The sequence below is a fragment of the Achromobacter xylosoxidans genome, from assembly GCF_014490035.1.
GTDB classification, from domain to species: domain Bacteria; phylum Pseudomonadota; class Gammaproteobacteria; order Burkholderiales; family Burkholderiaceae_B; genus Achromobacter; species Achromobacter bronchisepticus_A.
In genome coordinates this window covers 6,533,524-6,648,866 of record NZ_CP061008.1, presented here as the reverse complement: position 1 = coordinate 6,648,866, position 115,343 = coordinate 6,533,524, and the positions used below count along the sequence as shown (strand labels likewise).

99 protein-coding genes (2 of these 99 only partly in view) are annotated in these 115,343 nt (G+C 64.6%); 68 read left to right on the top strand and 31 right to left on the bottom strand.

What is annotated here, in order from left to right; genetic code table 11:
- The 5 genes from IAG39_RS30865 to IAG39_RS30845 form a co-directional block, all read left to right on the top strand.
- On the top strand, positions 1-168 hold the 3' end of the coding sequence (locus IAG39_RS30865; RefSeq protein ID WP_059379408.1) for an ABC transporter substrate-binding protein. The gene continues 1,020 nt to the left of window position 1, outside the view; the window shows 168 of its 1,188 coding nt (coding positions 1,021-1,188); its start codon lies beyond the left edge, outside the window; it ends in the stop codon at positions 166-168.
- Positions 169-200: 32 nt separating this feature from the next.
- A complete protein-coding gene (locus IAG39_RS30860) occupies positions 201-1,124 on the top strand; it encodes a branched-chain amino acid ABC transporter permease (protein ID WP_059379409.1) in 924 nt (307 codons plus the stop codon).
- The gene (locus tag IAG39_RS30855; protein ID WP_118933120.1) at positions 1,121-2,896 is read left to right on the top strand and encodes an ABC transporter permease subunit; all 1,776 of its coding nucleotides are present in this window, start codon (positions 1,121-1,123) and stop codon (positions 2,894-2,896) included. Before IAG39_RS30860 ends, IAG39_RS30855 begins: the two co-directional genes overlap by 4 nt.
- Before the next feature lie 36 nt (positions 2,897-2,932).
- Positions 2,933-3,643 (top strand): ABC transporter ATP-binding protein, encoded by a 711-nt coding sequence (locus IAG39_RS30850; RefSeq protein WP_054457241.1) that lies wholly within the window; start codon positions 2,933-2,935, stop codon positions 3,641-3,643.
- Between the two features lie 138 nt (positions 3,644-3,781).
- Positions 3,782-4,666: a DMT family transporter gene (locus IAG39_RS30845; RefSeq protein WP_059379447.1), complete on the top strand. Its 885-nt coding sequence runs from the start codon at positions 3,782-3,784 to the stop codon at positions 4,664-4,666.
- Positions 4,667-4,723: 57 nt separating this feature from the next.
- Here the strand turns inward: IAG39_RS30845 and hemB are convergent, their stop codons facing one another.
- From hemB to IAG39_RS31710, 3 genes are all read right to left on the bottom strand, one after another.
- Positions 4,724-5,740, bottom strand: a complete 1,017-nt coding sequence (gene hemB, locus IAG39_RS30840; RefSeq protein WP_118933119.1) for a porphobilinogen synthase — start codon at positions 5,738-5,740, stop codon at positions 4,724-4,726.
- On the bottom strand, positions 5,737-6,360 hold the full coding sequence (yihA, locus tag IAG39_RS30835; RefSeq protein WP_008169015.1) for a ribosome biogenesis GTP-binding protein YihA/YsxC: 624 nt from the start codon (positions 6,358-6,360) through the stop codon (positions 5,737-5,739). Before yihA ends, hemB begins: the two co-directional genes overlap by 4 nt.
- 114 nt (positions 6,361-6,474) lie before the next feature.
- Complete coding sequence (locus IAG39_RS31710) at positions 6,475-6,603, bottom strand: hypothetical protein (protein WP_255509206.1); 129 nt, start codon at positions 6,601-6,603, stop codon at positions 6,475-6,477.
- On the opposite strand from IAG39_RS31710, the gene IAG39_RS30830 reads away from it, so the two are divergent.
- The 3 genes from IAG39_RS30830 (at position 6,602) to ccsB (ending at position 10,876) form a co-directional block, all read left to right on the top strand.
- Positions 6,602-7,303 carry a c-type cytochrome gene (locus IAG39_RS30830; protein ID WP_041656906.1) on the top strand — a complete coding sequence of 234 codons (702 nt, stop codon included), beginning with the start codon at positions 6,602-6,604 and terminating at the stop codon, positions 7,301-7,303. The two genes, IAG39_RS31710 and IAG39_RS30830, sit on opposite strands and share 2 nt — an antisense overlap.
- Positions 7,304-7,421: 118 nt before the next feature.
- Positions 7,422-9,500 carry a cytochrome c biogenesis protein ResB gene (locus IAG39_RS30825; protein WP_187523987.1) on the top strand — a complete coding sequence of 693 codons (2,079 nt, stop codon included), beginning with the start codon at positions 7,422-7,424 and terminating at the stop codon, positions 9,498-9,500.
- An 8-nt stretch (positions 9,501-9,508) separates the two neighbouring features.
- Positions 9,509-10,876, top strand: coding sequence for a c-type cytochrome biogenesis protein CcsB (ccsB, locus tag IAG39_RS30820; protein ID WP_059379413.1), 1,368 nt, complete (start codon positions 9,509-9,511; stop codon positions 10,874-10,876).
- A gap of 15 nt (positions 10,877-10,891) precedes the next feature.
- Here ccsB and IAG39_RS30815 read toward each other — a convergent pair whose 3' ends face one another.
- The 5 genes from IAG39_RS30815 to IAG39_RS30795 are packed head-to-tail and all read right to left on the bottom strand — an operon-like array spanning position 10,892 to position 17,804.
- Positions 10,892-11,275 carry a DUF4150 domain-containing protein gene (locus tag IAG39_RS30815; protein WP_059379414.1) on the bottom strand — a complete coding sequence of 128 codons (384 nt, stop codon included), beginning with the start codon at positions 11,273-11,275 and terminating at the stop codon, positions 10,892-10,894.
- Positions 11,276-11,319: 44 nt separating this feature from the next.
- Positions 11,320-12,378, bottom strand: a complete 1,059-nt coding sequence (locus tag IAG39_RS30810; protein WP_118933118.1) for a pentapeptide repeat-containing protein — start codon at positions 12,376-12,378, stop codon at positions 11,320-11,322.
- Positions 12,375-15,002: a DUF2169 domain-containing protein gene (locus tag IAG39_RS30805; protein ID WP_118933117.1), complete on the bottom strand. Its 2,628-nt coding sequence runs from the start codon at positions 15,000-15,002 to the stop codon at positions 12,375-12,377. The genes IAG39_RS30810 and IAG39_RS30805 overlap by 4 nt, the downstream gene beginning before the upstream one ends.
- Before the next feature lie 2 nt (positions 15,003-15,004).
- The gene (locus tag IAG39_RS30800; RefSeq protein WP_059379417.1) at positions 15,005-15,409 is read right to left on the bottom strand and encodes a hypothetical protein; all 405 of its coding nucleotides are present in this window, start codon (positions 15,407-15,409) and stop codon (positions 15,005-15,007) included.
- 7 nt (positions 15,410-15,416) lie between these two features.
- On the bottom strand, positions 15,417-17,804 hold the full coding sequence (locus IAG39_RS30795) for a type VI secretion system Vgr family protein (protein WP_118933116.1): 2,388 nt from the start codon (positions 17,802-17,804) through the stop codon (positions 15,417-15,419).
- Between the two features lie 527 nt (positions 17,805-18,331).
- Between IAG39_RS30795 and tssA the strand changes: the two genes are divergently transcribed.
- From tssA to tssH, 10 genes are all read left to right on the top strand, one after another.
- Positions 18,332-19,378 carry a type VI secretion system protein TssA gene (tssA, locus tag IAG39_RS30790; protein WP_059379419.1) on the top strand — a complete coding sequence of 349 codons (1,047 nt, stop codon included), beginning with the start codon at positions 18,332-18,334 and terminating at the stop codon, positions 19,376-19,378.
- A gap of 39 nt (positions 19,379-19,417) precedes the next feature.
- Positions 19,418-19,969: a type VI secretion system contractile sheath small subunit gene (gene tssB, locus IAG39_RS30785; RefSeq protein ID WP_059379420.1), complete on the top strand. Its 552-nt coding sequence runs from the start codon at positions 19,418-19,420 to the stop codon at positions 19,967-19,969.
- A gap of 31 nt (positions 19,970-20,000) precedes the next feature.
- On the top strand, positions 20,001-21,503 hold the full coding sequence (gene tssC / locus IAG39_RS30780; protein ID WP_059379448.1) for a type VI secretion system contractile sheath large subunit: 1,503 nt from the start codon (positions 20,001-20,003) through the stop codon (positions 21,501-21,503).
- 71 nt (positions 21,504-21,574) lie between these two features.
- Complete coding sequence (locus IAG39_RS30775; RefSeq protein WP_088607795.1) at positions 21,575-22,042, top strand: Hcp family type VI secretion system effector; 468 nt, start codon at positions 21,575-21,577, stop codon at positions 22,040-22,042.
- A 13-nt stretch (positions 22,043-22,055) separates the two neighbouring features.
- Positions 22,056-22,871 (top strand): type VI secretion system accessory protein TagJ, encoded by an 816-nt coding sequence (locus tag IAG39_RS30770; protein ID WP_118933115.1) that lies wholly within the window; start codon positions 22,056-22,058, stop codon positions 22,869-22,871.
- Entirely contained in the window at positions 22,871-23,422 is a 552-nt protein-coding gene (tssE, locus tag IAG39_RS30765; RefSeq protein WP_118933114.1) for a type VI secretion system baseplate subunit TssE, read from the top strand. The genes IAG39_RS30770 and tssE overlap by 1 nt, the downstream gene beginning before the upstream one ends.
- On the top strand, positions 23,422-25,326 hold the full coding sequence (gene tssF / locus IAG39_RS30760) for a type VI secretion system baseplate subunit TssF (RefSeq protein WP_059379423.1): 1,905 nt from the start codon (positions 23,422-23,424) through the stop codon (positions 25,324-25,326). Before tssE ends, tssF begins: the two co-directional genes overlap by 1 nt.
- A gap of 28 nt (positions 25,327-25,354) precedes the next feature.
- Positions 25,355-25,987: a DUF3540 domain-containing protein gene (locus tag IAG39_RS30755; protein WP_059379424.1), complete on the top strand. Its 633-nt coding sequence runs from the start codon at positions 25,355-25,357 to the stop codon at positions 25,985-25,987.
- A gap of 4 nt (positions 25,988-25,991) precedes the next feature.
- Positions 25,992-27,095 (top strand): type VI secretion system baseplate subunit TssG, encoded by a 1,104-nt coding sequence (gene tssG / locus IAG39_RS30750; RefSeq protein ID WP_118933113.1) that lies wholly within the window; start codon positions 25,992-25,994, stop codon positions 27,093-27,095.
- A 14-nt stretch (positions 27,096-27,109) separates the two neighbouring features.
- Positions 27,110-29,719: a type VI secretion system ATPase TssH gene (gene tssH / locus IAG39_RS30745; protein ID WP_118933135.1), complete on the top strand. Its 2,610-nt coding sequence runs from the start codon at positions 27,110-27,112 to the stop codon at positions 29,717-29,719.
- A gap of 4 nt (positions 29,720-29,723) precedes the next feature.
- Here tssH and IAG39_RS30740 read toward each other — a convergent pair whose 3' ends face one another.
- Together IAG39_RS30740 and IAG39_RS30735 are read right to left on the bottom strand one after the other, a co-directional pair.
- Positions 29,724-30,485, bottom strand: a complete 762-nt coding sequence (locus IAG39_RS30740; protein WP_118933112.1) for an FHA domain-containing protein — start codon at positions 30,483-30,485, stop codon at positions 29,724-29,726.
- Positions 30,486-30,512: 27 nt separating this feature from the next.
- Positions 30,513-30,884, bottom strand: coding sequence for a TssQ family T6SS-associated lipoprotein (locus IAG39_RS30735; RefSeq protein ID WP_059379426.1), 372 nt, complete (start codon positions 30,882-30,884; stop codon positions 30,513-30,515).
- Between the two features lie 199 nt (positions 30,885-31,083).
- Here IAG39_RS30735 and tssJ point away from each other — a divergent pair, with 199 nt between their 5' ends.
- Genes tssJ through IAG39_RS30705 form a run of 6 tightly spaced genes read left to right on the top strand, consistent with a single transcriptional unit; the run spans position 31,084 to position 39,940 of the window.
- Positions 31,084-31,563, top strand: coding sequence for a type VI secretion system lipoprotein TssJ (gene tssJ, locus IAG39_RS30730; protein ID WP_240633310.1), 480 nt, complete (start codon positions 31,084-31,086; stop codon positions 31,561-31,563).
- A gap of 18 nt (positions 31,564-31,581) precedes the next feature.
- Complete coding sequence (gene tssK, locus IAG39_RS30725) at positions 31,582-32,916, top strand: type VI secretion system baseplate subunit TssK (protein WP_118933110.1); 1,335 nt, start codon at positions 31,582-31,584, stop codon at positions 32,914-32,916.
- Positions 32,917-32,943: 27 nt separating this feature from the next.
- Positions 32,944-34,221, top strand: coding sequence for a DotU family type VI secretion system protein (locus IAG39_RS30720; protein ID WP_059379429.1), 1,278 nt, complete (start codon positions 32,944-32,946; stop codon positions 34,219-34,221).
- Positions 34,218-37,847: a type VI secretion system membrane subunit TssM gene (tssM, locus tag IAG39_RS30715; RefSeq protein ID WP_118933109.1), complete on the top strand. Its 3,630-nt coding sequence runs from the start codon at positions 34,218-34,220 to the stop codon at positions 37,845-37,847. The genes IAG39_RS30720 and tssM overlap by 4 nt, the downstream gene beginning before the upstream one ends.
- A gap of 13 nt (positions 37,848-37,860) precedes the next feature.
- Positions 37,861-38,577 carry a type VI secretion system-associated protein TagF gene (gene tagF / locus IAG39_RS30710; RefSeq protein ID WP_059379431.1) on the top strand — a complete coding sequence of 239 codons (717 nt, stop codon included), beginning with the start codon at positions 37,861-37,863 and terminating at the stop codon, positions 38,575-38,577.
- 19 nt (positions 38,578-38,596) lie between these two features.
- Complete coding sequence (locus IAG39_RS30705) at positions 38,597-39,940, top strand: hypothetical protein (RefSeq protein WP_124260370.1); 1,344 nt, start codon at positions 38,597-38,599, stop codon at positions 39,938-39,940.
- Positions 39,941-39,999: 59 nt separating this feature from the next.
- On the opposite strand, the gene lysA is transcribed toward IAG39_RS30705, so the two are convergent.
- Both lysA and lptM read right to left on the bottom strand, forming a co-directional pair.
- Positions 40,000-41,292 (bottom strand): diaminopimelate decarboxylase, encoded by a 1,293-nt coding sequence (lysA, locus tag IAG39_RS30700; RefSeq protein WP_059379433.1) that lies wholly within the window; start codon positions 41,290-41,292, stop codon positions 40,000-40,002.
- Positions 41,289-41,447, bottom strand: coding sequence for an LPS translocon maturation chaperone LptM (gene lptM, locus IAG39_RS30695; RefSeq protein ID WP_191295227.1), 159 nt, complete (start codon positions 41,445-41,447; stop codon positions 41,289-41,291). Before lptM ends, lysA begins: the two co-directional genes overlap by 4 nt.
- 54 nt (positions 41,448-41,501) lie before the next feature.
- On the opposite strand from lptM, the gene cyaY reads away from it, so the two are divergent.
- The gene (gene cyaY, locus IAG39_RS30690; protein WP_013396958.1) at positions 41,502-41,831 is read left to right on the top strand and encodes an iron donor protein CyaY; all 330 of its coding nucleotides are present in this window, start codon (positions 41,502-41,504) and stop codon (positions 41,829-41,831) included.
- A 61-nt stretch (positions 41,832-41,892) separates the two neighbouring features.
- Here the strand turns inward: cyaY and IAG39_RS30685 are convergent, their stop codons facing one another.
- Positions 41,893-44,340 carry a penicillin-binding protein 1A gene (locus tag IAG39_RS30685; RefSeq protein ID WP_059379435.1) on the bottom strand — a complete coding sequence of 816 codons (2,448 nt, stop codon included), beginning with the start codon at positions 44,338-44,340 and terminating at the stop codon, positions 41,893-41,895.
- 258 nt (positions 44,341-44,598) lie between these two features.
- Here IAG39_RS30685 and IAG39_RS30680 point away from each other — a divergent pair, with 258 nt between their 5' ends.
- Genes IAG39_RS30680 through IAG39_RS30670 form a run of 3 tightly spaced genes read left to right on the top strand, consistent with a single transcriptional unit; the run spans position 44,599 to position 47,320 of the window.
- The gene (locus IAG39_RS30680; RefSeq protein ID WP_223283394.1) at positions 44,599-45,096 is read left to right on the top strand and encodes a shikimate kinase; all 498 of its coding nucleotides are present in this window, start codon (positions 44,599-44,601) and stop codon (positions 45,094-45,096) included.
- The gene (gene aroB, locus IAG39_RS30675) at positions 45,093-46,169 is read left to right on the top strand and encodes a 3-dehydroquinate synthase (RefSeq protein WP_118933107.1); all 1,077 of its coding nucleotides are present in this window, start codon (positions 45,093-45,095) and stop codon (positions 46,167-46,169) included. Before IAG39_RS30680 ends, aroB begins: the two co-directional genes overlap by 4 nt.
- A gap of 2 nt (positions 46,170-46,171) precedes the next feature.
- On the top strand, positions 46,172-47,320 hold the full coding sequence (locus IAG39_RS30670; RefSeq protein WP_373429025.1) for a deoxyguanosinetriphosphate triphosphohydrolase: 1,149 nt from the start codon (positions 46,172-46,174) through the stop codon (positions 47,318-47,320).
- 46 nt (positions 47,321-47,366) lie between these two features.
- Here the strand turns inward: IAG39_RS30670 and IAG39_RS30665 are convergent, their stop codons facing one another.
- Both IAG39_RS30665 and IAG39_RS30660 read right to left on the bottom strand, forming a co-directional pair.
- On the bottom strand, positions 47,367-48,560 hold the full coding sequence (locus IAG39_RS30665) for a M20 aminoacylase family protein (RefSeq protein WP_118933134.1): 1,194 nt from the start codon (positions 48,558-48,560) through the stop codon (positions 47,367-47,369).
- A gap of 23 nt (positions 48,561-48,583) precedes the next feature.
- Positions 48,584-49,585, bottom strand: a complete 1,002-nt coding sequence (locus IAG39_RS30660) for a tripartite tricarboxylate transporter substrate binding protein (protein WP_118933133.1) — start codon at positions 49,583-49,585, stop codon at positions 48,584-48,586.
- A 128-nt stretch (positions 49,586-49,713) separates the two neighbouring features.
- Here IAG39_RS30660 and IAG39_RS30655 point away from each other — a divergent pair, with 128 nt between their 5' ends.
- The gene (locus tag IAG39_RS30655; protein WP_118933105.1) at positions 49,714-50,616 is read left to right on the top strand and encodes a LysR family transcriptional regulator; all 903 of its coding nucleotides are present in this window, start codon (positions 49,714-49,716) and stop codon (positions 50,614-50,616) included.
- Positions 50,617-50,636: 20 nt separating this feature from the next.
- Here IAG39_RS30655 and IAG39_RS30650 read toward each other — a convergent pair whose 3' ends face one another.
- Together IAG39_RS30650 and uvrA are read right to left on the bottom strand one after the other, a co-directional pair.
- A complete protein-coding gene (locus IAG39_RS30650; RefSeq protein WP_118933104.1) occupies positions 50,637-51,299 on the bottom strand; it encodes a glutathione S-transferase family protein in 663 nt (220 codons plus the stop codon).
- 45 nt (positions 51,300-51,344) lie between these two features.
- Positions 51,345-54,188 (bottom strand): excinuclease ABC subunit UvrA, encoded by a 2,844-nt coding sequence (uvrA, locus tag IAG39_RS30645; RefSeq protein ID WP_373429024.1) that lies wholly within the window; start codon positions 54,186-54,188, stop codon positions 51,345-51,347.
- Positions 54,189-54,375: 187 nt separating this feature from the next.
- Here uvrA and IAG39_RS30640 point away from each other — a divergent pair, with 187 nt between their 5' ends.
- The 6 genes from IAG39_RS30640 (at position 54,376) to IAG39_RS30615 (ending at position 58,860) form a co-directional block, all read left to right on the top strand.
- Positions 54,376-55,593, top strand: a complete 1,218-nt coding sequence (locus IAG39_RS30640; RefSeq protein ID WP_059379442.1) for an MFS transporter — start codon at positions 54,376-54,378, stop codon at positions 55,591-55,593.
- 281 nt (positions 55,594-55,874) lie between these two features.
- Positions 55,875-56,396, top strand: a complete 522-nt coding sequence (gene ssb / locus IAG39_RS30635) for a single-stranded DNA-binding protein (RefSeq protein WP_054457172.1) — start codon at positions 55,875-55,877, stop codon at positions 56,394-56,396.
- Positions 56,397-56,623: 227 nt separating this feature from the next.
- Positions 56,624-57,205 (top strand): PASTA domain-containing protein, encoded by a 582-nt coding sequence (locus tag IAG39_RS30630; protein ID WP_118934567.1) that lies wholly within the window; start codon positions 56,624-56,626, stop codon positions 57,203-57,205.
- Positions 57,206-57,436: 231 nt separating this feature from the next.
- Entirely contained in the window at positions 57,437-57,742 is a 306-nt protein-coding gene (locus tag IAG39_RS30625; protein ID WP_118934569.1) for a DUF4148 domain-containing protein, read from the top strand.
- An 85-nt stretch (positions 57,743-57,827) separates the two neighbouring features.
- A complete protein-coding gene (locus tag IAG39_RS30620; protein ID WP_088143445.1) occupies positions 57,828-58,133 on the top strand; it encodes a DUF4148 domain-containing protein in 306 nt (101 codons plus the stop codon).
- Positions 58,134-58,263: 130 nt separating this feature from the next.
- The gene (locus IAG39_RS30615; RefSeq protein WP_059374037.1) at positions 58,264-58,860 is read left to right on the top strand and encodes a TetR/AcrR family transcriptional regulator; all 597 of its coding nucleotides are present in this window, start codon (positions 58,264-58,266) and stop codon (positions 58,858-58,860) included.
- A gap of 77 nt (positions 58,861-58,937) precedes the next feature.
- On the opposite strand, the gene IAG39_RS30610 is transcribed toward IAG39_RS30615, so the two are convergent.
- From IAG39_RS30610 to IAG39_RS30600, 3 genes are all read right to left on the bottom strand, one after another.
- Complete coding sequence (locus tag IAG39_RS30610) at positions 58,938-59,798, bottom strand: hypothetical protein (RefSeq protein WP_059374162.1); 861 nt, start codon at positions 59,796-59,798, stop codon at positions 58,938-58,940.
- 249 nt (positions 59,799-60,047) lie between these two features.
- Positions 60,048-60,665: a TetR/AcrR family transcriptional regulator gene (locus IAG39_RS30605; protein WP_059374038.1), complete on the bottom strand. Its 618-nt coding sequence runs from the start codon at positions 60,663-60,665 to the stop codon at positions 60,048-60,050.
- A gap of 115 nt (positions 60,666-60,780) precedes the next feature.
- Positions 60,781-62,955: a malate synthase G gene (locus IAG39_RS30600; protein WP_118934572.1), complete on the bottom strand. Its 2,175-nt coding sequence runs from the start codon at positions 62,953-62,955 to the stop codon at positions 60,781-60,783.
- Between the two features lie 237 nt (positions 62,956-63,192).
- Here IAG39_RS30600 and glcC point away from each other — a divergent pair, with 237 nt between their 5' ends.
- Positions 63,193-63,957 (top strand): transcriptional regulator GlcC, encoded by a 765-nt coding sequence (gene glcC, locus IAG39_RS30595; RefSeq protein WP_013396917.1) that lies wholly within the window; start codon positions 63,193-63,195, stop codon positions 63,955-63,957.
- 48 nt (positions 63,958-64,005) lie between these two features.
- Here the strand turns inward: glcC and IAG39_RS30590 are convergent, their stop codons facing one another.
- The 5 genes from IAG39_RS30590 to IAG39_RS30570 all read right to left on the bottom strand — a co-directional run bounded on the left by IAG39_RS30590 (position 64,006) and on the right by IAG39_RS30570 (position 68,788).
- Complete coding sequence (locus tag IAG39_RS30590) at positions 64,006-65,130, bottom strand: saccharopine dehydrogenase family protein (RefSeq protein ID WP_118934574.1); 1,125 nt, start codon at positions 65,128-65,130, stop codon at positions 64,006-64,008.
- Positions 65,131-65,332: 202 nt separating this feature from the next.
- A complete protein-coding gene (locus tag IAG39_RS30585) occupies positions 65,333-65,725 on the bottom strand; it encodes a DUF4148 domain-containing protein (RefSeq protein ID WP_118934576.1) in 393 nt (130 codons plus the stop codon).
- A gap of 304 nt (positions 65,726-66,029) precedes the next feature.
- Positions 66,030-66,437: a DUF1090 domain-containing protein gene (locus tag IAG39_RS30580; RefSeq protein ID WP_118934578.1), complete on the bottom strand. Its 408-nt coding sequence runs from the start codon at positions 66,435-66,437 to the stop codon at positions 66,030-66,032.
- A gap of 116 nt (positions 66,438-66,553) precedes the next feature.
- Positions 66,554-67,480 carry a 4-hydroxybenzoate octaprenyltransferase gene (gene ubiA, locus IAG39_RS30575; RefSeq protein WP_059374163.1) on the bottom strand — a complete coding sequence of 309 codons (927 nt, stop codon included), beginning with the start codon at positions 67,478-67,480 and terminating at the stop codon, positions 66,554-66,556.
- A 108-nt stretch (positions 67,481-67,588) separates the two neighbouring features.
- Complete coding sequence (locus IAG39_RS30570; protein ID WP_059374044.1) at positions 67,589-68,788, bottom strand: PLP-dependent aminotransferase family protein; 1,200 nt, start codon at positions 68,786-68,788, stop codon at positions 67,589-67,591.
- Between the two features lie 164 nt (positions 68,789-68,952).
- Between IAG39_RS30570 and IAG39_RS30565 the strand changes: the two genes are divergently transcribed.
- The 6 genes from IAG39_RS30565 to IAG39_RS30540 all read left to right on the top strand — a co-directional run bounded on the left by IAG39_RS30565 (position 68,953) and on the right by IAG39_RS30540 (position 75,294).
- Positions 68,953-69,438 carry a GAF domain-containing protein gene (locus IAG39_RS30565; RefSeq protein WP_059374045.1) on the top strand — a complete coding sequence of 162 codons (486 nt, stop codon included), beginning with the start codon at positions 68,953-68,955 and terminating at the stop codon, positions 69,436-69,438.
- 316 nt (positions 69,439-69,754) lie between these two features.
- Positions 69,755-70,651, top strand: a complete 897-nt coding sequence (gene dapA, locus IAG39_RS30560) for a 4-hydroxy-tetrahydrodipicolinate synthase (protein WP_118934580.1) — start codon at positions 69,755-69,757, stop codon at positions 70,649-70,651.
- A gap of 123 nt (positions 70,652-70,774) precedes the next feature.
- Complete coding sequence (locus IAG39_RS30555; protein ID WP_059374047.1) at positions 70,775-71,551, top strand: sterol desaturase family protein; 777 nt, start codon at positions 70,775-70,777, stop codon at positions 71,549-71,551.
- Complete coding sequence (locus tag IAG39_RS30550; RefSeq protein ID WP_223283407.1) at positions 71,511-72,443, top strand: fatty acid desaturase; 933 nt, start codon at positions 71,511-71,513, stop codon at positions 72,441-72,443. Before IAG39_RS30555 ends, IAG39_RS30550 begins: the two co-directional genes overlap by 41 nt.
- A 32-nt stretch (positions 72,444-72,475) precedes the next feature.
- Positions 72,476-74,398 (top strand): StlD/DarB family beta-ketosynthase, encoded by a 1,923-nt coding sequence (locus IAG39_RS30545; RefSeq protein ID WP_118934582.1) that lies wholly within the window; start codon positions 72,476-72,478, stop codon positions 74,396-74,398.
- Positions 74,398-75,294, top strand: coding sequence for a DUF6999 family protein (locus IAG39_RS30540; RefSeq protein ID WP_118934584.1), 897 nt, complete (start codon positions 74,398-74,400; stop codon positions 75,292-75,294). Before IAG39_RS30545 ends, IAG39_RS30540 begins: the two co-directional genes overlap by 1 nt.
- Positions 75,295-75,298: 4 nt before the next feature.
- Here the strand turns inward: IAG39_RS30540 and IAG39_RS30535 are convergent, their stop codons facing one another.
- Both IAG39_RS30535 and IAG39_RS30530 read right to left on the bottom strand, forming a co-directional pair.
- Positions 75,299-76,171 (bottom strand): MurR/RpiR family transcriptional regulator, encoded by an 873-nt coding sequence (locus IAG39_RS30535; protein WP_059374051.1) that lies wholly within the window; start codon positions 76,169-76,171, stop codon positions 75,299-75,301.
- Between the two features lie 26 nt (positions 76,172-76,197).
- Positions 76,198-77,529 (bottom strand): aspartate aminotransferase family protein, encoded by a 1,332-nt coding sequence (locus tag IAG39_RS30530; RefSeq protein WP_118934593.1) that lies wholly within the window; start codon positions 77,527-77,529, stop codon positions 76,198-76,200.
- A 121-nt stretch (positions 77,530-77,650) separates the two neighbouring features.
- Here IAG39_RS30530 and IAG39_RS30525 point away from each other — a divergent pair, with 121 nt between their 5' ends.
- The 8 genes from IAG39_RS30525 (at position 77,651) to clsB (ending at position 86,993) form a co-directional block, all read left to right on the top strand.
- The gene (locus tag IAG39_RS30525) at positions 77,651-78,631 is read left to right on the top strand and encodes a Bug family tripartite tricarboxylate transporter substrate binding protein (RefSeq protein WP_118934586.1); all 981 of its coding nucleotides are present in this window, start codon (positions 77,651-77,653) and stop codon (positions 78,629-78,631) included.
- A 12-nt stretch (positions 78,632-78,643) separates the two neighbouring features.
- The gene (locus tag IAG39_RS30520; RefSeq protein WP_118934589.1) at positions 78,644-80,140 is read left to right on the top strand and encodes a M81 family metallopeptidase; all 1,497 of its coding nucleotides are present in this window, start codon (positions 78,644-78,646) and stop codon (positions 80,138-80,140) included.
- A 160-nt stretch (positions 80,141-80,300) separates the two neighbouring features.
- Entirely contained in the window at positions 80,301-81,584 is a 1,284-nt protein-coding gene (locus IAG39_RS30515; protein ID WP_059374054.1) for a putative Na+/H+ antiporter, read from the top strand.
- Positions 81,585-81,813: 229 nt separating this feature from the next.
- The gene (locus IAG39_RS30510) at positions 81,814-82,128 is read left to right on the top strand and encodes an FmdB family zinc ribbon protein (protein ID WP_059374055.1); all 315 of its coding nucleotides are present in this window, start codon (positions 81,814-81,816) and stop codon (positions 82,126-82,128) included.
- A 16-nt stretch (positions 82,129-82,144) separates the two neighbouring features.
- A complete protein-coding gene (locus tag IAG39_RS30505) occupies positions 82,145-82,810 on the top strand; it encodes a DUF502 domain-containing protein (RefSeq protein WP_059374056.1) in 666 nt (221 codons plus the stop codon).
- Positions 82,811-82,850: 40 nt separating this feature from the next.
- Positions 82,851-84,638: an aspartate--tRNA ligase gene (aspS, locus tag IAG39_RS30500; RefSeq protein ID WP_059374057.1), complete on the top strand. Its 1,788-nt coding sequence runs from the start codon at positions 82,851-82,853 to the stop codon at positions 84,636-84,638.
- Positions 84,639-84,918: 280 nt separating this feature from the next.
- Positions 84,919-85,785, top strand: coding sequence for an endonuclease/exonuclease/phosphatase family protein (locus IAG39_RS30495; protein WP_059374058.1), 867 nt, complete (start codon positions 84,919-84,921; stop codon positions 85,783-85,785).
- Positions 85,782-86,993, top strand: a complete 1,212-nt coding sequence (clsB, locus tag IAG39_RS30490; protein WP_118933536.1) for a cardiolipin synthase ClsB — start codon at positions 85,782-85,784, stop codon at positions 86,991-86,993. The genes IAG39_RS30495 and clsB overlap by 4 nt, the downstream gene beginning before the upstream one ends.
- Before the next feature lie 10 nt (positions 86,994-87,003).
- Here clsB and IAG39_RS30485 read toward each other — a convergent pair whose 3' ends face one another.
- From IAG39_RS30485 to IAG39_RS30470, 4 genes are all read right to left on the bottom strand, one after another.
- Positions 87,004-87,873 (bottom strand): DMT family transporter, encoded by an 870-nt coding sequence (locus tag IAG39_RS30485; protein ID WP_059374060.1) that lies wholly within the window; start codon positions 87,871-87,873, stop codon positions 87,004-87,006.
- 19 nt (positions 87,874-87,892) lie between these two features.
- Positions 87,893-89,245: an MFS transporter gene (locus IAG39_RS30480; RefSeq protein ID WP_059374165.1), complete on the bottom strand. Its 1,353-nt coding sequence runs from the start codon at positions 89,243-89,245 to the stop codon at positions 87,893-87,895.
- A gap of 96 nt (positions 89,246-89,341) precedes the next feature.
- Positions 89,342-89,911: an SRPBCC family protein gene (locus IAG39_RS30475; RefSeq protein WP_059374061.1), complete on the bottom strand. Its 570-nt coding sequence runs from the start codon at positions 89,909-89,911 to the stop codon at positions 89,342-89,344.
- 57 nt (positions 89,912-89,968) lie between these two features.
- On the bottom strand, positions 89,969-91,300 hold the full coding sequence (locus tag IAG39_RS30470; RefSeq protein ID WP_165867900.1) for an O-antigen ligase family protein: 1,332 nt from the start codon (positions 91,298-91,300) through the stop codon (positions 89,969-89,971).
- An 804-nt stretch (positions 91,301-92,104) separates the two neighbouring features.
- On the opposite strand from IAG39_RS30470, the gene IAG39_RS30465 reads away from it, so the two are divergent.
- From IAG39_RS30465 to waaC, 18 genes are all read left to right on the top strand, one after another.
- Positions 92,105-93,250: an MraY family glycosyltransferase gene (locus tag IAG39_RS30465; protein WP_118933533.1), complete on the top strand. Its 1,146-nt coding sequence runs from the start codon at positions 92,105-92,107 to the stop codon at positions 93,248-93,250.
- 61 nt (positions 93,251-93,311) lie between these two features.
- Positions 93,312-94,139, top strand: a complete 828-nt coding sequence (locus IAG39_RS30460; protein ID WP_118933532.1) for a glycosyltransferase family 2 protein — start codon at positions 93,312-93,314, stop codon at positions 94,137-94,139.
- A gap of 106 nt (positions 94,140-94,245) precedes the next feature.
- Complete coding sequence (locus tag IAG39_RS30455; protein ID WP_223124324.1) at positions 94,246-95,055, top strand: lysylphosphatidylglycerol synthase domain-containing protein; 810 nt, start codon at positions 94,246-94,248, stop codon at positions 95,053-95,055.
- Positions 95,030-96,511, top strand: coding sequence for a capsular biosynthesis protein (locus IAG39_RS30450; RefSeq protein ID WP_124260383.1), 1,482 nt, complete (start codon positions 95,030-95,032; stop codon positions 96,509-96,511). The genes IAG39_RS30455 and IAG39_RS30450 overlap by 26 nt, the downstream gene beginning before the upstream one ends.
- A 4-nt stretch (positions 96,512-96,515) precedes the next feature.
- Entirely contained in the window at positions 96,516-96,914 is a 399-nt protein-coding gene (locus tag IAG39_RS30445) for a capsular biosynthesis protein (protein WP_118933529.1), read from the top strand.
- Positions 96,911-97,645 (top strand): glycosyltransferase family 2 protein, encoded by a 735-nt coding sequence (locus tag IAG39_RS30440; protein ID WP_118933528.1) that lies wholly within the window; start codon positions 96,911-96,913, stop codon positions 97,643-97,645. Before IAG39_RS30445 ends, IAG39_RS30440 begins: the two co-directional genes overlap by 4 nt.
- Positions 97,646-97,700: 55 nt before the next feature.
- A complete protein-coding gene (locus IAG39_RS30435; protein WP_187523991.1) occupies positions 97,701-100,538 on the top strand; it encodes a hypothetical protein in 2,838 nt (945 codons plus the stop codon).
- Entirely contained in the window at positions 100,528-100,905 is a 378-nt protein-coding gene (locus IAG39_RS30430; RefSeq protein WP_124260381.1) for a GtrA family protein, read from the top strand. The genes IAG39_RS30435 and IAG39_RS30430 overlap by 11 nt, the downstream gene beginning before the upstream one ends.
- 375 nt (positions 100,906-101,280) lie before the next feature.
- Positions 101,281-102,507 (top strand): hypothetical protein, encoded by a 1,227-nt coding sequence (locus tag IAG39_RS30425; RefSeq protein ID WP_124260380.1) that lies wholly within the window; start codon positions 101,281-101,283, stop codon positions 102,505-102,507.
- Complete coding sequence (locus tag IAG39_RS30420) at positions 102,507-104,597, top strand: glycosyltransferase family 4 protein (protein WP_118933524.1); 2,091 nt, start codon at positions 102,507-102,509, stop codon at positions 104,595-104,597. Before IAG39_RS30425 ends, IAG39_RS30420 begins: the two co-directional genes overlap by 1 nt.
- A gap of 33 nt (positions 104,598-104,630) precedes the next feature.
- Complete coding sequence (locus tag IAG39_RS30415; RefSeq protein ID WP_118933523.1) at positions 104,631-105,449, top strand: ABC transporter permease; 819 nt, start codon at positions 104,631-104,633, stop codon at positions 105,447-105,449.
- On the top strand, positions 105,439-106,860 hold the full coding sequence (locus IAG39_RS30410; RefSeq protein ID WP_118933522.1) for an ABC transporter ATP-binding protein: 1,422 nt from the start codon (positions 105,439-105,441) through the stop codon (positions 106,858-106,860). The genes IAG39_RS30415 and IAG39_RS30410 overlap by 11 nt, the downstream gene beginning before the upstream one ends.
- A 31-nt stretch (positions 106,861-106,891) precedes the next feature.
- Entirely contained in the window at positions 106,892-108,280 is a 1,389-nt protein-coding gene (locus IAG39_RS30405; protein ID WP_118933521.1) for a class I SAM-dependent methyltransferase, read from the top strand.
- Positions 108,270-110,309, top strand: coding sequence for a glycosyltransferase (locus tag IAG39_RS30400; protein WP_124260379.1), 2,040 nt, complete (start codon positions 108,270-108,272; stop codon positions 110,307-110,309). Before IAG39_RS30405 ends, IAG39_RS30400 begins: the two co-directional genes overlap by 11 nt.
- 54 nt (positions 110,310-110,363) lie before the next feature.
- Entirely contained in the window at positions 110,364-113,084 is a 2,721-nt protein-coding gene (locus tag IAG39_RS30395) for a glycosyltransferase (RefSeq protein WP_118933519.1), read from the top strand.
- Positions 113,084-113,938 carry a glycosyltransferase gene (locus IAG39_RS30390; protein WP_118933518.1) on the top strand — a complete coding sequence of 285 codons (855 nt, stop codon included), beginning with the start codon at positions 113,084-113,086 and terminating at the stop codon, positions 113,936-113,938. Before IAG39_RS30395 ends, IAG39_RS30390 begins: the two co-directional genes overlap by 1 nt.
- Positions 113,939-113,954: 16 nt before the next feature.
- Positions 113,955-114,992 carry a UDP-glucose 4-epimerase GalE gene (galE, locus tag IAG39_RS30385; RefSeq protein WP_118933517.1) on the top strand — a complete coding sequence of 346 codons (1,038 nt, stop codon included), beginning with the start codon at positions 113,955-113,957 and terminating at the stop codon, positions 114,990-114,992.
- Positions 114,993-115,037: 45 nt separating this feature from the next.
- Positions 115,038-115,343, top strand: the beginning of a protein-coding gene (waaC, locus tag IAG39_RS30380) for a lipopolysaccharide heptosyltransferase I (RefSeq protein WP_118933516.1). It continues 735 nt past the right edge of the window; 306 of the gene's 1,041 nt are visible here — the first part of the coding sequence; it begins with the start codon at positions 115,038-115,040; the stop codon falls past the right edge of the window.

Below are 115,343 nucleotides of genomic sequence, written 5' to 3'. Positions count from 1 at the left end.
CTGGAGAACCTGGATGGCACCTACGAAGGCGCGATGAAGACCTACACCAAGCCGTTCTCGGCCACGGTGCATGACGCGCTGCTGGTAAGCGACTACAAGTGGGCGCACTGGCAGGACGGCAAGCTGGTGCCTTACGCGGATGACGTGACCGTCGCCGTCGCCAAGTAGCAGCAGGACAGCGACAGGCATAAGGGGCCATCATGTTGGCGACATTGTTGCAGGCGCTCGTCAGCGGGCTAGCCGTAGGGGGCGCGTATGCGTTGGTGGCGCTGGGCTTCAGCATCACGTTCACGACCACGCGCACGCTCAACTTCGGACACGGGGAATTCGTGTCCGTGGGTGCGTTTATCGGGGTAGGCGCCTTGTTCCTGTTTGCCGGCAAGCCGATCACTACCGCGGCCTTCACAGGCCTGGAACTGAGTGGTTGGGAGTACTTGCTGGCCGGGCTGGCGGCGGTGCTGGTGATGGGCTTGCTGGGCGTGCTGCTGTACGTGTTCGGCGTGCGGCCGTTCGCCTCGCGCCCGGGCATGGCCTGGGTCATGAGCACGCTAGGCTTCGGCATCCTGCTGCAGAGCGCCGCGTTCGCGGTCTGGGGACCCGCGCCGGTCACGGTGCCGGCGCCCTTCGGCGACGAGGTGATCCGCGTGTTCGGCGCGGGGGTGCGCAGCCAGGAACTGCTGCTGCTCGCCGTGGCGGTGGTGGTGATGGTGCTGTTCGACCGCGTCATGAACCGCACGGTGCTGGGCAAGGCGATGCGGGCCGTGGCCGCCAATCCCGCGGTCGCCAACCTGATGGGCATCAATGTGAACGCAGTGATGACCGGAGCCTTCTTCGCCAGTTCGGCGCTGGCCGGCCTGGCGGGTTTTCTGGTCGCGCCGATCACGTCGGCTTCGATATTCATGGGCCTGGCCATCGGCCTGAAGGGCTTTTCCGGCGCGATGATAGGCGGCCTGTCGAATCCGCGCGGCTGCGTGCTGGGCGGCTTCGTGCTGGGGCTGCTGGAGTCCTATGTGAACCTCTGGCAGTCGCAATGGCGTGAAGTGGCGATCTTCGGGTTGGTGATCCTGGTGTTGGCAGTCAAGCCCACCGGCCTGTTCGGCAAGCGTCTGGTGGAGAAGGTATGAAGCGGCACGGCCAGACCCTGATCGCCGTGGCGCTGGCGGCGGCGCTCGCCGTATTCGCCGCCCTGGTGGACAACGATTACTACCTGCGCATCGTATTCATGGCTTGCGTGTACTACCTGTGCGCGGCGGGCGTGAACGTGCTGGTGGGGTATGCGGGACAGAAGTCGCTGGGCCAGGCAGGCTTGTTTGCGGCCGGCGCTTATACGGCGGCCTTGCTGACCTCGCGTTGGCAAGTCGATCCGTGGCTGGCCCTGGCCGCGGCGCCGGTGGTGGCCGGCGTGTTCGGCGTGCTGATCGCCCTGCCGTCGCTGCGCGTTAAGGGGCCGTACCTGGCCATGGTGACGCTGGCTTTCGGCATCGTCATGGAGAAGATCGTCACAGAATGGGTGGACGTGTTCGGCGGCCCTTCGGGCCTGTTCGGCATCATGCCGTTGACCTGGGGCGGCAACCCGTTCACCAACCAACAGTGGGTGTGGTTCGCGCTGGTGCTGTGCGTGGCGACGCAGCTGCTGCTGCGCAACGTGCTGGACGGACGCTTCGGACGCGCCTTGCTGTCGGTGCAGGCCGATGAGATCGCCTCGTCTTCCGTCGGGGTGCGCGTGTATCGCGCCAAGGTCATCGCCTTCGTGGTGGCGGCCGTGACCTGCGGCATCGCGGGCGCGCTGGTGGCGCAGCAGAACCAGTACATCAACTCGGATTTCATCGGCTTCAATCTGTCTATCTTCATTTTGCTGCTGGTGCTGTTCGGCGGGGCGGGCTCGAAGGCGGGGCCGGCCGTGGGAGCGATAGCGCTGACCATCATCGATGCGATGCTGGCGCGCTGGCCGTCGGTGCAGCATTTCTTCTACGGCGCGTTGCTGCTGTTCGCGCTGTACTTCATGCCGGGCGGCGTGATGGGTCTGTTCTCGCGCCGCGCGCGGCGGGTCGCGGATGCGCGGCCGCAAGGCGGCGGCAGCGAGGTGGCGGCGCCGGCCATGGCCAAGCCGGCGGTTGCGGCGCAGGAAGAACTGTTGCTGGTGGTCGAGAGCCTGTCCAAGGCCTATGGCGGGGTGAAGCCGGCGCAGGACATTTCCTTCTGTCTGCGGCGCGGCCACGTGCACGCCCTGATCGGACCGAACGGCGCGGGCAAGAGCACGCTTATCAACATGCTCAGCGGCGTGGTGCTGCCAGACGCGGGCGTGGTCCGCTTCCAGGGCACGGACATTGCGGGCGAGCGGCCGCACGTCATCTGCAAGCTGGGCATAGGCCGCAGCTTCCAGAACCTGCGCCTGTTCGGCGAACTGTCGGTGCTGGACAACGTGCTGCTGGGCCGCCACAGCCGCATGAAGAACGGCTTCTGGACATCGCTGCTGGGTCTGCCGAGCGCACGCGCCGAGGAGCGCCGCGCGCGCGAGCACGCCTATCGGCTGGTGCGCATGGTGGGCCTGGAGCATCTGGCCGACACGCCGGCGGGCAGCCTGCCGTATGGCCTGCAGCGGCGCGTGGAACTGGCGCGCGCATTGGCGACGGAGCCGACCCTGCTGCTGCTGGACGAACCGGCGGCTGGGCTGAACCCGCAGGAGACCGCGGAGCTGGGCGAGCTGCTGGTGCGCATCGGCGCATCCTGCGGCATCACGCTGCTGATGGTCGAGCACCACATGGATCTGGTGATGGCGATTTCCGATCACGTGATTGTGCTGGACTACGGCATCAAGATCGCCGAGGGCAAGCCCGCCCAGGTGCAGGCGGACAAGCGCGTGATCGAGGCGTATCTGGGAACCGGCATGGCCTGAGGCCAGGCCATAGGCATAGGAACAGGCCGCAAGACGATGCTGAAACTAGAATCCGTGCAGATTTCGTATGGCGCCATCCAGGCGGTGCGCGATGTGTCGCTGGAGATCCGCGCGGGCGAGATCGTGACCATCATCGGCGCCAACGGCGCGGGCAAGAGCACCTTGCTGAAGGGCGTGGCGGGCCTGGAGCCCTTGCAGGGCGGACGCGTGACCTTCGATGGGCGCGACATCACGCAGGTCGCGGCGCATCAGCGCGTGGGCCTGGGCCTGGCGCTGTCGCCGGAGGGGCGCGGCGTGTTCGCGGACCAGACCGTCTACGACAACCTGGTGCTGGGCGCCTACATCCGGCGCAGGGACCCCGCGGCAGTGGCCGAAGGCGTGGAGCGTGGCTACCGGCTGTTCCCGCGGCTGCGCGAACGGCGCGAGCAGCTGGCCGGCACCTTGTCGGGCGGCGAGCAGCAGATGCTGGCGATGGCGCGCGCCCTGATGAGCGAGCCGCGCCTGCTGTGCCTGGACGAACCCTCGCTGGGGCTGGCGCCTTTGATCGTGCAGGACATCTTCGCGGCGATCTGCAAGCTGCGCGACGACGGGCTGACCATCGTGCTGGTGGAGCAGATGGCCAACCAGGCGTTGGGCGTGGCGGACCGGGCCTATGTGCTGGAGACCGGACGCATCACGTTGAGCGGCTCGGGCGCGGAACTGCTGCGCGACCCCAACGTACGGGCGGCGTATCTCGGCGCGCATTGAGTCCGGGCCCCAGGCGCGATACCATGTCCGCGGCGCCGCGTGGGCGGCGCGTCCCATTTTCCTTCCAGGCCGGCGCCCGTGACGTCCCCGACAGTTGATGCAAGCCAGGACCGCACCGGTCTTATCTATCTTCAATTGATGTTCGTCATGGCCACTTGGGGCCTGAACATCGTCTCGGTCAAGTACCTGACGCTGCACATGGATGTGCAGGCCCTGGCGGCCGTGCGCATCGTCATCGCGTTCATCACCGTCACCCTCATCATCAAGGCCCGCCGGGGCCGCATTCCGCGGCTGGGCCGCGCCGAGCTGGGCTGGGTCGCGCTGGCGGGCTTCCTGGTGGTGTATGCGCACCAGATGGCGCTGGTGACGGGACTGCGGGTGTCCTCGGCCGCGAACGGCACGCTGATCATGGCGACCAGCCCTTTGCTGTCGGCGCTGCTGGCAGCCATCTTCTATCGCGAGAGGCTGACGCTGGTGCGTATTTCCGGCGCCTTGCTGGGCCTCTTGGGCGTGGGCATGGTGGTGGTCGGCAGCGGCGCGCGGATCGGCCTGACGGGCTGGGGCGATGCCATCGTGTTCGTGGCGGTGCTGGTGTTCGTCTGCGGCGGGCTGGTGATCCAACGCATGTCGCGCAGCATGGATCCGCTGGGCATGCTCTGGTACATGTACCTGGCCGGTGGCCTGATGCTGGTGGTGCACGCGGCGCTGACGCCCGCGACCTATCAGGGCGATACCTGGCAGATGACGTGGTGGCCGTGGCTGGTGCTGCTGTTTTCGGCGGTGATCGCCTCGGGCGTCAGCAACATCGTCTGGAATGCCGGCATTGCGCGGCTGGGCATCAGCCGCGCCGCCTTGTTCGTGAACTGGCTGCCGATCTTCGGCCTGCTGTTCGCGGCCCTGTTCCTGGATGAGCACGTCACGCCCACGCACGTCGCGGGGCTGGCCTGCGTGCTGGGGGGAACCTGGCTGGGATTGCGGCGCGGGGCGCCGGCGGCGGGCCGCAATGCGGCCGCCAAGACCTGATCCGCGGCAAGCGTCGCGGCCGGCCGGTACAGGCCCGGCCCGCGATGCCGCAAGCGCTTAACGCTGGCTCTTCAGCAGCTTCGCGGCTTCGATCGCGAAGTACGTCAGGATGCCGTCGGCGCCGGCGCGTTTGAACGCCAGGAGCGCTTCCATCATGACCTTGTCGTGGTCCAGCCAGCCGTTGGCGGCGGCGGCCTTGATCATGGCGTACTCGCCGCTGACCTGGTAGGCGAAGGTAGGCACGCGGAACGTGTCCTTGACCCGGCGCAGCACGTCCAGGTAAGGCATGCCGGGCTTGACCATGACCATGTCGGCGCCTTCCTGCAGGTCGGCCGCGACTTCGCGCAGGGCTTCGTCGAGGTTGCCCGGATCCATCTGGTAAGCCATCTTGTTGGACTTGCCCAGGTTGGTGGCCGAGCCCACGGCGTCGCGGAACGGGCCGTAGAAGGCGCTGGCGTACTTGGCGGAGTAGGCCATGATCTGCGTGTGGATGTGGCCGTTGGCTTCCAGCGCGCGGCGCACGGCGCCGATGCGGCCGTCCATCATGTCGCTGGGGGCGACCATGTCGACGCCGGCCTCGGCTTGCGTGAGCGCCTGCTTGACCAGGATTTCGACGGTGGCTTCGTTGATGACGTAGCCGTTGTCGTCGATGACGCCGTCCTGGCCGTGGCTGGTGTAGGGGTCCAGCGCCACGTCGCACAGAATGCCGAGTTCGGGGACCTGCTTCTTCAGTTCACGCACCACGCGCGGGATCAGGCCGTTCGGGTTGGTGGCTTCGATGCCGTCGGGCGTCTTGAGCGAGGGGTCGATGGCGGGGAACAGCGCCAGCACGGGAATGCCGAGTTCCACGCATTCGCGGGCCACCGGCAGCAGCGTGTCCAGCGAATAGCGGACCACGCCCGGCAGCGACGGCACGGCCTGTTGCAGGCCGGTGCCTTCGGCCACGAACACGGGGTAGATCAGATCGTTGACCGTCAGGGCGTTCTCGCGCACCAGGCGGCGGGTGAAGTCGTCGCGGCGCAGGCGGCGCGGGCGGGATACCGGGAATTCAGGGGAGATGATCTGCGGGTTCATGGTACGACCTTGGGTGAAATCCAGTTTTCTATATGCGCGCCGGCCTCTTCCAGGCCGATGCGTTCGGGCGCCGAGAAGGGGATGGTGTGCAAGGCGCCGATGTCGGCCAGGTCCTTGCGCACGGAGAACACGGTGCGCATGCGCTGGCCGTAGGGCAGCTTGTCGGCCTTGGTCAGCAGCGCCAGCACCGGGCGTCCGGTGGGGGCGATGAAGTTGGCGAGGCGGCGGTCCAGTTCGGTGACGCCGCGGCGGATGTCGATGAGCAGCACGATGCCGACCAGCGATTCGCGGTCACGCAGGTAGCCGCCCAGGATGTCGGCCCACTTTTCCTTTTCGTTGCGGGCCACGGAGGCGTAGCCGTAGCCGGGCAGGTCGACGAGATAACCGATGTGGCCTTCCGGATCCAGGGGGTCGGGCAAGCCGAACATGTTGATCAAGCGCGTGCGGCCCGGCGTCTTGCTGGAGAAGGCAAGACGACGCTGGTTGCACAGCACGTTGATGGCCGTGGATTTGCCGGCGTTGGAGCGGCCGACAAAGCAGACCTCGGGAGCGCCGGCGGCCGGCAACTGGTCGAGGCGAGCCGCGGAAGTGAGGAAAGAGGCGCGATGTAGGAGGGACACGGGTGGCTTTGGATACGGTTGGTTTCGAGCCCTATTGTATAATCCGGCGTTTGCAACAGTGGTCCCCGTGCGCGGAGCCGTCTTTTTTGCTTACTGTTTGGCTTGCTGATCGCTTTATCCGGCAAGCTCGCAGCAACATCGCAGGCAGGAAGGCAAAACAGGTTCGATACGGTATTCCAGGGTGTGCGGGCAGGCGTGGGCGCCTTTTTGCGCCTTGATCGATGCGATCGTCGAGGTCTTCATGAAGCGTGTGCTGTCCCGGATGTTGGTTGCGAGCGGGCTGTTGCTCGGCGCCTCCGCCTTATCTACTACGAGTTTCGCCGCCGAAGGCGCCGCGGGCCCGGTAAAACCAGATGCCGCCAAGGGCGGACAGCTGTTTGACCAGGGTGATGCGGCCAGGGGCATCATCGCCTGTGCGTCCTGTCATGGCGCGGCGGGCAATAGCACCATCCCGGTGAACCCCAATCTGGCCGCGCAGTCCCACGAGTACCTGGCCAAGCAATTGGCGGACTTCCAGATCAAGCCTGGCGCCAAGCTGCCGGTGCGCAATGGCGCGGGCGGCAATCCCACCCCGATGACGGCCATGGCGCAGAACCTGACGCCCGCCGACATGCAGAACATCGCGCTGTACCTGGCGCAGCAGCCGCTCAAGGAGCCCGCCACGGCCGGCCAGGAGAAGCTGGTTGATCTGGGTCAAAAGATCTGGCGCGGCGGTTTGCCGGATCGCAAGGTTCCGGCCTGCGCCTCGTGCCATTCTGCCAATGGCGCGGGCATTCCCAGCCAGTACCCCCGGTTGTCGGGCCAGTTCCCCATGTACATTGAAGAGCAGCTGAAGCTGTTCCGCAGCGGCGACCGCAAGAACGACGTCATGTTCGCGATCGCGGACCGCATGTCGGACGCCGACATCAAGGCCGTGTCGGACTACGCCGCCGGTCTGCGGTAGGCGCCAGCCAGCCACGCGCGCGGCTGGTCCGCGTTCTGCAAACTCAGCGCAGCGGAACCTGGTTCCGCCGCGCGTTGTCTATGAGGGGGGTAGCCGATAGCGCGGCCCCCCTTTTTTCATGAATTCGACCCGTACACACTCCCGTCCTTCCCTGCGCAGCCTGCCCGGCGATTTCTTCGAATTGCTGGGCTCGATGCGTTTCGCCGTCAGCCTGCTGATGTTCATCTGCGTGGCGAGCCTGGTGGGAACGGTCTTGCAGCAGAACCGCTCGTCCAACAATTACATCGACCAGTTCGGGCCGTTCTGGTTCGAAGTGTTCGACAAGTTCTCCATCTGGCACGTCTACAACAGCTGGTGGTTCCTGCTGATCATGGGGTTCCTGGTCGTGTCGACCTCGGTCTGCCTGATCCGCAACGCGCCCAAGATGCTGCGCGATGCCCGTTCGTTCCGCGAGCACGTGCGCGCCAGCAGCCTGCGCGCCTTCCCGCACCGGGTGGAAACCGAAGAACCCACCGACGTGCCGCAGACGGCCGCGGGCCTCAAATCCCTGCTGGGCCGGCTGGGCTATGCCGTACGCGAACGCCAGGACGCGGACGGCGTGCTGCTGGCGGCCAAGAAAGGCAGCGCCAACCGCCTGGGCTATGTGTTCGCCCACGCGGCCATGGTCATCATCTGTATCGGCGGCTTGCTGGACAGCGAGTTGCCGGTGCGCCTGCAGGTCATGTTCGGCGGCAAGAAGCCCATCGTCGAGAACATGCTGATCTCGGAAGTGCCGGAAAGCGGCCGCCTGTCGGTCGACAACCCGAGTTTCCGCGCCAGCGTGCTGGTGCCGGAGGGCGGTCAGGCCAGCACGGCGGTCGTGATGGTAGGCGACGGCGCCCTGGTGCAGCCCATGCCCTTCACGCTGAAGCTCAAGAAGTTCGTGGTCGACTATTACTCCACCGGCATGCCCAGCCGCTTCGCCAGCGAGGTCGAGGTCACCGACCCGGACACCGGCAAGAGTTTCGACTCCACCATCGAGGTCAACGAGCCGCTGCGCTTCAAGGGCATGACGGTCTACCAGTCCAGTTTTGACGACGGCGGCAGCGCGGTGACGCTGAAAGGCTACCCGCTAGTAGGATCTGACGCCGCTACCTTCGCGGTTGACGGCACGGTGGGCAAGACCAGCGAAGTAACCGCTCACACTGCCCGCGGCGCGCGCAGCATGGGCATCGAGATTACGGCCCTGCGGCCCATCAACGTCGAGGATCTGACCGGGGGCGCGCCCAAGGGCGGCAACCAGAGCTTCGCCGACCATGTCGCGTCGGTATCCGGCAGCGCCGCGGGCAAAAAGAACGAAAACCTGCGCAACGTCGGCCCCAGCGTCGAGTACAAGCTGATCGATGACGCCGGCCAGGCCCACGAATTCCAGAATTACATGTTGCCCGTCGAGCTGGACGGCGCCGCCGTGTTCCTGGCCGGGGTGCGCAACAACGCCTCCGAGCCGTTCCGCTACCTGCGCATTCCGGCCGACGACGACAGCTCGATCGCCGAATTCATGCGCCTGCGCGCGACGCTGGCCGACCCCGCGGCGCGCCAGGAAGCCGCGCGCCGCTTCGCGGAACGCAACAGCCCTGCGGGGACGGATCGCCAGCCGCTACAGACGGCCGCCGAGCGCGCCCTGGAAACCTTCTCCTCCGGCGGCTTGCAAGCCGTGGCGGCGTTCCTGCAGGCCAATACGCCGCCGCAGGACCTGGAACGGGCAGCCGACGTGGTGATCCGCCTGATCGGCGCCAGCATGAACGAACTGCGCGCCATCGAGCGCGAGCGCGCCGGCCTGCCGCCCGTGGCCACCGAGGGCCCGGAGGCCGAACGCGCCGCCGTCTGGTCGCGCCTGTCCGTGGCCGCGCTGTCGGACCTGACCGTCTATCCGGCGCCGGTGTTCCTGTCGCTGGCGGACTTCAAGCACGTGCAGGCCAGCGTGTTCCAGGTCAGCCGTACGCCCGGCAAGAACACCGTCTACCTGGGCAGCCTGCTGCTGGTCCTGGGCGTGTTCTCGATGTTCTATATTCGAGACCGCCGCATCTGGATCTGGATCAAGCCGCAAGGCGGCGGCAGCAGCGTCCTGGCGGCCATGACGTCCCAGAAGCGTACACTCGACTTCAACCAGGAGTTTGAACGCTTCAAGCAGGCGCTGCTGCGCCAGAAGAGGTCTTAAGGTTTCCTATGTCCACTACGACCACCACGCATCCCTCCTCGCCGCAGTCGCTGGCAGCCTCGCCGGACCAGCTCTGGCAGGACGCCTTGTCCGAAACCGGCGATGGCCGCGCCCAGCGCGGCAGGCCTGACTGGACCGACGTCGTCTTCTTTTTGTTGCTGGCAGTGGGTGCGGGCTTCGCGCTGACCCGCTACAGCAACGCGATGGACTATTACGAGAAGATCATCCTGTGCGGCACCGTGCCGGTGCTGGCCTGGATGGGCTGGTTGTGGCGTCCGCTGCGCCACCTGATGGTCGCCTGTGCCATCGCGGCCGGACTGGCGCTGATGCTGTACGGCAACGACCTGGCCCGCGCCGAGCAGGTGTTCTTCCTGAAGTACCTGTTCTCCTCGCAATCCGCCATCCTGTGGATGTGCGCGCTGTTCGCGCTGGCCATGGTCTGCTACTGGATCGGCTTCTTCAGCCCCACGGCCGCCTGGCTGGGCACGGCGTTGAGCTGGGGCGCGGTGTTCGCCGGCGTCACGGGCCTTTTGGTGCGCTGGCGCGAAGGACACCTGATGGGCCCGGACCTGGGCCACATCCCGGTCAGCAACCTGTATGAAGTATTCGTGCTGTTTGCGCTGATCACGGCGCTGTTCTACCTCTACTACGAACGCAAGTACGCCACGCGCGCGCTGGGCGGCTTCGTGATGCTGGTGGTGACGTCGGCCGTGGTGTTCCTGCTGTGGTATTCGTTCACGCGCGATGCCGGGCAGATCCAGCCGCTGGTGCCGGCGCTCAAGAGCTGGTGGATGAAACTGCACGTGCCCGCCAACTTCATCGGCTACGGCACCTTCTCGCTGGCCGCCATGGTGGGCTTTGCCTACCTGGTCAAGCAGCACGGCCAGACCACGTCCTGGGCCAAGCTGGCCCCGCTGTTCGTGCTGGGCGTGCTGTTGTGCGCCGAGCCCATGGTGTTCCGCACCGACGGCCTGTCGGCCACCTGGATGCTGTATTTCGGCGTGGGCGCGGTGATCGTGGGCGCCATCCTGCTGGGACGCCGCCGCATCGCAGCGGCGCTGCCCTCGCTGGAAGTGCTGGACGACATCATGTATCGCGCCATCGCGATCGGCTTCGCGTTCTTCACGGTCGCCACCATCCTGGGCGCGCTGTGGGCGGCCGACGCCTGGGGCGCGTACTGGCAGTGGGACCCCAAGGAAACCTGGGCGCTGATCGTCTGGCTCAACTATGCGGCCTGGCTGCACATGCGCCTGATCAAGGGCCTGCGCGGCACTATGGCGGCCTACTGGGCGCTGATGGGCCTGCTGATCACCGGCTTCGCCTTCCTGGGCGTGAACATGTTCCTGTCCGGGCTGCACTCCTACGGCGAGCTGTAGTCGCTGACGGCCTGTTCAGGCCTTCAGCACGACCATCACGGGCTGGGGCGAGTACACCTTGACGCCGGGCGCATTGATGGTGTTCTGCAGGGTCAGGCTGGTCATGCGGACGATGGGCGCGCCGCGCACCAGCATGGTGAATGCGCCCGTCATGTAGCGCGACTGTCCCATGAAGGTCTGCGAGATCAGGCCGCCGCCCACGCCGGCGGTATCGCCCAGCGTGACGGGTATCAGCGTGGCCATGTTGTGCACGGGCGCGGCCATCAACCATACATTCCAGACCACGGGGATACCCATGGACGACGTCGCCGTGTCGATGTGCGGCACCGGCGGCACCGGGGTTTTGCAGACGTCGGGTACGCCCACGGCCAGGCTGGGCAATTGGCAGACTGCGAGCATATTGATCTCCTTGTGCGGCGAGGGGGCGGCGATGCCGCGTGGGGTCAAAGGGGGGCGCGTCCGGCTGACCAGAGTTCGGCTTCAAGCAGGGGCGCGTCGTTTTCGATGATGCCGCGGCGCTGCGTCCAACGCGCGCCGTGCGTCAACGCGCGATGCATGCGCGTGCGCAGGAACGTGGCGTCGCGCAGGTCGGCCCCGCCCAGGTCGGCCAGCGAGAAATCGGCGTCGGTCAGGTTGGCGCCGCGGAAATCGGTGTCGGCGCAGCGCGCGCGCTGGAAGACGCACAGCGACAGGCTGGCGCCGCGCAAGGACGCGCCGTCCAGCGTCGCCTCGGCCCAGATGGCGCCGTCGAAACGGCCGCCCTGCAGGTCGGCGCCGCTCAGGTCGGCCTGAGGGAACAAGCACTGTGGGGCCGACGCGCCAGCGAAGCGCGCGCCGCGCAGCGTTGCGCCCTTGAAGCCGGCCTGGCGCAGGTCGGCATTGCGGAAGTCCGCGCCGTCCAGCTGGCTGTCGGTGAAATGGCAGAGCGGGTAGGCTTGCGAGGAGAAGTCCTGCGCCGTCAGATCGCATTCGATGAACATGGTGCTTTCCGCGCTGGCGCCCGCCAGCACGATGCTGCGCAGGTCCAGCTGGTGGAGCAGGGTGTAGCTCATCCGGGCCTGCGACAGGTCGGCACGCGCAAGCGCGCCGCGCGAGAACACCGAGCGCTCCACGCGGGCGGAACGGAAGGAGGCCGCTTCGAGCGAGGTGGAGTTGAAAGCCGCTTCCCGCAGCTCGGCCCCTTCCAGGCTGGCCTGTCCCAGATCGCATTCGGTGAAGCTGACGCCATGGGCGTGGCTGCGGTCCAGCACCGCGCCGCGGGCCTGGCAGCGAAACAGCCGGGCCATATCCAGATTGGCGTCCGCGGCGTCCACGCCAGCCAGCACGCAGTTGAGGAATTGGCTGTCCTGCAACTGGCAACCGCTCATCCTGGCGCCGCTCAAATCTACCTGATCGAAGAACGCGCCCGCCAGGTCCAGGCCGCGCAGGTCCTGGCCCGCCAGGCTGAGGTGCGCTATCGGCTCGCCGTGGCGCACCTGGTCCAGCAACTGGTCCAGATTCATGCGGCGTTCTCCGGCTGCCGGGCCGGCCAGAGCTTGGCGCCCTGGGTATGGGCGTCGTCCAGCCCGGTGCTGCCGTCCATCTGCGCCTGCGCGACATCGGCGCGAAAGAGGTTGGCGCCGGTCAGGTCGGCGCGCAGCAGGATGGCCTTGCCGAGCAGGCTGTTGATCAGGTTGGCGTTGCGCAGCCGCGCGCCGGTGAAATCGGCGCGCACGAAGTGGGTGTCGGGGACGGCCACGCCGCTGAGGTCTGCTTCCCGCAGGCTGCAGTTCGAAAAGTCACTGGCGGCAAGTTGCGCGCCACGCAAGTCGGCGCGATCGAGCATCGCGCCACGCATGCTGCCCACCTTGAACTGCATGCCGCGCAGGCATGCGCCGGCAAGCGCTACGCGTCCCGCGTAGGCGCAGCCATCGAGCGTGGCGTTCTCCAGGCTATGGCGGCCCGAAAACTCCACGTCCATGAAGCTGACGCGCAGCAGGTCCGCGCGGGAGAAATCGGCGTTCGCCATCGTTCCCTGCATGAACACGCACTGATTCAAGCGCGCTTCGTGAAAGCGGCAATCCTCGAAGGCGGCCATCATTGCGGCCCATTGCTCGAATGACGCGCCGCTCAGGTCGCAACCGCGCAAGCGCGCCTGATGCAGGCGTCCCAGCAGCCAGACGCTGCCGGCAAAGCTGCAATCCTCGCAGCTGGCATGGTCCCAGATGGTCTCCGTGATGCGGCTTTCGGTGAAGTCCGTCTGCACGCATTGCGTGCGGCCCAGGTTCGCGCGCGACATGTCGGCGCCGCGCACGCTGGCGCGCGTCAGGTCGGCGCCGGCCAGCACGGCGTCGGCGAGGTTGCAGCCGTCCAGCCGCGCGCCGGCGAGCCGGGCGCCGGCCAGGATGGCACGCTGGAAGTCGACCCCGGAAAGATCCATGCCGCTCAGGTCCGCGCCGGTCAGGTTCATGTCCCGGCAATCGCGATCGCCCTTCAGGCGCGCTTCCAGCTTCATGCGCGTGCGCCGTGCGCGCAGCGGCGGCATGGGCGGGGGCGGCGCGAACTGATGCGCCGATTGCTGATAGGCCTGATGCACCTGCGGGCCCAGGGTTTGGCTGAGCGATGGCGGCGAATCTGCGGCTTGCTGTACGCCGCGCTCGGCCTGCGCGTGAGGGTTGGCATCGAAGTCGGCGATGTGCCGCTTCACCACGCGCGGGTCGAAGCCGGCGGGAAGCTTGCCGTCATCTTCCAGCTTGCGCAGCGCGTCCACGTCGACGCCCGAGACCGCGGCCATGGACGGCAGGTTGGGATCGGCCAGCGCGCGCGCGGCGGGTCCGCCGGACAGGCGTTTGGCCTCTTCCAGCTCCTGCTGCATGCGCAGGATGGTCTGAGGCAGGTCGGCCAGGTCCGGCGCCTTTGACGCCGGCTCCAGGGGAACCATGTACAGGTCGGGATCCAGGCCCTGGGCGAGCAGCGATTCGCGCTCGCGGGCATGCCGCCGTGCCGCGCCGGCATGGAGGTTGCGGTTCGACGGCCGCTGGACCGTGGCTTCCATGGCCGCCTGCGGCAGCTCGCCGCAAATGTCTTCCGGCACGAGCTGGGCATCCAGCAGGGCATGGACCGCGCCGAGCTCGGTCTCGAGGCGCTGTCCCATCACCGTCTGGTAATGCGCCATGTCGCGCGCCTGGCCGGCGTGTTCCAGCGCGGGCATGATGTGCAGGATATCGGCGGCGTCATCTTCGCGCACCGGCAGCGCGCCGTGCCAGATCAGCGCCAGCTGCGCGCGGTCGGGAAAGAACCAGGCCGTGGTCAGGCGCAGCGCGACTTCTTCAAGCGCGCTGCCGTCGGTCTGGCGGCTGACGAAGCAGCGGGCGCGCCAGTCGGGCAGGCGGCCGCGCAGCACCTCGTGTTCAGGGTGCATGTTCCACAGCTCAAAGTCGGCGCCGCCAGCAAGCGCCGAATTTGCGGGGCCCCATTGGTCGGGCGGCGCGGCATTGAAGAAGCGCCAATCCATGTCGGACGCGAAACCCGGGAAGTCATGCTCCAGCCACTGCTGGCCATACTGGCGGCCCAGCAGCGCGGCCCGTTGCGGCCAGTCCATGGGCATGGCCGTAAAACCGGCGGGGGCGACGCGCTGGGAGGGCGACGCGACGCGCTCCTGCGGGTGCTCGATGTTGGGCAGCCGGCGCACGCGCACGCCGTTGAAGTCTTCTTCCTGCGCGCCGATGCCCAGCGGGTTCTCCGCGCAGCCGGGGCCGCCGTAGGCGCGGCTCCAGTCCAGACGCATGCGCTCGAAGGGTTGGGGGGCGGTGGCCTTGCCATCGAGCCAGTAGCGGTCGCCGAAGACCAGCAATGATTTGTCGATCGCGCCCACCTTCAGGCGCACGGCGCAGGCGCCGGGACTCGCGGGATCATGCGGGTAGGCGTGGCCCGCGACCAGCACCTCCGGACATAGCTTGGGCGTGGCCAGGTCCAGCAGGCCGCCGGCTTCGGCGCCGGCCAGCTTCCACAGTTCCTGGTCCATGAGCAACGTGGGCGCCTGCGCGATATCGACCAGCGCGAAAACCGCCACGCCCAGCACGTCGCGGCGCTGCCAGCGGTAGGGGCGGGTAAGCAGGCCCAGGCGGAACGGCTTGATGGTCTTCATGGCTATCCGGTGGCCTGGTCCACGACAACCTCCCGGGTCGCGGGATCGACCCGCACCTGTATGGTCTTGCCAGCGCTGAAATCGGCCAGGTGCAGGGGCGACAGCGGCACGCTGAGCGTGCGCGACAGGGCGGGCGTGGCGCTGGTGGCGGCGACCTCCAGGTCCAGTTCGATGATGAAATACAAGGTGTCGCCGATGCGGCGGCGCGTGTCGCGCGCCGCAGTCACCCGCGCGGTGCCAGGCAGTCCGCTGGCGCGCAAGCCGTCCTGCCGCCGCACTTGCTTGCGTCCCGCCGCGCGGCGTTGGCGCTCGCGCCACAGCATGTATGCCGCTTGCGCCAGGGACAGCAAGAGGCCCAGCCACACCCACTTGGCCCAGCCGGGCCATGCATCGATGAAGTCGGACATGGCGGCCTTAGATGATGCTCCAGAGGCCGGCCATCGACGCGCGCAGCGGGACCTGTTCAGCCTTGACACCATCGTAGGCGTAACTCGAGCCGGTGGTGCGGTAGGACACTACCTGTCCGATACTGCTGACGATGGCATAGTTGGTGAACGATGTATTCAGCATGACCGTCGTGCGGAACAGCGCCATGCGATGCATGCCGAATTCCGCCTTGGCCACCGCCAGGCCGATGGAGAAGGGCGTGGCCTGCAGCCAGCTCTTCTTGGAAAGATCCTTGACGTTGGCGGCGTCCATGACGACGTCGGCGGGCGTTTTTAAAGTGATGTTGCCATCGGCCTTGACCAGCACGGTGGATCCTGTCGACTCCATGTCTATCTTGCCCTTGGCTTTGAGATCCATGGTGGACGTTTCGGACTCCACGTGCATCGCGGTCTTGGCCTTGACGTCCATGTTCGCGTCGGTGGAAAGCACCTCGACCTTGCCCTTGGCCTTCTCGGTGAGCGCGCCGGTCTTGACGTGATGGAGCGAGTCGCCTTCGTTCACGTAGACCTGCTCGCCATTCTTCAAGGTTTCCTTGAAGAGTCCCGTGATCTCGCGTTCCTCGCCCTTGGCCGCGACCGTCGTCTTCAGGCCGTTGTCGAATTTCTCGTCCATCAGGCCGTCTTTCACGTTGACCGTGCGCGATGCCTTGACGGTGTATTCCTCGTGTCCCTTCACGAACACGTCGCGCGTCTTTTCGATGTGCAGCTTGTCGGTGCCGGTGACCTTGATGTCGCGGTTGCCGCCGATCTTGGTGGTGTCGTTGTCGCCGATGGTGGTGGTGCGGTTCTCGTCGGTCGAGTGGAACTCGTTGGCCTCCACTTCGGTGCACAGTTCGCGTTCCGCGTGCAGCCAGATGCGTTCGCTGCCGCTCTTGTCCTCGAACATGAGCGCGTTCGCAGTCGCGGGCGTGCCGCTCTTGGAGCGGCTGAGAAAGCCGCTTTGCGTGGCATTGTCCGGCAGGTCCCAGGGCGGCAGATTGTTGGCGTTGAAGACGCGGCCGATCACGATGGGGCGGTCGGGCTGGCCGCCGATGAAGTCGACGATCACTTCATCGCGCACGCGCGGCAGCTGGATCCCGCCAAAGCCGCCGCCGGCCCAGGGGCTGGACACGCGCACCCAGCACGAGCTGTTCTCGTCCTTCTTGCCGTAGCGGTCCCAATGGAACTGCACCTTGATGCGGCCCATCTTGTCCGTCCAGATTTCCTCTCCTTCCTTGCCCACTACCGTGGCGGTCTGTGGGCCATGGGTGCGAGGGACGGGAGTCACGCGCGGCGCGCGGAACTGGGTGCTGGACGGCAGCACGACGAATTCCAGGTCGAAGTCGCCGGGATCGGGCTGGCCGCTGGCATAGCCTGTTTCACGGATCCGGTAGTAGGTGCTGACGACGAGGTACTCGCGGTTCTCGGCCTGGCGCGGATGATTGCGCAGCGTGAAGAGATGGCCCGTGGCCAGCCCGCGGGCGTTGGAGCCGCCTGCGCTCTGCTCCTTTCGGCATTGCAGGTCTTCAAGCCGCACGCGGGTGTAGTGTTCCGCGTCATCGGGGTTGGTGTAGCCGCCTTGCCATTCGTACATTTCCAGATCGCCGTGATCGTGGGCGCCGGGGTTGTTGCGGCGGGCTTCCAGGCTGGCGGCGGGCGTGAGCGGGTGATAGTCCGTGGTGGCAAAGGCGCCGGGCGTGATCTGTTCGGCCACTTCCCATTTGTAGACATGGTCTTCGCGGGGGATGGTGATGCGGTCCGGCCCGTAATAGGGAATCTGCTCGTAGCCGGAGACGGGCTCGTGCTGCGTGATGTCGTCGGTGAGGACCAGGGTGTGCTTGCCCTTGTCGTGCTTGAACCAGAAGTAGATGCCCTCGTGCTCCATCAGGCGGCTGATGAAGGCGTAGTCGGTTTCCTGATACTGGACGCAGTATTCCCAATTGCGGTAGCTGTCCACCAGCTTGAACTCGATGGGATAGTCGTAGTCCTTCAGCACTTCCCGGATGACGTCGGGCACGCTCTTGTTCTGGAATATCTTGTTGTCCGAGGTCTGGGTCAGGTACCAGAGCCACGGCCGCACCGTGGCGCGGTAGATGGTGTAGCGCGAGGTGTTGTTCTCGCGACCTACCAACGCGCAACGCGTGATGTGTCCGCTGAGATAGCGCGGCGCGGCGGACCCGGTTTCGATCTCCAGCGTCAGCGGCTTGCCCAGCAGCGACTTCATGTCCAGCGAATAGGATTCCGAGACCAGTTCGATCTCCAGCTCGTACAGCTGCGAAAGGCTCTCGGCGCCGTGCATGGCGCGGAACTTCAGTTGTTCCGGCGGCAGGGGCGTATGCGCCTTGACGACACGTTCGCTGGGCACGTTGCGGTCCATCTCACCGTCTCCTTATGAGAATGCTTCGCCTGTTGCTGCGTGTGCTGCTTTCGATTTCTTCGCGGCCGCGCGTGAAGCGCGTCGCGATGACTGCAATGGGATGTCCGGCCACGCGATGGGGCCGCTTGCAAAGGGCGGGCAGGGCTCGTCACGAACGGGTCTGCGCCGGGGAAATCTGTCTCTGGATCTGATGCGCGCCGGTCTTGCCGCCAGCGTGAGCGCCGATTGTAGGCAGGGGCGAAAGCGCCCGAGAAGCGCTCTCACATGCTTTTGTGTTTTTTACGCTTCGGTAACAGTCCTTCCGCGCCGGGCTGGATTCCGTAAGGTCTGTGTCTAAAAATCAATGCAGCAGGGAGAGAAGTGTTCAATTATTTACTCGGGTGTTAGTTATCTGTAAGAAAAATCTGTAGTTGTTAGGTTGCCGTTGCATGCGGAAAGAGATGCCTAGAATTCACCCTTCCGTGAAGCAGCGCGGAGCGTAGTGGTTGTATCCAGGCAGCATCCCAGCAGGCATTTAACTGATGACTATGGAATTCGCCGACATCCTCAATACACTCGATTCACGTCTGCCCTGCGGGGAAGACCTCGAATACGACGCCGACTTCCTGCAACTGCAGCAAGCCGCGGCGGGTCGCGACGAACAGCAGTTCGGCTCGACCATCATTGCTGCGCAGCCGCCCGACTGGCGCGAGGTCGAACGCCTGGCGCGCGCACTGCTGGAGCGCACCCGCGACCTGCGCATCATCGGCCTGTTGACCTCTGCCTGGACCGAGATCCGCGGCCTGCCCGGCTATAGCGACGGCCTGGCGCTGGCCGTCGATACGCTGGAACGCTATTGGGAGCCGGTGCATCCGCGGCTCGACAGCGTCGGCGAAAACGATCCCATGCCCCGCATGAATGCGCTGGCGGCCTTTGGCGACATGCAGGGCTGTGCGCGCAGCGTGCGCTCGGCCAGCCTGGTCAGCGGCGTGCACGGGCAACTGAGCTTGCGTGATACCGAGGCGCTGCTCGATGGCAGCCGCCAGGACGCGGACGCCTATCCTGGCGGACGGCCGCGCCTGGTTGAGCGCTTGCGCCAGGCCTGGGCGCAGGGCAATGCCGAGGCGCACGCGCTGCAGTCGGCCGCCCAGGCGCTGCGGCGCATGCAGAAACTCGTGGCGGACAAGCTGGGCGCCGCCTGGGCGCCCGATTACGCCGCCATTCTCCGCACCCTGGACCTGGTGCTGGACGCAATGCGGGACGTTCAACCCGCGCCGCCGGCCGCGATGCCCGCGGACGATGCGCCGGCCGCCGGCGACATCGCCGCCATGCCGCTTGCCGCCGCCGCCGAGGGCGCGCCGCGCTGGCGGGACATGCCCATCCAATCGCGCGACGAGGCCGTGGCGATGCTGTCCAAGGTCTGCGCCTACTTCGAGGCCAACGAGCCCGGCCATCCCGCGCCCTACCTCATCCGCCGGGCCCAGCAGCTCATCCCGATGAGCTTTCACGACATCATCAGGAATCTGGCGCCCCAGGGGCTGGAGCAGTTCGAGGCATGGCTGCCGCGGTCCGAAGCAAACCGGCAGGAACCGTAAGGCGGGCCAGCCGCCGCACCAACAAGAGGAGACGACATCATGGCGACCAGCCTGAAGGGAAGCGGCCAGAAGTTCATTGCAAGAAACCGCGCGCCGCGGGTGCAGATCGAGTACGACGTGGAGATCTACGGCGCGGAACGCAAGATCCAGTTGCCGTTCGTGATGGGCGTGCTGGCGGACCTGGCCGGCAAGTCCGAAACGCCGCAGCCGGAAGTGGGCGAGCGCAAGTTCCTCGACATCGACATCGACAACTTCGATGAACGCATGCGCTCCATCCAGCCGCGCGTGGCGTTCCAGGTACCCAACACGCTGACGGGCGAAGGCAACCTGAACGTGGACGTCACGTTCGAGAGCATCGACGACTTTTCGCCGGCCACCGTAGCCCGCAAAGTTGGCGCGCTGAATGAACTGCTGAGCGCGCGCACCCAGCTGGCGAACCTGTTGACGTACATGGACGGCAAGACCGGCGCCGAGGAACTGATCGGCAGCGTGCTCAAGAATCCGGCGCTGATGAACGCGCTGGCGGCCGCGCCTAAGCCGCAGGAGGATCCGCGCGCATCCGATGCCCCCGCGCAGGATCCGGCCGCCTGATTTCCGCTTGAATCGCTTTTCGGAGAATGCCATGACCGCAGTGGCCAAACGCGCCGACGCGCGCGCTGTCGAGACCCTGCAGGCGGACGATCTTTCCGCCCTGCTGAAGAAGGAATTCAAGCCCAAGACCGAGCAGGCGCAGGAGGCGGTGGAGCATGCCGTGCGCACGCTGGCGCACCAGGCGCTGGAGAACAGCGGCGTCGGCCTGTCGTCGGACGCCTACCGCACCATCCAGGCCATCATCGCCGAGATCGACCGCAAGATGTCGGAACAGATCAACCGCGTGATGCACCACCCCGACTTCCAGCAGCTGGAGGGCGCGTGGCGCGGCCTGCATTACCTGGTCACCAACACCGAGACCGATGAACTTCTGAAGATCCGCGTGATGTGCCTGTCCAAGTCGGAGCTGGGCCGCACGCTCAAGCGGCACAAGGGCGTGGGCTGGGACCAGAGCCCCATCTTCAAGCGCGTGTACGAGGAAGAGTACGGCCAGTTCGGCGGCGAACCCATCGGCTGCCTGGTCGGCGACTACTACTTCGACCACAGCCCGCCCGACGTGGAACTGCTGGGCGAGATCGCCAAGATCTCGTCCGCCGCGCATTGCCCTTTCATTGCGGGCGCTTCGCCCAACGTAATGCAGATGGATTCGTGGCAGGAACTGGCCAACCCGCGCGACCTGACCAAGATCTTCACCAACACGGAATACGCCGCATGGCGCAGCCTGCGCGAATCCGAGGACTCGCGCTACATCGGGCTGGCGATGCCGCGCTTCCTGGCGCGGCTGCCGTACGGCGCGCGCACCAACCCCGTCGACGAATTCGACTTCGAGGAAGACACCGACGGCGCGAATCACGACCGCTACACCTGGACCAATTCCGCCTATGCGATGGCGGCCAACGTGAACCGCTCGTTCAAGCTGTACGGCTGGTGCACCTCCATCCGCGGCGTGGAGTCGGGCGGCGCGGTGGAAAACCTGCCATGCCACAGCTTTCCCACCGATGACGGCGGCGTGGACCTGAAGTGCCCGACCGAGATCGCCATCAGCGACCGGCGCGAGGCCGAACTGGCCAAGAACGGCTTCATGCCGCTGGTGCATCGGAAGAACTCCGACTTCGCCGCCTTCATCGGCGCGCAGTCGCTGCAAAAGCCGCACGACTACTACGAGGCCGACGCCTCGGCCAATGCCAAGCTGGCCGCGCGCCTGCCGTATCTCTTCGCGTGCTGCCGCTTTGCGCATTACCTGAAGTGCATCGTGCGCGACAAGATCGGCTCGTTCCGCGAACGCGACGACATGGAGCGCTGGCTGAACGACTGGATCATGAATTACGTGGATGGCGATCCCGTGAACTCCTCGCAGGAAACCAAGGCGCGCAAGCCGCTGGCCGCAGCCGAGGTGCAGGTGCAGGAGATCGAGGACAACCCGGGCTATTACTCCGCCAAGTTTTTCCTGCGGCCGCACTATCAGCTGGAAGGGCTGACGGTGTCGCTGCGATTGGTTTCCAAGCTGCCTTCGCTCAAACAGAACGAAGGCTGAGTGGCGCTGACAAGTCGGGGCGCAACCGTGCCCCATAACTCCAGGAGACAGATGTGGCAGTGGATATGTTCATGAAGATCGATGGCGCCAACGGTGAATCCAAGGACGCCAACCACAAGGACTGGACCGATATCGTGTCCTTCTCATGGGGCGCCACCCAGCCAGGCAACCTGGCCAGCGGCGGCGGCCTGGGCGCGGGCAAGGCCAGCTTCAACGACCTGCACGTAGTGGCCCGCATCGACAAGGCCGCGCCGGCCGTGATGAAGCACTGCGCCAGCGGCAAGCACCTCAGCAAGATCGAGCTGTCCATGTGCAAGGCGGGCGGCGAGCAGATCGAATACTCCAAGATCACGCTGGAAGACGTGCTGGTGTCGTCGGTGCAGATATCCGGGGACCGCAGCGCCGAAGGCGTGGTGGTGAACTTCGCGTTCCAGGCGGCCAAGGTCAAGCAGCAGTACTGGGAGCAGACCGACAAGGGCGGCAAGGGCGCGGAAAGCCTGGTGGCCTGGGATATCAAGCAGAACAAGGAAGTGGGCTAGGGCGGAGGCACCCATGTCCATCGCCGCGGTTCCTTTCGGCGCGCTCAGCCTGGCTGGCCAATTGGACGAGCTGCAGGCGCAGGTGCGCCGGCAGCCCGCCGACGCGGACCTGCGCGCCCAGCTGTTCCAGCTGCTAGCGGTGCAGGGCGATTGGGCGCGCGCGGCCGAGCAGCTCAATGTCTGCGGGCATCTGAACGCGCAGGCGCGGCCGACGCAGGTGCTCTACGCCAGCGCCATCGCGGCGGAGCGCGAGCGCGAGGCCGTGCTTGCCGGGCAAGGCGAACCCGCGCTGCTGGGCGAGCCCGCCGATTGGCTGCGGGCCATGATATCGGCGCTGCGCCTGGACGGTACCGCGCCAGCCCAGGCGGCCGAGCTGCGCGGCAAGGCTTTCGAGGATGCCAGCGCGCGCGCCGGTCTGCTGGAACTGGCGGCGCAAGAGACTGCGCAGCCGTTCCAGTGGATCTGCGACGGCGACAGCCGCCTTGGGCCGGTGTTCGAGTTCCTGGCAGGCGGGCGCTACGTGTGGTTGCCCTTCGCCGCGCTCAAGCGCGTGCGTCTGCTTGCGCCGGAAGGCCTGTGCGATCTGGTCTGGGCGCAGGCCGAGATCGAACTGGAAGACGGCCGGGTGCGGCAGGGCCTGGTGCCGGCGCGCTACCCCGCGGCGCCCGGCGCGCGCATGGTCGAACTGTCCGACTCGGCCAAGCTGGGCAGGACGACCGACTGGCGCGCGTTGCAGGGTGATACCTACGCGGGCGTGGGGCAGAAGATGTGGCTGACGGATGCGGCGGATATTGCGCTGCTCGAGGTACGCAGCCTGGAGCTGGCGTGATGGGCCACGCCGACCGTCCGGGCGATTGGGAGCCGCTCTCGCGCGGCCAGCGCGCGGCGCGCGACCGGCTGCAGCCGTCGCTGCTGGACCGCCTGATGGACAACGAACCCGCCAAGCGCGAAGAACCGCGCGAAAACGCCATGCTGACGCATGAGGCGCTGCGCGCGGCGGTGCTGCGGGACCTGCGCTGGCTGCTCAATACCGTCAATCTTCAGGCGTCCCAGGATCTGTCGGCGCACCGCCCGGTGGCCGCCTCGGCGCTGAACTTCGGCGTGCGCGCCATGGCCGGGAAGCGCATGTCGGAGATCGACTGGATCGACGTCGAAGAGTCGATCCGCGAAGCGATCTCCGCGTTCGAGCCACGCATCCTGGATTCGTCGGTGGAAGTGCGCTGCGTGTCCGATGCCGGCACGCTGGAGCACCACAATGTGCTGAGCCTGGAGATACGCGGCATGCTGTGGTGCGTGCCGCAGCCGCTCGAGTTCCTGTTCCGCACGGACATCGACCTGGAAAGCGGCCACATGGATCTGCGCGATCTGGGCGGTGCCTGATGGACGATCGGCTGCTGGATTACTACAACCGGGAACTGGTCTATCTGCGGGAGCTGGGCGCGGAGTTTGCGCAGGCCCATCCCAAGGTGGCGGCGCGGCTGGGCATGAATGCCACGGAGGTCGCCGATCCTTATGTCGAACGCCTGCTGGAGGGCTTCAGCTTTCTGACCGCCCGCATCCATATGAAGATGGATGCCGAGTTTCCGCGCTTCTCGCAGCGGCTGCTGGAGGTGGTGTATCCCAACTACCTGGCGCCCACCCCGGCGATGGCCATCGTGCAGTTCGCGCCCAGCATGAACGAGGGCACGTTGGCGGGAGGCTTCGAATTGCCGCGCGGCACGCTGTTGCGCGGCCGTGTGGCGCGCGGCGAGCAGACGCCGTGCGATTTCACCACCGGCCACGCCCTGCGCCTGTGGCCGCTGCAGGTCACGCAGGCGGAATTCACGGCCGCGCCGCAGGATCTGCCGCTGGCGAGGCTGGGCCTGGCCGGGCGCACTGCGCGCGTGCTGAGCGCGCTGCGCATCCGGATAGAGGTTTGCGGCGGGCAACGCCTGGAGGACCTGGATCTCGATCAGCTGGTGTTCCACCTGAACGGCCAGGACCTGCAGATGCAGCGCCTGCTTGAAGTCGTCATGGGGCATACCGTGGCGGTGCTGGGGCACGACACCGCCAGGCCGGTGGCATGGATCAACAGGTTGCCGCCGGACGCGGTGCGTCACGAAGGTTTTGCCGACGAACAGGCGTTGCTGCCGGGCGACGCCCGCGTGTTCCAGGGCTATCGCCTCTTGCAGGAGTATTTCGCATTTGCGCAGCGCTATCTGTTCTTCAGCGTCAACGGATTGAAGCAGGGTCTGCGCACGCCCGCGCTGCCCCAGGGCGCGCAGCGCGAAACCCGTGCTTTCGACCTGACCCTGCTGTTCTCGATGGCGGCGCCGGAATTGGAAGGGGCGATATCGGCCGCCAACCTGGCGCTGCATTGCGTGCCGGTGATCAACCTGTTCGCCAAGCGGGCGGACCGCGTGGCGGTAACGCCCAGGACTTCCGAGTACCACGTGGTCATCGACCGCAGCCGCCCGCTGGACTACGAGGTCTACGGCGTGACGCGCGTCGCGGGCCATGCTGCCGCGCAACGGCAGGAGCAGGAGTTCCGGCCGTTCTACGGTTCGCTGGGCAGCGACCCCGACGAGCATGGCGCGTACTTCTCCATGCGCCGCGAGCCGCGGCTGGTGTCCGATAGCGCGCAACGCAACGGCACGCGCAGCGGCTACATCGGCAGCGAAGTGTTCCTGTCGCTGGTGGACCGGCGTGAGGCGCCGTTCTCGGGCGACCTGCGCCACCTGACCCTGGAGACCCTGTGCACCAACCGCGATCTGGCGCTGCTGTTGCCGCTGGGCGGCGACACCGACATGACCTTGCGCGTGTCGGCGCCGGTGCGCGCGGTCAAGGTGCTGCACGGGCCCTCACGGCCGCGCGCGGCGCTGGCCGAGAACGCCGCTACCTGGCACCTGATCAGCCACCTGGGCCTGAACTACCTCAGCCTGACCGACCTGGACGCCGAGCAGGGCGCGCAGACCCTGCGCGAGATGCTGCACGTGTACGGCAACCTGGCCGAGCCGGGCATGCGCCGGCACATCGCGGGCCTGCGGCACGTCAGCGCGACGCCGGTGCATCACCGCCTGCCCGTGCCCGGCCCCATCGTCCACGGGCGCGGCGTGCGCATCGCGCTGCAGGTGGACGAGACCGCGTTTTCGGGCATCAGCCCCTATCTGTTTGGCGCCGTGCTGGAGCAGTTCTTCGCACGCCATGTATCGATCAACCTGATGTCGGAGCTGGTCCTGTCGACCCTGCAGCGCGGCGAGATCGCCCGCTACAAGCCCCGCATGGGACGCCGGCCCGTGGTCTAGGGGCTGTGCACACTAAAAGGAGCGCGTGATGAAGTCCGCCGCACATCTGAGCCGCATGGCTTACGACCCCGTCCATTTGCTGGGCGAACTGCTGCGCCGCGAAGACGACGGCAGCTATGCCGTGGCCTGCGATGGCCGCGTCTGGACCGTGCAGCGCGCCGCCAGCTGCCTGCTGGAGCCGCAGCCGGGCGACGAGGTGCTGATCAGCGGCCCGGACCCCGCCCGCATTTACCTGATCGCCGTGACCGTGCAGGCCGATCCCGCGCGCGCCACGCTGCAAGCCGAGGGCGATCTGGTATTGCGCTCGCGCAGCGGCGGCGTGCTGCTGGAGGGCGAGAGCGCCGTGCGCGTGCGGGCGCCCGAGTACGCGGTAGAGGCCGGAGAGGAACGCCATACCTGCGGCAGCATGCGCATGGTGGCGAAGCAGCTGCATGCCACCGTGGGTGAAGTGCGGCTGGTGGGCCGCAGTTACGAGGCAGTGATGGACCGCATGACGCTGATGGCGCGGCTGTCGCAGCGCAGCGTCAGCGAGATGGACCAGGTGCGCGCCGGCGCCATCGATTTCCAGGCCGAGCAGAGCGCGCGGCTGCACGCGGCCTACACGGTGGTGACGGGCGGCGACCTGGTCAAGGTGGACGCCAAGCAGATACACATGGGGTAGGACGGTGGATATCGCCCAGCCCGTCGCCGATCCCGTCCATCCGTCCGCCGCGCCTGTTGGCGCGCTGGCGCAATGGTGGCGCGCAGTCGAGCGTGAACCGTACGCCCATGACCTGTTCCATGCCTTGCGCTGGATCGATGCGCTCTCGGGCGCGCGCAAGCCCTTGGGACGCGATACGGTTGCGCGCCACGAACCCGTGCGGCTGCGGCAGGAGCCGTCGATGGCATTCGCGCCGTCGACCGTGGCCGCCGCGCGCGCCGCGACGGGCGGGCGGCCCGCGGAACTGTCGATCTACAGCTTCGGCCTGTTCGGTCCCAACGGACCCTTGCCCCTGCACCTGACGGAGCATGCCCGCGAGCGCCTGGCGCATCACGGCGACCGCACGCTGTCCGCATTTGCCGACGTGTTCCATCACCGGCTCATCCTGCTGTTCTACCGCGCCTGGGCGGACGCGCAGAGCACGGTCAGCCTGGACCGCAAGGACGAGCGCTTTACACGCTACGTGGCCAGCCTGTTGCACATGGGCGAACCGTCGATGCGGCGCCGCGATGCGGTGCTGGATCACGCCAAGTACCACATGGCGGGCCACCTGACGCGGCAGACCCGCAACCCCGAAGGACTCAAGCACATCCTGCAATCGTTCTTCGGCCTGCCCGTGCGTATCCGCGAGTTCGTGCCGCAATGGATCCGCCTGGAGCCCGGGCAGCGTCTGGGCCTGGGCGGCTTTGCGGGACTGGGACGCGACACGGTGCTGGGCGTGGCGGTGCGCGATGCCCAGCACAAGTTCCGCATCGAGATCGGCCCGCTGGCGCTGGAGGACTACCAGAGCTTTCTGCCGGGAGGCGCACGCGCCCGCCAACTGACGCATTGGGTCAGGCATTACATCGGCATGGAGCTGGCCTGGGACCTGAGACCGGTGCTGCGTGCGGAGGACGCGCGCGGACTGAGCCTGGGCGCAAGTCGTCCGCTGGGCCTGTCGTCGTGGCTGGGCAGGCGCCGGCCCGAACAAGGCGAGGCGGGCGATCTCCTGCTGGACTACGAAAGCCGCGGCGCTCGGCCGCCACGTGGCCGTGCGCCGGCCTCAACCTCAACGACGACGCGCGTATGACGCGCCACCATGCCATGTCCGATATCGGCCGCATCGACCTCTTCGGAAAGCTCAATCCGCTGCTCTACCAGACGCTGGAGGGCGCCACCGCGTTCTGCAAGCTGCGCGGCAATCCCTATGTGGAGCTGGTGCATTGGGTGCATCAGATCCTGCACGCGCAAGACAGCGACCTGCACCGCATCGCGCGCCGCTTCGGGCTGGACCTGGCCATCCTGCAGGCCGACCTGACCGCGGAGCTCGACCGCCTGCCGGCCGGCGCGGGCTCGGTTTCCGACCTGTCCGAACACATCGACCATGCGGTCGAAAGAGCCTGGGTGCTGGGCTCGCTGCGCTATGGCGCGGCGCGCATCCGCAGCGGCCATCTGCTGGCGGGACTGGCGCGGACCTACGCGCTGCGCCATGTGCTGCTGGGCATGTCGGCCCAGTTCTCGCGCATCGCGCCAGACACGCTGTTGGAACAGCTGCCGGAGATCGTGCAGGGCTCGCCGGAAGACGCGGCCGAGACTGCATCCGTCGCCGCTGCCGGGGCGCCGGACGCGGGCGGTTCCGCGCTGGCGCGGTTCGCCGTCGACCTGACTGCGCGGGCGCGCGCGGGCGAGATCGACCCGGTGTCCGGGCGCGACGAGGAAATTCGCCAGCTCATCGACGTGCTGATGCGGCGGCGGCAGAACAATCCGTTGCTGGCCGGCGAGGCCGGCGTCGGCAAGACAGCCGTGGTGGAAGGGCTGGCGCTGCGCCTGGCGGCAGGCGAGGTGCCGCCGCAACTGCGCGACGTGACGCTGTATCTGCTGGATATCGGCCTGCTGCAGGCGGGCGCGGGCGTGAAGGGCGAATTCGAGCAGCGGCTGCGCGGCGTCATCGACGAGGTTCAGGCCAGCGAGAAGCCGGTGGTGCTGTTCATCGACGAGATCCACACGCTGGTGGGCGCGGGCGGCGCGGCAGGCACCGGAGACGCGGCCAATCTGTTGAAGCCGGCGCTGGCGCGAGGCCAACTGCGCACCATAGGCGCCACCACCTGGTCGGAATACAAGAAGTACATCGAGAAAGACCCCGCATTGAGCCGCCGCTTTCAGGTCATACAAGTGCACGAGCCCGACGAGGCGCGCGCATTCGGCATGCTGCGCGGGCTGGCTGAAACGCTGCAGGCGCACCATGGCGTGCTGCTGCTGGACGAGGCGATCGAAGCGGCGGTGACGCTGTCGCACCGCTACATTCCGGCGCGCCAGCTGCCCGACAAGGCCGTCGCATTGCTGGACACGGCCTGCGCGCGCGTCGCGGTCAGCCAGCATGCGGCACCGCCCAGCCTGGAGGACGCGCGCAGGCGGGTGCAGGCGCTGGAGCTGGCGCTACGCATCGCCGAACGCGAGCTGTGTCTGGGAGAAGGCGACGCGCAGCGGATCGAACGGCTGGCGGCCGAGCAGGCCGTCGCGACGGAAGAGGAGCGGGCGCTGGCGGAGCGCTGGGATTCCGAGCGCGGGCTGGCCGAGCGCGTGCTGACACTCCGCCAGACGCTGGAACTCGCGTCCTCCGACGCCCAGGAAGATCAGCGCCACGCGTTGGCGCAGGCGCGTGCAGCGCTGACGGCCAGCCAGGGCGAGACGGCGATGGTGCATTGCGCGGTCGATGCCGCCGCCGTGGCCGCAGTGGTGGCCGACTGGACCGGCATACCCGTGGGCCGCATGCTGCGGGACGAGGCGCGCGCCGTGCTGGACCTGGCGGATACGCTTTCGGCGCGGGTGATCGGCCAGCGTGAAGCGCTGGATGCGGTGGCGCGCCGCGTCCAGACTTCGCGCGCCGGCCTGACCGACCCGGACAAGCCGGTAGGCGTGTTCCTGCTCTGCGGTCCCAGCGGCGTCGGCAAGACGGAGACCGCGCTGGCGCTGGCCGAGGCGCTTTACGGCGGCGAACAGAACCTGATCACAATCAACATGAGCGAGTTCCAGGAGTCGCATACGGTGTCCACGCTCAAGGGCGCGCCGCCGGGATATGTCGGGTATGGCGAGGGCGGCGTGCTGACCGAGGCCGTGCGCCGGCGGCCCTACAGCGTGGTGTTGCTGGACGAGGTGGAGAAGGCGCATGCCGACGTGCACGAGATCTTCTTCCAGGTCTTTGACAAGGGCTGGATGGAGGACGGCGAGGGGCGCTACATCGATTTCCGCAATGCGGTGATCATCCTGACCTCCAACGTGGGCGCGGAACGGATTGCGGCTCTATGCCGTGATCCGGAGCTGCTGCCCGACGCAGCCGCGTTGGCCGCGGCATTGCGCGAGCCGCTGCTGCAAGCCTTTCCGGCCGCGCTGCTGGGGCGGCTGGTCGCGGTGCCCTACCTGCCGCTGCCGGACGCCATGCTGGCGCGCATCGTGGACCTGCAGTTCGAACGCGTGCGCCGCCGCCTGTTCGAGCAGCACGGCATCGTGCTGGAGGTGACGCCCGAGGCTACTGCGCTGGTGGTGGCGCGCTGCGCCGAAGTGGAGTCGGGGGCGCGCATGGTGGATGCCGTGCTGACAAACACGGTGCTGCCGCGGATCAGCCGGGAACTGCTGGGCGCCTCCATGCAGGACCGCAGGCTGAGCAAGGTAAGCCTGTCGGCCGCCGACGGGGAGTTCCGCTATGACTACGCCTGAGACCTCAACGGTTCTTGTCGCCGGACTCGGGCTTGACGGGCGCGGGCCGCAGGTAGCCGCCGATCTCGCGCAGATGGTTGGACGCGCTGCGGGCGTCTGCCGCGTCGCGCGGGTGGCCCAGCGTGTCGTCGACGGGATGAGTGCGGTGCTCGGCCAGCGCGTCGTGGGCGGGCAGGGCGGACGGGGTGCCGTCCGAGAAGATGCTGGGCGTGCCGTCGCCGGGCGCATCGAACAGCGCCAGCGGATCGGTGGGCGGGCGCGACACCGCGCCGTCGCCGGGCGGCAGGTGGCGCAGGGGATCCTCCGGGTTGCGCGCTTGCGCGGAGTCCAGATCGAAGGGGTGCGTGGAGACGTCCGGCGCGCTGCCCACGGGCAGGGTGCCCGGGCCGATCAGGTCGCTGAAGATGTCGTCGTCGGCCGCGGCGGCCACGCTGGTTGCCGGCGCCTCGGGCGCGGCCGCTGCGGCGCGCAGCCGGTAGTCGCCGATCTGCAGCTCGTCGCCTGGATGCAGCGGCACTTCCTGGTCGCGCGCGAGCGCCTGGCCATTGACGCTGACCGTGCTCATGTCGCTCAGGTTGAGCAGAAAGCCGGCGTCCTCGTCGTTGACGCGGATCGCCGCCTGCACGCGGCAGATGCCGCGCGTCGGGTCGGGCAGGGCCAGTTGGTTGTCGAGACTGCGGCCTACCGTGCCGCCGGGCGCCGTGAACACGGCGTGGATGGGTTCGAAGGCCGGATCGCCGGCACGCTGGAACACGGTGAGCTTCACGCCTGTCTCCTGGGCGCCGTCGGCGCGTTAACGGGTCTGGGACGCTTGCGCCGCCTGGAACGCCGGTCCCCACTGGGGGTGTCCGGCCTCATTCGGCGCGAGCTGGAACGAGGGTTGCAACTGCAGGATGCGCGCGAAGCTGTCTTCGCACAGCTGGCGATAGTTGGTCACGCAGTAGCTGAAGGCCTGCAGCTTGAGCGCTTCGACCCGCATGGCCGTGGGCGCGGTGGCAAGCGCGTCGGAAGTCGCGACCGTGCGCACGACGGCGCCGAAGCGGCTGGCGGCGTATTCGTCGCGCACCTGCTGCAAGGCTTCCACAGCCTGCGGCGATGGGGTGGAAGCACAGGCCGCAAGCAGCGCGAGCGTGGATATCAAGCAGATGCGTGCGGGCTGTTTCATGGCGCGGGCGTGTCGTTTGGAGTGTGTAGGCCTGGTCATTCCGCCGATGATAGCGGCTCGCCGTGCAAGGTATGCGTCGCGGCGTAACAGACGTGTGTACTTTTATTTCCGAGGTCTTATGAGCAGTCCATGCCTACGAGTGATTCCGACGAAACGGCGGCGCATCGCGGCGATACTCGCGGCTGCGTTGACGGCGGCGATGCTCGCGGCATGTTCGTCGACGGCCAAGCGCGTGCCCGTGCCGTACGCGATCGAACTGCGCGCGGATCCGAAAGTGAACCAGAACGCCAGCGGCAGGCCGTCGCCGGTGCAGGTGACCATCTATGAACTGAAATCGGCCAGCATCTTCGAATCGCGCGACTTCTTCACGCTGCAGGGCGATGCGCACGCGGCGCTGGGCGCGGAGCTGCTCAATGTCGATCAGGTCATCCTGAAGCCGGGCGAAACCAAGGTGGTGCAGTACCCCGGCAACGCCGAGGCGCGCGTGGTGGGCGTGGTGGCGGCCTATCGCGAACTGGAGCAAAGCAAGTGGCGGCTGCTGGTGTCGTTGCCCGAGGCGCAGAACACCAACATCTACAAGGTCTGGCAGTTTTCGCCGAACGAGGAGACGGTGAAGGTCGCGGTCAAGCGCGACGGGCTGGAAGAAGTGGATCGCAGCCGTTCGTGGTGGCCCTTTTAGAAGCGAAGAGAACCGCACATGGTGAGCAGAGACAAAGTGATCTGGTCGGAGGGCATGTTCCTGCGGCCGCAGCATTTCCAGCAGTTTGAACGCCATATGCTGCACACCGCGCAGCAACGCGCAGCCATGCTCCAGGGATGCTTCTGGGGCTTTGGCCAGCTGTCGCTGGACCGCGACGCGCTGGCGATCGGCAAGGTGGCGGTGACCAGGGCGCAAGGCGTCATGCCCGACGGCACGCCTTTTGATTTCTCGCATCCGGACGCGGCGCCCGCGGCGTTCGAAGTGCCGGCGCAGACGCGCGGCGCGCGCGTCGTGCTGGCCCTGCCGCGCGTGCGCGCCGGCGCTAGCGACGTCATCTACGAAGGCGAGGAAGACACGTTGGCGCGCTATCTGGTGCACGAAGCCGAAGTGGAAGACAGCGGCTCCGTGGCTCTGGAACCCGTCCTGATGCAGCTTGGACGCTTGCGGCTGCGGTTGATGCTGGAAGACGAACTTACCGACGACTGGCTGGGCCTGGGGGTGGCGCGCGTGCTGGAGCGGCGTTCGGACAACCGGGTGGTGCTGGACGAAGGCTATGTGGCGCCGTGGCTGGCGGCGGGCGAGCATCCGGTCTTGCGCGGCTTCGTCGATGAACTGCAGGGGCTGCTCGACGCGCGCAGCGAGGCGCTGGCCTCGCGCCTGTCTCAGCCCGGCCGCGGCGGCGTTTCCGAGGTGTCGGACTTCATGCTGCTGGAGACCGTCAACCGCTACATGGGTTCGATCTGGCATGCGCGGCAACTTCCGGCGCAGCATCCCGAACGCCTGTTCCACGACTGGCTGATGCTGGCCTGCGACCTGGCCACCTTCACGTCCGCCACGCGGCGGCCGGGCGTGCTGCCGGACTACGTGCACGACGATCTGCAGGGCAGCTTCACGCCGTTGATGAATGAGCTGCGCCGATCGCTGTCGGCCGTGCTGGAGCAGCGCGCCTTGCAGATACCGCTGCAGGACCGCGGCCAGGGCGTGCGCGTGGCGCAGATCCAGGACGCGGAACTGTTGCAGTCGGCCGGCTTCGTGCTGGCGGTGCATGCGGACATGGGCGTGGAGACCGTGCGGGCGCGCTTTCCGGCGCAGGTCAAGATCGGTCCGGTGGAGCGCATCCGCGACCTGGTGCACCTGCAATTGCCGGGCGTCGGCGTGCGCGCGCTGCCCGTGGCGCCGCGGCAGATTCCGTACAGCGCCGGACACGTCTATTTCGAACTGGATAAGAGCGGCGAGTTCTGGAAGCAGCTGGAGCGCACCGGCGCGCTTGCGTTGCATCTGGCGGGCGATTTTCCCGGGCTGACGATGGAGTTCTGGGCGCTGCGCGACTGAGCGCGGCCAAACCAGGCGGAGACAACTATGCATGCTTCGGATCACACGCTGGCCGGCCCCCCGGGCGGCATCGGCGAAGGCGCCGCCAATACGGCGGGCAGGCTGCGGCCTCACGACTACGTCATCAGCGGCGCCAATCCGCTGGTGGCGGCGGCGAACCCGCTGCTGGACCTGATTCCGCAGATCCGCGCCACGGCGACGCATCCTTCGCCGGCGATGCTGCGCGAGCACTTGCTGGACGAGGTGCGTCAATTCGAGCTGCGCGCGCAGCAGGCGGGCATCCCCAACGAAACCATACTGGGTGCGCGCTATTGCCTGTGCACGGCGCTGGACGAGGCCGCGGCGCTTACGCCATGGGGCGGGGGCGGCGTATGGTCCGCGCACAGCCTGCTGGTCACGTTCCACAACGAGACCTGGGGCGGAGAGAAGTTCTTCCAGCTGCTGGCCAAGCTGTCGCAGAATCCGGGGCAGCACCTGGATCTGCTGGAATTGCTGTATTACTGCCTGCTGCTGGGTTTCGAGGGACGCTATCGCGTCATCGACAACGGCCGTTCGCAGCTGGAAACGCTGCGCCAGCGCCTGTTGCGCATCCTGCGCGGCGCGCGCGGCGACTATCCGCTGGCGCTGTCTCCGCATTGGCGCGACGAGCCGGCGCAGACGCCATTGCGCCGCCTGCCGGTGCCGCTATGGGTGTTCGGCGCGTTGGCTGCCGTCCTGGCGCTGGCCTTGTATTGGGGCCTGGGTTGGCGCCTGGGCAGCGAATCCGACGCCGTGTTCGCGTCCATCGCCAAGCTGCGTCCGCCGACCGTACAGATCGCCCCGACCACCGTGAAGCGGCCCGCGCCCGCGCCGCGGCTGGCGGTGTTCCTGGCGCCCGAGATCCGCGACCAGTTGGTCACCGTGCGCGACGAGGTGGACCGCAGCGTGGTGGTGCTGCGGGGCGACGGCGTATTTGAATCCGGCGCCAGTTCCGTGCGCGACCAGTACCTGCCGGTGCTGTCGCGCGTGGCCGACGCTTTGCGCGAGACGCAGGGCAGCATCCTGGTGCGCGGCTACTCCGACAACACACCGATGCGCAGCGCGCGCTTCCCGTCCAACTGGCATCTTTCGCAGGCGCGCGCCGATGCGGTCAAGGACATGCTGGAGCAGCGCCTGGGCCAGACGGCCAGGGTGCGCGCCGAAGGCCGCGGCGATGCCGATCCGGTGGCGCCCAACGATACGGCCGCGGGCCGCGCGCTGAACCGGCGGGTGGAGATCACGGTGCTGGTGCCGCCGGTGGCGCACGAGCAGGGAGGACAGGAATGATCTACAGGCTGTTCGGATGGTTCTTCAGCCGCCGCGTGTGGAACTTCCTGGGGCTGGTGGCCCTGGCGGTGCTGATCTGGATCGCGGGGCCTCTTATCGCCATCGGCACGGTGCGTCCGCTGGAAAGCGAAACGGTGCGCATCGCTGTCATCGTGGCGATGTTCGCGATCTGGCTGCTGCGGTTGTTGTGGCGCAAATGGCGCGAAGGGCGCTTGAACGCGCAGCTGCTGAGCCAGTTGCGGCGGCCCAGACCCAAGGCGGAAAAGCCGCTGGAGGAAGCCGCCGGCAACGACGAGATACGCCAGCTGGAAGCGCGCTTTCACGAAGCCGTGGAGCTATTGCGCAAGACCCGCTTCGAGAGCCGCGGCAGGCGCGGCGCGCTCGACCGGTTCTCCAAGCAGTACCTGTATCAGCTGCCCTGGTACGTGATCATCGGCGCGCCGGGCGCGGGCAAGACTACCGCGTTGGTGAATTCGGGGCTGAACTTTCCCTTGGCCGAACGCTACGGCAAGGTGGCCTTGCGCGGCGTGGGCGGCACCCGCAATTGCGACTGGTGGTTCACCGACGATGCGGTGCTGCTGGACACGGCGGGGCGCTACACCACGCACGAAAGCGATCCGACCGGAGACGAAGAAGAGTGGCGCGGCTTTCTCGGCCTGCTGTCCAAGTACCGCGGCCGCCAGCCCATCAACGGCGCCATGCTTACCGTCAGCGTCGAAGACCTGCTGTCGGCGTCCGACGCGGAGCGCGCGCAGCATGCGGCAGTGCTGCGGCGCCGCCTGCAGGAATTGCGCGAGCAGCTGGGCATCGCGTTTCCGGTGTACGTGCTGGTGACCAAGACGGATCTGCTGTCGGGCTTCGAAGAGTACTTCGCTTCCTTTACCCGCGACGAGCTGGCGCAGATCTGGGGCTTTACCTTGCCGTATGCGCGCGCGCAGGAGCCGGGTTTCGACCTGTATGAAGCCTTTCACGAAGAATATGCGCTGTTGCAGCGGCGCTTGGATGACGCCTTGCCTGAAGTGGTGGCGGCAGAGAGCGATCCGGCGCGGCGCGCGCTGGCCTACATGCTGCCGCAGCAGTTCGCGGGCCTGCAGGCCATCCTGGGCCATTTCCTGAGTGATGTGTTCGCGACCTCGAAGTTCGAGGCGCGCGTGATCCCGCGAGGCGTCTACTTCACCAGCGGCACGCAGGGCGGAGAGACCTTCGACCAGGTGACTGGCCATCTGAAGCGCTACCTGCGCATCGACGGCGGCGCCGCGCCCGCGGCCAGCGTGCCGGGCGAGGCGGAAGGACGCAGCTACTTCCTGAAGAACCTGCTGCAGGACGTCATCTTCCGCGAGGCGGGCCTGGCCAGCCGCAACCTGCGCTGGGAACGCCGCTATCGGCAGCTGCACTGGGCGGGGTACGGCCTGGTGACGGCGGCCTTCCTGGCCCTGGTCGCGGGCTGGGCCATGAGCTATCGCAACAACGCCGATTACGTGGAAGAAGTGGCGCGGCGGGTGCCGGCGGTGGAGAAGCTGAGCCGCGACATCAAGATCACGCGCACCGGCGACCTGTTGGGGCTGATGCCGTTCCTGGACAGCCTCTGGTACCTGCCCCAGCACGAGGGCTTCGAGATCGACAATCCGCCGCTGAGCTATCGCTATGGCCTCTACCAGGGCCAGAAGCTGCGGGCGGCGGCGCAGGGCGTGTACGGCAATACGCTGGACCAGGTGCTGCTGCCGCAGGTGGCGCGGCGTGTCGAGACGGCCCTGCGCGACGCCTCGGCCAGCGACCTGGAGTATTCCTACGAGGCGCTGCGGGCCTACCTGATGCTGTACGAGGCCGAGCGCTACGATGCGGAGTTCATGCATGCGTGGCTGCTCTCGGACATGCAGGCCACCCTGCCTGAAGGCTACACGCGGCGCCAGTACGAACAGCTGTCGCTGCACCTGCGCAACCTGACGCAGAGCCACGTGCTGGCCTCGCCGTTTCCCAAGGACGACGCGCTGGTGGCCCAGGCGCGCGAGAAGCTGGCGCGCTACACGCTGGCGCAACGCGCGTACAGCCGGCTGCGCCGTACCCTGGCCAACGCCGATGCGGCGCCCGAGATCACGGTGGTGACGCTGGGCGGCGCGCAGGCCAGCGCCGTCTTCGTGCGCAAGAGCGGCAAGCCGTTGAGCCAGGGCATTCCCGCGCTCTACAGCTATCGCGGCTATTGGGACGTCTTCAACAAGCGCGTGACCGGCGTGGCCGAGGTGTTGCGTTCGGATGATGCGTGGATCCTGAACATCCCATTGCGCAGCCAGCTGGACCAGACGGCGCAACGCCAGCTGGTGGTGGACATCAAGCGCTTGTACATGAACGATTACGTGGCCCAGTGGGACGGCTATCTGAACGATATGCAGCTGGCGCCCAGCAAGTCGCTGCTGCAGAACATCCAGATGGCGCGCACCTTGTCCGCGCCGGAGTCGCCGCTGGTGCAGCTGGTGCGCGGCGTTGCGCGAGAGACCTCCTTGCTGCGCGATACCGGCAAGGATGACCGCTCGCTGGTGGATCAGGCGCGCGACCGCGTCAGCAGCACGCGCGAGGCGCTGGAGCAGATGTTCGGGCCAACCGGACCTGGCGCGGCCATGCGGGCCGACGCCACGGACGAGAAGCTCGAGCGCATCGTGGACCAGCATTTCGAGCCGTACCGCCGGCTGGCCGAAGGCGAGGGCGCGGCGGCCGGCGCCACCTCGCCGATCGCCGCCACCACCGGCCTCATCAACGAGCTCTATACCTATCTGACGGCGGCGGATGCGGCCTTGCGCAGCGGCAGCCCCGCGCCCAGCTCGGATTCCGTGACCAAGCTGCGGGCCGAGGCGGGCCGCTTGCCGGGGCCGCTGCGCGACGTGCTCAATGCGCTATCGGTGAACGCGTCCGGCGAGGTGTCCGACGTGGCCCGCGCGCGCATGGGCGAGACCGTGTCCGCCACCATCGGCATGTTCTGCGGCCAGTCGGTGGCCGGACGCTATCCGTTTTCGAGCCGTTCGGCGCGCGACGTGGCGCCCAACGACATGGCGCGGCTGTTCGGGCCCAACGGCCTGATGGACGACTTCTTCCAGAAGAATTTGGCGAACCAGATCGACGTTTCCGGACAGCGGTGGCGCTTCAAACCGGGCATCGACGGCAAGTCGGGGGAGAACTCCGCCACGCTGGACGCGTTCCAGCGCGCGGGCGTGATCCGCGACGTGTACTTCATGGCAGGCAACCCCATGCCCTCGTATCGGGTGGCCATCAAGCCCGTGGAAATGGACGCGGGCATTACCCAGTTCGTGATGGACGTGGACGGCCAGGCGGTGCGCTACGCGCATGGCCCGCAGGTGGCGACCACGGTGCAGTGGCCCGGCCCCCGCGGCAGCAACCAGGTGCGCATCGAGCTTACGCCACAGGTCGGGGCGGCGGGCATGACCACGTCCGGTCCCTGGGCGCTGAACCGCATGCTGGACCGCGCCCAGCTGCGGCGCGGGGCCACGCCGGAGGTCACGCTGGCCACATTCGACCTGGGCGGACGCAAGGTGGTGCTGGAGATCACCGCCAGCAGCGTCAAGAGCCCTTTCCATCTGGGCGAGATGCAGGCGTTTGCCTGCCCGGGCGCGTCGTGAACAGGACAAGGACATGGAGCTAGCAGTGGAGCGTGGGCGTGTGGGCTGGTACGGCAAGATTCCGGCGGCGGGCGACTTCGTGCACCGGCGCCTGCCGCGTGAGCTGATCACCTGGTGGGACCGCTGGCTGCAGTTCGGGCTGGCGGCGCTGAAGCAGGCGCCAGACATCAATGCCGCGCGCGGCTTCGCGTCGGCGCCCATCTGGAATTTCGCGATTCCGGCGGGGCCGGGCGCGGGCGTCGCACAGCTGGGCTGCATCACGCCCAGCCGCGACCGGGTGGGCCGGGGCTATCCGCTGTGCGTGGTCATGGCCGTGCCGCCCGCGCAATACCACAGCAGCATCCTGGATGGCGCCAGCGACTACTACCGGCAGATCGGCGCCAGCATGCTGGCGGCGGTGCGCCATGGCTGCCCGGCGGAACAGTTCGACCGCAGCCTGCAGCAGGTGCGTACGCCTGCCGCGGCGCCGGGCGCCGCCGCGCCGCGCGGCGGCAGCGACATCATGGACATCCTGAGCGCCGGCCGGGAGCAGGACTCCGCGCCGCTGGCGCGCCGCGCGCTGGGCGCCTGGCCCGATCTGCCGTTCTGCTTCAACCCCAGTTCCCACACCAGCTATTGGTGGACCAACCAGGCGGACGGCGCGGCATTGCAGACCTACATCCATGGCGGCGCGTTGAACGCGACGCTGTTCGCCAGGCTGTTCTCATCCCTGCCGACCTGGCATCCCTGAAACTGCCGGAGGACCGCGCATGCTACGAACTTCAGCTGTGCCGCCTGAGCCGGGCGCGGCAGGCTTCCCGGCCGCTTCAGATGCGGCACGCCTGGACGATATCCTGCGCCTGGCGCCCGGGCGGCTGCGTGAACAGGAGATCCTGCGAGTCGTCGCCGGCTTGTCCGCGTCCCTGGCCGCCATGCACGAAGCCGGCAGGGCGCATGGCGGCATCAGCCCTGATGCCGTGGTCCGTGACGGACAGGATTTTGCCGTCCTGGCGCCGCCTTGCGATGCGGCGCCCGATGATGAAGACGCCGCACGCCATGCCGGTTACGCCGCGTTCGAACAGTACACGGACGATCCGGGCCATTCTTGCGGCCCCTGGACGGACGTGTACGGGCTGGCGGCGCTGGCGTACTTCCTGGCGACGGGCGCGGCCCCGCCAGGCGCACTGGCGCGCCGCGTGCGCGACGATTGCCTGCCTCTGGATGCATGGCAGCCGGGCGCCTATCGCGCGGCGTTCTGCGCCGCCGTGGACGAGGGCCTGGCGATGGACGAGCAGGCGAGGCCGCGCACAGCCGCGGCGCTTGCTGCGGCGATGGGGGTGATCCCGCCGGCGGTGCCGGCGTCTGCGGCGGCTTCCGTACCCGGTCCGATGGAGGATCCGGAGCCGGACACGGCCGCGCCTTCATTGATGGCGGAGACGCCCGCCGACGAGTTTGACGATCCACCGCCGGCTGCGGCGCGCCTGACGGCGATGCGGCCTGAACACCCGGGGCCGGCGCGGCGCATGCTGCCGCTGGCCGTGGCGGGCCTTCTGCTGCTCGCGGCGGGGGGATATGCATGGCTGCGGCCGGCACAGCCGCCGGTCGAACTGGCTGGCGTGGCGCCGCCCCAACCCCAACCCCAGCCGCAACCTCAGCCGCAATCGGAGCCACCGTCCCAACCACCGCCGCAACCCCAGCCGCAGTCGGAACCACAGCCGCAACCCGCGCCCGCGCCGGCTCCACCGACCTTGCCAGATTCCCCCGCCGCGGCCGTACCAGCTTCGCCGCCGCAGGCCGCGGCCATTGGCTCCGCCATGCCGTCCGCCGGCCCAAAACCAGAAAGCGCCTCTGAGCCTGAAGCCGCGGCAGCCCCCGCCGCGCCCGTGACCCCGCCGCCTCAGGCGGCGCCCGTCACGGTGCGCGTGGCCGTGCGTCCATGGGGAGAGGTGCTGGTCAATGGCCGCTCGCGCGGCGTCAGCCCGCCGTTGCGCGAACTGTCCCTGCCGCCCGGCCGTTACCAGGTGACGGTGCGCAACGCATCAGCGGGCGACTACCGCATGACCCTGACGGTGGCGGCCGGCCGTCCGGCTTCCATTACGCATGAGTTCGAATGAACGATTCGGTATCGGACCGCCTGCGGCGCGCGGTCCGTGCCGCGAATGGCGGCAGCCCCTCAGGGCAGCGTGGATTCGCCCTTGAGCAGGTCTTCCAGCGTTTCGCGCTGGCGCACGACGTAGTACTTGTCGCCATCGACCATGGCTTCGGCCGCGCGGGGGCGGGCGTTGTAATTGCTGGCCATGGCCATGCTGTAGGCGCCCGCGGACTCCACCGCCAGCAGGTCGCCCTGTTGGATGGCCAGCTTGCGCTGCCGGGCCAGCCAGTCGGCGCTTTCGCAGACCGGGCCGACGATGTCGTATAGGGTTTCGTCGCCCGCGCGCGGATGCACGGGGCGCACGCCGTGGAAGGCTTCGTACAGCGCGGGACGCAGCAGGTCGTTCATGGCGGCGTCGACGATGGCGAAGTTGCGCGCTTCCGAATGCTTCAGGTACTGGACCCGCGTGAGCAGCACGCCGGCGTTGCCCACCAGCGATCGGCCGGGCTCCAGCACCAGGTGCAGATGGCCGAAGCCGCGCGCGTTCAGGCGTTCGAAGACACGGTCCAGCAGGGCCTGGGGCGAGGGCGGAATTTCATCCGTATAGCGGATGCCCAGGCCGCCGCCCAGGTCCAGATGGGCGATCCGGATGCCGGCCTGATCCAGCTTTTCGATCAGGTCCAGCAGCTTTTCCAGCGCGTCGAAATAGGGACTGATATCCGTGAGCTGCGAACCGATATGGCAGTCCACTCCCACGATTTCCAAGGCCGGCAGCGACTGGGCCAGGCGGTAGACGTCCAGCGCCGACTCGATGGCGATGCCGAACTTGTTCTCCTTCAGGCCGGTGGAGATGTAGGGATGCGTCTGCGCGTCCACGTCCGGGTTCACCCGCAGCGAGACGGGTGCGCGCAGGCCCATGCCATGCGCAATTGTCGATAGCAGGCGTAGCTCGGCTTCGGACTCGACGTTGAAGCACTTGACCTTGGCCGCGAGCGCGGCGCGCATTTCCCAGGCCTGCTTGCCCACGCCGGAAAACACGATCCTGGACGGGTCCGCACCCGCCGCCAGGGCGCGCTTGAGTTCGCCGCCGGAAACGATGTCGAAGCCCGCGCCCAGGCGCGCGAATTCCTTCAGGACGGCCAGGTTGGAATTGGCCTTCATGCCGTAGCAGACCAGCACCGGATGCTGGCCGACGGCGTTGCGGTAGGATTCCCAGGCAGCCTTGAGCGCGGCGCGCGAGTACACGTACAGCGGCGTGCCCAGCTTTTCGGCCAGGTGGTCCAGCGGCACGTCCTCGGCGTACAGGACATTGTTGCGGAACTGGAAGTACGGATGACCGGCCAGTTCAGGCTGCGCGGGGAATCGGGGTGTCATGGCAGCGATGGCGCCGGCGGAATGACCGTCTGCGGCGGTTGCTCCGTACGCGAGGGCGGCTTGCCGTCCGGCGTCGGCATGTACAAGGGACCTTTATACCCGCAGGCGGCAACCATGCCGGTCGCCAGCAGCGTGGCTACAATGCGAAGGACCATGCGGCGAAATGCCAAGTGGAACACTGGGAACTCCTAAATCTTGCAGGCTCGATTATGACCGAAACCGAATTTCTTGCGTTGATCGACCAGGTGCTGAACAGCATCGAAAGCCAGGCCGATGACTGGGCGGCTTCGCTCGATGTCGATGTCGAAACCAGCCGCAGCGGCAATGTGCTGACGATGGTTTTCGAAGACAACACCCACGTGGTGGTGAATAGCCAGGCTGCCATGCAGGAACTGTGGGTCGCGGCGCGCAGCGGCGGCTTCCACTACCGCTACGATGGCCAGCACTGGAACGATACCCGAGGCGGCCCCCAGTTGCCGGACGCCCTGTCGCAGATCTGTTCCGCGGCCGCGGGCGTGCCCGTGACGATACGCCTGTAAAACACCAGGTTCAGGCGAAAAAAAAGGCCGGCCCCATGGGGCCGGCCTTGTCATTTGCGCGTCAGAACGGAATCTTCTGGGACCAGGGCGTGTTGCCTTGCGTGCCCACGCCCGGCGCTACCTTGATCTTGGTTTCCTCGCTGGTGCTGCCGTTCAGGCCGTTGAGGAATTCACCCAGCGTGTCGGCCTCGGGCAAGCCCAGGCGCGCCACCGCCTGCCCGGGCGGGAATTCGGAGAAGTAGAACTCGCCGTTTTCGACCAACAGGCCATCGGGACGGGGGCGCGGCTTCTCTTCGGGCACGCCCTTGAGGACCGTCTGCATGTAATCGACCCAAATCGGCATGGCGACGCCGCCGCCGGTTTCGCGCGAACCCAGGGACTTGGGCTGGTCAAAGCCCAGCCATGCGGTGGCGACCAGCGACGGGGTGTAGCCGGAGAACCAGGCGTCCACCGATTCGTTGGTGGTGCCGGTCTTGCCGGCGATGTCGTTGCGCTTGAGCAGGACGCGGGCGCGCGCCGCGGTGCCGTAGGTGGCCACGCCGCGCAGGATGTCGTCCATGACCCAGGCGGTGCGCGGATCGATGGCGCGGGCGGCGGCGTCGCCGGCCACGACCGGCTTGGACTGCATGATGACCTTGCCGCTGCTGTCGGTGACGCGGTCGATCAGGTAGGGCGTGACGCGGTAGCCGCCGTTGGCGAACACCGAGAAGGCGCCGGCCAGCTGCAAGGGCGTGACCGAGCCCGCGCCCAGCGCCAGCGGCAACACGGCGGGCTGGCGGGCCTTGTCGAAGCCGAAGCGGGTCAGGTAGTCCTGCGCGTACTGCGGGCCGATGGCCTGCAGGATACGGATCGACACCATGTTCTTGGACTTGTACAGGCCCTGGCGCAGGGTCAGCATGGGTTCGTACTGGTTGCCGTAGTTCTTCGGGTTCCAGGCCTTGGAGCCGGTCTGCGCGGCCGTCAGTTCGAAGGGCTGGTCCGAGATCTGCGTGCCCGGGGTCAGGCCGCGCTCCAGCGAAGCGGCATAGATGAAGGGCTTGATGTTCGAACCGGGCTGGCGCCAGGCTTGCGTCACGCGGTTGAAGTTGCCGCGGTAGAAGTCAAAGCCGCCGACCATGGCGCGGATGGCGCCATCTTGCGGCGACAGCGCCACGAAGGCCGCCTGCACCGAAGGCAGGTTGATGATTTCCCAGTTGTCGCCGAACTTGCGGATGTAGACCACGGAGCCGCGCTTGATGCGCTGCTCGGGTTTGGCCTTGTCGTTCAGCGCGCGCGCCACGACGCCCAGCACCTTCTTGTCGGTGACGGTGATGATCTCGCGCGAGCTGCGCGCCAGCTTCACTTCGGTGGGGCTGGCCGACAGCACCAGCGCGGTCAGCAGGTCGCCGCTGTCGCTGAACTTGTCGAACACGCCGTCCAGGAATTCGTCGAGCGCCTGCGGATTGTTCTCGGTGCCCGGCGGCAGGTCGAGCTGTTCCTCGGGGCCGGGGTAGGGCGCGCGGCGCGTGTATTCCAGCACGCCTTCGCGCACGGCGCGATAGGCCGCTTCCTGGTCCTTGGACTGCACCGTGGTGTAGATGTTGATGCCGCGCGAATAGACGTTGTCCTGGTACACGTTGAACAACAGCTGGCGCGCCAGTTCCGCCACGTATTCGCCATGGACGGAATAGCCGCCGGCCGGCGTGCCTTCCGCGGACTTCATGACGATGGGCTGGGCCAGCGCCTGTTGGTATTCCGGTTCGGTCAGGTAGCCCAGCGAGTGCATGCGGCCCAGCACGTAGCGCTGGCGCAGCTCGGCGCGCGGACGGTTGGCGATGGGGTTGAAACGCGACGGCGCCTTGGGAATGCCGGCCAGCATGGCGGCTTCCGCGGGCGTGACTTCCGACAGGGGTTTGCCGAAATAGGTGCGCGAGGCGGCCGCGAAACCATAGGCGCGGTGGCCCAGGTAGATCTGGTTCATGTAGAGCTCGAGGATCTGGTCCTTGGTGAGCTCCGACTCGATCTTGAAGGTCAGCAGCAGTTCATAGAACTTGCGCGAATAGGTCTTTTCCGACGACAGGTAGAAGTTGCGCGCCACCTGCATCGTGATGGTGCTGGCGCCCTGCGACTTCGACATGTTGACCAGGTTGGTCAGGCCCGCCCGCACCACGCCCATCCAGTCGATCCCGCCGTGCTGATAGAAGCGGTCGTCCTCGGCCGCCAGCACCGCGGACTTCATGACGTCCGGGATTTCGTTGAAGCGCAGCACGTTGCGGCGCTCTTCGCCGAATTCGCCGATCAGGACGCGATCCGCCGTAAAGACGCGCAGCGGCACCCGGGGGCGGTAGTCCGTCATGGCGTTCAGGTCGGGCAGGTTGGGCCAGGCCAGCGCCAACGCCATCCCAGCCAGCAACACGCCGCACAGGAACAGGCCGGCAAAGAAAATGCCGGTTTTTACGAAGAATCGCAGTATCGGGGAACCGCTCTTGGCGGGCTTGTCTTTCTTGGAGGAATTCTGGGGCTTGCTCATCGCGGCGATTTTACGGGTATCTCCGGGTCCGTCTTGGCACGGGGCACCGGTTTCTGTAACAAAATCGTTCAGTGTGGTAGGCGGGCAACTGGCGGCTGATGTGATAATGCCGTCATGAACTTTTCCGCTAACTCATGTCCGGAGGCTGACCCGGACCCGGCGTCCTCCTGCGAGACGCCCGAAAACCAGCCTTGCGCGATCGAGTGCACAGGCAAGGCCGCCACGCTGCCGCATGACCTGCCGGTTTTCCTGGTCGGGATGATGGGCGCGGGCAAGACCACCATAGGGCGTGGCTTGGCGCGTGCCCTGGGGCGCGAGTTTATGGACTTGGATCATGAGCTCGAGGCGCGTTGCGGCGTGCGGGTGCCGGTAATCTTCGAAATCGAGGGCGAGGCCGGTTTTCGTCGCCGGGAATCCGCCGCCTTGGAAGAGTGTACCCAACGGCGCAACATAATTCTTGCCACCGGCGGCGGCGCGATCCTGGCGCCGGAAAACCGCCAGCGCCTGCGCGAACGCGGCATCGTGGTCTACCTGCGCGCCAGCGTGGACGAACTGTTCCGCCGCACCTGCCGCGACCGCAACCGTCCCCTGTTGGCCACGGCCGACCCGCGCGGCACGCTGCGCGACCTCATGACCCTGCGGGAACCCCTCTATAAGGAAGTGGCCGACCTGGTGGTGGAGACGGGCGCCATGCCCATCCACACCTTGGTCAAGGCGCTGCTGCCGCAACTGCAAGCCTTCGAGAAGCGCATATGAACGTTGTACACGTGGACACCCCGGGCGGGGCCTACCCGATCCATATCGGCCCCGGCCGCCTGGACGTCCTGGACCAGAGCATTCCGGCGGACGCCACCGCGATCGCCGTGGTCACCAATCCGACCGTCGCGGCCCTGTATGGCGAACGCGCCGAAGCCGCGCTGGCCCGTACCGGCAAGCGGGTGCTGCGCATCGAATTGCCCGATGGCGAAGCCTACAAGGACTGGCAATCGCTGAATCTGATCTTCGATGCCTTGCTGGGCAACCGCCTGGACCGCCGCTGCGTGCTGGTGGCGCTGGGCGGCGGCGTCATCGGCGACATGACCGGTTTCGCAGCCGCGGTCTACATGCGCGGGGTGCGCTTCCTGCAGGTACCCACGACCCTGCTGTCGCAGGTCGATTCGTCCGTGGGCGGCAAGACCGCCGTCAACCATCCGCTGGGCAAGAACATGATCGGCGCGTTCTACCAGCCGGTGGCCGTCGAGATCGACACCGACGTGCTGAACACGCTGCCGGCGCGCGAGGTGTCCGCGGGCCTGGCGGAAGTGATCAAGTATGGCCTGATCCTGGATCCGGACTTCTGGTCCTGGTGCGAGGAAAATGCGCAGAAACTGCGCGAGCTGGATGCCGAGGCGGTGGCCTACGCTATCCGCCGCTCCTGCGAGCTCAAGGCCCAGGTGGTAGGCAAGGACGAGCGCGAGTCCGGCCTGCGCGCCATACTCAACCTGGGCCACACCTTCGGCCACGCCATCGAGTCCGGCCTGGGTTATGGCGCCTGGCTGCATGGCGAGGCGGTCGGTTGCGGCATGGTGCAGGCTGCCGAGCTGTCGGCCGATGTCGCCGGTTTCGACCGCGCCGACGTGGCGCGGGTGCGCGCCCTGGTGGCCGCCATCGGTTGCCCCGTCGTGGCTCCTGACCTGGGCGCCGACCGCTGGCTGGACCTGATGCAGGTGGACAAGAAAACGGAAGGCGGCTCGATCCGCTACGTGCTCATGCCGCGCATCGGCGAAGCCATGACCCGGGCTGCTCCCGACGACGCCGTGCGCGCCGTCCTGGCTCGCACCACTCAATAGACATGCTGGAGACGGTGTTGCAGATGAAAGAGCTGGCTTCCTATGCATCCCACCCGTCTCAATCGCGCGGGCGGACCTATGCCGAGCCGCCGCCGGAAAACCGGACGGAGTTTCAACGCGATCGTGATCGCATCGTCCATTCCGGCGCCTTCCGGCGCCTGGAATACAAGACCCAGGTCTTCGTGAACCACGAGGGCGACCTGTTCCGCACCCGCCTGACCCACAGCCTGGAAGTGGCCCAGATTGCGCGCACGCTGGCGCGCAGCCTGGGCCTGTCCGAAGACCTGACCGAAGCCATTTCGCTGGCGCATGACCTGGGCCACACGCCGTTCGGCCATGCCGGCCAGGACGAGCTCAACGCCTGCATGCGCGAATTGGCGCCCGAGGCGGGCGGCTTCGAGCACAACCTGCAAAGCCTGCGGGTGGTGGACGAACTCGAAGAACGCTACGCGGACTTCAACGGCCTGAACCTGTGTTTCGAAACGCGGGAAGGCATTCTCAAGCACTGCTCGGCCGCGCACGCGCGCCAGTTGGGCGAGGTCGGCCAGCGCTTTCTGGACCGCACCCAGCCCTCGCTGGAGGCGCAGTTGGCCAACCTGGCGGACGAGGTCGCTTACAACAACCACGACATCGACGACGGCCTGCGGTCGGGCCTGATCACGCTGGAACAACTGAAGGAAGTATCGATCTTCGAGCGCCATCACGCCCATGTGCTGGAAAGCTATCCGGGGCTGGCTGCGCGCCGCGCCGTGGCCGAGACCATACGCCGCATGATCAATACGCTGATCGTCGACCTGACGCGGACCTCGCTGGCGCGCATCCGCGAGTTCGCGCCCGCCACCGCCGACGACGTGCGCCGCGCGCCGCCGCTGGCGACCTTCTCGCCCGAGATCCGTAGCGAGGCCGACGAGCTGAAGAAATTCCTGTTCGACAACCTGTACCGTCACTACCGCGTGCTGCGCATGACGGCCAAGGCGCGCCGCATCGTGCGCGAGCTGTTTGCGGCTTTCCTGGACGATCCGCGCCTATTGCCGCCCGACTATCGCCGTCCGGCTTTCAACGAGCAGGCCCGCGCCATCGCCGACTACATTGCGGGCATGACGGACCGCTACGCCATCCGCGAACACAAGCGCCTGTTCGAGATGGCCTGAGGCCCGCAAGCCTGAGGCCCGCGGGCCTCAGGCTTGCGCCGCGGCTTCAGCCCGCCAGATAGCGCTGCGTCAGCAGCACCCAGTAGGCTGCGCCTACGGGCAGGCTATGGTCGTTGAAGTCATAGCCCGGGTTGTGCACCATGCAGGCCCCATGCCCGCTGTTGAAGCCTTCCGCCGAGCCATCGCCATTGCCCACCAGCAGGTAGGAGCCGGGCACTTCCTCCAGCATGAAGGCGAAGTCCTCGCTGCCGGTCAGCGCCCGGGTCTGGAGGTCCACTTGCCCGGCGCCCACCAGTTCCACCGCGACCTGGCGCGCGAAATCGGTTTCTTCGCGAGTGTTGACCAGCACGGGATAACCGCGACCGTAGTCGATGGTGGCGCGCACCTGATAGCTGGCTGCCTGGCTGTGGACCAGTTCCGTGATGCGGGCTTGCAGCGTGTCGCGCACGCCACGGTCCAGCGCACGCACGCTGAGTTTCAGCGTGGCGGTCTGGGGGATGACGTTGTTGGCTTTACCCGCATTGAATGCGCCGACCGTGATCACCGCCATGTGCAGGGGATCGATGTTGCGTGCGACGATGCTTTGCAGGCCCAGCACGATGGCCGCGCCGGCCACCACCGGATCGGCGGCGCAATGCGGCATCGCGCCGTGTCCGCCCACGCCTTCCAGCACGATGGTGACGTTGTCGGATGAGGCCATCGCGGCGCCGTCGCGCAGCAGCAGGCGGCCTTGCGGATGGCCCGGCATGTTGTGCATCGCGAAGATGGCGTCGCAGGGATACTTGCGGAACAGTCCGTCCTCCATCATGCGCTTGGCGCCGCCCAGGCCTTCCTCGGCGGGCTGGAAGATCAGGTTGAGCGTGCCGTCGAAGCCGCCATGCTTGGCCAGATGGTGCGCCGCCGCCAGCAGCATGGCGGTGTGGCCGTCGTGCCCGCAGGCATGCATCACGCCTTCGTTGCAGCTGGCGTGCTCCAGGCCGGTCGCTTCCTGGATGGGCAGGGCGTCCATGTCGGCGCGCAGACCCAGGCGCTTGCCGCCGCTACCGCGGCGCAACTGCCCCACCACGCCGGTGCCGCCCAGTCCGCGTTCCACTTCATAGCCCCATTGCGTCAGGCATTGCGCCACCAGATCGCTGGTGCGGAACTCCTGGAAGCCGAGTTCGGGGTGGCGGTGGATGTCGCGGCGGATCGAGACGAACTCATCGGCCTGGGCGGTCATGGCCTGCAGAACGGGATGCATGGCGGAGAAGTCCTGGAATCGGGTCACGGATTGCCTGCCAGTTTCATGTGGCTGGAGATTTCGCGGAAGCGCTCGGTCTCGGCGCGGTACATGGCGTCAGCCTGTTCCGCGCTCATGGGGGCGGAGACTTCGATGTTCTGATGCGCCAGGCTGTCCTTCACCGAGGGATCCTGCATGGCGGCGTTGAGCGCGGTATTCAGCCGCAAGACCACGTCCTGCGGCGTGTCGCGCTTGACGAAGTAGCCGGTCCAGGTGGTGAAGTTGAACCCCTTGAGCAATTGGCCTTCGTTGACCGACGGCACGGCCTTGAGCGCGGGCAGCTGGCTGCGCTGCGGCTCCAGGGTGGCCAGCAGCTTGATGCGGCCTTGCTCTGCCAGCGCTACCTGCTGCTGCGACAGCGGCAGAATGGCCAGGTCCACCTGACCGCCGCCGATGTCCTGCATCAGCGGCGCGCCGCCCTTGTAAGGCACGTGCATCATGTTGACGCCGATGGTGCGGGCCATGTGTTCGCCCAGCACGTGGTACAGCGAACCCACGCCCACGCTGCCGAAGCTCAGCGGCTGGGTGGCCGAGCGCGAGCGCGCCAGCGTGACCAGTTCGTCGGCGTTGTTGGCGGGCAGGTCGGCGCGCGCCACGATCACCATGGGCGCCATACCTATCATTTGTACCAGGCGGAAATCCTCGCTCTTGAGCTTGATTGCGGGGTTGGCTATGGGGGACAGAATCAGTTCGTTGGGCGAGCCCTGGAACAGGTAGTAGCCGTCGGCCTTGGCTCCCAGCACCTTTTGCGCTCCCAGCGCGCCGCTGACGCCGCCCAGGTTCTCCACCAGCACGGGCTGGCCGAGTTGCTTGGACACGGGCGAGGCCACGACCCGGGCGATGGAATCGGATGCGCCGCCGGCCGGGTAGGGCACCATCATCATGACGGCACGGTCGGGATAGTCTGCGGCGCGGGCGCCCTGGCCCAGCAGCGTCGCGCCCAGCGCCAGCGCGCAGCCGGCCAGGCGCAGGCCATTGAAAAGCATGCTCACGAAATTCCCCTTGGAATGATCTAGTCGTGATTCGCATGCTAGGGACAGGCCTCGCTAGTTGTCTAACGAATTGTTATTCTGGAAGCTAGAAAAAAAACTCATAGATAAACGGGGACTCGAGCATGAATCTCAAGCAGCTCGAACATCTGTTGGCCGTGGCCGAGGCGGGTTCCTTCAGCCGCGCGGCCGAACGCCTGTACCTGACCCAGTCGGCGCTCAGCCGCAGCATCCGCCTGCTGGAAGAAGACTTGGGGGCGCGCCTGCTGGACCGCATGGGCAAGCGCACCGAGCTGACTCCGCTCGGCCTGACCGTCGCCAGCCGCGCGCGGCGCATCCTGTTCGAATCGGGCGAGCTGCGCCGCAGCGCGGAACTGCTGACCCAAGGCGACCGGGGCAGCATCAGCATCGGGCTGGGTTCGGGGCCGGGCGTCATGCTCATGACGCCGCTGCTGGCGCACGTGGCGCAGCACTATCCGCAATTGCGGCTGGACGTGATGCGCGGTTCGCCGGAGGCGCATCTGGCGCTGTTGCGCCAGCGGCGCCTGGATGCGCTGGTGGTCGATACGCGCGGCATCGTGCCGGCGGCCGATCTGCGCATCGAACCCATTTCGGAAATGCGCGCCGGGTTCATCTGCCGCCGCGGCCATCCGCTGGCGCAGACGGGTCGGCCGGCGCGCTTCGCGGAGGTCGCGGCCTATCCGCTGGCGTCCACGTTTCTCGCGGCCGATACCGTACGCATCGTGGTCGACCATTTCGGTGTTGAGGCCGACCCGCAAACCGCGATGCGCCTGCGCTGCGATGAAATCGGCAGCGTGCTGGAAGCGGTGCGCGTGTCGGACGCGGTGTTCCTGGGCATCGTGGGCGCGGCGCGGGTCGGCATCGCCGCGGGCGAATTGACGGAGTTGCCCACCGATCCGCCGCTGCGCAGCCACGCGCTGTTCGCGATGGTGACGCTGACGGGCCGTACCGAAGCGCCGGCGATGGCGCTGGTGCGTGAATTCGTGGCCCAGCGCCTGCGCGATTGAACGCGTCGATTGAACGTGCTTCAGCGCTGCTTGCGGTAGGGCTCGTCTTCGGGCACGAAGGTGGCTTCCGCGAGCGCGTCGCGGGTCCATTCCTGCATGGCGGGCAGCGCCAGCACGGCGTCCATGTAGTCGCGCACCGGGCCGGACGCCGCGATGCCATAGGTCGTGAAGCGCGAGACCACCGGCGCGAAGAAGGCGTCGGCAATCGAGAACTCGCCGAACAGAAACGGCCCGCCCTGGCCGAATGCCGCGCGCGTGTCGTGCCAGATCGCTTGCAGGCGCGCGATGTCCTGTAGCGCAGCCGCGGGAAAGTCGATGCCGGGCAGGTGCGCCTCGACGTTCATGGGTAGCGCCTGGCGCATTGCGCCGAAGCCGCTGTGCATCTGCGCGGCGAGCGACCGCGCGCGGGCCCGGGCCCGCGCGTCCTGGGGCCACAGGCGGGCTTCGGGATGGCGTTCGGCCAGATATTCGCAGATCGCCAGCGTGTCCCAGATCGCGAATTCGCCATCCAGCAGCACCGGCACCAGGCCCGCGGGCGATACCGCGCCCACGCGGCGCGAGAATTCCTCGGTGAAGAAACCGAGCTTTTGCTCGGTAAACGGGATGCCCGCGACGCGCAAGGCGATCCATGGCCGCAGGGACCAGGACGAGTAGTTCTTGTTGCCGATGATCAAGGTGTACATGCCGCGATCCTTCCTAGCCGTTGATGTGATGATTCAGGCGCCGGTTCAGCGGCGCAGCAGCTTGCCCAGGTATTGCCCGGTGTGGCTGGCGGACGTGCCGGCCACGTCTTCGGGCGTACCCTGCGCCACTACGCGCCCACCGCCGTCGCCGCCTTCGGGACCCATGTCGACCACCCAGTCCGCAGTCTTGATGACGTCCAGGTTGTGCTCGATGATCAGCACCGTATTGCCGCTGTCGACCAACTGGTTCAGCACCTGCAGCAGCAGTTCGATGTCGCGGAAGTGCAGGCCCGTGGTGGGCTCGTCCAGGATGTAGAGCGTGCGGCCGGTGCTGCGTCGCGACAGTTCCTGCGACAGCTTCACGCGCTGCGCTTCGCCGCCCGACAGGGTGGTCGCGCTCTGGCCCAGCCGGATATAGGACAGGCCCACGTCGATCAGCGTGTGCAGCTTGCGGGCGATGGCCGGCACGGACTCGAAGTATTCCAGCGCCTGCTCGACCGTCAGGTCCAGCACTTCGCTGATGTTGCGGCCGCGATAGCGGATTTCCAGCGTTTCGCGGTTGTAGCGCTTGCCGTGGCAGACGTCGCAAGGCACGTACATGTCTGGCAGGAAGTGCATCTCTACCTTGACCACGCCGTCGCCCTGGCAGGCCTCGCAGCGGCCGCCCTTGACGTTGAAGCTGAAGCGCCCGGGGTCATAGCCGCGGGTGCGCGCTTCCGGCACGCCCGCGAAGAGTTCGCGGATGGGCGTGAACAGGCCCGTGTAGGTAGCGGGGTTGCTGCGCGGTGTGCGGCCGATGGGGCTCTGGTCCACGCTGATGATCTTGTCGAAGTTCTCCAGCCCCTGCATCGACACGTAGGGTGCGGGTTCGCTTTGCGCATGGTGCAACTGGCGCGACACGGCGACCGCCAGCGTGTCGTTGACCAGCGTGGACTTGCCGGAACCGGACACGCCGGTCACGCACACTAGACGGCCCGCCGGGATGCGCAGGTCCACGTTCTTCAGGTTGTTGCCGCTGGCGCCCGTCAGGGTGAGCCAGGACAGTTCGTCGTTGACGGGGCGCCGCTTGGGGATGGCGATGGCGCGCGCGCCGCTCAGGTACTGGCCGGTCAGCGACTGGGGGTCGCGCTGCACGGTTTCCGGGTCGCCCTGCGCCACCACCTGGCCGCCGTGTTCGCCCGCGCCCGGTCCCATGTCCACGACCCAGTCGGCCATGCGGATCATGTCTTCGTCGTGCTCCACGACGATAACGCTGTTGCCGAGGTCGCGCAGGTGCTGCAAGGTGCCGATCAGGCGATCGTTGTCGCGCTGGTGCAGGCCGATGGAGGGCTCGTCCAGCACGTACATCACGCCGGTCAGGCCCGATCCGATCTGGCTGGCCAGGCGGATGCGCTGCGCCTCGCCGCCCGAGATGGTGTCGGCGCTGCGGTCCAGCGACAGGTAGTTCAGGCCCACGTTATTTAGGAAGCTCAGGCGCGCCTCGATCTCGCGCACGATGCGCTGCGCGATTTCCTGCTTGGCGCCCGTCAGGCTCAGGTCGCGGAACCAGGCCAGGCAGGTCGACAGCGGCATGGCTTCGACTTCGTAAATGGCCTGGCCGTGGCGTTCGCCGCCCCGGGGATCCTGGCCGATCAGCACGTTGCGGGCCTCGGGCCGCAAGCGCGATCCGCCGCAGTCCGGGCAGGTCTTGATGTTGCGGTACTTGCCGAGCTCTTCGCGCACGGTGGCCGAATCGGTTTCGCGCCAGCGGCGTTCCAGGTTCGGGATCACGCCCTCGAAAGTATGGCGCTTGACCGTGCTGCGGCCTTTCTCGTTCAGGTAGAGGAACGAGATCTCTTCGTCGCCGGAGCCGTACAGCACCTTGTCGCGCAGCGCCTCGGGCAGTTCCTCGAAGGGCGCTTCAATGTCGAATTCATAGTGCGCCGCCAGGCTGGTCAAGAGCGAATGGGTGAAGGCGTTGCGGCGGTCCCAGCCGCGGATGGCGCCGGCCGCCAGGCTGAGCTCGGGGAAGGCGACCACGCGCTTGGGGTCGAAGAAACCGACCTGGCCGATGCCGTCGCAACTGGGGCAGGCGCCCATGGGGTTGTTGAAGCTGAACAGGCGCGGTTCCAGCTCGGGCAGGCTGTGGCTGCATACCGGGCAGGCGTAGCGGCTGGAGAAGACCTGTTCGCGGCCGTTGTCCATGTCCAATGCCAGGGCGCGGCCTTCGGCCAGCTGCAACGCGGTCTCAAAGCTCTCCGCCAGGCGCTGCTTGCTTTCGGGCTTGATGCGCAGCCGGTCGATGACGACGTCGATGTCGTGCTTCTCGGTCTTTTTCAACGGCGCCATGCCGTCGATTTCGGTCAGCTGGCCGTCCACGCGCAGGCGCACGTAGCCCTGCGCCTGCAGGCTGGCGCATTCGTCCTCGAAGCTGCCTTTCTTGCCGCGCGCGATCGGCGCCAGCACCGCCAGCCGGGTTTCGGGCGTCCAGGACAGCACCGCGTCCACCATCTGGCTGACGCTTTGCGCCTGCAGCGGCAGGCCATGGTCAGGGCAGTAGGGCGTGCCGACCCGCGCGTACAGGAGCCGCAGGTAGTCGTGGATCTCGGTAATGGTGCCGACGGTGGAGCGGGGGTTGTGGCCCGCGGCCTTCTGTTCGATGGAGATGGCCGGGGACAGGCCCTCGATCAGGTCCACGTCCGGCTTGTCCATCAGCTGCAGGAACTGGCGGGCGTAGGCGGACAGGCTTTCCACGTAGCGGCGTTGGCCCTCCGCGTACAGCGTGTCGAAGGCCAGCGACGATTTGCCCGAGCCGGACAAGCCGGTGACGACCACCAGCTTGTGGCGTGGCAGGTCGAGCGAGACGTTCTTGAGATTGTGGGTGCGCGCACCCCGAATGCGTATTGTCACGTCCATCGGGCTCTTTTAAGCGGTTTCAAAGGCCAACTTGGTACTATAGCGCGCCGAATCCCCCTGCGTTCGGGGCAGTACTCCAGCCTGGATAGACCCGGGGGGCGGCGCCGCACCGCCAGATCAGACCGTGAGCGTGTGACATCCACGCGCGCAGGCGAGCCCTAGTCATCGTTGAATTTTTCGCATGCAGGCAGATAAAAAACTGAAATTGACCCCGTCCGAGCGCCGCGCCAGCGTGGCGCTGGCCGGCCTGTTCGCCGCGCGGATGCTGGGGCTGTTCCTGTTGCTGCCCGTCTTTGCCGTGGCCGCCGCCGGCATGCCGGGCGGCGACGATCCCGCCCGCGTCGGCCTGGCGCTGGGCATGTACGGCCTGACGCAGGCCTTCATGCAGATTCCTTTCGGCCTGGCGTCCGACCGCTGGGGCCGCCGCCCCGTGGTGCTGTTCGGCCTGCTGCTGTTCGTGGCGGGCAGCATCGTCTGTGCGCAGGCCTCCGACGTGTACTGGATCACCATCGGCCGCGCCATTCAGGGCGCAGGCGCGATTTCCGCGGCGGTCACCGCCTGGTTGGCGGACTCGACCCGCGACGAGGTCCGCACCCGTGCCATGGCCATGGTGGGCGGGTCGATCGGCCTATCCTTTGCCGTCTCGTTGGTGCTGTCGCCCGTGCTGGTGGGCTGGTGGGGCCTGTCCGGCCTGTTCTGGACCATCGCCTGCCTGGGCGTGATCTGCCTGGCCGTGGCCGGCTGGGTCGTGCCCGTGGTGCCGCTGACCCAGGCCCGCACCATGCAGGCGGCCCGGCCGCGCGAAGTCCTGACCCATAGCGACCTGCTGCGCCTGAATTTCGGCGTGTTTGTCCTGCATCTGATCCAGGTGGCGCTGTTTGTCGTGGTGCCGGCCCTGCTGGCGAAGGTGGGCGGCCTGGACGCGCGCGAGCTCTGGAAGGTCTACCTGCCCGTCATCCTGGTGTCCTTCGTACTGATGGTGCCGGTGGTGTTCGTCGCCGAAAAGCGCCGCGCCCATCGCGGGGCCCTGCGCGCCGCCGTGGCCGGATTGGTGCTGGTGTGCGCCTTGCTGCCCGCGGCCAGCCATGGCTTCTACACCTTGGCCGCCGCCCTGACAGGCTTCTTCGTGGCCTTCAACGTGCTGGAAGCCCTGCAGCCCTCGCTGGTGTCGCGGGTTGCGCCGCAGGCCTACAAGGGCCTGGCGCTGGGCTTCTACAACACCGCCCAGGCCGCAGGCCTGTTCGCGGGCGGCGCGCTGGGCGGCTGGCTGGCCTCGCATTCCGGTTCCAACGCCGTTTTCATCGCCGCCGCCGGCCTGTCGGCGATCTGGCTGGCGGTGACCTGGGCGCTGCGGCCGCTGCCCGAGGCGGACCGCCCCGCATCGGCGCGGGCCGGCTGAAACATCTCGGATCGCACCCCCAAAAGCGGTCAATAGCCACGAAAATCGGCTCGCCAGGGTGGACGGCTTTGTCACATCCTGGTTTGGCGCGGCGGGCTCTTTTCGTCGATAATACGCATCAAATCAGGGCTTCACTCAGGGTTCAACCCGGCGTCGCCGGTCATCGTTGCGGTGACCGGCGTGTTTCATGAAGCCGGTCTTCAACATCATCGCTTTTATGTTGTTGCCGGCGCGTCCGCGGCAACGCACACGCAGGCTGTCAACAACAGAGGGACAACGGCATGGCATCGGTTAACAAAGTCATACTCGTGGGCAATCTGGGACGCGACCCGGAAGTCCGCTACAGCCCCGAAGGGGCGGCAATCTGCAATATGTCCATTGCCACCACCTCCACCTGGAAAGACAAGGCTTCGGGCGAACGCCGCGAAGAAACGGAATGGCACCGTGTCGTCATGTACAACCGCCTGGCTGAAATCGCCGGCGAGTACCTGAAGAAGGGCCGCTCGGTCTACATCGAAGGCCGCCTGAAGACGCGCAAGTGGCAAGACAAGGATACCGGTGCTGACCGCTACAGCACCGAAATCGTTGCCGACCAGATGCAGATGCTGGGCGGCCGCGAAGACGGCGGCGGCGGCGGCGCAAGCTTTGGCGGCGGTGGCGGCTACGACGACGCGCCTTCGCGCCCGGCACAGCAGCGCGCCCCGGCCCAACGCCCGGCCCCGCAGCAGCGCCCGGCCCCCGCGGCGGCTCCGGCCAGCAGCGGCGCCAATCTGGCGGATATGGACGACGATATTCCGTTCTGATCCCACGTCAGCGGAATGTGGTTTGGAAGGCCTCTGCCCATTTGGGCAGGGGCTTTTTTCTTGTGTATTGCCAACGAGACGCTTGCCGCGCCAGCACCTGGCCACGCAGGGCTTCCGAGACCCGGGCTTACGCAGTAATCTGAGTCCCGTTCAGGCGGGGGCGGCCGGCACGGCTTGGACAGCTGGCCGGCCGCTACGCTCAGCGTTGTTCTTGGATGGAGGACGCCATGCCCGGAGGACCCGACTACCCCTGCGACCATAGCGAGAAGTACTCGCTTGCAGCGCGCAACAGCATCCGCTACACCCCGGCCGCCAATAATGTTCAGGGCTTGTTCCTCACTCCCGAAGGCGATTTGCGGACCTGGCTGATCGCCTCTTATGTGCAGGACAGTCATCGGGATCTGATCACGGCGCTGGCCTACCTCGATGTCGCGGATCGGGCCGCCGCCGAGCGCAACGTGCGCGAGGCGCAACAGGACGCCACCCTCAAGGCCGAGCTTGCGGACCTGCGCGACGAAGTCCGGCAACTCCGAGACACGGTGCAGGCCAGCGCCAAGCTGGTGCAGGCGCTGGTCAGTTCGCTAGGGGTGATCGTGCCGGCCTGGCACACCCGCAAGGAAATCGAGGAGGGTGACGACATGGGCCTGACCCTGCCGAGCGCCCAGGCTCTTGGTTTGGTCATCGAGATCATTGCCCTGCAGCGCGAACCGGGCTACGGCCACGAGGACATCGTTTCAATGGAACCCGAGGCCGGAACGCTGGTGGCGCGGGGCAGCACGGTTCGTGTGCGGGTGAACTTCATGGGCTGATCGGCAGCGGGCAAGCCCTGCTTTTTCGCAACAGAAGCATTTTGTTTCACAAATCCCCCTTGTGCTATCTACCTAGTAGTAGATAAGATTCATCCATCGACGCAGCAAACCAAACACCCGCCGACGTCGAAACCAGAAATACAGTAGGACCGCTTTTTTATTTCCTCAGTCATCTACCTATAAGTAGATAGTTTTTTGAACCGCTACGCAATCGTTATCTGGAGATCAACCATGAAGACCCTCGTATCCGCCCTGATCCTGTCCGCTTCCTTCATTGGCGCCGCCCAAGCCGGCGAACTGGACTATCCGCCCGCCCTGAATACCGAAAGCACGGTGACCCGCGCTCAGGTGCAACAAGAGCTGGCCCAGGCCCGCGCCAATGGCGAACTGGTGTCTGGCGAAGAAGGCTACGCCGCCACGATCTTTGCCGACTCCGGCAACAAGACCCGCGCTCAGGTGCAGAAAGAACTGGCCGCCGCCCGCGCCCAAGGCCTGACCGATAGCGCCGAACTGGCTTATCCGCCCGTGCAAGGCTGAGTTTTTTTTCCCTTGATATCTATCTATAAGTAGATAGCTCTATCGGAACCCTGATGCAGCACCTGATCCTTACTGGAGATCAACCATGAAGACCCTCGTATCCGCCCTGATCCTGTCCGCTTCCTTCATCGGCGCCGCCCAAGCCGGCGAGCTGGACTATCCGCCTCCCCTGAACACCGAAAGCACGGTGACCCGCGCCCAGGTGCAGCAAGAGCTGGCCCAGGCCCGCGCCAATGGCGAGCTGGTGTCGGGCGAAGAAGGCTACGCCGCCACGATGTTTGCGTCGGCTGGCGACAAGAGCCGCAAGCAGGTGCAGCAGGAATTGGCCGCCGCCCGCGCGCATGGCCTGACCGACAGCGGCGAGCTGGACTACCCGCCCGTGCAAGGCTGAGTTTCATGCTGGCACATGCGGATCCCGGGGGGCGGGATGATTCCCGGCCGGGGTCCGCAAGGGTTTTGGAGCAGTGGCAACGCTGCCGGAACCGATGACGAATCAACCTATTAGTAGGTAATATTCAGCCATGGACACTCCTACTTCCAACACCACTCGCGAACAGCTTCTGGCCCACGCCGAGAAGCTGATCCGCACGCGCGGATGCAACGGTTTCAGCTACCGCGACCTGGCTGAACATGTGGGCGTGAAGACGTCCAGCATCCACTATTACTTTCCGGGCAAGGACGACTTGCTCTACGAGGCCGTCGAAGCCTACAGCGCGCGCGCGTTGGCAGCCATGCGCGGCATCGACACGTCGCTGCCTGCGCAAGCGCAGCTCGACCAATACCTGTCGATGATGGAATCGCGCGCCTGCGGGTCCGGCGAACTCTGCCTGGCTGGCATGCTGGCGGCCGAGGTCAATTCGCTGCCCGAACGCGTGCGCGGCGCATTGCAGGGATTCTTCCGCGCGCACGAGGCCTGGCTGGCCCGCGTGCTGGCCGAAGGCGCGGCGCAGGGCACGATGAAGTTCTCCGGCACGCCCGAGGCGGCCGGCCGCGCGGTGTTCGCGACTGTGCAGGGCTGCATACTGGTTGCGCGCCTGTTCCAACAGCCCGCGGCGCTGTGCGAGGCCATCGGCGCCCTGTACGTGGAGTGCGACGGCAAGCGCAGCGGCGCGGCCTGACCGTTCCCGCTCCAAACAGCCCATCAGTCACGGCCGCCATGCGCAAGCAGGCGGCCGTGGTCTTTTGCGCGGCGGGTTCAGGCCGCGAGCAGCGCCCGCGCCATGTCGACGCTGGTGCGCGCCTGGATACCCAGGTCGCGCATGCGTTGCTGGAATGTTGCCTGCGCGTCTTCGAAACCGGCGACGGGACTCATGCAGTCCGTCAGCAGCACCAGGCGCGACAGGTCGCGGCCGGGCAGGTGCTCGGCCAGGTGTTCGACGGTAGCCTTGACGCAATGGCTGCCGGCCTGGCCGGCGATCAGGATGAGTTCGGCGCGGTCCAGCGAATCCAGCAGGCTACGGTTGAGCTGGCTGCGCGGATCGTCGGCATCGGGGACTTCGGCCATAAGCGCGCTGTAGTGCTCGGTCCAGGGATTCATGCCTTTCGGCACCTTGCGCACGATGAATTGGCGCTCGTCTTCCCACCGGCTGTAGGCGGCGCGCACGTCGGCATGCACGTTATGGCCCCAGGTGCCGATTTCGCAATGCAGCGGCCATACCATCAGCGTGTAGCGGCCGCGCGCTTCGAGTTCGTCCAGATACGACAGGGTGCGCGGCAGGTCGTCGTCGTGGCGCGGACGGAACTCGCCCGCGCGCAGCTGTGCCGCCGTGATCTGCGTGTACGGCCCCACGGGCTGGCCGTCGCCGGTGGACCAGAAGGTCGGATGGGCGATGTCCAGGCGATGGTGCGAATCCAGCGTCACCGTGATCGAGGTAAGCGCAGGCGCGGCGGTGTCGATAAAGTGCGCGAGCCGTTGCATGTCGGCGTGCGCGCCGGCCACGGGCAATGCGGGCGCGTGCGCGGCGCCCGTCACGGGATCCGTGGGCAGGTAGGACTCGGGCAGATCGCAGAAGTCATTCTGCGGATCGATGATCAGGAGATGATTGGAGCGCGGCATGACGACGTTCGGGACAGGCGAACTCGAAATATAGAACGGGATGGCCATGTCTTTCTAGAAAAGTACCAGATGCTCGGCGCGGTCCGGTAGCTGCTTGAGCAGCTCGCGCCACTGCAGCCAGACGCTGCCCCCCGCTGAAACGGCGATCACTGCGATAACGATCCACATGTCAGGCTCCTGGATAATTTCGCACGACCGTGCGAAATTAAAGTGAAGAATTGCCGGCACGGGCCGGCGCTGGAAATACGGCTACTCGAGGTACTTGAAACTGCGGTAGGTGGAAATCAATCGCTCATAGGCCGCCCGCACGCGCTGGGGGGCCTTCGGATCCCGCAGGAAGCGGGCATCGTGCATCAGCCCGATCATCAGGCTGTAGACCTCGAACACGAGCTGTTCGGGATCCGTGTCCGGCCTGACGTGGCCAGCTTCCAGCGCCTGGTTGACCGTGCGCAGCATGGCGCCGCGCCAGCGCCGCAGATTGCCCTCCAGCACTGAGCGCAGCGGGGATTCCACGTCGTCGTACTCGAAGGCGCCGGCCACATAGATGCAGCCCGTCAGCGTTTCGACATTGCTGGCGCGCTCGATCCAGAGCGAGACCAGGGCGTTCAAGCGCGGCAGGCCGCGCGGATAGGCCAGGGCCGGGGTGAACACGGCCTCGAGGAAGCGCCGGTCGTATTCGTCCAGCACCGCCTGCTGCAGGGCTTCCAGCGACCCCACGCGTGAGAACACGCCGCTTTTACTGATGCCCAGGCGCTTGGCCACCTGGCCGAGCGACAGGCTCTCCATGCCTTGCGCGGCAGCCATGTCGAGGGCTGCGTCCACAATGGCCGCGAAGGTCAGCTCGCTTTTCTCGGTTTTGGCAGTCATGCGGCAAATTTAGCACGACCGTGCGAAATTGGACGGATTATTTTCCGGAATCGCGCCCCGAAAAAAAACCGGACAGCCTGGCTGTCCGGTCTTGTTGCGGCAAAACGCGCGGGGATCAGGCCTGGGCGGCCTTGAACTCCAGGCGGTACTTGTGCAGCAGCGGCTCGGTGTAGCCGTTGGGCTGGGTCAGGCCTTCGAATACCAGCGCGCAGGCGGCCTTGAACGCCAGCGAGGTGTCGAAGTTGCCGGCCATCGGACGGTAGAGCGCGTCGCCCGCGTTCTGGCCGTCGACTACCTTGGCCATGCGCTTGAAGGTTTCCATGACCTGCTCGCGGTTGGTCACGCCGTGGCGCAGCCAGTTGGCGATGTGCTGGCTGGAGATGCGCAGCGTGGCGCGGTCTTCCATCAGGCCGACGTTGTGGATGTCCGGCACCTTGGAGCAGCCCACGCCCTGGTCGATCCAGCGCACTACGTAGCCCAGGATGCCCTGCACGTTGTTGTCGAGTTCCTGCTGGATGTCCTGCGCGGACCACTTGGACGGATCGCCGACCGGCACGGTCAGCAGGCCGCCCAGCAAATCGTCGCGCACGCTGTCCAGCTTGGTGCGTTCCAGTTCCTGCTGCACGGCCTGCACGTCGACCTGGTGGTAGTGCAGCGCGTGCAGCGTGGCGGCGGTGGGCGAGGGCACCCAGGCGGTGTTGGCGCCGGCCTTGGGATGGGCGATCTTCTGTTCCAGCATCGCGGCCATCAGGTCCGGCATGGCCCACATGCCCTTGCCGATCTGGGCGCGGCCACGCAGGCCCGCGTCCAGCCCGACCAGCACGTTGTTGCGTTCGTAGGCGGTGATCCAGGCGGTGGATTTCATGTCGCCCTTGCGCAGCATCGGGCCGGCTTCCATGCTGGAATGCATTTCGTCGCCGGTGCGGTCCAGGAAGCCCGTGTTGATGAAGGCCACGCGCGCGGCGGCGGCCTCGATGCACGCCTTGAGGTTGATGCTGGTGCGGCGCTCTTCGTCCATGATGCCCATTTTCAGGGTATTGCGCGGCAGCTTGAGCAGGTCTTCGACGCGATCGAAAAGTTCGCTGGCGAAAGCGGCTTCGACGGGGCCGTGCATCTTGGGCTTCACGATGTAGACGGAGCCGGTGCGCGAATTCAGCTTGTACTTGCGGTCCTGCAACGCGGCCAGGCTGGTGACCACGGCGTCCAGGATGCCCTCGGGGATTTCGCGGCCCTCGCGGTCCAGGATGGCCGGGTTGGTCATCAGGTGGCCGACGTTGCGCACGAACATGAGCGAACGGCCGTGCAGGGTCAGCGGCGAGCCGTCGGGACGCGTGTAGTCACGGTCGGCGTTGAGCTTGCGGGTGAAGGTCTTGCCGCCCTTGGTGACTTCTTCGGTCAGGTCGCCCTTCATCAGGCCCAGCCAGTTGCGGTAGACGTGGACCTTGTCCTCGGCATCCACGGCGGCGATGGAGTCCTCGCAGTCCATGATGGTGGTGAGCGCGGCTTCCACCAGCACGTCCTTGACGCCGGCGGCATCGGTGGCGCCAATGCTGTGGCTGCGGTCGATCTGGATTTCGAAGTGCAGGCCGTTGTTCTTGAGCAGGATGGCCGTGGGCGCTGAGGCCTCGCCTTGGTAGCCGGTGAACTGCGCGGGGTTCTTCAGGCCCGTGGCGCCGTTGGCCAGCGCCACGCGCAATTGGCCGTTTTCAACGGTATAGGCGCGGGCGTCGGCGTGCGAGCCCTGGGCCAGCGGGGCGGCGGTGTCCAGGAAGGCGCGGGCGCGGGCGATGACGGCGGCGCCGCGTTCCGGGTTGTAGCCGCGGCCGGTGTCGCCGGGCGTGGCGGGAATGGCGTCGGTGCCGTAGAGCGCGTCGTACAGGCTGCCCCAGCGCGCGTTGGCGGCGTTCAGCGCGTAGCGCGAGTTGGACATGGGCACGACCAGCTGCGGGCCGGCCTGCTGCGAGATCTCGGTGTCGACGTTGTCGGTGGTGGCGCGCACGCTGGCCGGCTGCGGCAGCAGGTAGCCGATGCTTTCCAGGAATTTGCGGTAGGCGGCCGGGTCGGCGATGGGGCCGGGGTGGGCGCGGTGCCAGGCGTCGAGCTCGGCCTGAAGGCGGTCACGCTCGGCCAGCAGCGCGCGGTTCTTCGGGGCCAGGTCGTCCACCAGGGCCGCGAAGCCTTGCCAGAAGCCTTCGGCATCCAGGCCGGTGCCGGGCAGGGCTTCCTGTTCGATGAATTGATTGAGATTGGCCGCCACTTGCAGGCCGTGGTGCTGGATGCGTTGAGTCATGCGGTTCTCTAGCGGTAAGGGACTGGCCGACGCCGCGCGCCGGGCGTATCTGGTCTCGACATCATCGTTCGCGCCTGTCGCAATGTCCATATCAAAACCCACTGGTCATACCAGTTTGTGCGCTGCCGTATGGGCAAACCTGTAATTTTTATGGTTTTATATCAGCTACTTACAGGGGTGTGATGCAAGAGGTCCGATCGGGGATGCCCTTGGTCATACCACTGGTGCGGAGAGTGCATGTACGCGGAAACTGAAGAAAAGCCTCGCCAGGTGGCGGACGAGGTCGCCGAACGGATCGAACGCCTGATCCTGGACGGCGTGCTGAAGGCCGGCCAGGCGCTGCCTTCCGAACGGCGCCTGACCGAGAAGCTGGGCGTGTCGCGCACGGCCTTGCGCGAAGGGCTCAAGCTGCTGCGCGCGCGCGAAATCATCCATACCGCGCAAGGCAAGGGCTCGTATGTGGCGCACATCTCCAAGGTGGACGCGGGCCCCTTGATGCATCTGTTCAATTCGCAGCCGCGCACGCTCTACGACCTGCTGGAAGTGCGTTCGCTGCTGGAAGCCGAGTCCGCCCGGCTGGCGGCCATACGCGGCACCGAGGCGGACTTCATCATGATCCGCCGCCGCTATGACGAAATGGTGGCGGCGCAGGGCACGGCCACCGACACGGCGACGCATGCGCATCTGGACCACGCCTTTCACCTGGCGATTTGCGAGGCTTCGCACAATCCGGTGCTGGTGCATACGCTGCAGTCCTTGACGGATCTGCTGCTGGGCTCGGTCTTCGCCTGTGTCAACAACCTGTACCACCGCCAGCCGGAGAAACGCCAGATCGACCGGCAGCACACGCGGCTGTTCAACGCCGTGACCGCGCGCCAGCCGGAACAGGCGCGCAAGGCGGCCGCGGATCACGTGGACAGCGTGCGCCAGAGCCTGGCCGATATCGAGCAGGAAGAGCAGCGTCTGGTGCGCGCGACGCTGCGGCTGGAAGGCTGGAGCTAGCGTCCCGCGCTATGGCAGGGCGGGACGCCAGAGGCTGCGCGTCCTGGTTCAGCGGTCGGCCATGGCGCCGCTGCCCGCCAAGGCCAGCGGCTTGCCCGCGTAGACCCGGCCAAAGCGGTTATTGACGAACGCATCCAGATCGATGGCTTCCTGCCCGACGAACCCGCGTTGCGGCAGTGCGCCTTGCGCCACGAGGTCCAGCGCGGCGCAGATGCCCGCAGCCGTGGACAGTTGGATGGCGCTGAGACGATGGCCGTCGACGTCCGCGCCGAAGATGCGGATGGGGTAGGACTCTTCTTCCAGGCGTCCATGCCGGCGGCCTGAAGCCGAAGCCTGGATCACGATCACGTCCTGTTCGGTCGTGGGAATGGCGGCTTCGAAGATTTCCTTGAGCAGGTCGCGGCGGTCGCGCAGGCGCAGGTCATTGAGCAGCAGCTTCATGATGCTGCAGTGGCCCGGGTAGCGCACGGACTTGTAGTCCACGTTGCGGGCGCGGCCGCGCAAGGTGGCGGGCAGGGTGCCCAGTCCGCCGGAGGTGTTGAAGGCTTCGTACTCCACGCCGTCCAGCGCGAAGGTCTCGTAGCCTTCGAGCGCGGGCACGCTGGTCAGCTGGCCGTCGACGATGGCTTCGCAAGGGTTGCAGTACTCATTGATCAGTCCCTCCGTGCTCCAGGTCAGGTTGTAGCGCAGGTTGTTGGAGGGATAGCGCGGCAGGGCGCCCACGCGCATGCGCAGATCCAGCAGGGTATCGAAGCGGCGCGCCAGCGCGTTGCCGACCACGCCGATGAAACCCGGGGCCAGGCCGCATTGCGGCATCAGCACGCTGCGGGCGCTTTCCGCCAGCGCCTGGATGGCGTGCGTGCTGGCTACGTCTTCGGTCAGGTCGAAGTAGTGCACGCCCGCCTTTGCGCACAGCCCCGCCACCGCGGCGGCGCGGTGAAAAGGCAGCGCGTTGATGACCGCGTAACGCCCCTCGATGCATTGCGCCACGGAGTCGTCGCCGGAAATCTGGCGGGTTTCGCAGCCCAGTTCGGCCACGATGCGCAGCCGCTCGGGATCCTGGTCGGCGACCAGCACCGAATAGCCGCCGCTGCGTTCCAGCATCAGGGCAATGGCGAAACCGATTTTTCCGGCGCCCAGAAGTAGGACGGGCCGGGGAGAGGCGGTGGTCATGGTGCGGCTCCTGCATGGATGGGGGAGTAGGTGAGCTCATCCTATGCGCGGGCGCTGTCGATGTGTAGAGACTAAATAGTCGAATCGGCTGTAGGTAACGTCAATTCGACTTAATCAAATATCGAAACGTCAAAAACAAAGCCCTCCGGTTTGGGGCCGGAGGGCTTTGGGGCGCTGCCTGGCCGGGGAGGCCAGGGGGGGATCAGCTGCCCAGGGGCGGGTAGTCCAGGTTGCCGAAGGTGACCAGGCCTTCCGACTTGGCTTGAGCCAGTTCGGTGCGGACTTGGGCGCGGGTCAGCGAGGTGGCTTGTTCAGCCGCGGCGACGGGCGGGTAGTCCAGGTTGCCGAAGGTCACTTCACCGGCGTTCTTGGCTTGTTGCAGTTCAGCTTGCACTTGCTGCGAGGTCAGGGTCGACTTCGGGGCGATGGCGGCGGGGTAGCCTTCTTCGCCGAAGGTGTATTGGCCCGAGGCCTTGGCTTGTTGCAGTTCGGCTTGGACCTGAGCGCGGGTCGGGCCCTGATCGGCCTCGGCGGCTTGGGCGCCGGCAGCCAGAACGGACATGGACAGCATCAAAGCGGTAGCAAGGGTTTTCATAGCAGACCTCCAATGTCTTGAGCTTGGGAGCCGAACCGCTGGCCTGATTGCCTGGGGTTCGCTTGCTGTGTCCCGATGAGATGCATTCTGGGCGCAAATCATCTCCGGATAAACCCTGATTCCCTGAAAACATCTTTCCAAAAAGAAGACTAATAGGTTTCCATTTCACCAAATGGCACCATGGGTGGTGGAATTTCCATTTGATGACACCATAGGAAGTAGTCCCCCCGGGAGGGGAGAGATCTGGCGGCGGGGGAAATGGGGCGCGCAGCCCCGGGAAGGCCCCGGGGCCGGCTGGAAGGAATCAGCGGTTCAGTTCGACCAGCGCGGCGTTGTATTCCGCCCGGGCTTCGTCCAGCTTGCGCTGGGCTTTGTCGATCTTGTCCTGCTTGCCCTTGGCGCGGGCCTGCTTGAGCTCGCTTTCGCGCTCGGCGACCTTGTTCTGCTTCTCGCGCACGTCCGCTTCGCGCTGGGATTGCAGGCGGCTGTCGGTGCAATTTGCCCGGGCTTCGGCCAGGGCCTTGCGCAGCCCGGCCTCGCGGCGGGTATTGTTTTGCGCCTTGGCGGCGGCGATGTCGTTTTCGATTGCGCAGAACTTGGCTGCGCAGCCGCGCTGGGCAGAGCAATCGCTGGCGGCGGCCTGTGCTGGAATGGCCACGAACGCGGCGGCTGCGGCGGCCGTCAAGGCCAGGGATTTGAGCAATGAGGGCATGCGTGGTCTCCGTAGTGCGTTGCGGAGACTCCATCATGGCCCCAGTCGGCGCCACGGGCAATGCGCGGCGTCAACGGGGCATCGGCGCGGTCCCCAGTGCGGCGCCGATGCTGCTTTTAGCGGATCAGCGTACCCGCCAGCGCGGCGGCAACCAGCAGCGCGCCCAGCCAGAGGTTGGCGCGGAACAGCATGAAGTTGCGGTCGGGGCGCTGGATGTCGAAGACCTTCAGCTGCCACGCCAGGTGCGCCGCCACGGCCACCATGCCGACCTGGTAAGCCCACGACAGACCGATGGCGTAACCGCCCCAGGCCCACAGCGCCACGGTGGCCACGTAGAAGCCGCCGATCCAGAGCTTGCCCTGGTCGCCAAATCGCATGGCGGTGGAATGCAGGCCCAGGCTACGGTCGTCGCGCACGTCCACGTAGGCGTAGATGCTGTCGTAGCCCACCTGCCACAGCACCGCGCCGGCCCACATGGCGACGGCGGCCAGCGGCACGTGGTTCTGCGTATCCGACCAGGCCATCAGCATGCCCCAGTTGAAGCAGATGCCCAGCACCACTTGCGGCCAGTAGGTGACGCGCTTGCACAGCGGGTAGATGAAGACGAAGGGCAGCACGGCCACGGCCAGCCAGCGGCTCATGTCGTTCAGGAAGAACAGCAGCGACCCGCAGACCAGCAACTGCCCGAGCAGGAACCAGACCGCGTTCTTCATCGTCAGCTGGCCGCTGGTCAGCGGCCGGAAGCGCGTGCGCTCGACGTGCTTGTCGAAATTGCGGTCGCACATGTCGTTGACGGTGCAGCCGATGCCGCGCATCAGCAGCGCGCCCAGCGAGAACACGATCAGCCGCTGCAGGTCGGGCAGGCCGCCCGCGGCCTGGATCAGCGCGGCAATGGCCGGCAGCAGGGTCAGCCAGGTGCCGATGGGGCGGTCCAGGCGGCACAGGCGGGCATAGGGCCGCCAGGACTTGGGTAGCCAGCGTTCGACCCAGTCGGTGAAAACGATGTCGCTGAGGTCGACGGGAGATTGTTGGGGAGCGCTCACTGTCACTGCGAAACGGAATGGGAAAACCAAGAGCATAAAACAACGGCGGCCGGACATCGCGCCCGGCCGCCGCTCATGTTCCGCAGCGCCGCAGGCGCTTCGGGAGGATCAAACCTCTTCTTTCAACAGCTTGCCCAGGATGGCGATGCCGCGGCGGATCTTGTCTTCCGGCACGGTGGCAAAGCTCAGGCGCAGCGTGTTGGCACCGCCGCCGCCGCTGTAGAACGGCGCGCCGGGCACGAAGGCGACGTTTTGGGCGACGGCCTTTTCCAGCAGCTTGGTGGCGTCGATATGCTTGGGCAGCGTGAGCCAGATGAACATGCCGCCCTCCGGCTTGGTCCAGCTGACGGTGTCAGGGAAGTCCTGCTTGATGGCTTCGAGCATGCAGCTGCCCTGGGCGCGGTAGATCTCGCGCACGTTGGGCAGGTGTTCTTCCAGGAAGCCGTCCTTGACGATCTCGTACACGGCCATCTGGGTTAGGGTAGGCGTGTGCAGGTCGGTGGCCTGCTTGGCTTGCTGCAGCTTGTTGATGAGCGCCTGTGCGCCGACGATGTAGCCCAGGCGCAGGCCGGGGGCCAGCACCTTGGAGAACGTACCCAGGCGTACGACGTTGGCGCCGTACTCGGCGGCCAGGGCGATCAGGCCGGGCTGAGGCTCGCCCGCGTAGCGGAGTTCGCCGTAGGGATCGTCCTCAACGATGGTGAGGTTCAGTTCGGCGGCGCGCTTGAGCAGTGCGATGCGGCGCTCCAGGTTGAGCGTGCGGCCGGTGGGGTTCTGGAAGTTGGGCAGGGCGTACAGGAAGCGGGCGCCGTCGGCCAGTTCGGGCGTGATGGCTTCGGGGATCAGGCCACCGTCGTCGCTGGGTACTGGCACGAACTTGGGCTGGTACAGACCGAACGATTGCAGCGCGCCCAGATAGCTGGGGTCTTCGACCAGGACCTTGCTGTTCTTGTCGATCAGCACCTTGCCCAGCAGGTCCAACGCCTGCTGCGAGCCCGACACGATCAGGACCTGGTCCGGGTTGACGTTGACGCCCGCCTTCTTCATGTCGTCCGCGACCCATTGGCGCAGCGGTGCGTAGCCTTCCGTGGGGCCATACTGGAGTGCCGCGCGGCCGTTGGTGGCCAATACCTTGTCGAATGCCGCACGCACCACTTCTACCGGGAAACCGCCGGGCGCCGGCAGGCCGCCAGCGAACGAGATGACCTCGGGGCGTTCCGTTACCTTGAGGATTTCACGAATGGCGGAACTGGTGAGTTGCTGGGCGCGTTCCGAAAAGGAAAATGCGGGTTCGAGAGGTTTATCCATGAGTGCTCTTTGGAAGGGTAAGGAAATGCGGGCAGTTTGTCCGTTGGGGGTGGGCTAGGGCAATCTAGAAATTATTGTCCCACACGACCGTCACCCGGCCCTCTTAATGGCCGCAGCCTCTAAAATCACCTGCATCGATAACCGCCTGTACAGTTACATTTCCCATGTTCGAAGCCGCTCCCATCGTCGCCGATTCCAAGGCCGCCCTGTATGCCGGACTGGTCGCCCAGGCCCGTGCCCTGCTCGAAGGCGAGCATGACCGCATCGCCAATGCCGCCAACCTGAGCGCGCTGGCCTATCAGGCCCTGCCCGAACTGAACTGGGCGGGTTTCTATTTCTTCGACGGCACCGAACTGGTGTTGGGCCCGTTCCAGGGCAAGCCGGCCTGCGTGCGCATTCCGCTGAACCGCGGCGTGTGTGGCGCGGCCGCCAGCCAGCGCCAGACGCAGCTGGTGCCTGACGTGCACGCGTTCCCCGGCCACATCGCCTGCGATGCGGCCTCGCGTTCCGAAATCGTGGTGCCGCTGGTGCACCAGGGCCAATTGATCGGCGTGTGGGATGTGGACAGCCCCGTGCCCGACCGCTTCGACCAAGACGACCGCCAGGGCATGGAAGCCCTGTGCGCGGTGTTCCTGGCGAGCCTGGGCTGAGGCGCGGCGTTGACAGCGTTGCGGGCTCCCGGTAGATTCCCGCATCTGCGCTTGCAGATCACTGCATTCAATCCATACATGATTCATCAGGCCAACCAATCCGCTTTCCCGTTCCGCGCCCAGGGCGTGGTGCTGGTTTGCGCCGGCCTGAAATCCAAAAAACAGCCGCTCATCTGACCGGAGCATGCTGTTCCGTCAGATGGGCGACGGAACAGCGGCCTCCTGGCGGCGCTTGGCGCCGTCCGCGCATCCCCTGACATCCCGAGCACTTCTGTACGGTCCAACCACGGTCCGCTTACACCGAAGGAGTGTTCTCATGCAATCTCATCATCAATCTCCGATCCAGGGCGTCTGGGTGCCTCTGGTCACGCCGTTTTCCGGCGGCGCCGTCGATGGCGGGGCCTTGCGCCGCCTGGTGCGCCACTATGCCGCCGCGGGCGTGGACGGGCTGGTGGTGTGCGGCAGCACCGGCGAAGCCGCGTCGCTGGATGATGCCGAGCAACTGGCGGTGCTGGACGCCGTGCTGACCGAGGCGGGCAGGCTGCCCGTCATCATGGGCCTGGCGGGCAATCATCATGGACACGTGATGCAGCGCCTGGCCGCCTTCGGCACGCGTCCGCTGGCCGGCATCCTGGCGCCCGCGCCGTATTACGTGCGCCCCGGCCAGGAAGGCGCCGCCCTGTATTTCCGCTGCCTGGCCGATGCCTCGCGTTTCCCCCTGGTGCTCTACGACATTCCCTACCGCACCGGCACTACGCTGGATACAGCGATCCTGCTGGCGCTGGCCGCGCATCCCAACATCGCGGCGATCAAGGACTGCGGCGGTTCGCTGGAAAAGACCATCGCGTTGATCGCCGACGGCAACATGAACGTGCTGGCGGGCGAGGACCTGCAGGCGCTGTCCGTGATGAGCCTGGGGGGCGCGGGCATGATCGCGGCCGCCGCGCACATCCGCCCCGACCTGTTCGTGGCCATGCACCAGGCGGTGAAGGCGCAGCAACTGGACCTGGCCAGGAAGCTGTTCCACGCGCTGGTCCCCATCATCCAGCTGACCTTCGCCGAGCCGAACCCCGGCCCCTTGAAGGCGCAACTGGGCCGCCAGGGCCTGCTGAGCGACGAACTGCGGCTGCCGATGCCGGCCGCAAGCACGGGTCTGGCCGCGCGCATGGACGCCGCCGTGGCGGGGCTGAACCGGCAATATCCCTGCCAGTAGCCCGAACTTGGTGAGCAGTCCGCCAGCTTTGTGGTCTTCGGATTCATTTTGTAATAAATGTCCTACCGGGAAGCTGACGGATTGCTTATCATGCGCCCATTCTTCGGGTGAAACAGAACGTTCATGGCCCAAGCTTTTGTAGCCTTGTCCGCCTGGCAAGTCATGCTGGCGGGCCTGCTTTTCTTCGGCGGCATCTATCTGGTCTTCGGCGCGGCCACCTGGCTGCTGACGCACCATATCCTGCCCGCGCTGGGCATCGGACGTCCGCTGGATCCGCGTCCGCTGGCGCCGGGCCAGCTGCGGCGCGAGTTCGCGCAATCCGGCTTGTCCATCCTGCTGTTCGGCACGGGCATGATTTTTCCGTGGGGCCTGCTGCAGCTGGGCTGGGCGCACCTGGACCCTGACGCCAGCTGGCAAAAGATCACGCTTGAAATCCTGGTGCTGGTGGCCTGGAACGACGTGCATTTCTGGATCAACCACCGCCTGCTGCACACCAAGCTTTTGCGCCGCTTCCACCTGCCGCATCACCGCTCGGTGGTGACCACGCCATTCTCGACCTACAGCTTCCATCCCATCGAGGCGCTGATGCTGGGCAACGTGATCATGCTGCCCATGGTGCTGCATGATTTCAGCTTCTGGGCGCTGGCCTCGGTGCCGCTGTTCAGCCTGTTCTTCAACTGCATCGGCCACGCCAACTACGACTTCTTCCCCAATGTGTCCTACGCGCATTGGTTCGCCGCCAGCCGCCGGCACCACCTGCACCACGCCTGCTACAACGGCAATTACGGTTTCCAGTTCACGTTCATGGACCGCCTGTTCCGCACCCGCCTCAAGGCCGAGGCGGCGCAGTCCCAGCTGAATGCTTTCCGGCAGCGAGAATCGCTTGGCGGGCGCGCTTAAGCGGCAACGCAGGCTGCCGTCGCTGCGCAACTGGCGCGACTGGCAAAGCCTGGCCTATCTGGCCGCGCTGCCCGCCCTGGCGGCCTGGCAGTGGGTGCACGGGTTCTGGTGGCCGCTGTACGGCCTGATGCTGTTCCTGACCCTGGGCGTGGGCGTCATCCACCACAATCACACGCACATCCGCATGTGGCGGGGGCGCTGGACCAACCGCGCCACCGACTTCTGGATCACGCTGCTCCAAGGGCATCCGACCTTTGTGTTCTATCCGGCGCACGTGGCCAATCACCATCGCTACAAGCACGGCGCGCGCGACGTGGCGCGCACCTATCGGTTCGGCGGCGACACCAATCACCTGTGGGGCTACCTGATCCATCCCTTGCAGGCCGGCTGGGTGCTGTACCCGCTGTTCTTCGCGTGGCTGGGCCGCCTGCGCCGCCACTGGCCGGGCGCGTGGCGCTATTGCATGGCGCAGTACGGCGTGTGGCTGGGCCTGTGGGGCGGGCTGTTGGCGGTGAACCCCATGAAGGCGCTGGTGTTTGTCATCGTGCCGCAGCTGCACGGCCTGCACTGGCTGCTGGCCACCAACTATCTGCAGCATGCCCATGCCGATGGCGGACCCCGGTCCGTCGCAGGCCTGAACTATGCGCGCAATTTCGAAGGGCTGGTCAATCCGCTGCTCTTCAACATCGGCCTGCACACCGCGCACCATGAGCATCCGCGGGCGCACTGGTCCGAACTGGTGCGCCTGCACCGCGAGCAATACCGCAGCCGCGTGAATCCGGCCTTGAACGAGCCCGGCCTCACGCCCTACATGTTCCGCGTGTTCGTGCTGGGCGCTTTCCTGCCGCGCTTTCGCAGCCGTTCATGCATGGCGCCCGAGCACATCCGCTAGCGCCGCACCCCTATATCCACCAGAGGCCTCTCATGCCCATCGCGTTTCATCGTGTCTATCTGGAAAGCGCCGGTTATTTCATGCCGGGCGAACCCGTGTCCAACGATGCCATGGACAGCTACATCGCGCCGCTGAATCGCATGTCCAGCCGCATCAAGAGCCGCATCCTGGCCGAGAACGGCATCAAGCAGCGCTACTACGCGATCGACCCCGAAGGCGCCACGGTGTTCAGCAACGCGCAACTGGCGGCCAACGCCATCCGCGATTGCCTGCGGCGTCACGACAGCGACCTGTCCGCCGTGTCGCTGCTGGCCAGCGGCTCCTCGGGCGGGGATGCGTTGATGCCGGGCTTCTCCAACATGATCCAGGGCGAGTTGGCCGCGCATCCGATGGAAACCCTGTCGGTGCACGGCATCTGCGCGGCGGGCGTATCGGCCATCCAGACGGCCGCGCAGGGCGTGGAACTGGGCGGACATGCCAGCGCCCTGGCCGTGGCCAGCGAACTGCCGTCGCGGCTGTTCAAGCGTTCGCGTTTTGCGGCGCGCGGCTATGACGCGGACTTCGACGCGCATTTCCTGCGCTGGATGCTTTCGGACGGCGCGGGGGCGGTGCTGTTGGGCAATAGCGGCCGGCCCCTGCCGGGCGCGTCGCAAGGCGTGCGCCTGCGCCTGAAGTGGGTGCACCAGCGCTCGTTCTCGGGCGACTATCCGGTGTGCATGCAGCTGGGCCTGTCGGCCGACCGCGCCCGCGGCCATCTGGACTATCCGTCCTGGAACGAGGCCGAGGCCGACGGCGCGTTGTCGCTGCGCCAGGACATCCGCCTGCTGCCGCACCTGTTCGACATCGGCATCCATGAATACGCCAAGCTGGTGCGCGATGGTTGGGTGGATCCGGACCAGGTCGATCACTTCCTGTGCCACTACTCGTCGGAGAAATTCATTCCTGTGGTGGAAGACCTGATGGAGAAGGCCGGCCTGGTGATCCCGCGCGAACGCTGGTTCAGCAATCTGGCGTGGCGCGGCAACACCGGCGCGGCGTCCATCCTGATCATGCTGGCGGAGTTCCTGGAAACGCGCGAAGTGAAGCCGGGCGAACAGATCTTCTGCTACATCCCGGAATCGGGCCGTTTCATGGCCGCCTACATGCTGCTGGAGGCCGAGGCGGTCCATGCCCCGCAGATCGCCGCGGGCGCGCCGGCGGCGGCTGCGCCGCGCGAGGACGCGAACAGCGATGACGCTGCAGCCATCGCGCCGCCGCATGACCCGGACATGGCGCCCCAAGGCCTGGGCCAGCTGCTGACCGAACTGGCCGCGATCTGGCACGACTACCGCTCGCGCGTGTGGCGCACGCCGGTGGTGCGGCGCCTGCGCAACCGCCAATTCCAGACGGCCGACTACCTGAACTGGATGGAGAACTGGATTCCGCAGGTGCGCGAAGGCAGCAAGTGGATGCGCGAAGGCGCGGCCTCGCTGACGGAGCAGTACGCGCCGCTCGCGGCCTTGATCGACACGCATGCGGGCGAAGAGCAGAACGACTTCCAGATCCTGTTCCAGGACTATCGCACCGCGGGCGGCGCGGTCGCGGACATCGACGCCCTGCGCCGCAACCCCGGCGGCGAGGCGCTCAACGCCTATCTCCACGGTTTGGCCGCCACGCGCGACCCCATTGGCCTGCTGGGCGCCATCTACATCATCGAAGGCACGGGCCAGCGCATCGTGCCCGCGCTGCTGCCGCTGCTGAAGGCCAGCCTGAAGCTGCCGCCGGACGCCTTCCGCTTCCTGGAGTACCACGGCCACAACGACGAGCATCACCTGGCGCGCTGGCTGTCGGCGGTGGAGCTGGCGCTGGACTGCGACGAGGACGGCCGCGCCGAGCAGCGCATCGTCGACACGGCGCGCCGCACGGCCGCGCTGTACCTGATGCAGTTCCACCATGTGATGGAAGGCGAAGCGTAATGAGCAAAGAACCCGAATTCCTTGCCAAACCGCACGATCCCGCCGACCCCAGCCCCTGGCTGGCGCTCTACCTGGACCGCAGCACGCCCTTGCCGGACAAGGTGAAGAAGGCCTGGCTGACCGATTCCAGCTGCGCCTCGCGCCAGTACCTGCTGCCGTTCCTGCGGCCGTTGGCGCGCGCCTTCATCATCCTGATCCAGGTCATCAAGACCTTCCTGCCGCGCCGCTGGTCGCATTCGAAGCTGTTGCACCGCATCCTGGCCTGGGGCCTGAAGCGCTTCGTGTCGCCCGAGGCCAACTGGCTGATCCTGCGCCACTTCCATCTGGGCGCGCAGATCCTGTCGTTCATTGCCGCCAACTCGCCGGTGCGCGTCACCACCACGCCGCTGGAACCGCGCAACATCGATGATCTGAAGGACGAACTGTTCGTCAAGCACGACCTGAACCTGTTCAACTTCGTCATTCGCCTGAACCAGGCGCTGCGCGATGCGGGGGTGGAGATGCACGCGCCGCAACAGGTCGATTTCTCGATGATCCGCGACCCGGACCTGTCGCTAGAAGACATGCCGCAAGGCAAGCTGAATTTCCTGGACCTGCAAAGCGCCATCGAGCTCTTCACGCCGCTGTATCAGCTGATGCTGACCGACAACGACTTCTGGCGCGCGGCCAATTCGCTGCAGCTGGACGAGACCATCGGCATTTACGCGGCCAAGCTGCTGGGCGCGCCGCAGCACCTGATCCTGGTCAACAACAACCATCCGCTGGTGCCGATGTCGACCCTGCGCGCGGGCTACCGGCTGGTGCTGCACGGGCTGTCCACCGAGATGCTGCACAGCCTGCTGATGGAAATGAAAGAGGCGCAGCAAGGCGGCGAGCCGCCCGCGCCGATCGCCTGAGTCCTCAGCGCTTTTCGGCGTACACGCCGAAGCGCTGCAGCTGGGCTTCGCTGTTGGCGATTTCGCGCAGGCTTTCCTCGCCGCTGTGCGCGACCAGCATCGCGGCCAGCGTCTGGGCGATGGACAGCGCAGGCACCACCGAGGGAAACAGCGAGGGCGTGTCGTTGGCCACCAGCAGCAGCGCCTTGGCGCCCGGGGCGATGGGCGACACCGCGCTGTCCGTGACCGCCACCACGCCGGCGCCGCGCTCACGCGCGAACTCCACGGCCGTGACTGCCGCCTGCGCATAAGGCGCCTGGCTGAAGGCGACCAGCGCGTCGTCCGGTCCGATGCGGCGCAACTCGTCGGCCAAGGTGCCGCCGACGCCGCTGAGCAGGGTGACCTTGTCCAGGAACATGCCGCAGGCATAGCTGAAGTGATAGGCCGCCGGATACAGGCTGCGCAGGCCGATGACATAGACGCGGCGCGCGCCCGCCAGCAGGCCGTGGGCGGCCTTCAGCGCCGGCAGTGCGGAGGGACCGAGGCTGCTGCCCAGGTTGCGCACTTCGGCGTCGAGGATGTCGGCGACCAGCCCGGCGTCGGCGTCGTGCTGCGGACGCTTGCGCAACGCGGTGGCGCGGCCCGAGAAGCTGGATCCGCCGGCGGCCAGCCAGTCGCGGTAGGGCTGGCGGAACGCTTCGTAGGTATCGAACCCCAGTTGCCGCGCCAGGCGCAGCATGACGCCGGCCTGCACGCCGGCGTGGCCGGCCGCGGCGCGCATCGACTCCAGGGCGATGTCCTTGGGATGATCGATTGCATAGCGGGCCGCCTGCCGCAGCTTGGGCGGCAGGGAGGAGAACTGGGTTTCGATCAGTTTGTCGATGGCGGCTTTATCCATCTGCGCTCCGGGTAAGGTGCCGCGTATTATGGCGTATCGTCCGCCAGCGCCAGGTCGATGGCGCGGGCCAGCGCGTCCGCCGCAAAGGCCAGCTCATCGGCCGTGCTGAGGTAAGGCGGCGCCAGCAGCACGTGGTCGCCAAGCTTGCCGTCTATGGTTCCTCCGCCCGGATAGCACAGCAGGCCCAGTTCGCGCGCCTGAGTCTTGATGCGCGCATGCAGGCGGCGCTGCGGCGCGAATGCGCGCAGGCTGCCGGGATCCTCGGCCAGCTCCACGCTCCAGAACATGCCGCGGCCGCGGATGTCGGCGACGTGCGGATGCCTTTCCAGGCTCGCCGCCAGCATGGCGCCGAACTGCGCGCCCATATCCGCCACGCGCGCCACCAGCTTGTCGCGCAGCACGATGCGCTGCACCGCCAGCGCCGCGGCGCAGGCCACCGGATGGCCGACATAGGTGTAGCCGTGCTGGAACGCGCCCGAGCCCGCGTTGATGGCGCCGATGACGCGGTCGTGCGCCAGCACGGCGCCGATGGGCACATAACCGCCGCCCAAACCCTTGGCCAGCGTCAGCAGGTCAGGCGTTACGCCTTCCTGTTCGAAGGCGTGATAGCTGCCGGTGCGGCCCAGCCCGCACATGACCTCGTCCAGGATCAGCAGCACGCCATGGCGGTCGCATACCTGGCGGATCTTGCGGAAGTAGCCCGGTACCGGCGCGACCGTCCCCGCAGTGGCGCCGACCACGGTTTCCGCGATGAATGCGGACACGGTATCCGGACCCAATCGCAAGATCTCTGCGTCCAGTTCCGCCGCCAGGCGGTCGGTGTATTGCTCGTCGCTTTCTCCGGCTTCGCGGTAGTGCAGGGCAAAGCAGGGCGAGACGTGGTGGCTTTCGATCAGCACGGGCTGATACAGCGCGCGGCGTCCAGCGTTGCCGCCTACCGACAAGGCCGCCAGCGTGTTGCCGTGATAGCTCTGACGCCGGGCGATGTAGCGATAGCGCCCGGGCTCGCCGCGCTCGACGTGGTACTGGCGCGCCATCTTCAAGGCGGTCTCGACGGCTTCCGAACCGCCCGAGACGAAGTAGGCATTGCCCAGGCCCGCCGGGCTGTTGGCCGCCAGCAGTTCGGCCAGTTCTTCGGCGGCCGGGGTGGTGAAGAAGCTGGTGTGCGCGTACTCCAGCGCATCCAGCTGCGCGGCAGCCGCGGCGCGCACTTCGGGGTGCGCGTGTCCCAGGCACGAGACCGCCGCGCCGCCGGAGGCGTCGAAGTAGCGCCGGCCTTCCTGGTCGACGATGAAGCTGCCTTCGCCCTTGATGGCGACGGGCAGGGGGCTGGAGTTGCGATGGATGATGCGGCTCATGGCGTCGTGCGTGGTGTGGTTGGTAAAATAAAACACATGGTATATTTGTTGTGAAAATAAACCAAACGGTTTTATTGTCGCGTAGGCCGTTGCATCGTCATCATTCGCTCAAGGGGGCGTCATGAAGTTTTCCCATCTGTTGCGTCGTTGGACTTTCGGGATTGCGGCGGCTGCCGCGTTGGGCGCGGCCGGGCAGGCCAGCGCCGCGTGGCCGGAGCAGCCGGTGCGTCTGGTGGTGCCGTTCGCCGCCGGCGGCACGACCGACTTGCTGGGCCGCCTGATGGCGGAGGGCCTGGGCGCCGAACTCGGCCAGTCCGTGGTGGTGGTCAACAAGGCCGGCGCGGGCGGCAGCCTGGGCGCATCCGAGGTGGCGCACGCACAGCCGGACGGCTACACCTTGCTGCTGGGCACGCCTGGCACGCAGATCATCAACGCCTACGTCTACAAGAAGATCGGCTATGACCCGGTCAAGGATTTCGCGCCGGTCGCCTACGTGGCGCAGGTGCCCAACGTGGTGCTGACGCATCCCGGCTCCGGCCTGAAGAACATGGACGATCTGCTGCGCACCGCGCGCGCCGAGCCCGGCCGCTTGAACTGGGGGTCGCCCGGCGTGGGCAGTTCTGGCCATCTGGCGCTGGAGATGATCAAGCGCATGGGCAAGGTGGACATCCGCCACGTGCCGTACAAGGGCGCGAGCCAGGCCAACAATGACCTGCTGGGTGGGCAGATCGATCTGTCGGCCGACAACCTGCCCACCGCTTTGCCGCTGATCAAGGCAGGCAAGCTGGTGGCCCTGGGAGTGACCTCGGCCCAGCCGGTTGCCGCAGCGCCGGGCGTGGCCGCCATCGCGCAGTCCGTGCCGGGCTTCGAGCTGACTTCGTGGTTCGTGCTGATGGCGCCCGCCGGCACGCCGCAGCCGGTCGTCGACAAGCTCAACGCCGCCGCCCAGCGGGTGCTGCAATCGCCCGCCACGCGCGAACGGCTCGAGGCGCTGGCCGCGCAGCCCGTGGGCGGCACGCCGCAAGCGCTGGGGCAGCATCTGCAGACGGAGCGCGAGAAGTACCGCGTCCTGATCGAAGGCACCGATATCCGTCCGGAATAAACGGGGAAACGCATGGGCAAGGGCACGAAGAAACGGCTGGCGGTGGCACGCTTCTGGTACGAAGGCAACGCCTTCTGCCCGGCGCCTTGCTCCATGGCGGATTTCGAGCGGCGCGAGTGGCGCAAGGGCGGCGACGCCCTGGCGGCCGCCGCTGGCACGGCCACCGAACTGGGCGAAGTGGCCGAGTTCGTCCGCGCGCATCCGGACTGGGAGGTGGTGGCCTTGCGCTGCGCGTCCGCCCTGCCTGGCGGGCCGATAGACGACGCCGTGCACCGCGCCTTTACCGAAGAGGTGCTGGCCGGACTGGCCGCGGACGAGGATGGCTGGGATGCCGTCTACCTGTCGCTGCATGGCGCCGCCATCACCGACCTGCGCCAGACGCCCGATCTGGATTTCGTGCGGGCCGTGCGGGCCTTGCTGCCCGAAGTGCCTCTGGGCGCGAGCTTCGACTTGCACGCCAACCTGGCCCCTGAGCTGGGCGGCCTGCTGGATTGCGCCAGCGGCTACAAGACCTATCCCCACATAGACATGCGCGAAGCGGCTGGGCGGGTGCTCGGCATGCTGTTGCGCACGCAGGCCGGCATGCTGTCGCCGCGCGTGCTGGTGGCCAAGCCGGATTTGCTGTTGTCCAGCTTCAATATGCGCACCGATGCCGGACCCATGCGCGAATTGCAGGATCTGGCCGCAGTCCAGGTGGGCGAGGGCGTGGTGGAAGTCTCGGTGTTCGGCGGCTTTCCGTATGCCGATACCGTCGATACCGGCGCATCGGTGCTGGTGGTGGCCGACATGGCGCGCGATGCCGCAGGCGCGCGGTCGCAGGCCGTGACCGAGACCATGACGGCGGCGATGCGGCGTCTGGCGCCCGCATTTGCGGTCAGCTTGCCGACACCGCAAGAAGGGCTGGCATTGGCCATGGAAGCGGCGCGCGCGGGCGGCTTGGTGGCCGTCACAGACCCGGGGGACAACCCCTTGTCGGGCGGCGCATGCGACACGCCCGCGCTGTTCCGCGCCTTGCTGGATGCGTCGATCGACCTGCCTTGCGTGTTCGCCAGCTTCGCGGATCCGCAGGCGGTGCGGCGCGCGTACGAAGCGGGTTTGGGCGGCGCTTGCGAACTGGACCTGGGCGGCCGCGTGAGCCGCGATTTCGGCGCGCCGGTGCGTGCGGCGTTCCGGGTCGAACGCTATACCGATGGCGAATTCCGCAATGCCGGCCCGATGGAAACGGGCGTGCGCACGAGCTGCGGACGCACCGCGCTGCTGTCGCTGCGCGACAGGCCCAACGTGCAGGTCATCATCACCGAGCTGGTGGCGCCAGCCAACGATCCGGGCTTCTTCACCTTGCATGGCATCGACCTCGGTCAGGTGCGCTTGCTGTGCGTGAAGGCCAAGAACCACTTCCGCGCGGCTTTCCTGCCGCTGTGCGCCGCGATCATCGACGTCGACGCGCCCGGCCCCGCGGCGCTGGACCTGCGGCTGCTGCCGTTCCGGCATGCGCGCAGGGCGCAGTGACCCGCCCGCGAGACTTGGGGAACTAGCGGCGCGGACCCGCGCATCTTGGTGTTGACCCTGCGTTACACGGCAAGGGCCTTGCGCTATATTGCGACCCTTGTCCCGCAGGCCCGCCGGGCGGTGTCCGCGCTGTCGTATCCCTCTTCCGGAAGTCGTTTACATGCCCCAGACACTTGAAGTCATCGCCACCCTCCTGTTCGCCGTGGCGGTTCTTCATACCTTCTCGGTTCCGTTCTTCGCGCGGCTCGCGCATCGTGGCGGACCGCATGCGGGCATCTGGCATCTGTTCTCCGAAGTCGAGGCTGTGTTCGGCGTCTGGGCCTTCGTGCTGATCGTGGCGATGGCGGCGCTGGCGGGTCCCTCGCATGCCATCGAGTACATGGACACGCGCAACTTCACCGAGCCGCTGTTCGTCTTCGTGATCATGGTGGTGGCGGCCAGCCGGCCGATTCTGGAGCTGGTGGGCATGCTGGTGCGGCTGGTGGCGCGCGTGCTGCCGCTGCCGCGCGAACTCGCCACGTTTTTTGTCGTGATGTCGCTGGTGCCGCTGGGCGGCTCCTTCATCACCGAACCCGCCGCGATGACGCTGGCCGCCATCCTGTTGCGCGACGCCTATTTCCGCAGCAGCGGGCGCGCGGGCTTCAAGTACCTTACGCTGGGCGTGCTGTTCGTCAACGTCTCCATCGGCGGCGTGCTGACTTCGTATGCCGCGCCGCCCGTGCTGATGGTGGCTTCCACCTTCGGCTGGGACTCGAGCTTCATGGCGCAGCATTTCGGCTGGCGCGCCGCGATCGCCGTCTGCCTGAATGCGGCGCTGTTGACCTTCATCTGCCGCAAGGCGCTGCTGGAGCGCTCGGTGGGCACGGGCGGCGGCGTGGACGCGCCCGAAGGCGGCGATGCGCGCGGGCCGGTGCCGCTGCTGGTCATGCTGGTGCACCTGGTCTTCCTGGTCGCCGTGGTGCTCAGCGCGCATCATCCGGCCATCTTCCTGGGTCTGTTGATGATGTTCATTGGCTTTGCCGAAGCCTACAAGCGCCACCAGAGCCGCCTGATGATCAAGGAAGGCCTGATGGTCGGCTTCTTCCTGGCCGGGCTGGTGGTGCTGGGCGGCCTGCAGAAGTGGTGGCTGCAGGACCTGCTGGGCGGGCTTGAACCTTTCGTGCTGTTCTGGGGCGCGACCGCGCTCACCGCCATCACCGACAACGCCGCGCTGACCTACCTGGGTTCGCTGGTCGAAGGCACCAGCGAGGCCTGGCGCTACATGTTGGTGGCCGGCGCCGTCACGGGCGGCGGGCTGACCGTGATCGCCAATGCGCCCAACCCGGCCGGTTTCGCCATCCTGAAGAACCACTTTCCGGACGGCAGCATTTCATCGGGGCGGCTGTTCCTGTCGGCCCTGGCGCCAACCCTGGTGGCGGCGGTCATGTTCCTGCTTCCCGTATAGGGAGACGGGCCCCGGGAGGCCCCTGAGGCGCCGTCCAAGGCGGGCCGCCGGGGCCGGACACCGGCCGTTCACGAAAAACCGCTAAAATTCAAGACTTTCCCGTATTTTTTCCGGCCTCGCCCACCCGCCGCTTCCGTTCGGACCAGGTCTTGCGACCCGATCCGGCCCCGGACATTGCGTCCGGCGACAGCGGCTCTTGATACGCCGGGCCCGCGCCTGGGAGCCCTAGATGCCCATTTACGCTTACAAGTGCAGCGCCTGCGGCCATGCCAAAGACGTCTTGCAGAAGATTTCCGATGCGCCGCTTTCGGTTTGCCCCGAATGCGGCGAAAGCACGTTCTCCAAGCAGGTGACCGCGGCTGGGTTCCAGCTCAAGGGCTCCGGCTGGTATGTCACGGACTTCCGCGGCAACGGCAGCGGCGGTTCGGCCTCGGCCAGCACGACGGCCCCGGCCGAAAGCGCCGCGCCCGCAGCCGCACCTGCCGCCGCGCCCGCAGCCCCGGCCGCTCCTGCGGCGCCCGCTGCCGGTAGCACCGCCTCCTAGAGCACACGCGATGCGTATGCGCGTCATCAAGAAGTACTTCATCACCGGCCTGCTGATCTGGGTTCCCCTGGTCATCACGGTGTGGGTGCTGGGCTTGCTGGTCGCGACCCTGGAAGGGTTCGTGCCTGGCTTCCTGTCGTCCGAATCGCTGTTCGGCGTCGACATTCCCGGCTTCCGCTTCGTCCTGGTCGTGGTGGTGGTGCTGCTGACGGGCATATTCGCGGCCAACCTGATCGGCCGTACCATGGTGGACCAGTGGGAAAACCTGCTGGGCCGCATACCGCTGGTGCGTTCGATCTACAACTCGGTCAAGCAGGTCAGCGATACCGTGCTTGCCCCCAACGGTCAGGCGTTCCGCCGCGCGGTGCTGGTGCAGTATCCGCGCGCCGGCAGCTGGACCATTGCTTTCGTTACCGGCACGCCCAGCGGCGAAGTGGCCGACCGGCTTCCCGGCGATCACATCAGCGTGTACGTGCCGACCACGCCGAATCCCACGTCCGGCTTCTTCCTGATGGTTCCGCGCGCTGACGCCATGGATCTTCAGATGAGCGTGGACGCGGCCCTGAAGTACATCGTTTCCATGGGCGTGGTCGCCCCGGTCCAGGCGGCGACGCCCGCGGACCGGCCGGCCGCGCCCGTCCCGGCTCCCGGCGTGCAAGACACGCCTCGCGCCGATTCGTAACCCTTACGCTATAACCAAGCACATAAACGGAGTCCCCCGCATGCGTACCTGCTACACCGGCCAGGTTTGCCGTGACCATCTCGGCCAGACCGTCACCCTGTACGGCTGGGTGAACCGCCGCCGCGACCACGGCGGGGTCATCTTCATCGACCTGCGCGACCGCGCGGGCCTGGCGCAGATCGTGTTCGATCCGGACAACGCCGCCTTCGCCACCGCGGAGCGCCTGCGCAACGAATTCTGCATCCGCGTCACCGGCCTGGTGCGCGAGCGTCCGGCGGGTACCGCCAACGCCGAGCTGGCTTCGGGTGAAATCGAAGTGCTCTGCAAGGAAGTCGAGATCCTGAACGCGTCGGTCACGCCGCCGTTCCAGCTGGACGACGACAACCTCTCGGAAACGACGCGCCTCACGCACCGCGTGCTGGACCTGCGCCGTCCGCAGATGCAGCGCAACCTGATGCTGCGCTACCGCGTCTCCATCGAAGTGCGCAAGTTCCTGGACCAGCTGGGCTTCATCGACATCGAAACCCCGATGCTGACCAAGAGCACGCCCGAAGGCGCGCGCGACTACCTGGTGCCTTCGCGCGTCAACGCCGGCCACTTCTTCGCGCTGCCGCAATCGCCGCAGCTGTTCAAGCAGATGCTGATGGTGTCCGGTTTCGACCGCTACTACCAGATCACCAAGTGCTTCCGCGACGAAGACCTGCGCGCCGACCGCCAGCCCGAATTCACTCAGATCGACTGCGAAACCTCGTTCCTGAACGAGTTCGAGATCCGTGAAATCTTCGAAAACATGATCCGCCACGTGTTCAAGGTGGTGCAGGACGTCGATCTGCCGACGCCGTTCCCGATCATGACCTGGACCGAAGCCATGCGCCGCTACGGCTCGGACAAGCCGGACCTGCGCGTGAACCTCGAATTCACCGACATGACCGACGTCATGCGCGACGTGGACTTCAAGGTGTTTGCCGCCGCCGCCACGGCGCCCGGCAGCCGCGTGGTCGCCTTGCGCGTGCCCGGCGGCGCCGAGATGTCGCGCAGCGAGATCGACGGCTACACCCAGTTCGTCGGCATCTACGGCGCCAAGGGCCTGGCCTACATCAAGGTCAACGAAGTGGCCAAGGGCCGCGACGGCCTGCAATCGCCCATCGTCAAGAACCTGCATGACGCTGCCCTGGCCGAACTGGTCAAGCGCACCGGCGCGCAGGATGGCGACATCATTTTCTTCGGCGCTGACCGTGAAAAGGTCGTCAACGACGCCATCGGCGCGCTGCGCGTGAAGATTGGCCACAGCGAATTCGGCAAGAAGACCGGCCTGTCCACCGCCGGCTGGAAGCCGCTGTGGGTCGTCGACTTCCCGATGTTCGAATACGACGAGGAAGACGGCCGCTACACCGCCGCCCATCACCCCTTCACCAGCCCGAAGGATGGCCACGAGGACTTCCTGGAATCCGATCCCAGCAAGGCTTTCGCCAAGGCCTACGACATGGTGCTGAACGGTTGGGAAATCGGCGGCGGCTCGGTCCGTATCCACCGCGAGGAAGTGCAGAGCAAGGTGTTCCGCGCACTCAAGATCGGCGCCGAGGAAGCCCGCGAGAAGTTCGGCTTCCTGCTGGACGCGCTGCAATACGGCGCGCCTCCGCACGGCGGCATCGCCTTCGGCCTGGACCGCATCGTCACGATGATGACCGGCGCCGAATCGATCCGCGACGTGATCGCTTTCCCGAAGACCCAGCGCGCCCAGTGTCTGCTGACGCAAGCGCCGTCCGAGGTCGACGAGAAGCAGCTGCGCGAACTGCACATCCGTCTGCGCAACGTAGAAGGGAAGTGACCCCCCCCGAAGCGCCGTAGGCGCTTCCCCCCCAGGGGGGCGCCGCTACGGACCGGCGGAGCCCGGATCCGTGCGGCCCCGATTGTGGGGCGCTGTTTGCTAGCAGCGCTCCTGCCTCGAATGAGCAGGAGCCGTTGCTTGCATGGACCGGGTGCTCGCCGCGACGGTGGGAACGGTCTTCTGAATTGGAGTAATCTGGCAAACGCCGCCTGATCTGGCGGTGCTGGCCGGGCTTTTTTTGCGGCCGGCGGTTTCCCAGTTTTGAAAGGCGCCATTCTCCATGTCGCTCATCCGCGTCGTCAGCTACAACATACACAAGGGCCGCTCGGCATTGGGCCGTCGCGACTCCCTGAATGAATTGCGTCTGGGCCTTTATGGCCTGCGTCCGGATCTGGTCTTCCTGCAGGAAGTCCAGGGCCGCAATGAGCAGAAATCCCTGCTCGACGCCCAGCACGAATCGCTTGCCGCCGCCTTGCGGCTGGATGTGGCCTACGGCCGCAATGCCATCCGCAGCGAGACGGACCATGGCAACGCGCTGTTGTCGCGTTTCCCCATCCTCGAGCACGAAAACCAGGACATCTCCGACCATCGGCTGGAGCAGCGCGGGCTGTTGCATGCGCGCATCGAGCTCGACGGGCGCGCGGTGCATTGTTTCGTGGTGCATCTCGGCCTGTTCGCAGGCAGCCGCAGCCGCCAGATCCTGGCGCTGACCGAGCGCATCCGCCGCATGGTGCCGGATGGCGAACCCATCCTGATCGCGGGCGATTTCAATGACTGGGGCGATCGCCTGGCGCCCCTGTTCGTGCAGCAGCTGGGCCTGTACGAAGTGTTCTCGCATGCCCCGCGCAGCCATGGCGGCGAATTGCCGCGCCTGCGCGACTCCGTGAAGCGCCTGAGCAATGCGCTGCGCGGGCTGCCCAATAGCGGCGTATCCGTCATGGAACGCACCAATCAGCTCGGCATGGATGGCAATTCACGCCTGCTGCTGCCGCCGCCGCGCACCTTCCCCGCGGTGTTTCCCTGGTTCCGCCTGGATCGCATCTACCAGCGCGGCTTTGCCGTGCGCAGCGCCCGCGTGCTGCGCGGCCGCGAATGGGCCAGGCTTTCCGATCATTCTCCCTTGCTGGCCGAGCTGGAACTGCCGTGAGGGCAGAGCAGTCCAAGCTGGACTGGACGCTGGGCAACGACATCCAGTTGCTCCAGAACGGTTCCGACTTCTTTCCCGCGCTGTGCGCGGCCATCGACGCCGCCCAGGTCAGCGTGCACCTGGAAACCTACATCTTCACGCCGGACCGCACCGGCTCCCAGGTGCTGGACTGCCTGGAGGCGGCTGTCCGGCGCGGGGTCAAGGTGCGCGTCGTGCTCGACGGCTTCGGCAGCGCCGAGTTCGTCGACCCCGTGCGCACGCGGCTGACCAATGCCGGCGCGCAATGCCGCATCTTCCGCCCCGAGCCGCGCTGGTTCGCGCGCTATATCCCGTCGCGCAGCCGCCTGCGGCGCCTGCATCGCAAGGTCACTGTGGTGGATGGACGTGTCGCCTTCATCGGCGGCATCAACATCCTGGATGACTACGACGACCGGGATCCGACAGACGGGCTCACCGGCCCCCGCTTCGATTTTGCGGTGCAGGTGCAGGGGCCGCTGGTAACCGAAGCCGCCTATGCCCAGGAACTGCTATGGGTGCGGCTGAACTGGGCGCGCCTGCGCCGTCATCCGCGCGACTGGAACCGCATGCGGCTGCTCAAGCCGCGCCACGCCTCCGTCGCACCCTGTGGCAACCTGCGCGCGGCGCTGGTGCTGCGCGACAACCTGCGCTTTCGCCAGACCTTCGAGCGCGCCTACCTGTACGGCATCGCGCATGCGCGCCGCGACATCCTGATCGCCAACGCCTATTTCTTTCCCGGCCGCCAGTTCCGGCGCGCGCTGGCCAAGGCCGCCGCGCGCGGGGTGCGCGTGCGCCTCTTGCTGCAGGGCAAGGTCGAGTACCGCATGCAATACCATGCCACGCGCTCGCTGTACGACCAGCTGCTGCGCGATGGCATCGAGATCTACGAATACATGCCGAGCTACCTGCACGCCAAGGTAGCGGTCATCGACAACGTGGCGACGGTGGGCTCGTCCAACCTGGATCCCTTCAGCCTGTTGCTGGCGCGCGAAGCCAACGTGGTGGTGGACGACCAGCCCTTCTCCTGGGACCTGCAGGAACGGCTGGAGACGGCCATCCGGGAAGGCGGGCGCTTCATCCGGCCGCTCGAGTACCAGCGCCGCGGATGGTTGCGGCGCTGGGTCGACGCGATGTCCTATACGTTGCTGCGTATCGGGGTGGCGCTGACGGGAACCTCGGACAAGTACTGAGCGCGGGCGCTCAGGCGCGCCGCTTCAGCAGTCCCAGCGCCAGCGCGGTGCCGACCAGGATGATGGCCGCGCCTGCGGCGATCGACGGCGTGATGCTCTCGTCCAGGAGCCACGACCCCCACAGCACGCCGAAGATCGGCACCAGGAACGTGACGCTCACGGCGCCGGTGGGGCCGACATTGGCGATCAGGCGGAAGAAGATGATGTACGCCGCGCCCGTGCACACCACCGCCAGCAGGATGGTGGCGATCCAGGCCTGCATGGACGCGGGCGATTCGGGCCAGTGGGTAAGCGCCAGGGGCAGCAGCACCAGCGTCGCGCCTATCATGCTGCCGGTGGCGTTGGCCAGGGCATCCACGCCGGTCAGGAAGCGCTTGGTCCAGTTGGCGGCGATGCCGTAGAACACCGGCGCGGACACTGCCGCCAGGACCGCCGGCCCCGTGCCGCCGTCGCTGAAATTCAGCTTGTCCCACACCAGCACCACGATGCCGACTACGCCTATCATCAGCCCCAGGCAGCGGGTCCAGGGCAGCTTGTCCTTGAGCCACAGCCAGCCGATGACCGCGCCCCACACTGGCGTCACGGCATTGGCCACCGACAGGAAGCCGGCGCCCAGCGATTGGGCGGCATAGGCAAACAACAGGAAAGGCACGGCCGCGTTCAGCACGCCCACCATCAACAAGGCTTTCCAGTGCCGGGCGATGACTGGCAGCTTGCCGCGCCACAGCGCGGCGGGCAGCAGGACTAGCGCGGCCAGGCCCACGCGCAGCTCGATCAGCGCGATCGGCCCGAATTCCGGGACCGCCAGGCGCATGAACAGAAAGGAGCCGCCCCAGACTGCGGCCAGGAGCAGCAGATCCAGCAAGTTGCGTTGACGCATTTTCAGTCCCGCGTGGGGCTCATTTGCGGTTTGTAGCCAGGTTCTTCATCTTGACCCGGTAGGCCAGCAAGGCGCAGGTCAGCGACAGGACAATACACAGCACCAGGCCCGCGCGCACTCCGTTTAGTACCGTGCTGTGGGAAATGATGATGCCGACGACAGCCGTCCCCAGCGCGCTGCCTATCGCGCGCGTGGTCTGCACCAGGGCCGATGCCACGCCCACGTCGCGCCGTTCGCTCAGCATCTGCATGAACAGGGTCAGATTCGGCAGCAGAAAGCCCAGCGCGCAGCCGTTGACGAAGAAGGCGGCCAGGATCCACCAGGCCGAGGTTCCGGGCGAGATCAACAGTACCATCAGCGAACCCGCCGCCAACAGACAGCCGCCGAACACCATCAGGCGCTGCGGTTCGGTCTGCTTGGGAAACAGGCGGCCGTTGATGATGCTGCCCACCGAAATCGCGGCAACCAGCGGCGTCAGCAGCAGCCCGGCTTCGCTGGGCGTGTAGTTCAGCACCTGCTGCAACAGCAACGGGCTGTAGAAGATCAGCACGAACATGACCGCGCCCACCATCATCGCCGCCAGGTTCAGCAGGCGTGATTCGGCTCCGCCCAGCACGCGCAGCGGGAAAATGGGGGAACTCACGCGCCGTTCCGTCGGGATCAGGATGGCAATGGCCGCCACGCCCACCACGGCCAGGGCCAGTCCCAGCATGGGGTGGGCGTGGTCGCCGCTGGCAAACGCCAATTCCAGCGCGGCCAGCGGCGCGCCCACCGCCAGCACCAGCAGGATGGCGCCCAGCCAGTCGATCTTGCGGCTGCCGTCGTGGATCGGTCGGATGCGGGGGAAATAGCGGGCCAGCAGGAAGAAGGCGCCCGCGGCCGCGATCGGCGCGATGAAGAAGGCCGCGCGCCAGCCCAGCGCCTGCGTCGCCGCCCCGCCCAGGACCGGGCCGATGCCGCTGGCCATGGCGAACGCCGCTGACACCAGCGCCATCCAGCGCACCCGCTGCTTGGCATCGGGGAACAGGTCAGCCGGCGCGGCGAACGCGGTCGCGATCATCATCCCGCCGCCTATGCCCTGCAGCGACCGGAAAATGATCAGTTGGGTCATGGTTTGCGACAGGCCACAGGCGATGGAACCCAGCGCCACGATCAGCACCGACAGCAACATCAGGGGCTTGCGGCCGAACATGTCGCCCAGCCGCCCGAAAATCAGGATGGACGCCGCGGTGGCCAGCAAATAGCCCGTTCCCACCCAGGCGTACAGCGCCATGCCGTTCAGCGCCTCGGCCACGCGCGGCAGCGTGGTGCTGATGATGGTGGAATCCAGCGCGGCCAGCACTACTGTCGCCGAAACCCCCGCCATGCCCATCAGCAGGTCGCGTCGTGTATGGGCGGGGGTGGTGGGGGGCGGTGATTCGGGCGGCGGCGTCATGCCGCAGAGCATATCACCCGCGCGTCAGGGATTTCACTTATAGAAGGCGTGATAACCCCAGAAGACCGCGATGACCAGCACCACCATGATCCACGACCAACGCGAATTGGACAGCCCGCGCGGCTCCGGTTCGGGGGGAGGGGGCGGCGGTGCCAGGCGAGGCTGGACGGCCATGTAGTCGATGAAGGCGGCGAAGAACTTTTCGATGATCTTTTCGCCGGCCTTCAGCACCACCCCTTCGCCGTATTCGGCCAGCTTGCCCCCCGTCATCCCGGCGACCGTGTAGGCCACCCGAGTGCCCTGGTCCTTGGTGCTGAGGTTGATCTGGGCGGTGCCGATGGCCAGACAGGCCGCGCGGCCCTTGCCTTCGAACACCAGGGTGCAACTGTCAGGCGCATTGACGTCCGAGAGCAGGATCTCGCCGTCATAGTCCGTGTCCAGGCCGGCAATCTTGGCCCGGAGCGTGACCGCATATTCCGTGTCGCTGCGCTTGTCGACAGCGATGCATCCGGGGATACATCGCTGTAAAACGGCCGGATCCGTCAGAGCGTCCCAAGTCTGGTGCTGGGTTGAAGGAATCCACTGGGCATCTGCAATGCGCATGATTGTCTCCTTGGAAGAGCCTTACATGCCCATTGTGATACTGCTTGTCGTGTTTGGCTACTGCCTGGCGAGATGCGACGCCTTTTCGTCTGGAGTGTTCAGCGCAATGAGCCATGCCACCAGCGCGACGTACAGGCTGATCGTGCGCATGCCTCGGAACATCAATTCAGTCAATCCGAAGATCGCGAAACCGACCGTCAGCGCCAACCCCATCGCTGCGGCGGTACGCAATGCTTGCGGATGGCGTGCGCCAAATCCGCGAAGAAAAACGATAGCGGGAACACCATAGACCATCAGCAGTGCAATGCCGCCAAGCAGGCCGAAACTCGTCAGCATGTGCAGCATGTCGTTGTGGGGTTCTCCGAAATCTGACGCCACGAACGGGGACACGACGCCGGTGGCCACGCGGGCCTGCAATTCGTTCTGGAATTTGTCGGTAGACCCGAGGCCTGTCCATGGAGAAGCTTCCACCATCTGTACCGAGGCGCGCCACAACTGGAAGCGTATGCAGACGGACGTGTCAGCAATGGTGTTGGCGGACTGACATTCTTGGACCTCATGGAAGCCTTGCGAAACCCGCTCCCGCAGAGCCTGACTGCTGGCGCCCAGAGCGACGAGCAGGGCAAGGCCGACCGCAATGACGCCGACCAATTTGAGCGGATGGCGGAAATTGCCGAAAAGCAGCAGGCCTATGGCGAAAAAAAACGGAACGGCCATCCAGCCGGTGCGAGTCTGTGTGAGGACGAACGCGCCGAACAGGACAATCGCCGTGATCGTCTTGAATGTCTTCTCGGCGCGGGCATGACGCGTGAGGCTCCAACGCACGCTATAGGCGACGAGAACGAGCGTCAGCAGCAGCAAATTGCCATAGCCAACGGCGTTGTACTCGGGGGTGTCGGGGCGATTGAAATTCGGCAGGCTCAGCCAAAGTATGGTAGCTGTAGCAGCCCAGCCGGCGACCAGGAACCCCCAGATTGCCTGCCGTAGTGCTTGACGGTCGACAGAGAGAAATGCGCCCAGCATGATGGGAAAGGCGATGGAAAACCGTGCGCCCCGCTCCAATGACGGTGCGTGGACCGTTCCGTGTGCCAGTTGGCTGACCACGATGGCAATCAACGGCAGGGACATCGCAGCGATGACAGCTTTGTTGTCGCCGAGTGAGTTGATGGTTGCTTGAATGCCTCCTTCGCGCGTGAAGCAGCGCAGCATACAGGCCAGCAGCAGGGCATAAAAAAGGCCGCTGCCGCCGCCGGTCGTCAGATTGACGATGGGCAACAGGGCTGTCAGTAGAACCAGAGCAAGGGTCATGCGGCGGAACAAATAGAAGAGAAAATTTACCGGCGCGTAGCGCGCGGGTGGGGCAGCGTTCCGGTCTAGGGCGCGGAACATGAGCATTGCGTCCCAGCGCTGGGCGCACATTTGTGCAGATAGGCAGAGGACTCGGGGCGCTGAGCCGGTGGCTGTGAGCGGGTGATGATACTGCGAAAGCGCACGTCGCTGCCTGACACGCATGCACCAATACGGAAAAGGCCACGCAATCCGCTGAAATGCGGCGGAAAACTACTTCTGTTCCAAGTGAGGCGCTGCGGAAAAGGAAACTGGCCGTCCTGAGCTATCGTTTATTAGGGGTCACAATTCAGGCAGGTCTAGGTACAAAATCATGCATTTGGGGTTTCGTCGTGGTTGGACGCGGGCTCGCGCGGGCGGGTACAATTTCAGCGTTCGAGCACGCTGCGGCGACACTGCAGTGTTGGGGGGACGCATCAATAGGATTGTGACGATGTGTGGTGTTCACCACACAGCGGTCGTCGTTACCCCTTTCGCGCGGCAGTCGTTGCGCATTACGATCTGGCCGCGTCGGTACGGAGCCTTTTCTTGTAGTGCTTAGGAAGTCGTGACGGGCCGCGTGGATCGTAGTGTGACCGTCATGCGATACGCATGGCAGGTTCAAATTCGCGCCCGCCGCTTCTTCTTGCAACGAAAGAAAAGCAATTTCGCGTTATTTACGTTGCAGAAAAGGTATTTATATAACGCGTATGGCACGATAACCTCCACGCTTGGGCTGCGATAGTAGTAAGCAGTCAGGTGAAGGGCAACAGGTCAAGTGGGTAAATTGGCTAATCTGTTGATCGAATAGAAAGTGCAAGGCAATCTAATTAATAAAATGCCTGGTTCAGCGGATGTCAATAAAATATGCTTTACTTGCTTGTCGCTTTTCTGGTTTCATTGATCGTTACCATGTTGTTGGTGCGTTTTAACGCGCTCCATGGTCATTTTTTTCTCGATCATGAAACGAAAGGCGTACAGAAATATCACGACCGCCCCGTCCCCAGAGTCGGGGGGATCTCCCTTGTGTGTGCGATGGCTCTCGTCATGGTGTTAGCAACCTTGCGCGAGCCGACCCTTGATTATGAGCCGCTAATATTGCTGGCGGTTTCAATGCCCGCATTTTTGGGTGGCTTGGCCGAAGACTTCACAAAGAAAGTTAGGGTTTTGTCGAGATTGATGTTTGCCATGATTTCGGGGATGGCGGCATACTATTTTCTGGGCGCCACGCTCGATCGGCTTAATATTGTTGGTGTCGACTGGTTGTTGCAGTTTGGTCCGATTTCATTTGTTGTTACTGCAATAGCTATCGCAGGTGCGGCCAATGCTATCAATATTATCGATGGATATAATGGCTTGGCGGCCGTTGTTTCTGTAATGATTTTTGCGGGCTTTGCATACGTATCTTATTATATCGGCGATCGATTGCTTCTTACTGTTTCAGTCGGGATGATGGGTGCGATCGTCGGTTTTCTGGTCTGGAATTACCCACGAGGTCTAATTTTTCTTGGGGACGGCGGGGCCTATTTCATAGGCTTCATGATTGGGGTGGTTTCCGTCTTGATGATCGCGCGGCATCCCAATGTGTCGGCATGGTTTCCCCTGCTGTTGTGCATCTATCCGGTGTTCGAGACGCTGTTTTCGATGTATCGGAAGAAGTTGCTCCGCGGACAGTCTCCTGGTCTGCCAGACGGCGTGCATTTGCACATGCTCATTTACAAGAGACTGGTGCGCTGGGCGGTCGGCTCGAGCGATATCCGGCGCAAGACGCAACGCAATGCCATGACGTCGCCATACCTGTGGCTGCTCTCGTCCTTCGCGGTTCTACCCGCAGTACTATTTTGGCAGAATGAGCTTCTATTGATGCTATTTGTGGTGCTCTTTTCGGCTCTGTATATTGGTCTCTATCGTAGGCTAGTGCTGTTCAGGATGCCGAAGTGGATGGTGATCAGCCAAAAACAGCGCGCTGCACGGGCTGCTGCAAAGAAATCGATGAGAAAAGTGCGACGCTGAGTTTGTAGCGGCCGACGTCGGCTCTCCCCAGGTTTTGGTGCTTACTATTGAGGTTGGTTGAATGGCTCAGAACGAGCGCTTCTTGATTTTTATCCCGTGCTACCGGTGCGAAAAGCAGATTTCCCGCACCTTGACCCAGTTATCCGGAGTGGAAGGCCTGGATTGCGAAATCCTTGTTCTGGATAATCGTAGTCCAGATGGTACGGTGGAAGTTGCCATTCAGACGGCGGACAAGTTGGCGATGCCTGTAAAGGTTGCTCGGAATGATGAAAATTATGGACTTGGCGGCTCGCACAAGGCCGCGTTCGATTTTGCGATCGAGCACGATTTCGATTATTTGATCGTATTGCATGGCGATGATCAGGGCAATGTCGCCGACTTGCTGCCGTTGATTGCTGCGGGGAAGCATCGGGATGTGGATTGCCTGCTAGGGGCGCGTTTTATGAAAGGCTCGTGTTTGCAGGGCTATTCGGCCTTCAGGACTTTTGGCAATCGTGTTTTCAATCGCCTTTTTTCGGCGGTCGCCGGGCAGCGGCTTTACGATTTGGGCGCGGGCCTCAATTTGTATAAGGTAAACTCCCTGAAAAAATCCCAGTGGCGGTATTTTGGCAACGATCTCACCTTCAATTACTACATGATTCTTGCGTCAGCTGCCTGGGGTTGGTCGTTGCGGTTCTTCCCCATATCATGGCGTGAGGACGACCAGCTATCCAATGTGAAGCTCTTCCGGCAAGCCAAGCGAACTATCTCGCTGCTGCTTGAATTCGCTTTTGCGAAAAAATCATTCCTTGCGAAGAATCATTCAGGCAGGGAAAGCGGGAAGTACACTTCCACGATTGTTTATTCGAATCGCGCGGACCAGGGTTCCCAAGATGCGTCAATGCTCTAGGTTGCTTAGGTTTGCAACACTCGTACTCGGGGTCGGTAGTGTAGTTTGGGCGTTTTATGTCACTGTACCGCAGGTGATGCGAGCCTTCGAGCATGGGCCGGCCGGCATGCAGATGCTGGTTGTCAGCTTGGTTCTGTATTTGGCCTCGCACGTGGTGCGCATGGCTCGATTGTGGCTTCTTATCGGCGGCGGCAGGTTGAGGGAATTGTTGCGACTGTATTGGTATACAACCGCTGTTTCGCTCGCCATGCCGTTTAAGACGGGGGAGCTCATTCGCATACTGGAAATCGGGTGGAGTACCAAAGGGCCGCGATTTGGCTTGGTGGTCGTCTGGGTGGAGCGAGCATTCGATGCCGCATTGCTATCGCTGGCGGCGATCGGCTTGGCGTACTCGAGTCAGGACGCCCGGCCTTTGCTGTTGCCGCTCATCGGCGTATTACTGCTGTTTGTGGCCTTGTCGCTAATTTTCTTATGGGTCGTGCCTGAGAATTTACCTCGCATAAATCTGCATATCATGCGATTGTATTCTGGGCGGCGCGCTGTCCGCCTGATGCGGAGTATCGCCTACATGAAGACATTCGCAGAGGATGCACGAAGAATTCTCAGAGGACGCATGGCGACTTTCGCAATACTCACGTTGCTGATATGGACCTTTGAACTGTTTGCCATTGCCAGTGTCATGGCTCCAGATTTTCCCGCTATTACGGGCTTTACTGAGCTTCTCACTAAGCTGGTACCTGGCTTGTCGCAGGTAGAATCTAGCGCGGGTATGAAGTTGTGGACGATGACTGCATTGTCCCAGACGCTGTTGGTACTGGTGTTTGGCTTGGTTGCCCTATTTCCCTATATTCGCCAGCGTCTGAATGGTCGCGGCTTTACTGGAAATCGCGATGACAACGCTGGTTGTTTACGATAATACTTTCGATGTCCCTGGCGATGTAAGCCACCACCTAAGTCTCTCTAGATTCGCAGATTTGCGAGTAAGACGACGCACGCTTCGTCATCGTATCCGTGCCGCAGTGGAGCGGCTGCGCCCCAATGTGCAGTTGCTGGTGGAGGATCGAGGCACTTCTCTGGATGACCATAAAGTGCGCAAGGCCCTGCATGATGGAGCCAGGGTTGTGTATGTGCCATCCTACCTTGCCATGCTGAACGATGAGGCGACGCTCGCCGTCTATCTCGAGAAGCTCTGCTTGGCTGAGTGTTCGGTTCGGGTCGTGGTCGCTGCAGGGGCCGGTGATGTTTTCGAGGGATTACCCGTCGTCGTGCTGGTGGGAACGGATGCGGCCGATTTTTTGGACGCGATGCGCCGAGGAGATCATCGCGCGATCTTGGTAGATTTAGTGGCGAATCTCGAGCCTGTCCCTGACGATATTGGGATGGCAGATCTGAGGGACCCGGCGCAGTTCCTGTCGGTAGCCACTTCCACGTTCGACGTTCGACACTTCAATTCCGTGGCGGCCACCGACCGGTTCACAGTACTCAAGCGTTCTAGCGACAAGGCGAAGTTGCGGCGCGAGTTCGATTTTTTTGCCCTGCTGCCGGCGGAGATGCAGCGGTACTTCGTGCAGCCCTATGGTTTCAAGGAAGAGTTGGAGACCGCCAGCTACAAAATGGAGCGCCTCTTTGTTCCGGATGTGGCGGTGCAATGGACTCATCGTGCGTTTACGGTGCAGCAATTTGAGCAGATGCTACGCCGGATTTTTCATTTTGTGAGCGCTCGGGTAGAGCGTGCTGATTCTGGCGCCAGTCCTGAACACGAAGGCCTTTTTCTGTCGAAGGTCGCCGAGAGGGTGGGCGCGCTTGAGCGTACGGATATTTTCCCTGGGCTCGAGGCGCAATGTAAGGTCGCATTTGGCGGGGTGCGCGCACTGTTCGAACGATACCAACGCCTATATGCCCTCTTGACAAAGGATGTGAGGTTTCCGCGCCCGGTTCTGAGCCATGGTGACCTGTGCTTTTCAAATATTCTGTACGGGCGCGCGGAAGGTACGATGAAATTCATCGACGCGCGCGGTGGCTCGCGTCTCGAAGACCTGTACATGCCTGCCTACTATGATATTGCGAAGCTTTCGCATTCCGTTGAGGGGGCATACGACTTTATCAATGCAGGTTTGTTCAGAATCGAGTTGGACGACGTTAACCGGCCGCAGCTGGTTATCAAGGACGGCGACCACACTTCGTATATCCGCACGTTTCGGAAGCACTGTGAGGAAGCCGGGTTCGTGCCTCGCTTCGTGCGGCTGTTCGAAGCCTCGCTATTCATTAGTATGACTCCGTTGCATAGCGAATCGCCCTTGAAGGTATTGGCGTTTTTGCTGAACGCGCAGCGCATACTTGATCAGGTTGAAGATAAGGCGTATTGGAGTTGATTTTATGATTCGCAGCGAGAAGGTATTGGTTTTTGATGTCGATGGAACACTCTGCGAGATAAGACGCCCCGAGCAGTCATATGCGGACGTTGAACCAATTTGGTCCGTCGTCGATAAGCTCAAGGAATATAGCCGTGCTGGTTTCTATATTGTTTTGAATTCGTCACGGAATATGAGGACGTATCAAGGAAATGCCGGCCTTCTCAATGCCAATACCCTACCAGTACTCGTGGATTGGCTGAAGAAACACGATATTCCCTTCAACGAAGTGCATCTCGGAAAGCCTTGGCCTGGAACTGACGGATTCTACGTAGATGATCGCACTATCAGGCCTGACGAGTTTTGCCGTCTGAACTACGAAGAAATACTCGCTTTGCTGGGCGTCGAGAAGGGAAAGGAATGATCGTAATCATCACGATGGCCGGTATGGGAAAGAGGTTTCGAGACGCTGGCTGGGATGTCCCAAAGTACCAGATCGAGGCGCATGGCCGCACTTTGTTCGCGTGGTCGATGTTGAGTCTGCGCCAGTTTTGGAAAGTGAAGGCGCAGCCCATTTTTATTGTGCAAAGGCAGGATCAAGCGTCCGAGTTCATCAAGGCAGAGTGCGCACGGCTAACCATTGTCGAGCCGCAGATTGTGGAGATCGACGGCCTTACGGACGGACAAGCAACGACCGCCATGTTAGGGATGAATGCGGCTCACAACGATAACGTGCCGGTATTTGTCTACAACATTGACACATTCGTGCATCCCGACAGCCTTGCTCCTGAGAATGTTCGAGGCGACGGTTGGATTCCGTGTTTCGAGGGCGCGGGAAATGGTTGGAGTTTCGCGCGTGTCGACGAGAACATGCGCGTAACGGAAATGCGCGAAAAGGAACGCATTTCGAATTGGGCCACGGTTGGACTTTACGGCTTTAGTTCAATCGCGCTTTACCGTGAGCTGTACGGCGATTTCTTTAGTGATGGACAAGGTCTGGCCAAGGGCGAACGTTACATCGCTCCTATGTATAACCGGATGCTGGAACAGGATAAGCAGGTATATGTGCAGCCCTTGCCGCTGTCGGCAGTGATCCCTTTGGGGACTCCTGCTGAACTGAAGCAGTTCTTGGAGGCACAGCCTCCGGTCCTGTGACGGTCTGGAAATGCGCGGACATATGATGCGGAAATTTCTGTTTGCAGGGGGGCTCTTGGTCGTATTGGCCGGAGCTTATGTGCTGGCATCGGGCGACACGCTGTCCGCTCGGGGGCCGCTTGTGCTGCTAGCATTGGTCGTCCTTGGAGCCATTCTCCTGCCGAACCGCGAGTGGCCGCCCTTGGGGATGCTGGCGTTCCCCGCAATAGTCGCCGTTCTGTCCGCGCTGGCCTTTTGGCAGGCAGCTCCTTCTGTTTCTACATACCCGACTGTCACGCTGACAGTCACCGGGGAGAAGCATCCTGCAGCGTTGGCAGCAGAGGTTTGGATGGCTGGATTGGGTCAGCCTTCGCAGGAGTTGAGCGTCAAGGGCTTTGACGGCTGGGCGTCTCGCGGCAACGCCGTGGTTGGCTTCGAAAGTACGGAGAAGACTATTCGAGTTCCGGGCCGCTGGTCTGAGGGGGCGGTCATCCGGTTCGGAAAAGGTCCATATTCCGGCGTAGTTGAAGTTGCAACTGACGGTCAACGTTCCAGAATTGACCTCTATTCTCCAACGCCTGATAGCGTGGACGTGGCGCTGCCGAAGCCCGTTGCGGCCCCTATTTCCGTGCCGTTCAGGGCGTTGTCTACTTTTCTGTTTGCATGGGCTCTTTTCTTGCTATGTGCCCGCACGGCTAAGAAACCCTTGAGTTTCCGGTATTGCGTGGCTTACGCCGCAATATTGACTGGTATTCTCGCCTGGCTAAGTACAGCACACATGTCGGCTGCGGGCGATGTAGAGTTGCTGCTCGTCGATGTGGGGGCGGCAACGGAGAAGACCGGTGACGCGACGGCATTCCTCGGTACGGGCGCCGGCTATGCGGAGCGACTGCCCTTGCCGATTGGAAACTATGCAAACCAAGCATTTGTGGTTTCGCGCGATGCCGCTGCGTTGACTCTAAGAACGAACATCGCTCCGCTAGCAATTTGGAAGCAAGAAGGTGGGGGCGGGGCGGTGGCAACCTCGCTTACATGCAGTCCGGACCGGCCTCTGGTTGCGGAGTTTGCCACACATAGGCAAGTTAGCGTCCAAGGAGTCATGAGTGCAGGAACGGAGTTTGTAGTTGCGGCCCCTAATCTGCCCGCCGGAAAGGATGGCGCTTCTGCGGCTGGTCGGCGTTTCCTAGTGTGCTGGCCGTATGAAGATGGCATGTTGGTAGCCTGGTCGAGCGCATACCTGAAGTACGGCGCCTGGACCGGGCCCGTGGGAGCCATAGAACGGGTGCGGATAAACGTCCCTGGTGCGCCTGCGGCGGTTTTGCGATTGTCCTCCAGCTCATTGACTTTCGCGTCCTTGCATTCCCTTTGGGCTGATGAATTTGCCTATCCGAGAATTTCATCGCCCTTGTCCCATGCCGATCAGGCTCGACGGTTCGCCACATCGTTGATCGCCGGGTTGTGTGTGTTGCTATTGCTTCCGCTGGGCGAGGTATACAAGCTGCTGCGCATGCCGAGAGACCGCGTCCAAGGTTCGGCCGCGGGTTGTTGCTTGGCGATTATCGTCACTTGGGCATTGTTTACCATCGGAGTAACGTGGCCGGGCATTATTGGTTGGGATGCTATCAGTCCGTTTATTCAGCATGGCACCGGTGGCATGGCCTTGTGGTATGGCGTCGGGTATCCCCTGTACATCTCTGCCATGCTCAATCTCGGTGGGCCAGAGTTATCTCTACTGTTGAAAGTACTGTTGGTCGGTGTGGCTACGCTGTGGGTCGCGGTGCGTTCGTTGCATGCAGGTGTGAAAGGTTGGCTTGTATGTGCCTATCTAGCCGGCATGCCCTTGCTTACGGGAACCACGATGGTCGCCGCAACCGAATTGCGCGATGCAGTCAACGGGGTGGCACTCAGCGCTTTTGGGATATATGCATTCGCATTGTTGATCCGGTATCGCTCGATAGGCTCATCGCTACCGGCATTGCAATATTGTCTCCTGGCCATTTTTGGAGCGATGGCGGTCTTACTACGCACGGATAATGTCGTTTTCGTAGGGACGCTATTGGCGGGCTTCGCGTTGGGGCGAGGGTGGCGGCGAACACTGCCGGCATGTCTGGCAATCGCGGTACTCTGGATGGGTGTGACGCCTGCAGTTGTGCGATATGTGATGGATAGTGGCGACGGGGGGCAAGGGGAGATGAGGCTGTATAAGCAGTCGGCGTTTGTCAACCCACTGGTGGGAATGCTGCGTGGCGACTTTCTTACGCCCGACGAGCGCGCAGAGTTGTCGGCGACCTTGAACAAGGTGCTCAAGGTGGATTACTCGATTGAACATTGGACACCATCGGACGTGGTCTACTGGCACCAAACGGAGAAGGGGCAGGGAACGCCGGAGATCCTGGCCGAGTTGCAGAAAGCCTTTTTCATGAATGCCATAAAGCATCCCGTTGAGTTTGCGACGCTCCGTACGATCACTTCCCTTAAGGCTCTGGGCATGGATGCCGCATCTGCATGGTTGGCCCAAAAGTACATTGATCGTCCGTTTGTACAGCCTCCATATTTTGACCACTTGGCTGGAAAAGATGCTCATTGGCAAAGTATGGTGGTTCTCGCAGGGTATCGGCCGCCAGCGCATCTGTTTCCCGAGATGACGACGAAAGTCCATAGTTGGTATGAACGCATCGCGCTGGGAGGGCCGCAGGTATTGTTTGCTTTGGTGTTGCTTTTTGGATTCCGTCGTTTTCCCGCAACTGCGCTGCTCGCGGCCGCGTTGCTTCTGCGTGTGGCAGTTTTCTGGTTAATGCAGCCGGCATCGGTTTTTCTGTACTTGGCGGAATTGCAGATTTTGGGAACGTTACTGCCCTTGCTGGCATGGACGGAATGGCGTTTGCGTTCTGCGGAGGGGCATCGTGCTCATTAAATTTGGCATGATATCCGGCATAGGCTGGTTGATCGATTTTTCTATTTTTACCTTCTTATGCAATGTTGGGATGATTCCAGGCTACGCGAATGGAATCGCTGCGACAGTTGCGGTCACATTTGTTTATTTTTCTTCGCTGCGTCCGATATTTAAATACCGCGGAAGTTATGTTTTCCGAAAACTACTAACTTATTGGACGTATCAGGTCGTCGCTGTTGCCGCGGCGTCGTTGGCAGTAAATTTGATATCCAGTCTAGAAGTTCATCCTGTTATAGCGAAAATAATCGTCACTCCATTTACCTTTGTGGCGAATTACTTATTTATGCGCTGGCTGGCGGGTGTGGCCGTACCCCGTCCATCTATATGACTCTCTTCCAGAGCTTCTGGGGTGCCAGGAAGTCACGCAAAGAAAAATCTGGCAATATCTATACAAAATGACAGCAGAATGACAACGGGCTGGTTTCATCATCGCTAACTGAGCTTTTTGAACTAAAATCCTGGCGCTTGTGTGAGTCGTTCTTCTGCGGCATGTCGCGTGCGGAACCTCGCCGACACTCCGTGGCTCGATGGAAGCCGTTGTTCAGGTGATACCGCTTCGTCGCTGTCGGTCCGGCCGTTCCGATCCTTGACGTACAACTACATGACTATTCGTCCGATGCCTGCCGCCCGTTCTTCGGGAGGAGCTGAGTCGTCAGCGCCTTCTAGTTCGCTCACCTCTCCCGATGTTGCGGCGATAGAGCGATTGGAGGCGCAACTGGCTCAATCGCAACTGCAGCTTGCCGAGTTGGCCCAGCGGTATGACGAGATCAGCCAGTCCACCGCGTATCGCGTTGGGTCAATGCTCTCACGTAGCCCTTTGGGAACGCTCTATCGCATGTTGGCCCGCAGTAAGACCGAGGTTGCCGGTACAGCAGCCGAGTCGCCTGCGGCTGTACCGACCGTGTCCCCCGTGCAAACGCAGCGAGTTCCCCCTGTGCAGCTGCCGCCGGACATGCTGGCGGCGTTGGAAGCGATTCAAGCAGGCGAGCCGGTGGCCGTGGCCCACCCGGACTGGCTGGGCATACGCAGTTCGGCAACCCAAATGTTCGAGCATCTGCTGTGCGTGGGCGATGATCTGACGCCGGCTTATGCGCAGCTTCTGGCGTTGCGCCTGGCCGAACGAGGGCCTTCGGCCATCGTGTTTCAGGGTTTTCCCTACACATACCAGTATCTGGTGGAGGCGCTGCACCGCGAGGCCAACCATCTGCCGCTCTACGCGGTGTGGCACGGCACGTTCATGCAGGCTAGCGAAGACTACGCCTGGCGCAGCTTCCGTCTGGTCTGTGCGCTACAGCGGCAGGGCAAGATCCGGCGCATCGGTTGCGTCAAGCGCGGACAGGATGAAGTGCTGCGCCATAACGGCGTGGAAGCGGGATATTTGCTGAATGGATACCGCCAAGTGCCGTCGGGCGCTTCGCAGCTCGCTGCCGGACCTGCCAGGCTGGGTATCTGGAGCATATCCGAACTCAAGCACAAGCCCCCCTATGAGATGCTTGCTGCGGCTTCGATGATCGATGGCGCAATGGTTGTGGGCTCGGTAGCGTCGCCTCGAATGCGGGAGTTCTGCCAGGAATTTGGCGTTGCCTATGACTTCGTCGGCAGCATGGTGCCGCAAGCCCAAATGCCGCAGCACTTGGCGACCTGCCATGTGAATCTGTATGTCACCTTGAACGAGTGCGCGCCGATGCTACCGCTGGAGAGCTTCGCTGCGGGGGTGCCTTGCATCGTCGGACCGAATACGCCCTACTTCGAGGATGATCCCTACTTGCATGAAAAGCTCGTTGTGCGGGTGCCGGACGATGCCAAGGAGATTGCCGAGCGGATCAAGGGGGTGCTGCTAGAACGGGACGCGATCATGGAGGCTTACCGCGTCTACGCGCTGCGGCACAACGCCGCGGCGGCTGAGACGATCGCGCGGTTCCTGGCCTGATGCATACCATTTGTTTCGTTACCTACGAGCTGTACCCCGTGACCCGCGGCGGTTGCGGTGCGCTATTGCACAATCTGGCGACGCAATTACTCGCGGCGGGCGACCGTGTGGTGTTCCTGCTTGATGTTGCCGAAGACATATTTGAACGGTTCGAAAAGGTTGAACGCCTCAAGCTCCCGAATCCGCACAATTGCGTGGCGTATCGTGCTCAGTCGCTGGTGGGCGGCGAGGCCATGGACCCGGTGGGATTTACTTCCTGGTACGACTGGCGGGCGTATGTGCTGCATCAGGCAGCTCTGCGCGTGCATGCGCTGGAAACGCCCGAGCTGATTGAGTTCTTCGACTATTACGGCACCGCATTCTATGCTCTGAACGAGAAAATTGCTTTAGAGGCTTACAAAGGGACGCGGATGGCGGTGCGATTCCATGCCACGATTGAGGCAATGGATACCGTCGATTTGACGAATTCGCTGCATCCCGATTTGTACGCGCTTTATTCGTTGGAGCGGGCTTCGCTGGCCTTGGCCGATACGGTTATCGTGCCGTCCAACTCTTTTTACGAGCGGTCGCTCAAGCCTCTATACCCGCGTACGCAGGGTCGCCAAGCTGTCGCAGTGCCGCCGTTGCGCAAGACGCTTGCACCTGTGCAGGTCGAGCCACAGGCCGAAGGAGTGCTGTTTTACGGGCGCTTGTTCGCGATAAAGGGTGTGGACCTGTTGGTGGATGCCGCCATCTCGTGGCTGCGCAAACGGCCGGAGCTACCGGCAGAATTTTATTTTCTGGGCGGCGACTCGAATCAACCGCCGGATGGTGCGTATCCGTATGTCGATTATCTGACCCGTCGGATTCCGACGGACCTGCGCGCGCGATTTCACTTTCTGGGCCATATGCAACATGCGGAGGTGGAGCAGTTGTTGAAGAAGGTCCGGTTCGCCGTTTTTCCCAATCGCTACGAGTCATTCTGCTACGCGGCGCATGAGCTTTATGCGGCTGGCGTGCCGCTGGTTGTTTCCGATATTCCAGGCTTTGCGGACTTTTTTAAGAATGAGCGCAACTGCCTTTCGTTCGACGCCGGCTCTTCGGATGCGTTGTTGTCTTGCATGGATCGGATGTGGGACGACGAGGCGCTAAGGGCTACGCTGGCCTATCCCTATCCCGTCGTAACGGACGAAGTGGCTAGCGTTTACCACGACATGCCCGCCGCGATCGAAGACGTATCCGCATCGACTACGACCGTCCGGACCCTGGCGCTGGTCGTGGCAGACAGTTTCGAGGCATCCCGGCATGCACGTGAAACTCTGTCGCAGGCGGGTTGTGAAGTCGCTGTGCTGCTGCGCGTCGCCGCAAGTTCGGATGAGGCGTCGGCGCTGCTTTTTGGCAGCAATGTGCATTGTGTCGATGCGTCGGGACGTGCGCTGGACCTGCAATCCGTGAGGGCCTTGGATGCGTTGCTCGTATTGCGCGCAACGGATCGCGTGGATCCGCGGTTTTTGACGGTCGCGGCGCGCGTATTGGCGGCTCGGCCGGACCTCCCCTATGTAAGCTGTTGGCGTTACCAAGGAGCCAGCCTTCACGCTTATGCATTGCCCCTGTTCCTTGATGTTGCTCCCACCTCGGGGCGCAGCCCCTTTACGCGTAGTGTGATGCGAACGGAAGCTGGACGGCTGTTACTCGATCTATTTGATGCAGGCGTCGGCGAGTATGCAGAATTGAAGTACCTGTGGGATTTGACGAGCGACGGGGCGCCGGGCTTGGTAATCCCACGGCCGTGGATCCGCATGGAGGATGAAACGCCCTCTTATCCAGGTCCAAAACAGTTTTCCTATTTGCTGAATGGCAATCGCGATTTCGTGCGCAAGGAGCGCATCGCGCAGTACGCGGTGGCCAAGTGGAATGCGTCGACCGGCCAGGACGCGCAAGTAAGAAAATCACTTGATGAGATCGGCGGCTTGCCAGCCTCGGTCATTACCGCCCTGGCCCGCCTGGGGAGTTTCGTAACCAGAAACTATCGGCGTGCCAGGTCCATACGGGGACGAGCGGCGCGGCGGCTGAAAGCGTTGCGGCCGCAGTCGAGCAGTCGAGCAAACTGAAGAATTATCGATTATGAGAGGTCTGTCTTGATTATGGAAGTGCTCCAGCTGCTGCGAGGCATGCTGACCCGCCATCGGCAATTGATATTGCAGATGATAAAGCGCGAAGTGCTGGGCCGTTATCGTGGGTCAGTGCTTGGCTTGGCCTGGTCTTTCTTCAACCCGTTGCTGTTGCTGCTGGTCTACACCTTCGTTTTTTCGGTGGTGTTCAAGGCCAAGTGGGCTGGGGCGGGAGCGTCCATGACACAATCCCATGGTGACTTCGCGGTAATTCTATTCGCCGGGCTGATCGTGAACAACCTGTTCGCCGAATGCCTGAACCGAGCCCCTTCCATGGTGTTGTCCAACGTCACTTATGTGAAAAAGGTCGTATTTCCGCTGGAGACTTTGGTTGTCATCGGCTTCGGCTCCGCGGTGTTTCACCTTTTGGTGAGTTTCGTCGTGTTGGTCATCGCCCAACTCATTTTTCTAGGGCACATTCCCTGGACCGCAGTGTATTTCCCGATGGTCCTCGTCCCTCTGGCCTTGTTCACTCTCGGGATTTCGTGGTTCCTGGCAGGGCTCGGCGTATACATCCGCGATACTGCGCAAGCGGTGTCGCTGCTGACGATCGTGCTGACGTTCGTCTCGCCTATTTTCTATCCCTTGTCCGCTATTCCCGAGCGGATGCAGGGGTACGTCAAGCTCAATCCGATGACCTTCGTTGTGGAAGAGACCCGCAATGTGCTGATCTTCGGCAAGACGATGGATTGGCTCTCCTGGGGGATTTACACGCTGGTGGGGACCGTCATATTTTTTCTAGGCCTGGCTTGGTTCCAGAAGGTCCGTAGGGGGTTTGCTGATGTCCTCTGATAACACCTCGATTCATGTAGAGAACCTGGGCAAATGCTATTCAATCTACGCGAAGCCTCAGGACAGGTTGAAGCAGGCGCTGTTCGCGCGCGGCGCAAATCTGTTCGGGCGTGAACCCAAGAGCTATTCCGAAGACTTCTGGGCTCTTTCGGGCGTGTCCTTTGATGTGAAGAAGGGCGAAACCGTAGGTATTGTCGGTCGTAACGGATCGGGGAAGTCGACCTTGCTGCAGATGATCTGCGGCACGGTCACGCCTACCACGGGATCCGTAAGAACCCATGGGCGAGTGGCGGCGCTGCTGGAGCTGGGCGCCGGGTTCAATCCGGAGTTCACCGGGCGGGAGAATGTCTATCTCAATGCCTCCCTGCTTGGACTGACGCATGAGCAGATCAATGACCGCTTCGATCAGATCGCTGCATTCGCGGATATCGGCGAGTTCATAGAGAGCCCGGTCAAGAAGTATTCCAGCGGCATGTTCGCGCGCTTGGCATTTTCGGTGGCAGTGCATACGGAGCCGGAAATCCTGATCGTCGATGAGATCCTGGCTGTGGGAGATGCGGCATTTCAGCGCCGATGCCTGAAGAAGTTCTACGACATCCGGGATGCCGGCTGCACGATCCTATTCGTATCGCATGACCAATATCAGGTGAAGTCGATCTGCAACCGTGCCCTCTATCTGAACCAGGGCCGCCAGATCGAATTTGGGCAAGCTGGCCGCGTCATCGACCGCTATACCATCGACATGCAGGCCGCTTTGCGCGAGTTCGAAGAGCGCGAGACTGCGGCAGGTCATGGCCACACCGCCGCGATGCCGAAGGAGCTGGATGTGCTGGATACGTCTTCTCCCGAGGACGCGCCCGACGCAGGCGTGGGGGCGGACGACGAGGCGGTTGTCGCGGCTGAGGTTCAAGAAGCCGTGATGCAGGAGCCCGCCGTGCAAGCTGCGCCCAACCCTGCACCGACGCGCGAACCCGAAAAGCTCTTCGTGATCGACGATGTCTGGCTCACGCGCGAAGGCAGCGATGAGCGCATCGCGGAAATTGAAACAGGGCAGGATTTACGGCTGAACGTAGCATTTCATGCGCTGAGCAGCCATGTGCCAAAAAAAATCAGTTTTGTGTTCAATCTTTATCGTCACGATGGACTTTATATCTGCGGCACCACGACGTTGATGGAAGGCATGCTCCCGCATGATGGGTGTGCAAGCGGAACCTATTCTGTGAAATTTCCCGCTTTTCCGCTTTTAGGTGGAAGCTACAAGTGGCGGGTGGCAATCAATGACGAGGGCGGATTCGTGGTGCACGCCGATGCGACCAATGTGTGCGCGTTTCAGGTTGTGGACAATTTTGAGGCGGTGGGCATAGTGTCGTTGCCGCGCGAGTGGGAATTCAAGCTCGAAGCAGCGCGATGAACGAATTAGCCATCGATATTGAGAGAATAGAATGGAACGATTGAGCTTTGATCAGAGTTCACGATATGACGGGCTGGAAGCCGCCATTCATATCGCTAGGTACTCCTTTGCCCGGCCTTATTGCTTGAGCAAACGCGTGCTGGACATTGCATGCGGCGAGGGGTACGGATCCCATTTGCTGGCGCGTTGGGGCGCGGCCGAGGTGGTGGGGGTAGACGTTTCGGCTGAAGCGTTGCAAGCGGCAAATGCTCATTTCAGCGGTGAGCATGTCCGCTTCGTGCAGAGCGAGGGCGAGACCCTGCTGGATAAGTTCGAACCGGAGAGCTTCGATCTTATCGTGTCGTTCGAGACGATTGAGCATGTTAGCGATCCCATTAAGTTCCTGAGCAACCTTAAACGCCTGGTGAAACCCGAGGGATTCATTGCTATCAGTTGTCCCAATGACTGGTGGTATTTTCCGACTGACGAAGAGAAAAATCCATACCACCTGCGGAAATATCATTTTGACGAGTTCAAGTCGCAGACCGAAGGCGTGCTCGGTGAGGCCCGGGGGTGGTTTCTGGGAGGGCCGGCGACAGGTTTCCTGAATGTGGGTTACGAGCGTTATCCGTCGGACGAGGAGAAAGGTGGGCAGCTGCAAATGCTCAAAGCGGTTCCCATGACGGCGGGCTTTATGGTGCCGGCTGACCGCAATGCGGGTCCGCAACCCGCCAACGCCAGTTATTTCCTGGGGCTTTGGGGGGAGGGGGAGCTTGCCGAAGGAGGCGTCAGCGCTGGCGCGGCTATTCTGCCGCTATCCATGGATTCGTTTCGTACCGGCATCTTCCAGGGCCATATGCCTTCAGTGAAAGAGGCGCTGGCTGCGCAGGAGGCCAAGCATCGGATCGAAAAGGCCGATTTGGACAGTGGATTGCGGGCAGCGGAACTGCGCGTGGAAGCCATGGGCGTCGAGTTCCAGTTCATGCGCGAGCAGCTCGGGGAGCGTGTCCACCACCTGACATTGCTGGAGCAGAACCACTCCGAACTTGAGCGGGTCCACTCTGAGTTGGTACAGAAGCACGCGGCACTCGAACAGCACAATGGCGAACGCATCGACTGGGAGCACAAATTGCGTGCCGCTTCATTGCGTGTGGAAGCGTTGGGCTTGGAGCTGCAACTAACCCGCGAACAACTTGGCGACCGCGTTCACCGATTGACAGTGGCGGAACAGAATTATTCTGCGCTTGAGCAGACGAGCGCAACAATTCAACATAGTCACGAAATACTTCAACAATCACATGCCATACTGACTCAACGCAACAGTGAATTGGAATGGGCTGCTGCGCGATACGCAAGAATCAGTTCTGCAATTCCGTCATGGTTACGTAAAATAATGGTTTTCTTATACCGTCATCTCTGGAAGAGTGGTCGTGGCAATTGAGAACCTGCTGGTGCCCGGGTTGAGGTCCTATTCGTATGTTTCTGACGACAGACATCGAGTACTGCATCAACAGCCGGGTAGCTTGGCAAACATTGGTCCAAATGGCGTTAACCTCACCATCAGCTGCCTTTCGCTTAACCGAGCCGCACTGACCGAGAAGCTTCTTCGTTCAGTCGCGCAGCACATTCCGAAATTTGCTGGCGAATTCCTGATCATTGATAACGGTTCCGGCCAGGAAACCGTGGATCAATTACACGCGATCCGCGAGGAAATGCCGTTCCGTACCCGCATCGTGCGGTTGGACAAGAACTACGGCGTGGCGGGGGGGCGCAATCGGACCATGCCCGAGGTGTGCACGGAATGGGTATTGTGTCTGGATAATGACATTTTTCTCACGATGGATATCCTGCCCAGGATCCAGGAAGATATTGCCACGCTGGGTTGCCATTTCCTGAATGTGCCCTTGCTTAATCCCGACGGTCAGACGGTTTTTGCCGCGGGCGGACACCTGTATGTATGCACTGAGCCGGCGGGCTTGCACCTGGGCGCAGGCAGCGCCTGCAGGCAGGCGGTGCTGGACGCGAACGCACTCGAACCGTTTCTGTCGACGTTCCTGTTGGGCGGCGCTTGTGTGCTCAAGAAGTCGACGTTTGGACGCTTGGGCGGTTACGACGAGAACATGTTCGTGGGATTCGAGGATATCGATTTCTCCATTCGCTTGTTCCAGGAAGGCTACAAGGTCGGTACGACTTCCGTGCTGGGCCTGATTCACGATCATCCCCCACCAGTTTCCGACAGCGACCGAGACTATGAGCGGGAGCGTTTCTCGCGCAACGTCATCTACCAATCGGCGCGCTATATGGAACGCAAGCACGGTTTCGATATCTGGGGCGACGGGCTGGAGCATTGGCTGGCGTTGCGTCACGAAACTCTGGGTCTAAGCGAGCCATCCCAGGAATCGGTTGTTGCGACCGAGCCGCCATCGTCGGCGGTCCGGCCAAAGATTGCATTGGTCATCGATGTCGAGGGATGGGCGTTTTCCAATATCGCGCGCCAACTGCAGCGCCATCTGGGAGATCGATTCGACTTCAAAGTGATCTCCTCGCAGGATCTGCCGGAGGTGGGGCACATATTCATGGCCGCCGCGGAGTGTCATCTGGTGCATTTCTTCTGGCGCGAGTATCTGCGCCTCGTCGATCATGAATGGACGCATGGCTGCATTCAACGGACTGGCATCAGTTTTGCAGACTTCGAGCGGCGGTTCATCAAGAACAAGCCGGTGACCACCTCGGTCTACGATCATTTGCATCTGGATAGCGGTGAAATCGTCGAACGCATTCCCTTTTTCCGGGATCGAGCGACGGGCTATACGGTGGCGTCGGAGCGGCTCGCCGGCATATACGGCACGATACCGGGTATGCCGGCGCCGGCGTGCGTGGCGCAGGATGGCGTCGATTTGGAGCTTTTTGAGCCGCGCAGTCCCGCGTACTACCAGAATATGGGTGACCGGCCGATCGTTGTAGGTTGGGCGGGGAATAGCAAGTGGGCTTCGGAGCTGCCCGATGTGAAGGGGTTTCACTCTATCCTGTTGCCGGCGATCGAGTTGCTGCGCGAACAGGGTGTGCCGATCGAAACACGGTTCGCGGATCGGCAAACGGGTTTCATTGCCCATGCCGACATGCCTGGGTATTACCATTCCATCGATCTTTACGTGTGTCCGTCGGCAATAGAAGGAACGCCCAACCCTGTGCTCGAGGCCATGGCTTGCGGCGTAGCTGTCGTCTCGACGGACGTCGGCATCGTGCCGGAAGTGATGGGGCCGGAACAGAAGGCGTTCATTGTCTCGGAGCGGACGCCCGAAGCCATCGCTGCCGCCATTCGCAAGTTCCATGAAGACCGTTCATTGTTCGCCAAGCTGGCTGCAGAGAATCTGGAATCCATCAAGCCTTGGAGCTGGAAAATTCGAGCCGAAGCATTTGCGCGGTTCTTCCAGAATACGTTGGACGGATTTCAGAGGCATCGCGTCTAGGTATTCAACGTAAAGGATTTCAGTGTCGTATTTGGAGTGCGGTCCGGGAGGGGCATGGACCTGAAGGTCATATCGATGTTTGCCGGTTTCGGCGCGGGAGAGGCCTCCCTGTTGGTTGACAGGGCAGGCCCCGTTGTCGTTCGCGAACGGCCGGATGCGGTCCTGAAGTTCGCGGAGGAGCACAAGCTTGCGAGCATCCAGTTGTGCGGAGCATTTGCGGCAATGCCCGAGGATGCCCGCATGCGGGTGTTTTGCCACGCCGAGGCGACGGGGCCGGGTCTATGGTCGGTTACCGGTGGTCTCGACTCATGGCAAGGTCAGGCAGAGGCTTTCGTGCGCGCTAATGCCGGTCAAGGATCCTGGGCGATCAGCGCGGGTTTTCTGGCCGATCTGGCCGACCCTCGACCGTTCCTGTTGGCGATTAAGCGGTTCTGCCTCGAAACAGGTAGGCCGGTGTTGTTCCTGCATGGCGCAGACGAGGGCAGATTCCGCAAATGGACTTCGGCTCAGTTCGGTGCGTTTCTGGATGCTGGCGGTTTTGCAGCCAGCAGTGAAAACAGGCAGGGGACGACAACGGCGCGCGTCGCCGTGCTGTCCGAGACCGGCTACCGGGATCATTTGACTGGTTTGGGTTTTTCAGCGGGCCTTGCCTGTTCGGATCTTCTGCTGGTCACGACAGAGGACGCGTCGATCCGTCCGACGGGAGGAATCGGCACCTACACGAGCAACATCAAGGCGATCGACCCTAAGGTTTCCGTGCTGTTCTGCGACATCGATCTGCCGGTTGCGACAGCCAAGGACGGGCGTACATTTTTGCCGCGGATGTTCGGCGAGCAAGGCAGCAAAGAGTGCTTCTTTGACGGGCTCGGCTTGCTCGAATCGCTATATTGCGTTTTGTTTCTGCTGCCGGATTTGGTTGTCGTGGAGATCCAGGACTACAAGTCCATCGGGTTCCGCATTGTGCAGGCCAAACGGACCGGCTGCCTACCCGCGTGGTTGAACGTGCGCATTTTCATGCACGGTTCGATCGACTATGTGAAGTACGGCGCCCAGGACGAGGGCGCCATGAATTACACGCCGTATGAAGCGGCGCAGGCAATCCGAGACGCCTACCTGTTCAAGCACGCCGACGAATGCTATGCACCGTCGTCGTATCTTGGAAAGCAGTTGTTGCAGCAGGAGTTCGGCTACGAACCGGCCAATCTGAGCATTACGCGGCTACCCTTTGACCTCGATCTGGTGCGGGACACCGGTACGATTTCGTACAAAAAGATCAAACGTATTGTTTTCGTCGGCAAATATAACCAGCTCAAGGGTTGGCCGGATTTCGTCAAGGCGATTGAAGCGTTGGGCGAAACCGGGCGGCTGAAAGATATCGAGGAGATTGTATCGCTCGGGCCGCTGGCTCCGTCGAAAGAAGACAGGGTCCGTCTTGCGAAGTACGCAAGCTACAAGGACATGCACCTGACTCATGCGCAGCTCATCGAGTTTACGCAGGAGCACGCGGCTGACAGCCTCTTCGTGGTGCCGTCGCGCGGCGAAAATTATCCCTTCGTGATTCTTGAACAGTTGTTGATGGGTACTTTGCTGGTGGCGTACAACACCGGCGGGGCCATTGAGGTCGTCGACGATCCGGAGCACGTCGCGCGTTTTTTTTCCGCGCCCGACGCGATTGCGCTGCAGCGCAAGATGGACGAAGTGTTGACTGTCGAGCCTGCCGGCTACGAAGCGGCTCTGAACCACTCGCGCCAGCGCATCCGTCAGCGACAGCGCGACATCAACGCTTGGTGGTCTCGCAAGGACCGGCCGACGTCCGTCCCCGCGTGGCCAGTACTGGATACGGAAGCCGCGTGCGATCTGAGTATCGTCGTGCCTGTCTACAACACGGATTTCGCGTTGCTCGGAGAACTGCTGCAGTCCATCTGCGCGTCTCGCCTGTTGCCGAAAGAAGTGATCATCGTGGATGACGGTTCACGCGAGGATTACGCTGCGCAATTGCAGGCACATGCGGTGCGGGCTCTCGGAGACCGCGTGCCGCTGCGTGTGCATCGTCAGCAGAATCGCGGCTTGGCAGGGGCGCGCAATGCGGGGCTCGCGCTGTCGGGAAGCGAGCTCACCTTCTTTATCGACAGTGACGACGTCTTGTTGCGTAATACGCTGGAAAGGGCTGTTATGGCCATGCGCGCGGATCCGTCGCTGCTGGCTGCGACCGGCTTTGCGATCCATTTCACCGATATCGATGACCTGCGGAACGGCGCTCAAGCCTTGCGCGAAGGCTGGTTTTGGAAGGCGCTGGGCGTGCCTGAAGCGCGCGCGCTCGCGTTGCTGGAAAACCAGTACATCACCTCCAATGTGATGGTGCGCACGCAGCCGTTGAGGGACTTTGGCGGATGGGATGAGTCGGATCGGTCGGTCTGGGAAGATTGGGCTTTCTACTCGCGCCTTGCCTGGAGCGGAAAACGCTTCTCGCTGATTCCGAGTGCTGGCTATCTTTATCGCAACACGCCTTCCAGCATGTCGAAGACTTACAACCGCTACTTCGGCCGCCGTCGGTTGGTGCGCAATACCTCGGGCCTGACCCGTCTGGATGCGAATGTGTTGTACAGCCTGGTTAATTCCTCCGACGTGGGTGGCACGCAACTGGCAGGTCCCAGTCTGTCGGAGAAGGAGGTCGAGCTGGTCAATTTTGTGCGACGCATGGTGCAGCGTCCGCGGCTGCGGCGCATGATGATCGCCATGTACCGGTTCTACAGCAGGGTGCGGAGACTAATCTGATGCCGCTGTCGACGTCTTCGACGGTGGTTGCGCGCCAGCCTTGGGCCTTCTCCGTGTTGATGGCGGTGTATGCCAAGGAGCAGCCCGCTTATCTGGCACAGGCGCTGGAAAGCCTGTGCAATTGCCATACTCCCATCCAGGAAGTGGTCCTGGTGGAGGATGGTCCGTTGACCAGCGCTTTGCACGACGTGATAGCTAGCTTTCGCGCGAGGCTGCCGCTGAAGTCGCTTGCCTTGCCCCAAAATCAGGGTCTGGGACCTGCGTTGACCGCCGGTTTGCGGATCTGCTCGACGTCTTGGATAGCCCGCTTTGACACGGACGACCTGCTCGTGCCGGACAGATTCGAGCGCCAAATCGGCTGGCTTCGCGCGCATCCGGACCTGGATCTCTGTGGCGGATGGATACGGGAATTCGATGTGGATCCGCAGACCGAGGCTGGCCGCATCCGACGGGTTCCCGAAACGCATGAGGCGATTGCCGCCTATGCCCGCGGCCGCAACCCTTTCAATCACATGACCGTGATGTTCCGTCGCGAAGCCGCGTTGGCTGCGGGTGGGTATGGCAACGAGCCGATGTACGAGGACTACGCGCTATGGGTGCGTATGTTGCAGCGGGGAGCGCGTACCGCTAACCTCCCGGAAGTTCTGGTATTGGCCAGGACAGGGCATGGCATGTTCGAACGGCGGGGTGGCTTGAAGTACGTGGCCAGCGAATGGGGCATGCAACGGACTTTCTTGCGCAGCCGTTTTATCAGTCCGTTTCGTTTTTTGGCCAATCTGGCGCTCCGTCTGCCCGTACGATTGGCACCCAATGGAATGCGCAAATTGGTATACGAGCTTTTTTTGCGCCGCTGATGGCGCCGAGTCGAGAATGAATCAAAAACTGCTAGTCACCGGCGGGGCCGGCTATATCGGGTCGCACACGCTGTTGGCCTTGTTGCGGAGCGGTTTTACTCCGATCGTGCTGGACAACTTCTCCAATAGTTCGCCCGAGGTGCTTCGGCGTGTAGAGGCGCTTGCAGGCGTGGCGCTGGAAGTCGTGTCTGGAGATATCTGCGATGCTGCGCTGTTGGACCGGATTTTCGCCACGCAGCGCGATCTTGGCACGCCTGTTTCCACGGTGGTCCATTTTGCAGCCCTAAAGGCGGTTGGCGAGTCTGTGGAGCAGCCTTTGCACTACTACGCCAACAACGTTGGAGGTACGATCACGCTGCTGGCTGCCATGGATAGGGCTGAGGTCCGAAATATGGTTTTCAGCTCTTCCGCCACGGTGTACGGCGAGCCAATCTGTCTGCCGTATACGGAAGATCACCGCATTGCGCCTACCAACCCATATGGTTGGTCCAAAGCGGTCGTCGAGCAGATCCTCAAGGATTGGGCCCACATCGGCGGAGGTCGCTGCGGCATTGCGTTGCGCTATTTCAATCCCATTGGCGCGCACGAGAGTGGGACGATAGGAGAGGCGCCCAGCGGCATACCGAATAACCTGTTCCCCTACATAACCCAGGTGGCGGTGGGCAAGCGCGAGCGCCTCGCGGTGTTTGGCGATGACTATGAAACTGTGGACGGGACGGGGGTGCGCGATTATCTCCACGTCGATGACTTGGCCGAAGGCCACGTCAAGGCGGTCGACGTGGCCTTGAAGGGCCACGCCGGCTTTACTGCCGTAAATCTAGGTACGGGCCGCGGTACTAGTGTGTTACAACTCGTCGCGGCCTTTGAACAGGCCAGCGGACGCAGCATTCCTTACGAGGTCATGCCGCGCCGAGCCGGTGACATCGCTTCGGCCTGGGCCAATCCCGAACTTGCCCATCGGCTGTTGGGGTGGCGTGCTGAGCGCACGATCGAGCAGATGTGCGTGGACGGCTGGCGCTGGCAATCGCAGAATCCCAAGGGCTACGAGGGCTAAGCTTTGTTGTAAATTCGCAGCTTCACCCGTATTGCCCCACACTTGATGCCTACAAGAATTCTCATCGTCCGCACCTCATCGCTAGGTGATCTCGTGCACATGTTGCCGGCAATATCCGACATTGCCCGCCATGTGCCCGATGCCCAGATCGACTGGATCGCGGAAGAAGCCTTTGCCGACATTCCTGCCTGGCATCCGGCGGTCAATCAGGTCATCAAGGTTGCTCATCGCCGTTGGCGCAAAGCCTGGTGGTCGGCGGAAGTGCGGGCGGAGCGCAAGGCGCTGAAGGAGCGGCTGCGCTCGGTGCAGTACGACATCGTCCTGGACATGCAGGCGCTCTTGAAATCCGCC

Bases quoted from the DNA above. Each gene is read 5' to 3' on its own strand.
- IAG39_RS30655 (WP_118933105.1), top strand. From the start codon at position 49,714: ATGAATCTCAAGCAGCTCGAACATCTGTTGGCCGTGGCCGAGGCGGGT.
- galE (WP_118933517.1), top strand. From the start codon at position 113,955: ATGAATCAAAAACTGCTAGTCACCGGCGGGGCCGGCTATATCGGGTCG.
- IAG39_RS30680 (WP_223283394.1), top strand. From the start codon at position 44,599: ATGATGGGCGCGGGCAAGACCACCATAGGGCGTGGCTTGGCGCGTGCC.
- tssE (WP_118933114.1), top strand. From the start codon at position 22,871: ATGGGCCACGCCGACCGTCCGGGCGATTGGGAGCCGCTCTCGCGCGGC.
- IAG39_RS30555 (WP_059374047.1), top strand. From the start codon at position 70,775: ATGGCCCAAGCTTTTGTAGCCTTGTCCGCCTGGCAAGTCATGCTGGCG.
- IAG39_RS30830 (WP_041656906.1), top strand. From the start codon at position 6,602: ATGAAGCGTGTGCTGTCCCGGATGTTGGTTGCGAGCGGGCTGTTGCTC.
- IAG39_RS30720 (WP_059379429.1), top strand. From the start codon at position 32,944: ATGCATGCTTCGGATCACACGCTGGCCGGCCCCCCGGGCGGCATCGGC.
- IAG39_RS30640 (WP_059379442.1), top strand. From the start codon at position 54,376: ATGCAGGCAGATAAAAAACTGAAATTGACCCCGTCCGAGCGCCGCGCC.
- cyaY (WP_013396958.1), top strand. From the start codon at position 41,502: ATGACCGAAACCGAATTTCTTGCGTTGATCGACCAGGTGCTGAACAGC.
- dapA (WP_118934580.1), top strand. From the start codon at position 69,755: ATGCAATCTCATCATCAATCTCCGATCCAGGGCGTCTGGGTGCCTCTG.
- IAG39_RS30445 (WP_118933529.1), top strand. From the start codon at position 96,516: ATGATTCGCAGCGAGAAGGTATTGGTTTTTGATGTCGATGGAACACTC.
- ssb (WP_054457172.1), top strand. From the start codon at position 55,875: ATGGCATCGGTTAACAAAGTCATACTCGTGGGCAATCTGGGACGCGAC.
- IAG39_RS30570 (WP_059374044.1), bottom strand. From the start codon at position 68,788: ATGGATAAACCTCTCGAACCCGCATTTTCCTTTTCGGAACGCGCCCAG.
- IAG39_RS30485 (WP_059374060.1), bottom strand. From the start codon at position 87,873: ATGCGTCAACGCAACTTGCTGGATCTGCTGCTCCTGGCCGCAGTCTGG.
- IAG39_RS30605 (WP_059374038.1), bottom strand. From the start codon at position 60,665: ATGACTGCCAAAACCGAGAAAAGCGAGCTGACCTTCGCGGCCATTGTG.
- IAG39_RS30615 (WP_059374037.1), top strand. From the start codon at position 58,264: ATGGACACTCCTACTTCCAACACCACTCGCGAACAGCTTCTGGCCCAC.
- IAG39_RS30510 (WP_059374055.1), top strand. From the start codon at position 81,814: ATGCCCATTTACGCTTACAAGTGCAGCGCCTGCGGCCATGCCAAAGAC.
- IAG39_RS30565 (WP_059374045.1), top strand. From the start codon at position 68,953: ATGTTCGAAGCCGCTCCCATCGTCGCCGATTCCAAGGCCGCCCTGTAT.
- IAG39_RS30860 (WP_059379409.1), top strand. From the start codon at position 201: ATGTTGGCGACATTGTTGCAGGCGCTCGTCAGCGGGCTAGCCGTAGGG.
- IAG39_RS30665 (WP_118933134.1), bottom strand. From the start codon at position 48,560: ATGCATCCCGTTCTGCAGGCCATGACCGCCCAGGCCGATGAGTTCGTC.
- tssK (WP_118933110.1), top strand. From the start codon at position 31,582: ATGGTGAGCAGAGACAAAGTGATCTGGTCGGAGGGCATGTTCCTGCGG.
- IAG39_RS30390 (WP_118933518.1), top strand. From the start codon at position 113,084: ATGCCGCTGTCGACGTCTTCGACGGTGGTTGCGCGCCAGCCTTGGGCC.
- IAG39_RS30855 (WP_118933120.1), top strand. From the start codon at position 1,121: ATGAAGCGGCACGGCCAGACCCTGATCGCCGTGGCGCTGGCGGCGGCG.
- hemB (WP_118933119.1), bottom strand. From the start codon at position 5,740: ATGAACCCGCAGATCATCTCCCCTGAATTCCCGGTATCCCGCCCGCGC.
- IAG39_RS30520 (WP_118934589.1), top strand. From the start codon at position 78,644: ATGGGCAAGGGCACGAAGAAACGGCTGGCGGTGGCACGCTTCTGGTAC.
- IAG39_RS30535 (WP_059374051.1), bottom strand. From the start codon at position 76,171: ATGGATAAAGCCGCCATCGACAAACTGATCGAAACCCAGTTCTCCTCC.
- lysA (WP_059379433.1), bottom strand. From the start codon at position 41,292: ATGACACCCCGATTCCCCGCGCAGCCTGAACTGGCCGGTCATCCGTAC.
- IAG39_RS30810 (WP_118933118.1), bottom strand. From the start codon at position 12,378: ATGAATCTGGACCAGTTGCTGGACCAGGTGCGCCACGGCGAGCCGATA.
- IAG39_RS30530 (WP_118934593.1), bottom strand. From the start codon at position 77,529: ATGAGCCGCATCATCCATCGCAACTCCAGCCCCCTGCCCGTCGCCATC.
- IAG39_RS30685 (WP_059379435.1), bottom strand. From the start codon at position 44,340: ATGAGCAAGCCCCAGAATTCCTCCAAGAAAGACAAGCCCGCCAAGAGC.
- tssJ (WP_240633310.1), top strand. From the start codon at position 31,084: ATGCTCGCGGCATGTTCGTCGACGGCCAAGCGCGTGCCCGTGCCGTAC.
- IAG39_RS30550 (WP_223283407.1), top strand. From the start codon at position 71,511: ATGCTTTCCGGCAGCGAGAATCGCTTGGCGGGCGCGCTTAAGCGGCAA.
- IAG39_RS30625 (WP_118934569.1), top strand. From the start codon at position 57,437: ATGAAGACCCTCGTATCCGCCCTGATCCTGTCCGCTTCCTTCATTGGC.
- IAG39_RS30775 (WP_088607795.1), top strand. From the start codon at position 21,575: ATGAAGATCGATGGCGCCAACGGTGAATCCAAGGACGCCAACCACAAG.
- IAG39_RS30495 (WP_059374058.1), top strand. From the start codon at position 84,919: ATGTCGCTCATCCGCGTCGTCAGCTACAACATACACAAGGGCCGCTCG.
- IAG39_RS30395 (WP_118933519.1), top strand. From the start codon at position 110,364: ATGGACCTGAAGGTCATATCGATGTTTGCCGGTTTCGGCGCGGGAGAG.
- IAG39_RS30580 (WP_118934578.1), bottom strand. From the start codon at position 66,437: ATGCCCTCATTGCTCAAATCCCTGGCCTTGACGGCCGCCGCAGCCGCC.
- IAG39_RS30450 (WP_124260383.1), top strand. From the start codon at position 95,030: ATGACAACGCTGGTTGTTTACGATAATACTTTCGATGTCCCTGGCGAT.
- IAG39_RS30620 (WP_088143445.1), top strand. From the start codon at position 57,828: ATGAAGACCCTCGTATCCGCCCTGATCCTGTCCGCTTCCTTCATCGGC.
- tssC (WP_059379448.1), top strand. From the start codon at position 20,001: ATGACCGCAGTGGCCAAACGCGCCGACGCGCGCGCTGTCGAGACCCTG.
- tssF (WP_059379423.1), top strand. From the start codon at position 23,422: ATGGACGATCGGCTGCTGGATTACTACAACCGGGAACTGGTCTATCTG.
- IAG39_RS30815 (WP_059379414.1), bottom strand. From the start codon at position 11,275: ATGCTCGCAGTCTGCCAATTGCCCAGCCTGGCCGTGGGCGTACCCGAC.
- IAG39_RS30470 (WP_165867900.1), bottom strand. From the start codon at position 91,300: ATGTTCCGCGCCCTAGACCGGAACGCTGCCCCACCCGCGCGCTACGCG.
- IAG39_RS30825 (WP_187523987.1), top strand. From the start codon at position 7,422: ATGAATTCGACCCGTACACACTCCCGTCCTTCCCTGCGCAGCCTGCCC.
- IAG39_RS30420 (WP_118933524.1), top strand. From the start codon at position 102,507: ATGCATACCATTTGTTTCGTTACCTACGAGCTGTACCCCGTGACCCGC.
- tssM (WP_118933109.1), top strand. From the start codon at position 34,218: ATGATCTACAGGCTGTTCGGATGGTTCTTCAGCCGCCGCGTGTGGAAC.
- ccsB (WP_059379413.1), top strand. From the start codon at position 9,509: ATGTCCACTACGACCACCACGCATCCCTCCTCGCCGCAGTCGCTGGCA.
- IAG39_RS30505 (WP_059374056.1), top strand. From the start codon at position 82,145: ATGCGCGTCATCAAGAAGTACTTCATCACCGGCCTGCTGATCTGGGTT.
- IAG39_RS30670 (WP_373429025.1), top strand. From the start codon at position 46,172: ATGCTGGAGACGGTGTTGCAGATGAAAGAGCTGGCTTCCTATGCATCC.
- IAG39_RS30405 (WP_118933521.1), top strand. From the start codon at position 106,892: ATGGAACGATTGAGCTTTGATCAGAGTTCACGATATGACGGGCTGGAA.
- IAG39_RS30410 (WP_118933522.1), top strand. From the start codon at position 105,439: ATGTCCTCTGATAACACCTCGATTCATGTAGAGAACCTGGGCAAATGC.
- aspS (WP_059374057.1), top strand. From the start codon at position 82,851: ATGCGTACCTGCTACACCGGCCAGGTTTGCCGTGACCATCTCGGCCAG.
- IAG39_RS30630 (WP_118934567.1), top strand. From the start codon at position 56,624: ATGCCCGGAGGACCCGACTACCCCTGCGACCATAGCGAGAAGTACTCG.
- IAG39_RS30705 (WP_124260370.1), top strand. From the start codon at position 38,597: ATGCTACGAACTTCAGCTGTGCCGCCTGAGCCGGGCGCGGCAGGCTTC.
- IAG39_RS30770 (WP_118933115.1), top strand. From the start codon at position 22,056: ATGTCCATCGCCGCGGTTCCTTTCGGCGCGCTCAGCCTGGCTGGCCAA.
- tssH (WP_118933135.1), top strand. From the start codon at position 27,110: ATGTCCGATATCGGCCGCATCGACCTCTTCGGAAAGCTCAATCCGCTG.
- IAG39_RS30795 (WP_118933116.1), bottom strand. From the start codon at position 17,804: ATGGACCGCAACGTGCCCAGCGAACGTGTCGTCAAGGCGCATACGCCC.
- IAG39_RS30515 (WP_059374054.1), top strand. From the start codon at position 80,301: ATGCCCCAGACACTTGAAGTCATCGCCACCCTCCTGTTCGCCGTGGCG.
- aroB (WP_118933107.1), top strand. From the start codon at position 45,093: ATGAACGTTGTACACGTGGACACCCCGGGCGGGGCCTACCCGATCCAT.
- glcC (WP_013396917.1), top strand. From the start codon at position 63,193: ATGTACGCGGAAACTGAAGAAAAGCCTCGCCAGGTGGCGGACGAGGTC.
- IAG39_RS30650 (WP_118933104.1), bottom strand. From the start codon at position 51,299: ATGTACACCTTGATCATCGGCAACAAGAACTACTCGTCCTGGTCCCTG.
- tssB (WP_059379420.1), top strand. From the start codon at position 19,418: ATGGCGACCAGCCTGAAGGGAAGCGGCCAGAAGTTCATTGCAAGAAAC.
- IAG39_RS30845 (WP_059379447.1), top strand. From the start codon at position 3,782: ATGTTCGTCATGGCCACTTGGGGCCTGAACATCGTCTCGGTCAAGTAC.
- IAG39_RS30545 (WP_118934582.1), top strand. From the start codon at position 72,476: ATGCCCATCGCGTTTCATCGTGTCTATCTGGAAAGCGCCGGTTATTTC.
- IAG39_RS30755 (WP_059379424.1), top strand. From the start codon at position 25,355: ATGAAGTCCGCCGCACATCTGAGCCGCATGGCTTACGACCCCGTCCAT.
- IAG39_RS30800 (WP_059379417.1), bottom strand. From the start codon at position 15,409: ATGTCCGACTTCATCGATGCATGGCCCGGCTGGGCCAAGTGGGTGTGG.
- IAG39_RS30525 (WP_118934586.1), top strand. From the start codon at position 77,651: ATGAAGTTTTCCCATCTGTTGCGTCGTTGGACTTTCGGGATTGCGGCG.
- IAG39_RS30610 (WP_059374162.1), bottom strand. From the start codon at position 59,798: ATGCCGCGCTCCAATCATCTCCTGATCATCGATCCGCAGAATGACTTC.
- IAG39_RS30465 (WP_118933533.1), top strand. From the start codon at position 92,105: ATGCTTTACTTGCTTGTCGCTTTTCTGGTTTCATTGATCGTTACCATG.
- IAG39_RS30590 (WP_118934574.1), bottom strand. From the start codon at position 65,130: ATGACCACCGCCTCTCCCCGGCCCGTCCTACTTCTGGGCGCCGGAAAA.
- IAG39_RS30805 (WP_118933117.1), bottom strand. From the start codon at position 15,002: ATGAAGACCATCAAGCCGTTCCGCCTGGGCCTGCTTACCCGCCCCTAC.
- IAG39_RS31710 (WP_255509206.1), bottom strand. From the start codon at position 6,603: ATGAAGACCTCGACGATCGCATCGATCAAGGCGCAAAAAGGCGCCCAC.
- IAG39_RS30480 (WP_059374165.1), bottom strand. From the start codon at position 89,245: ATGGGCATGGCGGGGGTTTCGGCGACAGTAGTGCTGGCCGCGCTGGAT.
- IAG39_RS30850 (WP_054457241.1), top strand. From the start codon at position 2,933: ATGCTGAAACTAGAATCCGTGCAGATTTCGTATGGCGCCATCCAGGCG.
- tssA (WP_059379419.1), top strand. From the start codon at position 18,332: ATGGAATTCGCCGACATCCTCAATACACTCGATTCACGTCTGCCCTGC.
- tagF (WP_059379431.1), top strand. From the start codon at position 37,861: ATGGAGCTAGCAGTGGAGCGTGGGCGTGTGGGCTGGTACGGCAAGATT.
- IAG39_RS30585 (WP_118934576.1), bottom strand. From the start codon at position 65,725: ATGAAAACCCTTGCTACCGCTTTGATGCTGTCCATGTCCGTTCTGGCT.
- IAG39_RS30455 (WP_223124324.1), top strand. From the start codon at position 94,246: ATGCAGATGCTGGTTGTCAGCTTGGTTCTGTATTTGGCCTCGCACGTG.
- IAG39_RS30540 (WP_118934584.1), top strand. From the start codon at position 74,398: ATGAGCAAAGAACCCGAATTCCTTGCCAAACCGCACGATCCCGCCGAC.
- IAG39_RS30460 (WP_118933532.1), top strand. From the start codon at position 93,312: ATGGCTCAGAACGAGCGCTTCTTGATTTTTATCCCGTGCTACCGGTGC.
- IAG39_RS30660 (WP_118933133.1), bottom strand. From the start codon at position 49,585: ATGCTTTTCAATGGCCTGCGCCTGGCCGGCTGCGCGCTGGCGCTGGGC.
- IAG39_RS30735 (WP_059379426.1), bottom strand. From the start codon at position 30,884: ATGAAACAGCCCGCACGCATCTGCTTGATATCCACGCTCGCGCTGCTT.
- lptM (WP_191295227.1), bottom strand. From the start codon at position 41,447: ATGGTCCTTCGCATTGTAGCCACGCTGCTGGCGACCGGCATGGTTGCC.
- IAG39_RS30415 (WP_118933523.1), top strand. From the start codon at position 104,631: ATGGAAGTGCTCCAGCTGCTGCGAGGCATGCTGACCCGCCATCGGCAA.
- IAG39_RS30475 (WP_059374061.1), bottom strand. From the start codon at position 89,911: ATGCGCATTGCAGATGCCCAGTGGATTCCTTCAACCCAGCACCAGACT.
- IAG39_RS30600 (WP_118934572.1), bottom strand. From the start codon at position 62,955: ATGACTCAACGCATCCAGCACCACGGCCTGCAAGTGGCGGCCAATCTC.
- IAG39_RS30440 (WP_118933528.1), top strand. From the start codon at position 96,911: ATGATCGTAATCATCACGATGGCCGGTATGGGAAAGAGGTTTCGAGAC.